Origin of the sequence: Curtobacterium sp. 260 (genome assembly GCF_030803485.1) — a bacterium.
Taxonomy (GTDB): Bacteria; Actinomycetota; Actinomycetes; order Actinomycetales; family Microbacteriaceae; genus Curtobacterium.
Genome location: NZ_JAURUY010000005.1, coordinates 57,359 through 172,701 on the forward strand (window position 1 = coordinate 57,359; position 115,343 = coordinate 172,701).

Genomic DNA, 115,343 nt, shown 5'->3' on the forward strand with positions numbered 1-115,343 from the left:
GTGGAGCGGCCGGAGGAACGGTCACTCCCGGCCGAGATCTCGGTTCTTCACACGCACGGCGACGTCGGACATCCCGCGGAGGAGGTTCGCCAACTCGGCGACGACGGCGACCGAGCGGTGCTTGCCGCCGGTACAGCCGATGGCGATCGTAGCGTGTCTTTTGTTCTCGCGTTGGTATCCCGCCAGCACGGGCTCGAGCACGGCAGCGTACCGCTCGACGAACGAGCGGGCGCCCGGCTGCGACAGGACGTACTCCGAGACGGGGGCGTCGAGGCCGGTGTGCGGGCGGAGTTCCGGCACCCAGTAGGGGTTCGGGATGAACCGCACGTCCGCGACCATGTCGGCGTCGGCGGGCAGCCCGTACTTGAACCCGAAGCTCATGAGCGTGACCTGGACCCCGACGAAGTGGTCGTCGGCGAAGCGCTCCGTGACGGCGTTGGCGAGCTGGTGGATGTTCAGGTCTGAGGTGTCGATGACGACGTCGGAGGCCTCGCGCAGCCCGGACAGCCGCGAACGCTCGAGGCCGATGCCGTCGAGCAGCGTCCCGTCGCCCTGCAACGGGTGCGGCCGGCGGACCTGCTCGAAGCGGCGCACGAGCACGGCGTCCGTCGCCTCGAGGAAGAGCACCCGGACCCGGGCGGAGGTGCTGGCACGGACCTGCTCGACCGCCTGCTCCGGGTCGGTGAAGAACCGTCCGCCGCGGACGTCGACGACGGTCGCGATCTTCGGGATCTTCTCCCCGGCACGGTCCGCGAGCTCGGTGAGCGGGCCGAGCATCTGCGTCGGGAGGTTGTCGACCACGTACCAGCCGAGGTCCTCGAGCGCCTTGCCGACCGTGGAACGGCCGGCGCCGGACATGCCGGTGACGATGAGGATGTCGTGCTGCTGCGACGCGGACGTCGGGGTTGTTCGGTCGTCGCTCGTGTCGCTCATGTGTGGGAGGGCTCCGTCGTGGCGGCCCGGGCCACGGCCCGGGGAGGTCTCGGCTTCGGGTCTCGGCTGCGCGTCCAGGCTACCGTCCCGCGCTCGGAGCGGGGCCGGTCACCGTGGACGCGACGGGCCGTCGGCGGAGACGTCCGGGACGCGGACGGGGCCGACCGGCCGGGAGGCGCGGCTCGGCTCCTCCGCGGCGGCTGCGGGCGCGTCCGGGTCCGTCGTCCGCTCCGGACCGGGGGTGCTGGCTGCGCGCCCGGCAGGGTCGGCGTCGCTCGCCTCCGGCACGCTTCCTCCGGGCGAGCCCGCGTCCGGGGCGCTCGCACCGGACGGGCCCGCCTCCGGAGCGCTCGCACCGGACGGGCCCGCCTCCGGGGCGCTCGCTCCGGGCGGGCTCCCCTCCGGCGCGCTGCGGGGCGTCTGCGCGAGCTTCGTGACGACCGCCGCCGCGGTCGCCGGCCCGACGCCGTTCACCTCGGCGATCTGATCCTCCGTCGCCTCACGCAGGCGCGCGACCGACCCGAAGTGCTTCAGCAGGGCGTTCACCCGGGTCGGGCCGAGCCCGGGGATCTCCGACAGCTGCGACCGGACGTCGCGCTTCCGGCGGGTCCGCTGGTGCGTGATCGCGAACCGGTGCGCCTCGTCACGGATCCGCTGGATCAGGAAGAGCGCCTCGGAGTTGCGCGGCATGATCACCGGGAAGTCGTCGTCGGGCAACCACAGTTCCTCGAGGCGCTTCGCGATGCCCACCAGGGCGATGTCGTGCACGCCGGCCTCGTCCATCGCCCGCTTGGCCGCCTGGACCTGGGGCTGGCCGCCGTCGACGATGAGCAGCTGCGGACGGTACGCGAACCGCTTCGTCGGCTTCGTGCCCTCGACGACGTCCTCGCTCGTGGCGTCCGGGACGTCCGGCACCGCGGCGTCCTCGTCGAGGCGCGCCAGCCGTCGCGACAGCACCTGGTACATGCTGTCGGTGTCGTCGGTCGTCTCGGCGATCGTGTAGCGGCGGTACTGGTCCTTGCGCGGGAGCCCGTCCTCGAACACCACCATCGACGCCACCACGTTCGTGCCCTGCAGGTGGGAGACGTCGTAGCACTCCATCCGCAGGGGGGCCTCGGTCATCCCCAGGGCGTCCTGGATGTCGGCGAGGGCAGCCGACCGGGTCGTGTAGTCGGCGCTGCGCTTCGTCTTGTAGAGCATGAGCGCCTGCGCGGCGTTCTGGGCGGCCGTGCGCGCGAGGCCCGCCCGGTCGCCCCGCTGGGCCGTGCTGAGCTTCGTGCCGCGCCCGCCGCGTCGCTCGCTGAGCCACTGCTGCAGGGCCTCGGCGTCCTCGGGGAGTTCCGGCACGACGACCTCGCGCGGGACGTCGTCGCTCGTCGCGTACTGGCCCTGGACGATCTGCTCGACCAGGTCGCCGGTGCTGATGTCGAGCTCCTTGTCGACCACCCACCCCCGGACACCGCGGATGCGCCCGCCGCGCACGGAGAACAGCTGCACGGCGGCGGCGAGCTCGTCCTCGGCCACACCGAACAGGTCGAGGTCGACCGAGTCCCGGAGGACCACCGCCGACTTCTCGAGCACCGCTTCGAGGGCACCGACCTGGTCGCGGTAGCGCGCCGCCTGCTCGTAGTCCATGGCGTCGGCGGCCGCGGCCATGCGCTGCCGCAGGGTGGTGATCACCCTGCGGTCGTAGCTGCCCATGAACCGGACGAACTCCTCGACGATCGCCCGGTGCTCGGCGATCGTGACCTTCTGCGAGCAGGGTCCACCGCACTTGCCGATCTGGCCCGGGAAGCACGGCTTGCCCGTCTGCATCGCCTTCTTGTAGGACGAGTCCGAGCAGGTGCGGATCGGGAACACCTTGATCATCAGGTCGATGGTGTCGTGCACCGCCCAGATCTTCGGGTAGGGCCCGAAGTACTTCGCGCCCTTGATCTTCCGGTTCCGCGTCACCATCACCCGCGGCGACTCCTCGCCCAGGGTGATCGCCATGTACGGGTACGACTTGTCGTCCCGGAACTTGACGTTGAACGGCGGGTCGAACTCCTTGATCCACGTGTACTCGAGCTGCAGTGCCTCGATCTCGGAGCCGACGGTGGTCCACTCGACGCTCCGGGCCGTGAGCACCATGCGCCGGGTGCGCTCGTGGAGGGTCGGCAGCGGTGCGAAGTAGTTGCTCAGGCGGGCGCGGAGGTTCTTCGCCTTGCCGACGTAGAGCACCCGACCGGCCTCGTCACGCCACCGGTAGACGCCTGGGTCGGTCGGGATCTCCCCCGCCTTCGGCCGCCAGGAGACGGTGTCCGCCACCTACCGAGCACCCGCCTTCTGCTTGCTCTGCTGCCCGCCCTGGTGCTTCTGGGTGGCCTGACGCGCACCGACCGCCTGCTCCTTGCCGACACGGGCGTCCTGCGCATCGAAGATCTCGCGCAGGAAGACACCGGTGTGACTCTCGGGGACGTCGGCCACGTGTTCCGGGGTGCCGACGGCCAGGACCGTACCGCCACCGGCACCGCCCTCCGGTCCCATGTCGACCAGCCAGTCGGCGGACTTGATCACGTCGAGGTTGTGCTCGATCGTGATCACGGTGTTGCCCTTGTCGACCAGGCTCTGCAGCACGAGCAGCAGCTTCCGGACGTCCTCGAAGTGCAGGCCGGTCGTCGGCTCGTCGAGCACGTAGACCGTGCGGCCGTTCGAGCGGCGCTGGAGTTCCGTCGCGAGCTTGACGCGCTGGGCCTCGCCACCGGAGAGGGTCGTCGCGCTCTGCCCGAGGCGCACGTAGCCGAGGCCCACGTCGACGAGCGTCGCCATGTAGCGGTGGATCGCCGAGATCGGCTCGAAGAAGTCGGCCGCCTCGCTGATCGGCATGTCGAGGACCTCGGAGATGTCCTTGCCCTTGTAGTGCACCTGCAGCGTCTCGCGGTTGTACCGCGCACCGCCGCAGACCTCGCACGCCACGTAGACGTCGGGCAGGAAGTTCATCTCGATCTTGATCGTGCCGTCACCCGAGCAGTTCTCGCAGCGGCCGCCCTTGACGTTGAAGCTGAAGCGACCGGGCTGGTAGCCGCGCGCCTTCGCCTCGGGCGTCTCGGCGAAGAGCTGCCGGATGCGGTCGAACACGCCGGTGTAGGTCGCCGGGTTGGACCGCGGGGTGCGGCCGATCGGCGCCTGGTCGACGTGCACGACCTTGTCGAGCTGGTCGAGGCCCTTCACGCGGGTGTGCTTGCCGGCGATGTGCCGTGCGCCGTTGAGCTGGTTCGCGAGCACCTTGTACAGGATGTCGTTGACCAGGGTCGACTTGCCGGAACCGCTGACGCCGGTCACCGCGGTGAAGACACCGAGCGGGAAGTCGACGTCGACCTGCTTGAGGTTGTTCGCCCGGGCGCCCTGCACGCTGATGACGCGCTTCGGGTTGATCTTCCGTCGCTCGGCGGGCACCTCGATCGCGCGCCGACCGGCCAGGTAGTCACCGGTCACCGACTCGCGGTTCGCGATGATGCCCTCGTAGGAGCCGGAGTGCACGACCTTGCCGCCGTTCACGCCCGCGCCCGGTCCGATGTCGACGACCCAGTCCGCCGTGCGGATGGTGTCCTCGTCGTGCTCGACGACGATGAGGGTGTTGCCGAGGTCCTTGAGCTTGACGAGCGTGTCGATGAGCCGACGGTTGTCGCGCTGGTGCAGGCCGATGCTCGGCTCGTCGAGCACGTAGAGCACACCCGTCAGGCCCGATCCGATCTGCGTCGCGAGCCGGATGCGCTGTGCCTCGCCGCCGGAGAGCCCACCGGCTCCGCGCGCGAGGGTCAGGTAGTTCAGGCCGACCTCGAGCAGGAACTCGAGCCGCGCGCGGATCTCGCGGAGGACCGCGGCCGCGATGTGCGCCTCACGCTCGGTGAGCGTCAGCTCCTCCATGAAGCCGTACGCCTGGTCGAGCGACATGTCGGTCACGTCGGCGATGCTGCGACCGTCGACCGTCACGGCGAGGACCTCGGGCTTGAGGCGCGTGCCGTCGCAGACCGGGCAGGGGACCTCGCGCAGGTAGCCCTGGAAGCGCTGCCGCTGCGAGTCCGACTCGGCCTCGGCGAACTTGCGCTCGATGTAGGGCATGACGCCCTCGAACCCGCTCGTGTACCGCATCTCGCGGCCGAAACGGTTCTTCCACGACACGGAGACCTGGAAGTCCTTGCCGGTCAGGATCGCGGCCTGCACCGACGGGTCGAGCTGGTTCCACGGGGTGTCGAGGCCGAACCCGAGGTCCTTGCCGAGACCCGCGAGGAGCTTCTCGAAGTACGAGTACAGCCCGCTCGTGCCCGTCCAGGGCAGCAGGACGCCGTCTCGCAGCGAGGCCTCGGGGTCGCCGAGCACCAGGTCGGGGTCGACCGACATGCGGGTACCGAGGCCCGAGCACTCGGGGCAGGCACCGAACGGTGCGTTGAACGAGAAGGTCCGCGGCTCGATCTCGGTGAGCGCGAGCGGGTGGTTGTTCGGGCAGGACAGGTTCTCGGAGTAGGTCCGGACCGCGCCGGGCCCCTCGTGGTCGACGAGGTCGATCGCCACGGTGCCGTTCGTCAACCGCAGGGCGGTCTCGAGCGAGTCGGTGAGGCGGCCGAGGATGTCGTCGCTCGCCACGAGACGGTCGACGATCACCGAGATGTCGTGCTTGACCTGCTTCTTGAGCTTGGGCGGGTCGCTCAGCTGGATGCGCTCACCGTCGACGATCGCACGGGCGTACCCCGAGGCCGCGAGCTCCTGGAAGAGGTCGACGAACTCGCCCTTCTTCTTGGAGACGACCGGCGCGAGGACCTGGAAGCGCGTGCCGGTCTCGAACTCCATGAGCTGGTCCGCGATCTGCTGCACGCTCTGCTTGCTGATCACCTCGCCGCAGACGGGGCAGTGCGGGACACCGATGCGCGCCCAGAGCAGACGCATGTAGTCGTAGACCTCGGTGATGGTGCCCACGGTCGACCGCGGGTTCCGGTTCGTCGACTTCTGGTCGATCGAGACCGCCGGCGACAGGCCCTCGATGAAGTCGACGTCGGGCCGGTCCACCTGGCCGAGGAACTGCCGGGCGTAGGCCGACAGCGACTCCACGTAGCGCCGTTGGCCCTCGGCGAAGATCGTGTCGAACGCGAGCGAGGACTTGCCCGACCCGGACAGCCCGGTGAACACGACGAGCGAGTCCCGAGGGATCTCGAGGTCGACGTCGCGGAGGTTGTGCACGCGAGCGCCCCGGACGCTGAGCGTCGAGGTGCTGTGCGGCGCCGTCCCGCCGGGGATGTGGAGGTCTGCAGGCTCGCCGAAGGCGTTCCGGCCCGGGGTCGCGGTTCCGCGGTCAGAGGTGATGGTCATCGCAGACGATTCTACGAAGCAGGACCGACATCCGTCCGGGCGTGGCGGTCTAGCCGAGTGCGTCGAGAGCGAACGCGACGCCGGTCGCCCGTTCGCTCGCCGTCCAGAGGCGCGCAGCGACGGTGCGGTCGTGGGCACGCGGGCGCGCCGGGACGAGGGCCGGACGACCGGCGAACTGGAGCGGACCGGCCGGCCCCCAGTACTCCCCCGAGCGCACGGCCTCACCGACGGCGGCGTGCACGAGTGGCCACGCCCCGGCGTCCTTGCCCTGCGCCACCCAGCCCGAGCCCGCCCGCATCCACGCCGGTTCCGACCGCGTCGGCGCGACGTCCGGTCGGGGCGGCGCGGCGGCGTCGAGCGCCAGCCCCGGGTGCGCGACGACGCTGCGCACCCGCGAGCCGGCGTCACCCAACCGCTGCGCGAGCTCGAAGCCGAACAGCATCACCGCGAGCTTGCTCCTGGCGTACTGGCGGTGGCCCTCGTAGCGGCCGACCGCGAGCGGATCCGTCCGGTCGAGCGTCGTGAGGCGGTGCGCGATGGAGCCGAGGTGCACCACACGCCCGGCGTCCTGGTCGAGGGCCGGCAGCGCCAGCGCCGTCCAGGCGAAGTGTCCGAGGTGGTTCGTGCCGACCTGCAGTTCGAAGCCCTGCGCGGTGCGCTGCGGGCGAGCCGATCCGACCACGCCGGCGTTGTTGAGCAGAGCGTGCACGGGGCCGAGCTCCCGGAGCCGCACGGCCGCGGCACGCACGCTGTCGAGGTCGGCCAGGTCGAGGTGCAGGTGCACGAGCGCTGCGTCGTCGACGTGCTTCCGGATGCCCCGCTCGGCAGCGGCGGCACGCTCGGGGTTCCGCGTGGCGAGCACGACCCGGTGGCCCTGTGCCGCGAGCTGCTCGGCTGCGTGGTAGCCCAGGCCGGCGCTGGCACCCGTGACGACGACCGTCCGCCGCGCGGTCCCGGAGGTGTCAGCGGACATGCCCGGCGGACTCCATCTGTCGCAGCGCCTTCTTCAGGTCCTGCACCTCGTCGCGGAGCCGTGCCGCCAGCTCGAACTTCAGCTCGGCCGCGGCCTGCAGCATCTGGTCGTTGAGGTCGGCGATCGTCGCCTCGAGCTGGGTCGCGCCCTCTCCCGCGATGCCCTCGCGACGCAGGTTCGGCGTGGGCGACCGGCGGCCGTCGGAACCCGGGCGACCCTCGAGCAGCGCCTTGGTGTCGTCGCTCTCGCGCTGCAGCACCTCAGTGATGTCGGCGATCTTCTTGCGGAGGGGCTGCGGGTCGATGCCGTGCTCGAGGTTGTAGGCGACCTGCTTCTCGCGGCGCCGATCGGTCTCGTCGATCGCCTGGCGCATGGAGTCGGTGATCTTGTCGGCGTACATGAGGACCTGGCCCGACACGTTGCGGGCGGCACGGCCGATCGTCTGGATGAGCGACGTCGACGACCGCAGGAACCCTTCCTTGTCGGCGTCGAGGATCGCCACGAGGGACACCTCGGGCAGGTCGAGGCCCTCGCGCAGCAGGTTGATGCCGACGAGCACGTCGTACACGCCCTGGCGCAGCTCCGTCAGCAGTTCGACACGCTTCAGGGTGTCGACGTCGGAGTGCAGGTACCGCACGCGGACGCCGGCGTTGCCGAGGAAGTCCGTGAGTTCCTCGGCCATCCGCTTGGTCAGGGTCGTGACGAGCACGCGCTCGTCACGCTCGACGCGCAGCTTGATCTCCTCGAGCAGGTCGTCGATCTGGCCGTCGCTCGGCTTCACGACGATCTCGGGGTCGACGAGACCCGTCGGACGGATGATCTGCTCGACGACGCTGTCGGTGACGCCGAGTTCGTACTTGCCCGGGGTCGCCGACAGGTAGACCTTCTGCCCGACGCGCTCGAGGAACTCCTCCCACGTCAACGGTCGGTTGTCGAGCGCGCTCGGCAGGCGGAATCCATGCTCCACGAGCGTGCGCTTGCGGGAGGCGTCACCCTCGTACATCGCGCCGATCTGCGGCACGGTCACGTGCGACTCGTCGATCACGATCAGGAAGTCGTCCGGGAAGTAGTCGATGAGGCAGTGCGGCGCCTCGCCCGCATCGCGCCCGTCCATGTGGCGCGAGTAGTTCTCGATGCCGGAGCAGAAGCCGATCTGCTCCATCATCTCGATGTCGAAGGTCGTGCGCATGCGGAGCCGCTGGGCCTCGAGCAGCTTGCCCTGGCCCTCGAGCTCGGCGAGTCGGTCGGCCAGCTCGTCCTTGATCCGCTCGATCGCCCGGTGCATGACGTCGGTGTCGGCGACGTAGTGCGACGCCGGGAAGATCGAGACACCGGGCAGGTCCGCGATGACGTTGCCGGTCAGCGGGTGCAGCGAGGTGAGCGCCTCGATCTCGTCACCGAACATCTCGATGCGGATCGCGTGCTCTTCGTACATCGGGATGATCTCGATGGTGTCGCCGCGGACGCGGAAGGTGCCGCGGGCGAAGTCGACGTCGTTGCGCTGGTACTGCATGCCGACGAACTTGCGCACGAGCTGGTCGCGGGAGATCGTCTGGCCGACGTGGAGCGCGATGGACGCGTTCATGTACTGCTCGGGCGTGCCGAGGCCGTAGATGCAGGACACGGTCGACACCACCACGACGTCGCGCCGGCTGAGCAGCGAGTTCGTCGTCGAGTGCCGGAGCCGCTCGACCTCCGCGTTGACCGACGAGTCCTTCTCGATGAAGGTGTCCGTCTGCGGGACGTACGCCTCGGGCTGGTAGTAGTCGTAGTACGAGACGAAGTACTCGACCGCGTTGTTCGGCAGGAGCCCGCGGAACTCGTTCGCCAGCTGCGCGGCAAGGGTCTTGTTGTGCGCGAGCACGAGCGTCGGCCGCTGGACCTGCTCGATCAGCCAGGCGGTGGTCGCCGACTTGCCGGTACCGGTCGCGCCGAGCAGCACGACGTCGGTCTCACCCGCGTTGATCCGACCGGCGAGCTCGGCGATCGCCGCCGGCTGGTCACCGCTCGGCGAGTACTCGCTGATCACCTCGAAGGGACGGATCGCCCGGGTGGGCTGGATCGACACTGCCATGGGGACAACGGTAGTCGCGTCCCCTGACACCCGACGGCCCTGATCGCCCACAGCTGAGCGGGTTCCCGGGCCTGCTGGGCCCGTTCAGGACGCGATGCGGTCCCACACCGCGTCGGCGGACCGCAGGGTGCCCTCGAGCGAACCGGTCGCGTCCACGACGTGGTCGGCGAGGGCGAGCCGCTCGGCGTCCGACGCCTGGGCCGCCACACGACGCTCGGCCTCGTCACGCGGCATGCCCCGGTGCTCGATGAGTCGTCCGACCCGCTGCGCCGCAGGGGCGTCCACGACGACGACCGCGTCGAACCGGATCGGCCGACTCCCCCTGGCCTCGGCGAGGAGCGGGACGTCGTAGACGACGACGGCTTCCGGATCAGCGGCCTCGGCAGCGTCGAACGCTCCCCGTGCGAGCCGCCACACCTCCGGGTGGGTGATCCCCTCGAGGTCCTTCCGCGCCGAGGCGTCGGAGAAGACGATGGTGCCCAGGGCGGCCCGGTCGAGCGCGCCGTCGGGGGCGAGCACGCCCGTCCCGAACCGTTCGACGACACGGGCGAGCCCAGGGCTGCCCGGAGCGACCGCCTGCCGCGCGAGCCGGTCGGCGTCGACGACGACCGCGCCGTGCTCCGCCCAGCGACGGGAGACGGTGGACTTGCCCGCGGCGATGCCGCCTGTCAGACCGATGATGCGCACCGGTCCAGGCTACCGAGGACGTCGTGGAACGCCGGAAGCCCGGCACCCCCTCAGGGGTACCGGGCTTCCGGGACGTGCGACCCGCTCGATCAGTTGTTCGAGCTGAGCTTCTCGCGGAGCGCCGCGAGCGAGGCGTCGTCGGCCAGGGTGCCCTGACCGTTCGACTCGCTCGAGAAGGTCGACGAGGACGAGGACGAGCTCGAGGCCGAGGCGGGGAGGTCGAAGCCACCCTTCTCCTCGTCCGCGATGGTCTTCGCGACCTGCGCCTTGTGGGCCTCCCAGCGCGACTGGGCGGCCGCGTACTGGCCCTCCCACTCGGTGCGCTGGGTGTCGTAGCCCTCGAGCCACTCGTTGGTCTCCGGGTCGAAGCCCTCGGGGTACTTGTAGTTGCCCTGGTCGTCGTACTCGGTCGGCATGCCGTAGAGCGCCGGGTCGAACTCGGTGCCCTCCGGGTCCACGCCCTCGTTCGCCTGCTTGAGGCTGAGCGAGATGCGACGACGGTCGAGGTCGATGTCGATGATCTTGACGAAGACCTCGTCACCGACGGAGACGACCTGCTCGGCGAGCTCGACGTGCTTGTTCGAGAGCTCCGAGATGTGGACGAGACCCTCGATGCCGTCGGCGACGCGGACGAAGGCACCGAACGGCACGAGCTTCGTGACCTTGCCCGGTGCGATCTGACCGATCGCGTGGGTGCGGGCGAAGACCTGCCACGGGTCCTCCTGCGTGGCCTTGAGCGAGAGCGACACGCGCTCGCGGTCCAGGTCCACCTCGAGGATCTCGACGGTGACTTCCTGACCGACCTCGACGACCTCGCTGGCGTGCTCGATGTGCTTCCAGGAGAGCTCGGAGACGTGGACGAGACCGTCGACGCCGCCCAGGTCGACGAACGCACCGAAGTTGACGATCGACGACACGATGCCCTTGCGGACCTGGCCCTTGTGGAGGTTGTTGAGGAAGGTGGTGCGCGACTCGGACTGCGTCTGCTCGAGCAGGGCGCGGCGCGAGAGGACCACGTTGTTGCGGTTCTTGTCGAGCTCCAGGATCTTCGCCTCGAGCTCCTGGCCCAGGTACGGGGTCAGGTCGCGGACGCGACGCAGCTCGATGAGCGAGGCCGGGAGGAAGCCACGGAGGCCGATGTCGACGATGAGACCGCCCTTGACGACCTCGATGACCGTGCCGGTCACGACGCCGTCGGACTCCTTGATCTTCTCGACGTCGCCCCACGCACGCTCGTACTGCGCACGCTTCTTCGACAGGATGAGGCGGCCTTCCTTGTCCTCCTTCTGGAGGACAAGGGCCTCGACCTCGTCGCCGACCTCGACGACCTCGTTGGGGTCGACGTCGTGCTTGATCGAGAGCTCGCGCGAGGGGATGACACCCTCGGTCTTGTAGCCGACGTCGAGGAGGACCTCGTCGCGGTCGATCTTCACGACGGTTCCGGAGATCAGATCGCCGTCGTTGAAGAACTTGAGGGTCTTCTCGACCTCGGCCAGGAAGTCATCAGCCGAGCCGATGTCGTTGATGGCGACCTGCTTGGGAGCCTTGGTCGTGGTGGTTGTCATGTAGAGATTGCTCCGAACGGACATGAGTCGGGCCGTGACGGCGAGGGAGCGACCCCCTGGTCCGCACCGAACGTCGGTGCGAGCCGTCATGGCAGTGGTTGGTTGGCGCGGATTGCGCCGATTGAGTCTAGCCGCAGGGCCGCGGGCCCCACAACCGGGCGTGTCGCGTGTCGCGTGTCCGCGGTGACCGGAGGACGGACGGGAGGCACGTGGCGACCCCGCCACGCGCCTCCCGTCCGTCGACCCGTCGCTCCGTCAGTCGAGCAGCGCGGTCCGGAGCGTGTCCAGGCCGACGCCGCCGAGCGCGAGCGCCCGGTGGTGGAACGCCTTCAGGTCGAACGCGGCGCCCTCGCGTGCGGCGAGCTCGTCGCGGATCGACTCCCAGACGCGCTGCCCGACCTTGTAGGACGGCGCCTGCCCCGGCCACCCGAAGTACCGAGCGACCTCGAACTGCACGAACTCCGGCGCCATGTTGACGTTCCGACCCATGAAGTCGAGCGCGTACTCCCACGTCCAGCCACCGCCGTCGGGGTTGGTCTTCTGCAGGTGCACACCGATGTCGAGCACCACCCGGGCCGCCCGCATCCGCTGGCCGTCGAGCATGCCGAGGCGGTCGCCGTCGTCGTCGAGGAACCCGAGCTGCTCCATGAGCCGCTCGGCGTAGAGCGCCCAGCCCTCGACGTGCCCGGACGGACCCGCCAGCTGCCGGCGCCACGTGTTGAGCTCCCCGCGGTTGTAGACCGCCTGGCTGATCTGCAGGTGGTGGCCCGGGACGCCCTCGTGGTAGACCGTGGTCTTCTCGCGCCACGTGCCGAACTCGGTCACGCCCTGCGGCACCGACCACCACATGCGACCGGCCCGCGAGAAGTCGTCGGAGGGGCCGGTGTAGTAGATCCCGCCCTCCTGCGTCGGGGCGATCCGGCACTCCAGGCGCTTGATCGGGTCGGCGATGTCGAAGTACTCCCCGTCCATCGCGCGGATCGACGCGTCACTGGTCTCCTGCATCCACCGCTGCAGGGCGTCGGTGCCGTGCAGGATGCGGGCGGGGTCGGCGTCGAGGACCTCGATCGCGCGCGCCACCGAGGCGCCGGACTCGATGCGGTCCGCGATGCGCTCCTGCTCGTCGCGCATCCGGGCGAGCTCCTCGATGCCCCACTCGTACGTCTCGTCGAGGTCGACGACGGCACCCAGGAAGCGTCGGGAGTGCAGCTCGTAGTCCTCGCGACCGACCGCGTCGACCGGGGTCGCCAGGGGCAGCAGCTCGTGCTCGAGGAAGCCGCCGAACGACCGGTACGCGGCCGCCGCGACCTCGGCGCCGCGCACCAGCTCGCCGCGGAGCGACTCGGGCAGCGGTGCGCCGCCCTCGAGCGCGGCGCCGTCGACGAGCTGGCGGAAGAACCCGTCCTCGGCACCGTTGCGCGCGGCCTGCTCGGCGATGAGTGCGACCTGGCGCGCGGCGGGCGTGACCTGCTCGCGCGTGCCCTGCAGCAGGGTCTCGCGGTAGCCCTCCAGGGCGTCCGGCAGCGCGTGCAGGCGCCCCGCGACGTCCTGCCAGTCGTCGGTGGTCGCGGTCGGCATCAGGTCGAGGACGTCGCGGAGCTCCTGCGCGGGGCTCGCGATCACGTTGAGGTCCCGCAGGTGCAGCTTCCGCTCGTGCGACTCCACGACCAGGTCGAGCTCCGCTCCGAGGTCGGTCTTCGTCACCCGGTCGACGTCGTCCGTCGACTCGGCGGCGTCGAGGGCGCGGCGCGCGGAACGTGCGGCGTCGGCGAGGGCGTCGGCGCCGGCGGGCGAGGTGTCGCCGTAGCCGTCGGTGCGCCCGGCGACCCCGATGTACGTGGCGACGGTCGGGTCGAGGTCGACGAGGGTGGACACCCAGTCCTCGGCGACGCGGTCGACGGCGGACGGCTGGCGGACGGGTCGGTCTTCGCTCATGCCCCGACCCTACCGAGCGGCTCGGCGCGCGCCGGGTGCCGATCCGCGCACGGGAGGTCGATCCGCGCGTGGGACGCCGTTCCTTCCGGCCTCCGACGCGCGGTTCGGCATCCCAGGTCACGTGTGATGGGCAGGAACGCTCACCACGCTGGCTGCACGGCACCACGAACGGACGGGAGGCACGGTGCCAGCTGGCACCGCGCCTCCCGTCCGTGACGTGGCCGCGTCGCGACCGACCGGCGTCAGTGCGCCGCGGACTCCCAGTTCGGGCCGACGCCGACCGACACGTCGAGCGGGACGCTCAGCTCGGCAGCCGCGCCCATCCGGGTGCGCAGGATCTCCTCGACGCGTTCCTGCTCGCCGGGAGCGACCTCGAGGATGAGCTCGTCGTGCACCTGGAGCAGCAGGTGCGACTCGAGCGATCCCTCGCGGAGGTCCTCGTCGACACCGAGCATCGCGATCTTCATGATGTCGGCGGCCGACCCCTGGATGGGCGCGTTCAGCGCCGCGCGCTCGGCGTTCTCGCGGAGGACGCGGTTCGGGCTCTTCAGGTCCGGGAACGGACGCCGGCGACCGAAGATCGTCTCGGTGTAGCCGTCCTCACGGGCCTGCTCGACGACGCCCCGGAGGTAGTCGCGCACCGCACCGAAGCGGGCGAAGTACTCGTTCATGAGCGTGCGCGCCTCGGACTGCTCGATGCGGAGCTGCTTCGACAGGCCGAAGGGACTGAGCCCGTAGGCCAGGCCGTACGACATCGCCTTCACCTTCGTGCGCATCTCGGGCGTGACGTCCGCCGGCTCGACCGAGAACACCCGGGCACCGACGAAGCGGTGCAGGTCCTCGCCCTCGTTGAACGCCTGGATGAGCCCCGGGTCGCCGGACAGGTGCGCCATGATGCGCATCTCGATCTGCGAGTAGTCGGCGGTCACGAGCGTCGTGTACGGCTCGGCGACCGCGAAGGCCGACCGGATGCGGCGACCCACGGCGGTCTTGACCGGGATGTTCTGCAGGTTGGGATCCGTCGACGAGACCCGGCCGGTGCTCGTGCCGGTCTGCTCGTAGCGGGTGTGGATGCGTCCGTCGACGACCGCGGCGTCGAGCGTGTCGACGATCTGCCGGAGCTTCGTGGCGTCGCGGTGCTGCAGCAGCAGTCCGAGGAACGGGTGCGGGTGCTGCTCCTGCAGGTCGGCGAGGCTCGCCGCGTCGGTCGAGAAGCCGGTCTTCGTCTTGCGGGTCTTCGGCATCGCGAGCTCGGTGAACAGGACCTCCTGCAGCTGCTTCGGCGAGCCGAGGTTCACCTCGTGGCCGATCTCGGCGAAGGCCTGCTGCGCGAGCTCGGCGGCGCGCTCCCCCAGGTCGTGCGACAGCCCGGTCAGGACCGGGCGGTCGATGCCGACACCGATGGTCTCCATGCCCGCCAGCACCGGGACGAGCGGCAGCTCGATCGTGTCGAGCACCCGCAGCGAGGACTCGTCGACGCGGGAGCGCAGCGCGGTGTCGACCCGCAGGACGTACCAGGCGTGCACACCGACGTTGACCGGTTCGGTCTCGGGGACGAGCTGGTTCGGGTCGGCGGTCGGCAGCTCCTCGCCGAGTTCCTGGTGGACGAGGTCGGCGAGGGGCTGCCCCTGCTTGCCCGGCTGCGCGAGCCACCCGGTGATGCGGGCGTCCCCGGCGATGCCCCGCACCGTGATGCCGACCGTGCCGAGCGCCTTGATGGCGGCCTTGGCGTCGTGGAAGTGCTTCGGGGCGTCGGAGGCGAACCACGCGGCGAGCTGCTCGTAGTCCTTCGCGCCGCTGCCGCCGGGCACCAGGACGGCGTCGTCGTGGGTCGCGATGCCGATCGCGCTGAGCCGGCCGTCGATGACCTCGACCGCGACGCCGAACCCGTTCTCGGCGTCGTTCGCACCCTTGCGCTCGAGCCAGTACCCGAGCTCTTCGTCGATGACCGTGGTGACCTTCGGCGGGGTCGGCGCGCCGCTGTCGACCGAGCCGGGAGCATCGCTCGCCTCGCTCGGCTCACCGGTACCGGCGACCTTGAACACCCGGTCGAGCAGCGTGCGGAACTGCAGCTTCGCGAAGAGGTCGCGGACGGCCTGCTCGTCCAGCGGACGGAGGGCGACGTCCGCCGGTCCGACGGGCAGCTCGACGTCGTTCACGAGCCGGTTCAGCCTGCGGTTCCGGATCGCCCGGTCCTTCTGCTCGCGGAGGTTGTTCCCGACGACGCCCTTGATCTCGTCGGCGTGCTCGAGGACACCGTCGAGGGAGCCGTACGCGGTCACCCACTTGACCGCGGTCTTCTCACCCACCTTGTCGATGCCGATCAGGTTGTCGCTGGTCTCCCCCACGAGCGCCGCGATGTCCGGGTACTGGTGCGGCTCGATGCCGTACCGCTCGTACACCTTGTCGCGGTCGTAGCGCGTGAGCTCGGAGACGCCGCGGACCGACGGGTACAGCAGCGTGACGTCGTCGTTGACGAGCTGGATCGAGTCGCGGTCACCCGAGACCACGTACACCTGGTACCCCTGCTCGGCACCCTGTCGCGCGAAGGTGGCGAGGATGTCGTCGGCCTCGTAGTCCTCCTTCGTCACCGTCGTGATGCCCATCGCCTCGAGCGCCTGCTGCAGGAGCGGGATCTGGCCCTTGAACTCGGGCGGGGTCTCGGAGCGGGTGCCCTTGTAGTCCTCGTACTCGCGGGTGCGGAAGGAGAAGCGGGAGATGTCGAACGCGACCGCCAGGTGGGTCGGCTTCTCGCGCTGCAGGAGCATGAGCAGCATCGAGATGAAGCCGTGGATGGCGTTCGTGTGCTGCCCCTCGCGGTTCACGAAGCTGTCGACCGGCAGTGCGTAGAAGGCCCGGAAGGCGAGCGAGTGGCCGTCGATGACCATGAGGGTAGGCTTTGCGGAGTCCGACACCCGGACAGCCTACCGACGCCATCCGACACGGGAGTCCGCGAGCGTGACCGACGACGTGACCCACGAACCGACCACCTCCGGAGCCGTCGACGAACGGCTGTCCGAGCGCGGCACGGGCGAACTCGCCACGAAGATGGGCATGGAGATCACCGAGCTGAGCGCGGAGCGCGCCGTCGGGTCGATCCCCGTCGAGGGCAACCGCCAGCCGGTCGGGCTGCTGCACGGCGGAGCGTACGTCGTGCTCGCCGAGAGCCTCGGGTCGATGGCCGCGAACGTGCACGCCGGGCCCGGCCGCTACGCGGTCGGCATCGAGCTCAGTGCGTCGCACTCCCGCAGTGCGACGAGCGGCCGGGTCACGGGGACCTGCACGGCGATCCACCTCGGCGGCACGCTCACCACCCACGAGATCGTGCTCACCGACGACGAGGGCCGACGCTGCTCCACCGTGCGGATCACGAACATGATCCGCGAGCGGCGCTAGCGGTTCAGTCCTCGGGCGGTCGCTGCAGCAGCAGGCGGGCATCGCCGAACCCGAGCCGACGGTAGAGCGTCTCGCCGACGACGCTCGAGTGCACCACCACGCGCTCCGCGCCGGCCTCGTCCGCCACGTCGAGCAGCGCCGCGACGAGGTCCTTCGCCACGCCCGCTCCGCGGAGGTCCGGGTGCACGTAGACGCTCTGCAGTTCGGCAGCGACGCGACCCCGAGGGCGGTGCGGCACCGGCGGACGGGCGTTCAGTGCGAGCCACGCCATCCCCAGCACCTCCCCGTCGCGCTCCGCGACCACGCACCGGTGCGAGTCGGCGTGCTCGGCGGCGAAGGACGACATCGCCTCGCGGTACTCGTCGGGGGTCGCCGTCGGCCCGCGCCCGTCCTCGTCCACGCTCCAGCGCCAGCGCAGGTCGGCCACCGTCGGCATGTCCTCCGGCCGGGAGGCACGGATCACCACGTCGTCCATGCCCCCACCCTGCCACGTGGCGCCGCTGCGGCGGGGCCGACCCGCGCCTCCCGTCCGGCGCGCTGCCGCGGCCCCGCCGCTGCACGCGGTCTCCGACACGGAACGCGTCGTTCGACAGGTGCGGTGCCGCACGATGCGCGCGTACCCGGTGCAGGCGCATCGTCCGACGTCGCACGTGACGATCGACCGGCGCGATGTCGGCCGGTACCCGTGCACCGACGTCCGCGGGGTCCGGAACGCGGAGAGCGCCGCCGGACGGTGTCCGGCGGCGCTCTCCGCGTGAGCGAGCGGGTGCTCGTTACTTCTTGGCGCTGAGCTGCTCGATGATCGCCTTCGCGACGTCGTGCATCGTCAGACGACGGTCCATCGACGCCTTCTGGATCCAGCGGAACGCCTCGGGCTCGGTGAGGCCCATCTTCTCGTTGAGCAGGCCCTTGGCGCGGTCGACGAGCTTGCGGGTCTCGAACCGCTCGACGAGGTCGGCGACCTCGGCCTCGAGCGTGATGATCTGCTGGTGCCGCGAGAGGGCGATCTCGATCGCGGGGAGCAGGTCGTTCGGGGTGAAGGGCTTCACGACGTAGGCCAGGGCACCGGCTTCGGTCGCGCGCTCGACGAGGTCCTTCTGGCTGAACGCCGTGAGGAGGACCACCGGAGCGATGTGGTTCTTGGAGAGCTTCTCGGCAGCGGAGATGCCGTCGAGCTGGGGCATCTTGACGTCCATGACGACGAGGTCCGGGCGCAGGTCGGTCGCGAGCTGGACGGCGGTCTCACCGTCGCCGGCTTCCCCGACCACGTCGAACCCGTTGTCGCGGAGGATCTCGACGATGTCGAGACGGATGAGCGACTCGTCCTCGGCGACGACGACGCGACGCGGTGCTGCGGGGGTTGCTTCTGTGTCACTCACGACCGAGAGCCTACTAGACGGAGCGCGTGGCTTCCGTCAGCTGTGGATGCGCGGTTCGACGAACTTCTATACGAGTGGCGGGACGCTCGGTGCGCCCAGCCCCGCACGCCGTGAGCGACCTCGTACGAGTGGCGGGACGCTCGGTGCGCCCAGCCCCGCACGCCGTGAGCGACCTTGCACGAGTGGCGGGACGCTCGGTGCGCCCAGCCCCGCACGCCGGGAGCGACCTTGTACGAGTGGCGGGACTCGAACCCGCACGCCGTGAGGCAGAGCATTTTGAGTGCCCCGTGTCTACCGTTCCACCACACTCGCGAGGGCTCCAGGCTAGCAGGGCCCGGCCCCGCCCCCGGTCCTCACACCGGGGCGAGCGGTTGCAGCGCTCCCTCGGGCAGCTCGACCCGGACGGCGTCGCCCGCGCGGACGATGCCCCCCGTCACGACGACGCCCATCACGCCGCCCTTGCGCTCCACGGTGCCGTCCTCCGCCCGGCCGAGGACCGCGCGCAGCAGCCCCGGGTCGAAGTCGTTGATCTGCTGGCACGGGTTCCGGAGCCCGGTCACGCGCACACAGGCCTCGTCACCGAGGTGGAGCAGGGCCCCGGTCGGCAGTCCGAGCAGGTCGACGCCGCGGGTCGTGACGTTCTCCCCCATGTCCCCCGGCACGACGGTGTGCCCGGAGGCGGCGACCTCGTCGAACACCTCGGCGTGGAGCAGGTGGACCTGCCGCAGGTTCGGCTGTGACGGGTCCCTGGCGACGCGGGAGCGGTGCTGCACGGTCGTCCCGGCGTGCGCGTCGCCGTCGACGCCCCACCCCGCGACGAGGGTGATCTCCTCGACGACGGGCTTGCTGAAGCGGTGCTCGGCGTCGCGGCTCACCGCGACGATCCGTCCGTTCTCCTGATGAGCGCTCACGTCCCCATCGTGGCAGACACCGGGGCCGGAGCGACACCCCGGTCCGCGCCCGACCCGGGGTCGACGGCGCGGGTCGCGCGGGGCAGGCGGAGCACGAACCGCGCGCCGCCGAGCGTCCCGTCGTCGTCGTGGACGAGCGTGCCACCGTGGGCGACCGCGATGCCGCGGGCGATCGGCAGGCCGAGTCCGGCACCACCCGACCGGACGTCCCGCGACTCCCCCAGTCGGACGAGCCGGTCGAACACGCGCTCCCGGTCGCCGACGGGGATGCCGGGCCCGTCGTCCTCGACCACGAGCGTCGCCTCGTCGGCGTCCGTGCCGAGGGTCAGCCGCACCGTCCCCGTCCCGCCCGTGGCCCGCGCCGCGTTGTCGACGAGGTTGCCGAGCACCTGCGCGAGTCGGTCGGCGTCGACCTCGACCGGGACGGGCTCGGTCGGGAGTCCGGGGTGCATGGTGATCCCCGGCAGCCGGAGCTCGAGCCGGTCGACCTCGGCGCGCAGCCACGGGACGAGGTCGGTCGGCCGCCGGTCGAGCGCGATCCCCCGGTCGAGTCGCGCCATCGTGAGCATGTCGTCGACGAGGCGCGCCGCGCGGTCGGCCTGGCGGACGACGTGCACCGCGAGCACCTCGGTCGTCGCCGGGTCGTCGCCACCGCTCCGGACCAGCGTGTCCGCCGCCGCGCGGACGCCGGCGACGGGCGTGCGGAGCTCGTGTGCGGCGTCCGACAGGAAGCCCCGGACCCGTTCCTCAGCGGCCACGGCCTGCGCCTCGGCACCCTCGACGGCGTCGAGCATCTCGTCGAACGCGGCGGCGACGCGGCCGATCTCGGTGTCCGTCCTGGCAGGGCGCAACCGCCGACCACGGTCACCGTCGGCGATCGAACGGGCCGTCGCGGTGACCTCGTCGAGCGGACGCAGCGCGCGACGCACGACCAGGACCACTCCGACCACGGCGACACCCAGGAACACCGCGGACGCACCGCCCATCACCCAGCCGAGCTGCGTCAGGGTCTCCTGCACGTCGCGGGTGCCGGCGGTCAGTGTGATGCGTGTGCCGTCGTCGAGGACGGACCGGAGTGTGAGCACGCCGTCGTCCTCACTGGCACGCGACGACACCACCGTCGCACCGGAGGACGCCGATGCACCGGAGGACGCCGACGCACCCGACGACGCCGGTGCACCGGCGTCGGCAGCCCCGGTCGAGCCGCTGGAGGACGACCGGTCGCGCGGCGCCGGACCCGGGAGCTGCCCGGGGTCGGGCGGTCCGGAGCGCAGCTGGTCGGGTGTCGGCCCGGCCTCGACCGCGGCGCCGTCGGGCTGCACGATCCGCACCGAGAGGCCCTGCGCCGACAAGCGGTCGGCGAGGTCGTCCGCGTCGAGCACCCCCACGAGTGCGGCAGCGGCGGCAGCCCGGTCCCGCAGTCGGTCCTCGACCTGAGCACGCAGTCGGGCGCCGAGCACCGCCTCGACCGCGACGACGAGCCCGGCCAGCAGCACCGCGAGCAGCACGAGCACCGCGACCACGGTCCGCAGTCGCAGCGAGGACGTGCGCAGCCGTCGGTCGACCGCGGTCACGCCGCGCCCCGGTCGACGGAGAGCCGGTACCCGAGCCCGCGGACCGTGTGCACGAGCCGGGGACCGTGCACCTCCATCTTGCGGCGGAGTGCGCTGAGGTGGACCTCGACCAGGTTCGGCGCGATGTCCTCGTAGCCCCACACCTGCGTCGTGATCTGCCCCTTGGAGACGGTCCGGCCACGGCTCTCGGCGAGGAACCGCAGCAGCCGGAACTCCGTGGCCGTCAGGTCGAGCAGCACGCCGGCGCGTCGCACGGTCGCGCCCTCCGGGTCGAGCACGAGGTCGCCGACCTCGATCACCGACGGGACCCGACCGCGGCGGCGGAGCACGGCCGTGACGCGTGCCACGAGCTCGGCCATCGCGAACGGCTTCACCACGTAGTCGTCGGCCCCCTCGGCGAAGCCGCGCAGCCGGTCGTCGAGCTCGTCGCGGGCGGTCATCATCACGACGGCGGCGTCCGACCGCGTCCGGATCCGTGCCGCGAGCAGGATGCCGCTCGGTCCGGGCAGCATCCAGTCCAGCAGGACGAGGTCGGGAGCGGCGCGGTCGAGGTCCTCGGCGATCGTCCGGCCGTCGGTGGCCTCGGTCACGACGAACCCCTCGGCGCGCAGGGTCGCGGCCACGGCGGTGAGGAGGGAGTCGTCGTCCTCGACCACCAGGACACGTGCGGGTGCGTTCACGGCGGACACGGTAGGTGGGCACTGCCCGCAAGCAGCATGGAGGACGCTGGACGAACCCTGTGCTTCAGTCCTGCTTCAGGTTCGAGCTCGACCGTCGTCCTCGTCGCCGGACCGCCCCGGTCCGCCGACACCGACACGGAAGGCACACCATGCAGGACGAACGACACGACCAGCCTCTCACCGCGCCCGACCGCCGTCGGCGCACCCTGCGTCGCGTGGGGATCGGTTCCGCGGCCGCCGCGGCGCTGCTCCTCGGCGGGCTCGGCGTCACCGCTGCCGTCGCGGACGGCTCCGGCGCACCGAGTGCCACGAGCGCACCGACGGGAGCGCCGAGCGGCGCACCGAGTGGTGCACCCTCCGGTGCTCCCACTCCGGGCACGAAGGGTGCCCCCGGTCCCGGCGCGAAGGGCGCGGAGGGCGCCGCTCCGGCTCCGGGCTGCGTGGCAGCTCCGCCCGCGGCCGGCGACGCCCCGAAGCCGAAGGACGGCGCCGTCCCCGCCCCGCCGGAGGGCGCGGACGCCCCGAAGCCGCCCACGGGCTCCGACGCGCCGAAGCCGGAGGACGGGAACGCGCCGAAGCCGGAGGAGAGCGACGCACCCACGCCGCCGAAGGGCACGGACGCCCCGGAGCCGCCGCAGCCGGACCGGGACGGCGGCACGGACGGCTCTGCCACCCCGGCACCGACCTCCGGGTCCTGAGCGGGACGACCCGGTGCGGGAGGCGCGCGTCGTCGGCCGGACGGTCGACGCGTGGCGTGCCTCCCGGCCGGGCCGGGTCGCCCGTCACGATCCGTCGAGCGCCTCGATCGCAGCCACCAGGGCCGACCGACGCGGCGACCGCGGCGGCAGGACCGCGAGCAGCGCGCGCAGCACCTGCGCGTCGGCGGCGCCGTCCGCCGTCCGCGCCCACGCCTGGAGCGCCTCGACGCCACCGTCGGCGACGAGCGCCTCCCGGAACCGCGTCCTGACCCGGTCGCGCAGGTCGTCGACGCCCGGCGAGACGGAACCGGGCAGGACCGGGCCGACGTACCGGTCGACGGCCTGGAGGCGCGCCCCGCGGTCGAGCGCGGACAGGACGGAGTCGACGTCCGTCCGCAGCCCCTGGAGTCGGTACGGTCGCGAGGTCACCGTCGCACCGGGGGCGTGCGCCGCGAGCACGCGACGCAGGCGCACCACCTCGGCACGGAGCGTGGTGACGGCACCGCGGTCGCCGTACACGGCGACCGCCAGGTCCGCCGCCGCGAGGCCGCCGGGCGTCGATGCGAGCACCGCGAGGATCTCCGAGTGCCGTTCCGACAGCCGGACCGTGCGCCCGTCGGAGGTCAGTGTCGCGGTGTCCGAGCCGAGGAGGGCCAGTCCGACGGCCGGACACGGCGCACCGCGGCCGCGTCCACGGGGCACGTCCCCGGTCGGTCCGGGGGTGCGGAGGCCCTGCACCGCCCGGAGTGCCAGTTCCGCCTCGGCCACCGCGGCCGTGGCGACGAGGAGCGGCAGGGTGTGGCGTTCGACCGCGCGCGCATCGCCGGTGATGTCGAGCGCCCCGACGACGGCGCCGGTCGGGTCGTGGAGCGGCACCGCCGTGCACGAGAAGGCCTTGACGGCGGTCGCCCAGTGCTCGTCCGCGTGGATCTGCACCGCCCGGTCGAGCCGCAGGGCCGTACCGGGCGCGCTCGTGCCCGCGCGCTCCTCCGCCCAGTCCGCACCCGGCAGGAAGCCCATGTCCTCGGCTGCGCTGCGGGCGGGACGCGCGCCGTCGACCCAGACGAGACGCCCGGCGGCGTCGGTGACGGCGACGACGCACCCCGCGGACCGCACGTCGTCGAGCAGCAGCCGCCGCACCACGGGCAGTGCCGTCCCGAGCGGCCCGTGGCGGCGGAGCGCGTCGAGCTCGTCGGGCCCCAGCGCCAGCGACGGCCGGTCGTCCGGGTCGACCCGGGCACAACGACGCCAGGACGCGGCGACGAGCGGACGCAGCCCCGCGGGTGCGCGCATCGGGCCTCCTCGTGACGAGACGTCCGCCGCGTCGTCGCGGTCGACGGGGTCAGCCTACGTCCGGTGGTCCGCGGGGACCAGACCGAGGTCGTCGAGCTCGTCGTCGGTGAGCATGCGCGACCGCGTGAGGAACCGCTTGCCCTCCGGCACCTCGAGCGAGAAGCCCGCGCCCCGACCGTCGACCACGTCGATCGTCAGGTGCGTGTACTTCCAGTACTCGAACTGCGCGCGTGACATCCAGACCTCGACGGGTCCGGTGCCGTCGACGTCGAGCGCACCGAGGAGCACGTCGGCCGGCCCCGTCCGGAACATCCCGACCGGGTAGCACATCGGGCTCGACCCATCGCAGCAGCCGCCGGACTGGTGGAACATGAGCGGCCCGTGCCGGGCGGCGAGGGAGCGCAGGAGCTCCCCCGCCGCCGGCGTCACCGCGACGCGCGCCGCGGCCGGGCGGTCCGGGTCGGGCATCAGAAGAAGCCCATCGGACCGTCGGCGTACGACACGAGCAGGTTCTTCGTCTGCTGGTAGTGCTCGAGCATCATCTTGTGGTTCTCGCGCCCGATGCCGGACTGCTTGTACCCGCCGAAGGCCGCTCCGGCCGGGTACTGGTGGTAGGTGTTCGACCACACGCGACCGGCCTGGATGTCACGCCCGGCGCGGTAGAGCGTCGTCGCCTCGCGGCTCCAGACCCCGGCACCCAGTCCGTAGAGGGAGTCGTTGGCGATCCGGATGGCGTCGTCGTAGCCGTCGAAGCTGGTGAGCGCGAGCACGGGGCCGAAGATCTCCTCCTGGAAGATGCGCATGGCGTTGTCGCCCTCGAAGACGGTGGGCTGCACGTAGTAGCCGCCGGACAGGTCACCGCCGAGGTCCGCCCGCTCGCCGCCCGTCAGCAGCTTCGCCCCCTCCTGCTTCCCGATGTCGATGTAGCTCAGGATCTTCTCGAGCTGGTCGTTCGACGCCTGCGCACCGATCATCGTCACCGGGTCCAGCGGGTGTCCCTGCTTGACCGCGCGCACCCGGTCGAGCCCGTCCGCGACGAACCCGTCGTAGATCTCGCGCGCCACCAACGCCCGGGACGGGCACGTGCAGACCTCGCCCTGGTTGAGGTTGAAGAACGCGAACCCCTCGAGGGCCTTGTCGTAGAAGGAGTCCCGCTCCTGCGCGACGTCGGCGAAGAACACGTTCGGGCTCTTCCCGCCGAGCTCGAGCGTCACCGGGATCAGGTTCTGCGAGGCGTACTGCATGATGAGCCGGCCGGTGGTGGTCTCCCCGGTGAAGGCGACCTTGCGGATGTCCGGGTGCTGGGCGAGCGGCGCGCCGACCTCGATGCCGAACCCGTTCACGACGTTGAGGACCCCGGCGGGCACGAGGTCGCGGATCAGTTCCACCAGCACGTGGATCGATGCCGGCGTCTGCTCCGCGGGCTTGAGCACGACGCAGTTGCCGGCGGCGAGGGCGGGCGCGAGCTTCCACACCGCCATGAGGATCGGGAAGTTCCACGGGATGATCTGCCCGACGACGCCGAGCGGTTCGTGGAAGTGGTAGGCGACGGTGTCGTGGTCGATCTCCCCCGTCGAGCCCTCCTGCGCGCGGATCGCTCCGGCGAAGTAGCGGAAGTGGTCGACGGCGAGCGGGATGTCCGCGCCGAGGGTCTCGCGGATCGGCTTGCCGTTCTCCCAGGTCTCGGCGACCGCGAGCTCCTCGAGGTGCGCCTCCATCCGGTCGGCAATCCGGTTGAGGATGCCGGCGCGCTCGGCGACGCTCGTGCGCGACCAGGCGGGGAAGGCCCTCCAGGCGGCCTCCACTGCCCGGTCGACGTCGGTCGAGTCGCCCCGGGCGACCTCGGTGAAGACCCTGCCCGTCACCGGCGTGGGGTTCTCGAAGTACCGGCCGCCGGCGGGCGGGACGTACTCGCCGCCGATGAAGTGGTCGTACCGGGAACGGTAGGAGACGAGCGCCCCGTCCTCGCCGGGTGCGGCGTAGGTCGATGGCGATGCTGCGATGGTCATGGTGGACACCTTTCGACGACGCTGTCGGTGGCGCTGGTCCAGCACCTGCGGCGACGGTACGACGCCGGGGGTTGCAAGCGGTTGCGCCGGGTGGCGACCCCGGGCGCCGGCGACCGCCCCGGGCGCCCGTGACCTCCCCAGAGCGCCCGCGGCCTCCCCGGACACCGGCGACCGCCCCCGGGTACCGTCGGTGTCCTCGCGGACCGAGCGGAAGGGGCACCCGTGGACTCTCGCGCCGTGCGGTCCTTCCGTGCGTTCGTCGTCGCCACGGCCGTCGTCGCGATCGTGCTCGGCATCGTGGCCGTTGTCTGGCCCGCGCCGTCGATCGTGCTCGTCGCCCTCGTCTTCGGCGTCTACCTCGTGGTCGCCGGCACGATGCGCGTGGTCGCCGCGGTCCGCGGGCACGGGACGTCCGCGGTGTGGCGGTGGACGGCGGGTGCCGTCGGCGGGCTCGTCGGGGTGGCGGGACTCGTCGCGCTCGTCGCTCCCGCCGTCCCGCTCCTCGTCTACGCGGTGCTGGCCGGGGTGGGGTTCCTCGTGGAGGGCGTCGCCGCGCTCGTCGGTGCCGTCGTGGGCCACCCCGGTTCCTCGCGATCGCCGACCGTGGTGAGCGGCCTGCTGTCGTGCATCGGCGGCGTGGTCGTGCTCGTCGCGCCGGCGCTCGCGCTGTCGGTCTTCACGGTGTTCTCCGGCATCGCGCTGATCGGCGTCGGCGCGGCCGCGCTCCTCCTGCTGCCGCCGCGCGCTGCGGTCCGCCGTGAGGCGGTCGGCACCGGTCGCACCGACCGGCGGTGAGGGTCGCCAGCCCCGACGACCGGTGACCGCCGACCGGGTGCCGACTCCGCGCTGCCGGTCCCGAACAGCAGGCCTGGCCGGGTGACGGCTACGCGCTGCCCGTCCCGAACAGCAGGCCGAGGCCGTACGTCACGACGGCGGCGCCGAAGCCGATCGCGAGCTGGCGCAGCGCCCGCCGCAGCGGCGACGCGCCGCTGAGCACGCCGACGACCGCGCCGGTGCCGAGGAGCGCGATGCCGACCAGCACGGCCGCGAGCACGATCGCCGGCCAGCCCTCGAGCCCGAACAGGTACGGCAGCACGGGGATGATCGCGCCCGAGGCGAAGAAGCAGAAGCTCGACACCGCCGCACTCGTGCCGCTCCCCACCGCCTCGTGGTCGTCGGTCGCGGCGGCTGCCGTGACCGTTCGACCGCCGAGGACCTCGGCCGCGTGCTCCTGCGCCGCGGCCTCGTCCATGCCCCGGGCCCGGTAGACCAACGCGAGCTCGTTCGCGTCGACGTCGAGGTCGGCCACCGCGCGCCCGGCCTCGGGGTGGGGTGCGGAGGCGTCGAGCAGCTCGCGTTGGGACCGCACCGAGACGTACTCCCCCGCCCCCATCGACAGCGCGCCGGCGAGCAGCCCGGCGATGCCGCTGAGCAGCACGAAGTGTCGATCGGCGCCCGAGGCACTGATGCCGATGATCAGCGCGAGGTTCGAGACGAGTCCGTCGTTGGCGCCGAACACCGCTGCGCGGAAGGTGCCGGACAACCGCATGCGCCCGCGGTTCGCGAGGCCGCGGACGACCTCGCCGTGGATCCGCTCGTCGGCCGCCATGCGCGCGGTCGCGTCGTCGTCGTCGGCGTAGGGCGAACGGTCCTCGGCACGCTGCATGAGCGCCAGGACGAACACGGAACCGAACCGCTTCGCGAGCGCGGCGAGGACCCGGGTGCGGAGGCTGCCGCGGAGCGGCCGCCCGACGTCGTCACCGAGCAGGTCGAGCCAGTGCTGCTCGTGCCGGCCCTCGGCGTCGGCGAGTGCGGCGAGGATCTCGCGTTCCTCACCGGTCCTGCGGGTCGACAGGTTCCGGTAGACCGCGGCCTCCGCCCGCTCGTCCGCCAGGTAGCGGCGCCAGCGGCGGACGTCCGCTGCGGTGGGTGCGGTGGGGCGGTCGTCCTGGAGGCTCACAGCACCGATCCTGCCCGCTCGGCCCGACGCGCGGTCGCGCCGCACCGCGGGTGGCCGGTTCCTGCGTGTCGAGACCGCCGCGGACCGGGCGAGACGCCGCCGTCCCCACGAGACGGCGCCGGATCCGGCGGCGTCTCGCTCGCTCCGGTCCGTCTCACGGCGACGCCGGCGTGTCGGCACGCCGGCGACTCGACGCGACGCAGGGGCGGACCAACGCGACAGGGCGCGGACCGGAGGCCGTGCGCGGTGTCGCGCCGTGCCTCCCGTCCGCGCCCTGTCGGCGAGGTGACCGGGTGCGGTGACCGGGGTCAGTCCCGCACGTAGGCGGGAGCCGCCTCGGCGTGCGCGTCGCCGACGCGGTGCACGCGCAGGTCGTTCGTCGAACCCTCGAGTCCGGGGGGCGAGCCGGCCGTCACGATGACCCGGTCGCCGGGGGCGGCGAGGCCGTTCGCGAGCAGCACGTCGTCGACCTGCGAGAACAGCTCGTCGGTGTGCGTCTTGCGCTCCACGAGGAACGAGCGGACGCCCCAGGTGAGCGCCATGCGGCGACGCGTGGCCTCGTTCGGGGTGAAGGCGATGATCGGCAGGCCGTGGCGCAGTCGGGACATGCGGCGGGCCGAGTCGCCGGACTCGGTGAAGACGCAGAGGTACGACGCCTCGGTGAACTCCGCGATCTCGACCGCGGCGAGCGTGATCGCGCCACCGAGCGTGCGCGGCTTCGTGCCGAGCGGCGCGATGCGCTCGAGGCCGTGGTCCTCGGTCGACTCGACGATGCGGGCCATGGTGCGGACCGTCTGCACCGGGTACTCGCCGACGCTGGTCTCGCCCGAGAGCATGACGGCATCCGCGCCGTCGAGGACGGCGTTCGCGACGTCAGAGGTCTCGGCACGGGTCGGGATCGGCGACGAGATCATCGACTCGAGCATCTGCGTCGCGACGATGACCGGCTTCGCCATGCGGCGGGACAGCTCGACGGCGCGCTTCTGCACGATCGGGACGGCCTCGAGCGGGAGCTCCACGCCGAGGTCACCACGAGCGACCATGATGCTGTCGAAGGCGTCGATGATCTCCTCGAGGGCGTCGACGGCCTGCGGCTTCTCGACCTTGGCGATGATCGGGAGGCGCTTGCCCTCCTCGTCCATGATCTCGTGGGCGCGGACGACGTCCGAGGCGTTGCGGACGAACGACAGCGCGATGAGGTCGGCGCCCTGACGGATCGCCCAGCGGAGGTCCGCCTCGTCCTTCTCGCTCAGCGCGGGGACGTTGACGGCGACGCCGGGCAGGTTGATGCCCTTGTTGTTCGAGACCGTACCGGCGACGACGACCTCGGTGCGGACACGCACGCCGTCGGTGTCGAGCACGCGCAGGCGCACACGGCCGTCGTCGATGAGCAGCGGGTCACCGGGCTTGACGTCCTGCGGCAGGCCCTTGAACGTCGTGCCGCAGATCTCCTTCGAGCCGGGGACGTCCTCGGTCGTGATCGTGAAGACGTCACCGACCGCGAGCTCGTGCGGACCGTCGGCGAACTTCGCCAGACGGATCTTCGGACCCTGCAGGTCGACGAGGATCGCGACCGGCTTGCCGAGGTCCTCCGCGGCGCGACGGACGTTCTCGTAGTTGGCCTCGTGGACGCTGTAGTCACCGTGGCTGAGGTTGAGGCGGGCGACGTCGACGCCCGCTTCGATGATCTCCTTGACGGTCTCGTAGTCCGACGTAGCCGGACCGAGCGTCGAAACGATCTTTGCGCGTCTCAATGGATTCCTTCGTGTGGTGGGTGGTGCCGGTTTCCGCGCTGTGGGGCCGCGCGGAACGAGAGCAGGCCACCAGCACCCTATCGAGTGCCGGTGGCCTGCTGCTCATCGGTGGACCGGTGTTCCGGGGGCGTTCACGGCGTCAGACCGTGAGCGCGCGGTCGGTGGCCTTGACGGGCGCCGGCAAGATCGTCGAGCCCTCGAGGTACTCGTCGACCTTGGACGCAGCCGCGCGTCCCTCGGCGATGGCCCAGACGATGAGCGACTGGCCACGGCCGGCGTCGCCCGCCACGAACACGCCCGGCTCGTTCGTCGAGTAGTCGGCCTGGCGGGCGACCGCGCCCGACACCGTGGCGGGGAGCCCGAGCTGCGGCTCGATCGTGTCGGTCTCCGGACCGGTGAAGCCCATCGCGATGAGCACCAGGTCGGCGGGGATCTCGCGCTCGGTGCCCGCCTTCGGCACGCGCCGGCCGTCGAGGTACTCGGTCTCCGCGACCCGGAGCGCGCGGACCTCGCCGGCGGCGTTGCCGAGGAACTCGACGGTCGACGCCAGGAAGTGCCGCTCGCCGCCCTCCTCGTGGGCGCTCGTGACCTCGAACACCGTCGGGAACATCGGCCACGGCTGCTCGGACGGACGTTCGAGCGGCGGCTGCTTGCCGATCGCCAGGTTCGTCACGCTCAGGGCGCCCTGACGGTGGGCCGTGCCGATGCAGTCGGCGCCGGTGTCGCCACCGCCGATGACGACGACGTGCTTGCCCTCGGCGGTGAGCTGGTTGTCGACGGTGGTCCCCGCGTTCGCCTTGTTCTGCTGGACGAGGTAGTCCATCGCGTAGTGGACGCCCTCGAGGTCACGCCCCGGGATCGGCAGGTCGCGCGGCACCGTGGCGCCCGTCGCGACGACGACCGCGTCGTAGCGGGACTTCAGGTCGTCCCAGGTGATGTCGACGCCGATCTCCACACCGGCGCGGAAGCGGGTGCCCTCGGCCTGCATCTGGGCGAGGCGCGCGTCGATCTGGCGCTTCTCCATCTTGAAGTCCGGGATGCCGTAGCGCAGCAGGCCGCCGATGCGGTCGTCGCGCTCGTACACGGCGACCGTGTGCCCGGCGCGCGTGAGCTGCTGGGCGGCAGCGAGACCGGCGGGGCCGGACCCGACCACCGCGACGGTCTTGCCGGTCAGGCGCTCCGGCGGGTGCGGGGTGACCCAGCCGTTCTTGTACGCCTCGTCGATGATCGAGACCTCGACCTGCTTGATCGTGACCGGCGGCTGGTTGATGCCGAGCACGCAGGACGCCTCGCACGGGGCCGGGCAGAGCTTCCCGGTGAACTCCGGGAAGTTGTTGGTCGCGTGCAGACGCTCGATCGCCTGTCGACCCTCACCGCGCCAGGTCAGGTCGTTCCACTCCGGGATGAGGTTCCCGAGCGGGCAGCCCTGGTGGCAGAAGGGGACGCCGCAGTCCATGCAGCGACCGGCCTGTCGCTTCAGGGCACCGGACTCCTGCTGCTCGTAGACCTCCTTCCAGTCCATGAGGCGCACGGGCACGGGACGGCGGGGCGGGAGCTCGCGCTCCTGCACCTTGAGGAAGCCCTTCGGGTCAGCCATGGTTCGCCTCCTGCTCGGTCTGGGTCTGGACGGGGATGTGGGTGTGGATGTCCGCGTCGGTCGGGATCGGGGTCCGCACGGCGGCCCGGGTCGTGTCAGCCACCGGTGACCTCCAGGATGCGGTTCCAGACGACGGTGCCGTCGGGGTCGAGGCCCTCGTCGACCGCCTGCTGGCGGGTCGCGAGCACGGCGGCGTAGTCCCGCGGGAGCACCTTGACGAAGTCGCCGAGGTCGCCGGAGTCGAGCAGGTCGCCGGCCACGGTCGACCCGGTCTCGGCAAGGTGCTGCCGGAGCAGGTCGGTGACGATCTCGACGTCGGCGCTGTCCAGTTCCTCGAGCCGCAGCTCACCGGTCGCCAGCGCGTCGGCGTTCACGTGTTCCCGACGGAGGCCGCGCACGTACGCGGTGCCGCCGGACATGCCGGCGCCGAGGTTGCGTCCGGTCTCGCCCAGGATCAGTGCGAGCCCGCCGGTCATGTACTCGAGTGCGTGGTCGCCGACGCCCTCGACGACCGCGGTCGCGCCGGAGTTGCGGACGAGGAAGCGCTCGCCCACGATGCCGCGGATGAACATGCTGCCCTGGGTCGCGCCGTAGCCGATGACGTTGCCTGCGATGACGTTCTCCGACGGTTCGAACGCCGACTCGGTGTCCGGACGGACGACGATGGCGCCGCCGGACAGGCCCTTGCCGACGTAGTCGTTGCTGTCCCCGACCAGGCGGAGCGTGATGCCGGCGGGCAGGAACGCACCGAGGGACTGCCCGGCCGAGCCGCGCAGCGTGATGTCGATCGACCCGGCGGGCAGGCCGTGCTCGCCGTGCCGCAGCGTGACCTCGTGGCCGAGCATGGTGCCGACCGCGCGCTCCGTGTTGCGGATCGGCAGGTCGAGCGCGACGGAACCACCGTGCTCCAGCACGTCCGCCGTCTGCTGGACGAGCTGCACGTCGAAGTGCTCGTCGAGCTCGTGGTCCTGCTCACGCAGGTGGCGTCGGGGCTCGTCGCGGCCGAACTCCGGTCCGTGCAGCACCGGCGCGAGGTCGAGACCGGAGGCCTTCCAGTGCTCGACGGCACGGTCGGTGTCGAGCGCGTCGACCTGCCCGATCGCCTCGTCCAGCGTGCGGAAGCCGAGCTCGGCGAGGAGCTCCCGGACCTCCTGCGCGATGAACTCGAAGAAGTTGACGACGAACTCCGGCTTGCCCGTGAAGCGCTTCCGGAGCTCCGGGTTCTGCGTCGCGACGCCGACCGGGCACGTGTCCAGGTGGCAGACGCGCATGAGGATGCAGCCCTCGACGACGAGCGGAGCCGTCGCGAAGCCGTACTCCTCGGCGCCGAGCAGCGCCGCCACGACGACGTCACGGCCGGTCTTCATCTGCCCGTCCACCTGCACGACCACCCGGTCGCGCATGCCGTTCAGCATCAGGGTCTGCTGGGTCTCGGCGAGACCGATCTCCCACGGGGTACCCGCGTGCTTCAGCGAGTTGAGCGGGGACGCGCCGGTGCCACCGTCGTGGCCCGACACGAGCACGACGTCGGCCAGCGCCTTCGTCACGCCCGCTGCGACCGCGCCGATGCCGGACTGGCTCACGAGCTTCACGTGGACGCGCGCGGCCGGGTTCGCCCGCTTCACGTCGAAGATCAGCTGCTTGAGGTCCTCGATCGAGTAGATGTCGTGGTGCGGCGGCGGCGAGATGAGTCCGACGCCGGCGGTGGCGTGCCGCGTGCGGGCGACCCACGGGTACACCTTCGTCGGCGGCAGCTGCCCGCCCTCGCCCGGCTTCGCGCCCTGCGCCATCTTCAGCTGGATGTCGGTCGCGTGCGTCAGGTACATGCTCGTGACGCCGAACCGACCGGAGGCGACCTGCTTGATCGCACTGCGACGCTCGGGGTCGAGCAGACGCTCGACGTCCTCGCCGCCCTCGCCCGTGTTCGAGCGCGCACCGAGGCGGTTCATCGCGATCGCGAGGGTCTCGTGGGCCTCTTGTGAGATCGACCCGTAGGACATCGCGCCGGTGTTGAACCGCTGCACGATCGACTCGATCGGCTCGACCTCGTCCAACGCGATCGGCTTCCGGACGCCGTGACGGAACCGGAACAGACCGCGGAGCGTCATGAGCTCCTCGGACTGGTCGTCGACCGCCTGCGAGTACTCGCGGAAGATGTCGTACCGGCGGGCACGGGTGGCGTGCTGGAGCCGGAACACCGTGTCCGGGTTGAACAGGTGCGGCGGACCCTCACGGCGCCACTGGTACTCGCCGCCGGTCTGCAGCCGCTCGTGCGACAGCACGGCGCCGTCCTGCGGGTACGCCTGGGCGTGCCGCTCGGCGTTCTCCTTGGCGATGACCTCGATCCCGACGCCACCGAGGATGGACGACGTCCCGGTGAAGTACCGGTCGACGAACTCCTGGCTGAGCCCGACCGCCTCGAACGCCTGGGCGCCGGCGTAGCTGGACACCGTCGAGATGCCCATCTTCGACATGATCTTGAGCACGCCCTTGCCGAGCGCCTTGATGACGTTCCGGACGGCCTGCTCCGGGGTGATCCCGGTGATCATACCCGAGCGCACGAGGTTCTCGCAGGTCTCCATGGCCAGGTACGGGTTGATCGCCGAGGCGCCGTAGCCGATCAGGGTCGCGACGTGGTGGACCTCGCGCACGTCGCCGGCCTCGACGATGAGGCCGACCTTCATGCGCTGCTCGGTGCGGATGAGGTGGTGGTGCACCGCAGCGAGCAGCAGCAGGCTCGGCACGGGTGCCTGCTCGGCGTTGCCGTCACGGTCGGACAGCACGATGAACTGCTTGCCCGACTCGATCGCCTGGTCGACCTCGTCGCAGACCGCGGCGATGCGCTTCTGCATCGCCTTCTTGCCCGCGTCGACGCGGTACAGGCCCTTGATCGTCACCGTCAGGTGGCGACCGGACTCCGTCTCGAAGTGCTGGATCTTCGCGAGCTCGTCGTTGTCGATCACCGGGAAGTCGAGCACGATCTGCTTCGCGTGCTCGGGCCCGGCGCTCAGCAGGTTGCGCTCCGGCCCGAGGCCCATGCCCATCGAGGTGATGACCTGCTCGCGGATCGAGTCCAGCGGCGGGTTCGTCACCTGCGCGAACTGCTGCGTGAAGTAGTCGAACAGCAGGCGCGGGCGCTCGGAGAGCACGGCGATCGGCGTGTCCGAGCCCATCGCGCCGAGGGGCTCCGCACCCGTCTGCGCCATCGGGCGGAGGAGGATGCGGACCTCTTCCTCCGTGTAGCCGAACGCGCGCTGTCGCCGGGTCACCGACGCCGGGGTGTGGACGATGTGCTCGCGCTCCGGCAGGTCGCTCAGGTTGATCCGGCCCTCGTCGAGCCACTGCGCCCACGGCCCCGAGGTCGCCAGCTCGCGCTTGACCTCGTCGTCCTCGATGATCCGCCCGGCCTCGGTGTCCACGACGAACATCCGACCCGGACGCAGGCGGCCCTTGCGGACGACCTTGCCCGGCGGCACGTCGATGACGCCCGTCTCCGAGCCCATCACGATGAGGCCGTCGTCGGTCACCAGGAATCGCCCGGGACGCAGGCCGTTGCGGTCGAGCGTCGCGCCGACGACCGCGCCGTCGGTGAACGTGATGGCCGCCGGGCCGTCCCACGGCTCCATGAGCATCGAGTGGTACTCGTAGAACGCCCGCAGGTCGGGGTCCATCCCGACCTGGTTCTCCCAGGCCTCCGGCACCATCATCGACACCGCGTGCGGCAGGCTGCGGCCGGTCAGCGTGAGCAGCTCGAGGGTCTCGTCGAACGACGCCGAGTCGCTCGCGCCCGGGCTGACGATCGGCAGCAGCGGTGCGAGGTCGCCGAGCAGCTCGCTCTCGAGCTGCGACTGGCGCGCCCGCATCCAGTTCCGGTTGCCGCGGACGGTGTTGATCTCGCCGTTGTGGGCGAGCGTCCGGAACGGTTGCGCCAGCGGCCACGACGGGAAGGTGTTCGTCGAGTAGCGCGAGTGCACGATCGCGAGCTTCGAGGCGAAGCGCTCGTCGCTGAGGTCCGGGTAGAACGGCTCGAGCTGGAGCGTCGTGACCATGCCCTTGTAGACCGTGGTGCGGCTGGACAGCGACATGAAGTAGACCTCGACGCCGTGCTCCGCGCGCTTGCGCAGTCGGAAGGCCTGCCGGTCGAGGGCGATGCCGCTCCAGGCGGCGCCGTGCACGTCGTGACGGGTGGAGGCGACGAACAGCTGCTCGAACGCCGGCATCGCGGCGCGCGCGAGCGTCCCGAGGACCTCCGGCCGAACCGGGACCGCACGCCACCCGAGGACCTTCAGGCCCTCCTCGCGGGCCAGGCGCTCGACCGCACCCTTCACCGCGTGGCGCTCGTCCTCGTCGACGGGCAGGTAGGCCGTCCCGACGGCGTACTCCCCCGCGGCGGGCAGGTCGAACGGCACCTCGTCGCGCAGGAACGCGTCCGGCACCTGGCACAGGATGCCCGCGCCGTCACCGGTGCCCGCGTCGGAACCGACGGCACCGCGGTGCTCGAGGTTCCGGAGTGCACCCAGCGCGGCGTCGACGATGTCGTGCCCCGCGGTACCGCGGAGCGTCGCGACCATCGCGAGGCCGCAGGCGTCCTTCTCGTTCGCCGGGTCGTACGCACCGGTCGCCTCGGGCACGGCCGAGAATCGTCGGTGCGCCGGCTGCAGGGAGCGCGTCGAACGGGGGGCAGGGTCTGGCTGGAGCGCCATGGGGAACCGTCCTCACGAGGGAGTGGAACAGGGACGTCGGTGGCCCGGTGGTGCGTTCCGCCCGAGCGGGCGGACCTGGTGCCCGTGCGCGTCGCCGTGGAGGGTGCGCAGACGACGCGCGAGGTGGCGGGGCCGCTCGTGGCGACCCGACCGTTCGGATGGTGCCCCGCGGCCGGCGGGTGCCGTCCGAGGAGCCGGTGCTGCCGGTCGCGGAGTTACCGCGCGCGGCCTGCTGCTGGGACCGGATCGGCGTCGTCGGCGACCGCCGGAGCGTCGTCGTCGTGTTCCGACCAGGTGTCGTCCGAGTCTACATCGGAGGACCGACGCGGCTCGCGACCCGGCAGGTACGGGCTGGGCTCGTTGCCGGTGTGCCGACGGGTCTGCACGAGGAAGATCACGATGCCGAGCAGGATCGCGGCGAAGGACATCCAGACGTTCGTGCGGATCCCGGCGAAGGTCTCGCTCGTGTCGACGCGGATGGACTCGAGGACCGAGCGACCGGTGCCGTACCAGATCAGGTAGAGCGCCATGACCTTGCCCCACTGCAGCCGGAACCGCTTGTCGAGCAGCAGGATCACGACGACGCCCAGGACGTTCCAGATGATCTCGTAGAGGAAGGTCGGGTGGAACAGGGTGCCCTCGGGCAGCCCCTTCGGGAACGCCGCGTTCGTCGACTCGATCTCGAGCCCCCACGGCAGGCTCGTCGGCATGCCGAAGAGCTCGTGGTTGAAGTAGTTGCCGAGGCGACCGAACGCCTGGGCGAGCAGGACGCCGGGAGCGATCGCGTCGATCAGGGTCGAGAAGCGCAGGCCCACCTGACGGCACCCGATGTACGCACCGACCGACCCGAGGATGAGCGCGCCGAAGATGGCCAGCCCGCCCTCCCAGATGTAGAGGAACGAGAGCGGGTCACGCCCCGGCCCGAAGTAGTCGCTCACGTGGCTGAACACGTGGAACAACCGACCGCCGATGATGCCGGCGGGCACCGCCCAGATCGCGATGTCGATGATGATCCAGCGCTCGACCCCGCGGGCGTTGAGCCGCCGGTTCGCGAGCACGACGGCCGCGACGATGCCCAGCAGGATGCAGATCGCGTACGCGTGGATGCGGAAGTCGAGCGGGAGCGACCACCCGAAGACGTCGCGCAGCCAGGCGGTCAGGTCGAAGTACTGCCACGCGGTGCTCGGGCTCGGGATGCTCAGGAGGGGCATGGAGGTGCTGTCGCCTTTCGGTGCTGGACGGCCGCGGTGCCGCTGGAGGGTCGGCCCCGCTCACTGTAGCGCGGGAACCGCGCCGACCAGGAACGGGGTGGGTCGACCTGTAGGAACTGGGAGCACGGTGCACGGGAGGCGCGGTGCCGGTGGGCCGGTCGACCCACCGACACCGCGCCTCCCGTCCGGACCGGTGCTCGCCTCAGCTGCGCGCGGCGCCGCTGGTCAGGTCGGCCGCGCGGTCCGCGACCCCCTGCACGCCGAGGTCGGCGAGGGCGCGCACGAAGGCGGACCCGACGATCGCCCCGTCGGCGTACTCGAGGACCTCGCGCACCTGGTCTGCCGTCGAGATGCCGAGGCCGACGCACGTGCGCTCCACACCGGCGTCGCGCAGTCGCGACACGACGGTGCGGGCGGCGGTGTCGACGCCGACGCGGGCGCCGGTGACGCCCATCGTCGACACGGCGTAGACGAAGCCGCGGCTGGAGCGGACCGCCTGCTCCATGCGGGTGTCCGTCGAGGACGGCGCCGCGAGGAAGACCCGGTCGAGCCCGGTGCGCTCGGAGGCGTCGATCCAGGCGCGACCCTCGTCCGGGATGAGGTCCGGGGTGATGAGCCCGGACGCCCCGGCCGCGACGAGGTCGTCGGCGAACCGGTCGACCCCGTACCGGAGCACCGGGTTCCAGTAGGTCATGACGAGCACGGGCACGTCGACACGGCTCGTGATCTGGTCGACGGCGTCGAAGACCTGCGCGACACGGAAGCCGTTCGCCAGGCTCTCCTCCGCGGCGCGCTGGATCACCGGACCGTCCATCACCGGGTCGGAGTACGGCAGGCCGAGCTCGATGACGTCGACGCCGTTCTCGGCGAGGGCGACCGCCGCGTCCACGCTCGTCTGCAGGTCGGGGAAACCGGCGGGCAGGTACCCGACGACGGCTCCGGCGCGCTCGGCGTTGGCGGTGTCGATCGTCGTCGCGACCGAGGTGGAGGGACCGGGGTTCGTCACAGCTGCACCGCGTTCTCGTCGAGGATGCCGAAGTAGCGACTGGCGGACGCGACGTCCTTGTCACCACGTCCGGACAGGGACACCAGCACGACGCTGTCGGGGCCGAGCTCCTTGCCCAGCTTGATCGCCCCTGCGAGCGCGTGCGCCGACTCGATGGCCGGCAGGATGCCCTCGGTCCGGCCGAGCAGGCGGAAGGCCTCCATCGCCTCGGCGTCGGTGATCGGCGAGTACTGCGCGCGGCCGATCGAGGCCAGGTAGGCGTGCTCGGGACCGACGCTCGGGTAGTCGAGACCCGCCGAGATGCTGTGGCTCTCGATGGTCTGGCCGTCCTCGTCCTGCATGAGGTACGACATCGTGCCCTGGAGGACACCGGTGCGCCCGAGCGAGATGCTCGCGGCGTGCCGCCCCGTCTCGATGCCGTCGCCGCCGGCCTCGAAGCCGTGCAACCGGACCGACTCGTCGTCGAGGAAGGCCTCGAAGATGCCCATCGCGTTCGAGCCGCCGCCGACGCACGCGGCGACGGCGTCCGGCAGGCGACCGATGCGGTCGAGGACCTGCTGTCGGGCCTCTTCGCCGATCACCTTGTGGAACTCGCGGACCATCTCCGGGAACGGGTGCGGCCCCGCGACGGTGCCGAGCAGGTAGTGCGTCGAGTCGACGTTCGCCACCCAGTCGCGCAGCGCGTCGTTGATGGCGTCCTTCAGCGTGCGCGAACCCGTCTCGACCGGGATCACCTCGGCGCCGAGCAGCCGCATCCGCGCCACGTTCAGTGCCTGGCGCTCGGTGTCGACGGCGCCCATGTACACGACGCAGTCCATCCCGAAGAGCGCAGCGGCGGTGGCCGTCGCGACGCCGTGCTGCCCGGCTCCCGTCTCGGCGATGAGCCGGGTCTTGCCGAGCCGCTTCGCGACGAGGGCCTGACCGAGCACGTTGTTGATCTTGTGCGAACCGGTGTGGTTGAGGTCCTCGCGCTTGAGGATGATCCGGGCACCACCGGCGTGCTTCGCGAACCGCGGTGCCTCGGTGATGATCGACGGGCGGCCGGTGTACTCGCGCTGGAGCGTGTCGAGCTCCTCGCGGAACGCCGGGTCCGCCCAGGCCGCGCGGAAGGCGGTCTCGAGCTCGTCGAGCGCGAGCACGAGCGACTCGGGGACGAAGCGTCCGCCGAAGTCGCCGAAGTACGGGCCCTGCAGGTCACGGAGTGAGGTCACGGTGGGTCTCCCGGGGTGTTCGGACGCCCCGGTGTGCGGGGCGACCGGTGGGACGGTGTCGGTCAGGCGCGCGGGCGGCCGGAGCCGTCCGCGGCGGCGATGAACGACGCGAGGGTGGTGGCGGGGTCCGCGCCCGTGACGAGCGCCTCCCCCACCAGGACGACGTCGGCACCCGCTGCGCGGTAGTGGGCGACGTCGGCGGGCCCGGCGACGGCCGACTCGGCGACGCGCACGACCCCGTCGGGGATGCGGTCGGCGAGGGAGCCGAAGAGGTCGCGGTCCAGCGAGAAGTCGGTGAGGTCGCGGGCGTTGACGCCGAGGATCCGCGCGCCGGCGTCGAGGCCACGGGAGACCTCGTCACCGGAGTGGGCCTCGACGAGCACGCGCATGCCGAGCTGCTCGGCGAGCTCGTGCAGCTCCACGAGCTGTCGCTGCTCCAGCGCCGCCACGATCAGCAGCACCAGGTCGGCACCGGCCGCACGGGCCTCGAGCACCTGGTACGGGTCGGCGATGAAGTCCTTGCGGAGCACCGGCAGCGACACGCGCGCCTTCACCGCCTCGAGGTCGGCAAGGCTGCCGAGGAACTTCCGCCCCTCGGTGAGCACGCTGATCGTCGACGCTCCGCCACGCTCGTAGTCGGCGGCGAGGGCGGCCGGGTCCTCGATGGGCGCCATGGAGCCGCGCGACGGGCTCGCGCGCTTGACCTCGGCGAGGATCTTCACGCGGTCGCCGGGCGACAGGAAGTCGAGGGCGTCGAGCGGCGACGCCACCCGGTCCAGGTCGCGCTCGACGTCCGAGAGCGGACGGTCGACACGACGGGCGGCGGCGTCCTCGAGCGCGCCCGCGACGAGGGTCTCGAGCACGTTCGGCACGGGACTACTCCGCGTGGTGCTTGGCGACGTACTTCGGACCGTTGACGCCGTAGCCGGCCTTCGCCATCACGGCGCCGACGACGAGGCCGATCACCACGACGACGGCGGACGCCCAGACGCCCCACGCCAGGTCGAACCAGAAGAACAGCGTGCCTGCCGCGAAGCCGATCAGCATGATCACGACGGCGGTCCAGGCGGCGGGCGAGTGGCCTTCGCCGAGTTCTGCGGGCTCAGTGTTGCTCACGGTGCTCCTCGTTCTGCTCCGGCGCCGTCGTCCGATCGGCGCCGATCCGATCCTACCGTGTCGGTCGTGGGCGGTTCCCCCACCGCACCGTCCCCGGCGGTCGGGTCGTCACCCGCGCTGAGGTCGTCCCAGTCGCTGATCGCGTCGCGCTGGGTCGGGGCGGCCGCACGGGCGTCGGCGGCGGCCCCGGCGGTCGCCGCGGCGTACTTCCGGGTCGGCCCGGGCCACTGCCGCTGCACCACGAACACGACGATCCCGAGCACCACGGCGAGCACGCCACCCGCGATGCCGACGGCGGGCCACGCGGTGACGTCGACCCGGTCGACGACCTGGCGCACCGCGCCGGTGTCGCTGACGCCCGCGACCTCGCCCACCGCGCCCTTCGACGCCGCGACGGGGTCCGCCAGGGCGCCGATGCCGGTCGCCACGACGGCGATGCCGAGCAGCACCTCGACGACCGCGAGCACGACGCGCAGCACACGGCCGGCGATCGTCAGCGCGAGGAACAGCGCCAGGCTCGCGATCGCGAGCGCCGTGTACTGCGGGACGACCGCGGCACCGTCCGCCACCACGCGCGGCACCACCGCGGTGCCGGCGTGCAGGTGCACCGTGAACCACGTCTGGGTCCACGACAGCATCACGATGCCGGCGACCGCGAGGCCGGCGACGACGACGAGCGGGCGGGAGCGCCGGGCCGTCACGCGCGCACCTCGCGCATCCGGTTCGCGGTCGCGACCGCGCGCAGCGGGGCGGCCGCCTTGTTCACGGCCTCCTCGTGCTCGGTGCGCGGGTCGGAGTCGGCGACCAGGCCGGCACCGGCCTGCACGCGTGCGACCCCGTCCTTGATGAGCGCCGTACGGATGGCGATCGCCAGGTCGGCGTCACCGGCGAAGTCGAAGTAGCCGACCACGCCCGCGTACGCCCCGCGCTTCGCCGGTTCCAGCTCGTCGATGATCTCGAGCGCACGCGGCTTCGGTGCCCCTGACAGGGTGCCGGCCGGGAAGGTCGCGCGGAAGACGTCGATCGCCGAGGCTCCCGGTCGGACCGATCCCTCGACGCTCGACACCAGGTGCATGATGTGGCTGAAGCGCTCGACGGTCATGAACTCGGTCACCGCGACGGTCCCCGGCTCGCACACCTTCTGCAGGTCGTTCCGGGCGAGGTCGACCAGCATGAGGTGCTCGGCGCGCTCCTTCGGGTCGGCGAGCAGCTCGTCACCCAGGCGGACGTCCTCGACCGGGCTCGCGCCGCGTGGGCGCGAGCCGGCGATCGGGTGGGTGATCGCCCGCCCGTCCTGCACCTTGACCAGGGCCTCGGGCGAGGCGCCGACGATCCAGAAGCGCTCGTCGGCGCTGTCCGCCAGCGCGAGGAAGTACATGTACGGGCTCGGGTTCAGTGTCCGGAGCACCCGGTAGACGTCGAGCGGGTCGGCGGTGACGTCGTGGTCGAACCGCTGCGAGACGACGACCTGGAAGACGTCACCGTCGCGGATGAAGTCCTTGGACCGCTCGACCGCGGCCATGTAGTCCTCCGGCGACGTCCGGTGGCGCGGGGTCGGCTCGGCGATCTCGAACGCCTCGGCGACCGTCGCCGTGCTCGGCTGCACCAGGTCCGCCTGCATCCGGTCGAGCCGGGACTGCGCGTCGGACCACATCGTGTCCGGGTCGTCGGTGCTGTCGTTGAGGACGCTCGCGACGAGGAGCACGAGGCCGGTGCGGTGGTCGAGCGCCGCGAGCTCGGACACGAAGGCGAGGGCCTGCCCGGGCACCTCGAAGTCGGCCGCGGGCACGTTCGGCAGGTGCTCGAGCTGCCGAACGGCCTCCCACCCGATGAACCCGACCGTGCCGCCGACCAGGGGCGGGGTGCCGGGAACGCGGGGCGTCGCCCACCGGTCGTGCAGGCGGGCGAGGACGTCGAGGGGGGCGCCGTCGAGCGAGCCGACGGCCCGCGACGCCGGGATGCCGGTGTCGATCCAGGACGCCCGGTCGCCGTCCTGGGTCAGGACGCCGAAGCTCCGGACGCCGACGAAGGACCAGCGCGACCACAGGCCGCCCTGGCCGGCGGACTCGAGCAGGAACGAACCGGGGCGACCGTCCGCCAGCTTGCGGTACACACCGACCGGCGTCTCGCTGTCGGCGTAGAGCGCGCGGACGACGGGGACGACGCGGTGCCCGTCGAGCAGGTCGTCGAAGGCCTGCCGGGAGGTCGTGCGCGGCTCCTCCGCGCGGCTCGCGCCGGTCATCGGATCGCCTCCGCGGTCGTGGTCGCCGACGTCGGGCCAGTCGCGTCCGTCCCGGCCTGCGCCGGCGCGGCCTGCACCGGCGCGGTCGCGGTCACGGGCTCGAGCGGGTCGACCTCGAAGCAGCTGTGCGCACCGGTGTGGCAGGCGGCCCCGACCTGCTGCACGGTGACGAGCAGCGTGTCGTCGTCGCAGTCGAGTGCGGCAGCCCGGACGTACTGCGCGTGCCCGGACGTGTCGCCCTTGCGCCAGTACTCCTGTCGGGAGCGCGACCAGAAGGTCACGCGGCCCTCGGTCAGGGTGCGGCGGAGGGCTTCGCGGTCCATCCAGCCGAGCATGAGGACGTCCTTCGAGGACTCCTCCTGCACGACTGCGGGGAGCAGGCCGTCCGCACCGAACCGTGCGCGGTCGAGGACCGCTTCCGTGCTGGTGCTGGTGCTGTCGGTCATGAGACTCCTAGCCTACGGCGGGGTGTCGGCGGACGGGGTGTCAGCGGACGGGCTGGCCGGCGGCGCGCAGCGCCGCCTTGACGTCCCCGATGGTCATCTCGCCCCGGTGGAAGACGCTGGCAGCGAGCACGGCGTCCGCGCCCGCCTCGACGGCCGGGGCGAAGTGCTCGAGGCGACCGGCGCCTCCCGAGCCGATGACCGGGACCGACGACACCGCACGCACCGCGGCGATGAGCTCGAGGTCGAAGCCGTGCTTCGTGCCGTCCGCGTCGATCGAGTTGACGAGCAGCTCGCCCGCGCCGCGCTCGACGCCCTCGCGTGCCCACGCGATCGCGTCGAGGTCGGACTCGGTCCGTCCGCCGTGGGTCGTGACGACGAAACCGGAGGGCATCCGGTCCGAGCGCTTGACGTCGAGCGACAGCACCACCGCCTGCGCGCCGAAGCGGTCGGCGATCTCGCTCACGAGCTCCGGCCGCGCGATCGCCGCGCTGTTGACGCCGATCTTGTCCGCACCGCACTGCTGCAGGCGGGAGACGTCGTCGACGCTCCGGACGCCACCGCCGACGGTGAGCGGGATGAAGACCTGCTCCGCCGTGCGCGTCACCGTCTCGTACATGGTCGCGCGGTTCTCGACCGTGGCACCGACGTCGAGGAAGGTCAGCTCGTCGGCACCCTGCTCGTAGTAGCGGGCCGCGAGCTCGACCGGGTCCCCGGCGTCCTGCAGGTCGAGGAAGTTGACGCCCTTGACGACGCGACCGCCGGACACGTCGAGGCACGGGATGACCCGGACCGAGACGCCACCGGCGACACCGGCCGCGCCGCTGTCGGGTCCGGTCACGTCGGCGCGCACCGCGTCGTTCACAGGCGTGCGGCGTGGATCGGGCTGACCAGGATGGCGCGCGCACCGAGGTCGTACAGCGCGTCCATGATGAGGTTCGCGTCCTCGCGCGGGATCATCACGCGGACGGCCGACCAGTCGCGGTCGTGCAGCGAGGAGACCGTCGGCGACTCGATGCCCGACGCCACCGCGGTGGCCTGCTCCAGCAGGTCGGTCGGGATGTCGTAGTCGAGCATGACGTAGCCGCGGGCGACGAGCACGCCCTGCAGGCGGCGACGCAGGACGTCGATGCCCGGGATGCGCTCGTCGGTCGAGATGAGCAGCGCGGTCGACTCGAGGATCACCGGACCGAAGATCTCGAGCCCGGCGGCACGGAGCGTGCTGCCGGTCGAGACGACGTCGGCCACGGCGTCCGCGACACCGAGGCGCACGGCGCTCTCGACGGCGCCGTCGAGCTTCACGAGGGTCGAGGTCACCCCGTGCCGGGCGAGGAACTCGCCCACGAGTCCCGGGTAGCTCGTCGCGACGCGGACGCCGTCGAGGTCCTGCAGGTCGGTGAACCGGCCGGGCGTCCCGGCGAACCGGAAGGTCGAGTCGGCGAACCCGAGCGCGTCGACCTCGTGCGCCGCCGACCCGGAGTCGAGCAACAGGTCGCGGCCGGTGATGCCGACGTCGAGTGCGCCGGAGCCGACGTACGTGGCGATGTCGCGCGGGCGGAGGAAGAAGAACTCGACGCCGTTGCGCTCGTCGAGGAGGTGGAGCGCCTTCGGGTCGCGGCGACCGGCGTACCCGGCCTCCTTGAGCATCTCGGAGGCGGTCTCGGACAGCGAACCCTTGTTGGGCACGGCGATGCGGAGCATCAGGTGGTCTGCTTTCTGCTGGAGGTCGGGACGGCTGCGGGTCGCGGTGGCGCTCGGTGAGCGCGACACGCGTTCCTACAGATGTCGCCAGACGTCCGCCGGGGTGAGCCCCTTCGCGACCATGAGCACCTGGAGGTGGTAGATCAGCTGCGAGATCTCCTCCGAGGTGCGCTCGTCGCCCTCGTACTCAGCCGCCATCCAGACCTCGGCGGCCTCCTCCACGATCTTCTTGCCGATCTGGTGCACGCCGGCGTCCAGTTCGGCGACGGTGCCGGAGCCCTCGGGGCGCGTGCGCGCCTTCTCGGTCAGCTCCGCGAACAGGTCGTCGAACGTCTTCACGGGGACCAGGCTACCGTCCTGCGCGGCTGCGCCGGACGCACCGTCCGGACGGGAGGCGCCGGTCGCCCCCGACGCGCCGCCCACCTGGGCGGTCACGCGCGTGCCGCCGCAGCCGCCTCGCGCAGGTCGGCGATGCGCTGCGCGGGCTCACCGCCGTAGACGGCGGATCCGGCGACGAGCGTGTCGGCGCCGCTGCGGACCGCCTCGGGCACGGTGTCGACCGCGATGCCGCCGTCGACCTCGAGCCAGACGTCGAGCCCCGAGGCGTCGACCGCGGCACGGGCGTCGGCGAGCTTCGGCATGACGGAGGGCATGAACGACTGCCCGCCGAACCCGGGCTCGACGGTCATGAGCAGGATCATGTCGTAGGCGTCGAGGTGGTGGAGCACCTGCGTGATCGGGGTGCCGGGCTTCACGGCGACGGCGGCGCGGGCACCGTTCGACCGGATCGCCGCGGCGGTCGCCACCGGGTCGTCGGCGGCCTCGAGGTGGAACGTGACGCTCGAGGCGCCGGTCTCGGCGTACTTCGGCGCCTGGGTGTCGGCGTCGGTGATCATGAGGTGCACGTCGAGCGGCACCGGCGAGACGTCCTGCAGGCGCTGCACGATCGGCAGGCCCAGGGTGAGGTTCGGCACGAAGTGGTTGTCCATCACGTCGACGTGCACCATGTCGGCGCTCTCGATGCGGTGCAGCTCCCGCTCGAGGTTGGCGAAGTCGGCGGACAGGATGCTCGGCGAGATGCGGATCGTCACCGTGCAATGCTACCGAGCCGTTCCCTCGCAGAACGCAACGTCGGCGGCCCCTCGCAGCGGTACTGCGCTGCGAGGGGCCGCCGACGTTGCGTGTTGCGGAAGGGGTCAGGGGCGACGACGGAAGAGTGCGACGAACATCGCGTCGGTGCCGGTCCGGTGCGGCCAGAGCTGCGCCGTCGGACCGTTCGCCACCTGCGGGTCCCGGGCCGCCACCGACCGGACCACGCCGGCGGTGTCGAGCTGCTCGAGCACGTCGCCGTGCCGCTCGAGCAGCGCGTCGACCTGCCCGCGCGTCTCGGCCAGGTGCGGCGAGCACGTGACGTACGCGAGCGTGCCACCCGGTGCGAGCGCTCGGACGGCCGCATCGAGCAGCTCGCCCTGCAGCGCCGCGAGCTCGGGGACGTCCTCGGGCTGCTTGCGCCACCGCGCCTCGGGACGCCGACGGAGCGCGCCGAGGCCCGTGCACGGAGCATCGAGCAGGATCCGGTCGAACAGCTCGTCGCCCGGCTTGCCGAAGCGCCGTCCGTCGCCCTCGACGACCGTGACGGTGTCGTCACCCGCCACGGTGGACAGGGCCTTGCGCACGAGTCCGGCGCGGGCGGGCACGAGCTCGTTGGCGACCAGGGACGCTCCGCCCTGCGCGGCCTCGGCGGCGAGGAGCGCGGCCTTGCCCCCGGGCCCGGCGCACATGTCGAGCCACCGCTCCCCCGGACGGACGGCGGACGACCGCGTGAGGGCGAGGGCCGCGAGCTGCGACCCCTCGTCCTGCACCCGGAGCCGACCGGCGGCGACGCCGGGGACCCGTGCGGGGTCGCCGGTCGTCCCGCGGATGCCGACCGGGGACACCGGGCCGGCGTCGGCCCCGGCGACCCGGACGGGAGGCGCGGTGCCGGTCTCGTCGTCGGCTCCGGCTCCGTCGTCGGTGCGGGGCTGCTCGTCGGCTCCGGCCCCGTCGTCCGCTCCGGATCCGTCCTCAGCAGCGGTCGCCGTCGCGGTGCGGACGTCCTCGTCGGTGGCGAGCCCGGGCAGCGCGACGAGCTGCACGCGGGGCGCGACGTTGTCGGCCGCGAGCAGGGCAGCGAGCTCGTCCCGCGACCGCTCGGCCGCCAGGGCGTCACGGAGTGCGGCGACCACCCACGACGGGTGCGACCAGCGGGTGGCCAGCAGCGCGTCGCCGCTCCGACCCTCGGTGACCAGGGCGTCCCACTCGTCGTCTGTCCTCGCGGCGACCTTGCGCAGGACCGCGTTGACGAAGCCGGTGGCCCGGCGGGCGCCGACCTCGCGTGCGAGCTCCACGGTCGCCGAGACCGCCGCGTGCGTGGGTGTGCGCATGCCGAGCAGCTGGTGCACGCCGAGGCGCATCACGTCGAGCACGTCGGACTCGATGTTGTCGACCCGGCGACCGGATGCGACCCCGACGATCGCGTCGTAGCGGCCGAGCATGCGGATCGACCCGTAGGTGAGCTCGGTGGCGAAGGCGGCGTCGCGGGCGGACAGACCGGCGCGACGGATGCGCGTGGGCAGGAGCAGGTTCGCGTAGGCGTCGTCGACCTGCACCGCGCGGAGCACGTCGAACGCGACCCGCCTGGCGCTGGTCGGACGGGGGCGACGGTCGCCGCGCGACTGCCGGGAGGACTGCTGCGCCGCGCTCACGAGAGCACCACGCCCTCGAGCGAGCCGAGGCCGCGTGCCCACGCGGCGCCGTCCATCGCCTTCTTGCCGGCGGGCTGGACCTCGGTGAGCACGAGCGGGACGTCGGCCGTGCCGACGAGGAGTCGTCCGTCGACCAGTGCGAGCGCACCGGGCGCGAGGTGCGGGGCGGAGGAGGCCGCGCCTCCCGGCAGGAGCGCGCTGCGGAGCAGCTTCACCCGCGTCTCGCCGAGGTGGGCGAACGCGCCGGGCTCGGGCGTCACACCGCGGACGCGGGCACGGACGGCCACGGCCGGCTCCGTGAAGGCGACGTGCGCGTCGTCGGCGGTCGGCTTCGGGGCGAGGGTCACCGTCCCGGACTGCTCGGTGGCGACCGCGCTGCCGTCGGCCAGGGCGTCGACCACCCGCAGGACGGTGTCCGCTCCGGTCTCGGCCATCGCGGCGAGGACCTCGCCGCTGGTGGCGTCCGGGTCGATCGTGAACGGGTCGGCGGCGTACACGGGACCGGCGTCGAGCGCCTCGACGAGCTGGAAGACGGTCGCGGCGGTCCGGGTGTCGCCCGCCATCACGGCACGCTGGACGGGTGCTGCGCCGCGGTACGCCGGCAGCTCGGAGAAGTGCAGGTTGACCCAGCCGAGACGTGGAGCGTCCAGGGCGGGACGACGGAGGAGCGCACCGTACGCGACGATGACGCCGAGGTCGGCCTGCAGTTCGACCAGCTGCGCGGTGACGGCGTCGTCCACCCGGGTGGCCTCGATGACGGGCAGTCCGAGCTCCTCGGCGACCTGCGCCACCGGGGTCGGCGTGAGGACACGCTTCCGACCCTGCGATGTCGGGGGTCGGGTGAGGACGGCCGCGATCTCGTGGTCGGAGGCGGCGAGACGTCGGAGGGTGGGGACGGCCGCAGCGGGGCTGCCGGCGACGACGAGACGCATGGGGTCCATCGTCCCACGGCCGACGGTGTCCGACGCGCGCGGGACGCTGCCGGCCGGGAACGGACTGCGAGCGGGCTGGGTAACGTCCGGACCATGAGTGACGTCACCACCTCCACCAACCGCTACGCCGGCTCGTCGATCCAGAAGGTCGCGCTCGTCGTCGGCATCGTGTTCCTGCTCGTCGGGATCGCCGGGTTCGTGCCGGGGCTGACCTCCGGCGACCTCGGCGGTGCCGGGCACCACTCGATGGCGATGCTGCTCGGGATCTTCCAGGTGTCGGTCCTGCACAACATCGTGCACCTGCTGTTCGGCGTCGTCGGCCTCCTCGCGGCGAACCGGGCGACGGGGTCGCGGATGTACCTCGTGATCGGCGGCGTCGTCTACTTCGTGCTGTGGGTCTACGGCCTGTTCACGGCGGGCACGATGTCCGGTGCGAACTTCGTCCCGCTCAACTGGGCGGACAACTGGCTGCACCTGGTGCTCGCGATCGGCATGGTCGCGCTCGGCGTCGTCTTCCCGCGGGAGCGCCGCCGTCCGGTCGGCGCCTGACCCGGGGCCGAACCCGCAGGGAGGTCGTCAGGCGTCGACGGCGGCGCGGGCCCCGACGAAGGCGTCCACGCAGCGGCGCACCTGCTCCTCGGTGTGCGCCGCGGAGAGCTGCACCCGGATCCGGGCTCTCCCCTGCGGCACCACCGGGTAGCTGAACGCCGTCACGTAGACCCCCCGCGCCTGCATCTCGTCCGCGATCCGCGCGGTACGGCCGGCCTCGTGGAACATCACGGGCACGATCGGGTGCTCCCCCGGCAGCAGCTCGAAGCCCGCGTCCGACATGAGCGTCCGGAACGTCCTGGCGTTGGCTGCGAGCCGGGCGCGGGCGTCGTCCGACCGTTCGACGAGGTCGAGCGCCGCGACGGTCCCCGCCGCGATCACCGGCGCGAGCGAGTTCGAGAACAGGTACGGGCGTGAGCGCTGCCGCAGCAGGTCGACGATCTCCCGGCGCGAGGCCACGTACCCGCCGGACGCCCCGCCGAGCGCCTTGCCGAACGTGCCGGTGTAGACGTCGACGCGGTCCGCGACGCCGCACAGCTCGGGGGTGCCCCGCCCGTGCTCGCCGACGAACCCGACGGCGTGCGAGTCGTCGACGATGACGAGTGCGTCGTACCGCTCGGCGAGGTCGCAGATCTCGGCGAGCGGCGCGATCGAGCCGTCCATGGAGAAGACGCCGTCGGTGACCACCGCGCGGAACCGGGCCGACGATGCGGCGGCGAGCTGCGCCTCCAGGTCGGCCGTGTCGCGGTTGCGGTACCGGAACCGCTGCGCCTTCGAGAGCCGGATGCCGTCGATGATCGACGCGTGGTTGAGCTCGTCGGAGATGATCGCGTCCTCCGGGCCGAGCAGCACCTCGAACAGCCCACCGTTCGCGTCGAAGCACGACGAGTACAGGATCGCGGCCTCGGTGCCGAGGAAGCCGGCGACCCGACGCTCGAGGTCGAGGTGCAGGTCCTGCGTGCCGCAGATGAACCGCACGCTCGCCACCCCGTAGCCCCAGCGGTCGAGGGCGTCCTTCGCCGCGTCGACGAGGTCGGTCGAGTCCGCGAGCCCGAGGTAGTTGTTCGCACAGAAGTTGAGCAGGTCGGCGCCGTCCGCCGCGATCGCCGCCCGCTGCGGACCGGCGATGCCGCGCTCGCGCTTCGTCAGCCCCGCGGCCTCGATCCCGGCGAGCTCCGTCGCCAGGTGGTCCTTGATCGCGCCGTACATCAGGTCTCCGTCCAGTCGATGACGACCTTGCCGCCGTCCGCGCTCGCCGCCGCGGCGAACGCTGCCTCCCAGTCGCGCGCCGGGTGGCACGCCGACACGATCGAGCCGATGCGCTCGCGCAGGACCGCACTCGTGGCGAGCATCGAGCTCATCGCCTGCCACGTCTCGTACATCTCACGGCCGTAGATGCCCTTCACCGTGAGCATGTGCGTGACGACCTTGGCCCAGTCCACCGCGATCGGGCCGCTCGGCAGCCCGAGCATCGCGATCCGCCCGCCGTGGTTCATGTTCTCGACCATCGCGGGCAGTGCGGTCGGGGCGCCGGACATCTCGAAGCCGACGTCGAAGCCCTCACGCATGCCGAGCCGCTCCTGAGCCGCACGGACGGTGGCCGCCCCGTCGTGACGCACGTCCACCCCGAGGTCGGCGCCCATGCCCTCCGCCAGGCGCAGCCGCTCCGGGCTGACGTCCGTCCCGACGACGAACCGCGCACCGGCGTGTCGGGCCACCGCGATCGCCATGAGGCCGATCGGTCCGCACCCGGTGACCAGCACGTCCTCGCCGACCAGGGGGAACGCGAGCGCGGTGTGCACCGCGTTGCCGAGCGGGTCGAAGAGGGCACCCACCTCGGGTTCGACGGGACCGTGGTGGACCCACACGTTCGTGCCCGGCAGCGTCAGGTACTCCGCGAACGCGCCGTCACGCTGCACGCCGAGGCCCTTCGTGCGGATGCACATCTGCCGACGCCCGGCGCGACAGTTCCGGCAGGTACCGCAGACGACGTGCCCCTCGCCGGACACGAGGTCGCCGACCGCGACGTCGCGCACGGCGGCGCCGACCTCGACGACCTCGCCGGAGAACTCGTGGCCGGGCACGAGCGGTGCGGTCACGGCCGACGCGGCCCAGTCGTCCCACCGCTCGATGTGCAGGTCGGTCCCGCAGATCCCGGTCCGCAGCACGCGGACGAGGACCTCGTCCTCGGTCGGGACCGGCACCGGCCGGTCGATCATGATCAGTCCTGGACCGGCGTCCGGCTTCCAGAGCGCCCGCATCGGCGTCACCTCGTCACTCCGTCGTGCGTGTGGTGTCAACGTCGGTGGTCCGTGACCACCACCGACCAGCCTGGCACACCGTCCGGACGGACGGGAGGCCCGGTGCACGCCCGGCGCGTCGCGGCACCTCGACCGCGTGGGCGCGTCCGCGGTGGGTCAGACCTCGGTGAACGGCTCGGCGTCGTCGAGTCGCACGCGCAGGGTCGGCGCCGCGCGACGTCGGTTGCCGCCCGGGAGCACCCGGCGCGTCGACGAACGACGGATGACCTCGGCCTTGAGCGTCGCCGCGACCTCGGCCCCGTGCGCGTAGGCGAAGCGCACGATCGCACGGACCGTCCCGGGCACCGGGTCGTCGGGCACCGGAACCGGCCCGAGCACCGCCCCGACCACCGCGTCACCGAGGGCCTCGACCGCCGCGGTCACCGCCTCGTCCGTACCGGTGAGCGTCGCCACCCGGACGGCCGGCGGGAAGTGCAGGGCCCGTCGGTCGACGAGCTCGTCGTGCGCCGGCCCGTCGAGACGCCAGAGGGCCATCGCCGTGGCGAGCTTCCCGCCGACGCCGACGAGGTACACCTCGGCCCCCGGTGCACCCTTGGCGGCGGCGTTCGTCCAGAAGCGGAGCACGTCCTCCTGCACCCGGAGCCCCTCGCGGGCCAGGAGCCGTTCGCCGTCGAGCAGCAGCACGCACGCGTACCCGCCCGGCACGCTCGGCTCCGCGCCGCGTGTGGCCACGACGACCGCGGGGCGGGCGGGGACCTCGTCGAGCGGTCGGGAACCGTCCGCCACCACGATCCGGGTGCCGGGGAACGCCCGGCCGAGCTCGTCGGCAGTCCGCTGCGCTCCCTGCCCGACCGGCTTGAGCCGCCCACCGCCGCACGTCGGGCACCGGAACCCCACGGCGAGGGCACCGCAGAACCGGCACTGCGGGGTCGCGTTCCGGTGCGGGCTCCCCAGGGGGCCGCCGCACACCCGGCAGTGCGCGCGTTCCCCGCAGTCGGCGCAGACCAACCCGGTGCCGAAGCCCGGGTTGGCGACCTGCACGAGGACGGGCCCGTGCTGGCTGGCCTCCCGCGCGGCGCGCCACGCCGTGCTGGGGATGCGGGCCTGGGCCGCGAAGCCCTCGGCACCCGCCTGCTGCGCGGTCGGGATCACCTTCGGCGTCGGTACCCGGTACGGCGCGAGCTCCTGGAGCCAGTGCAGCTCGACGAGCCGCTGGACGTCGGTCGACCTGGCGTGCGCGACGAAGAGGAGTGCGGCGCCGGACTGCGCGGTCCGCACGAGGGCGACGTCGCGCGTGTGCACGTACGGGGCCCGGGGCTCGACGAAGGACGCGTCGCCGTCGTCCCACATCGCCACGAGCCCGAGCTCGGACGCCGGTGCGAACGCCGCGGTCCGGTTGCCGATCGCCACGACGGCGTGCGTCCGCGCCTGCAGCAGCGCCTTCGCACGCTGCCCGTTCGTCTGCTTGGCGTCGAACCGGACGACGCGCTCCGGCGGGAGCACCGCGAGGAGCGCGCGTTCGAGGTCGGTGACGTCGCGGAAGTCCGGGACCGCGAGCACGGCCGACTGCTCGCGGGCGACGACGTGCGACGCCGCCTGTGCGAGCGTCGCGGCCCAGCCGGGCACCCACACGGGGTCATCGGCGGTCCCGAGGTCGACGGGGTGGGGCACGGCGTCGACCGCAGCCCGTCCGTGGTCGGCGAGCAGGGCCTCCAGGACGCCCTCGGCGTAGCCCGTCACCGGGGTCGGCTCGACTGTCGGCGGTGACCACGAGGTGTCGCGGGCGAGCCAGGCCTTCTCGGCACGGACCTGACGGGTCGGCACGGCGAGCCGGAGCACGTCGGAGGCGACACCGGCGGCGCGGTCGGCGACGGCACGCGCGAGCGTCCAGATCTCCGGGGCCAGCACGGGCACCGGTGACACGACCTGTTCGACGGGACTGAGCTCCCCCGGCCAGTCTCCCTCGGAGACGACCTCGACGACGTACGCGTCGGACATCCGGGCGCCGGTGCGCAGCGGCACCTTGACCCGGACCCCCGGCACGCAGTCGTCCTCGAGCTCGGCCGGCACCCGGTAGTCGAACAGACGGTCCAACTGCGGGAGCGGCGAGTCGAGGACGACGCGCGCGACGGTGGTCACACGGTGCCTAGACGGCGGCGGTGACGAGTCCTGCTGCGGCGCGGAGCTCCTCGACGCGGTCGAGCTGCTCCCAGGTGAAGCCCGGCAGCTCGCGGCCGAAGTGGCCGTACGCCGCGGTCTGGGCGTACCGGGGCTTGAGCAGGTCGAGGTCGCGGATGATCGCGGCGGGACGCAGGTCGAACACCTCGATGATGGCGGCCTCGATCGTGGCGTCGTCGACGTGTCCGGTGCCGAACGACTCGACGTACAGACCGACGGGCTTCGCGCGGCCGATCGCGTAGGCGACCTGGACCTCGAGCCGGTCCGCGAGCCCCGCGGCGACGGCGTTCTTCGCGACCCAGCGGAGCGCGTAGGCGGCCGAGCGGTCGACCTTCGACGGGTCCTTGCCGCTGAACGCGCCGCCACCGTGGCGGGAGGCCCCGCCGTACGTGTCGACGATGACCTTGCGTCCGGTGAGTCCGGCGTCACCCTGCGGGCCGCCGATCTCGAAGCGACCGGTCGGGTTCACGATCACGTCGACGTGCGACGAGTCGAGGTCAACCAGGTCGAGCACCGGACGGATGACGTGCTCCGTGATCTGCGCGGTGAGCTCGTCGAGCGTGACCGCGGGCGAGTGCTGCGTGGAGAGGACCACCGTCTCGACGGTCTTCGGCACGACGCCGTCGTAGCCGACGGTGACCTGGGTCTTGCCGTCCGGGCGGAGGAAGTCGAGCTGCCCGCTCTTGCGGACCTCGGCCAGCCGCTCCGCCAGGCGGTGCGCGAGCCAGATCGCGACGGGCATGTACTCGGGCGTCTCGTTCGTCGCGAAGCCGAACATGATGCCCTGGTCGCCGGCGCCCTGGCGGTCGAGCTCGTCGATGCCCGCGCCGGACCGGCTGTCGAGCGACTCGTCGACGCCCTGGGCGATGTCCGGCGACTGCGCACCGATCGACACCTCGACACCGCAGGTGCGGCCGTCGAAGGAGACCTCGGACGAGTTGTACCCGATGCGCGTGATGACGTCGCGGACCAGCTTCGGGATCTCGACGTAGCCGGACGTGGTGACCTCGCCCGCGACGTGCACGAGCCCGGTGGTGACCATCGTCTCCACGGCGACGCGCGCGTGCGGGTCGACCGCGAGCAGGGCGTCGAGGATCGTGTCCGAGATCTGGTCGCAGATCTTGTCGGGGTGCCCCTCCGTCACCGACTCGGACGTGAAGAGGCGCAGGTTGGTGCCGCTCACCGGGGTCAGTCGGTGGGCTGCTGCTGCTTGGTGACGGTCAGCTTGTCCTCGTTGATCTCGTGGAGAGCGACGGACAGCGGCTTGTCGTCGATCGTCGAGTCGACGAGCGGACCGACGTTGTCGAACAGCGACCCCTCGTGCAGGTCGGCGTAGTAGTCGTTGATCTGACGGGCGCGCTTCGAGGCGAAGATGACGAGCGCGTACTTCGACTCCACCTTGGCGAGCAGGTCGTCGATGGGCGGGTCGATGATGCCCTGGGGGTTGGCCATGGTGTCTCCTGTCGGCTGCGGGTGCGTGGGGCGCGGGTCCGACCGGATCGGACCGCCCGACCGCGGTCGGGCTGCGCGGGCGCGACGCCGAGGAGGCGCGCGCGGGTGCGCCGTGTCAGGGCGCAGAGAACAAGTCTACGACCTCGCGTGCCGCGGTGCCGACATCCGAGTTCACGATGCGCACGTCGAACTCGTCCTGCGCGGCCAGTTCGACCTTCGCGGTCTCGAGTCGGCGTGCCTGTTCCTCGGCGGACTCGGTCCCGCGACCGATGAGCCGGCGGACGAGTTCCTCCCACGTCGGCGGCAGCAGGAACACGAGCACGGCCTCGGGCATGGCGTCGCGGACCTGCCGAGCACCCTGCAGGTCGATCTCGAGCAGCACCTTGTCGCCGGCGTCGAGCGCGCGGTCGATCGGCGGCCGTGGCGTGCCGTACCGGTAGGAGTTGTGCACCACGGCCCACTCGAGCAGCTCGCGGTCCCGGATCATCCGGTCGAACTCGGCGTCGTCCACGAAGTAGTAGTGCACGCCGTCGACCTCGCCCGGGCGGGGCTTCCGGGTCGTCGCCGACACGCTGAGGTCCACGTCGGGGAAGTGCTCGCGGATGTGCGCGCTCACGGTGCCCTTGCCGACGGCGGTCGGTCCGGCCAGCACGACGAGCTTCGACGCACCGCGCTTCCGGCCGCGGGCGGCGAGCCAGTCGGCCAGGGCGGAGCGCTGCCGGGTGCCGAGCCCGCCGAGCCGCTTCGACGGGGCGATGCGGAGCTCCCCCATCACGGCCTCGGCACGCGCCGGGCCGATCCCGGACATGCTCGTGAGCAGGTCGCGCACGCGCAGCGACTTCTCGGCGGGCAGGTCCGCGTCGGACCACGCGGCGCGAGCGACCTCGAGGGCGCTGCGCTCCCCCGACGCCACCTGCGCCTTGACGGCAGCACGGGCGCGCCGGGCGGCGACCGCCGCGCGGGCGGCGGCGACGCGGTCGACCTCCGGCGGGTTGCGGTGCGCGGGCAGGTCGCTGCGGTCCGGGGTCCCGGAGCCGGGCGTCTGGCCCGTGGGCGTCTGGTCCGTCACGCGGCGGCCCCGAGTGCGGCGTGGATGCGGTCCACGCGGTCCTGCACCAGCGCGGCGACCCCGTCCGGGCCGTCGGTCAGCAACCCGCGCGACTCGTTCACCAGGACCTGCTCGGCTCGCACACCGTACCGGGCGCGCAGGTCCTCGATCCGGGCACCCTGGGCACCGAAGCCCGGGGCGAGCACCGGCGCGTTGCCGATGGCGCCCGCGTCGATGCCGAAGTCGTCGAGGTCGAGGGTGGCGCCGAGCACGAGCCCGACGTCCCCGAGCGGCTGCTCGCCGCCGGTCCGGTTGTCGTCTGCCACAGCAAGGACGATACCGGCAGCGACGGACCGTCCGGCACGCGGCCCCTCGGCGAGCACGGCCGTCTGGAGCACGCGCGCCTCCGGGTTGCTCGTCGCCGCGAGCACGAAGACGCCCGCACCGTTCCGTCGGGCGACGTCGACCGTGCCGGCGAGGGACCCGTACCCGAGGTACGGCGAGACCGTCATCGCGTCCGCCCGGAACGGCCCGTCGCGGTCGAGCCACGCGAGCGCGTAGTCGTCGCCGGTCGAGCCGATGTCGCCCCGCTTCACGTCGGCGACGACCAGGAGGCCCGCATCGCGTGCCCGACGCAGGGTCGCGTCGAGCGCGCGGTAGCCGGGGACCCCGGCCGCCTCGAAGAAGGCGATCTGCGGCTTCACGATCGCGGCGCGGCCGGCGGCCGCGTCGACCAGGGTCGCGCCGAAGGCGGTGAGGCCCTGCTCGTCGCGGCCGAGCCCCCACGCCGCCAGGGTGGCGGCGTGGGGGTCGATGCCGACGCACAGGGGGGAACGCTCCCCCACGGCGGCGGCGAGGCGGACACCGAAGGAGGCCGGGCCTCCCGTCCGTCCGTCGCTCACCAGGTCGCGCGCTCGAGCGCGTAGTCCTGCAGGCTGCGGGCGCTGAGCGGGGTGCCGATCGTCTCGATCGCGGCGACGGCCGCACCGAGCTGCGCGATCGTCGTGAAGAGCGGCTTGTCCGCGGCGACCGTGGCCGCACGGATCTCGTAGCCGTCCGCACGACCGGCGGCGCCGGAGGGCGTGTTGATGACGATGTCGACCGCGTCGCGGGCGAGCAGGTCGACCACGCTCTCACCGCCCTCGCTGTACTTGCCGACCAGGGTGACCTCGATGCCGTTGCGGCGCAGGACCTCGGCGGTCCCCTCGGTCGCGGTGATCGTGAACCCGAGCTGCTGCAGGCGGTGCACGGGCAGGACGACCTGGCGCTTGTCGGTGTCCGCGACGCTCACGAAGACCGTGCCGCTCGTCGGCAGGCCGCCGTACGCGGCGTCCTGCGACTTGAGGAACGCCCGCGGGAAGTCGCGGTCGATGCCCATCACCTCGCCCGTGGAGCGCATCTCGGGGCTGAGCACCGAGTCGACGACCTGGCCGTCGTGAGTGCGGAAGCGGCGGAAGGGCAGCACGGCCTCCTTGACGGCGACCGGTGCCTGCGGCGGCACCGAGGAGCCGTCCCGCTCCGGCAGCATCCCCTCGGCGACGAGCGCGTCGATCGAGGTGCCGGTCATCACGCGGGAGGCCGCCTTGGCGAGCGGGATGCCGAGTGCCTTCGACACGAACGGGACCGTGCGGCTGGCGCGCGGGTTCGCCTCGAGGACGTAGAGCACGCCCGCACCGATCGCGAACTGCACGTTCAGCAGGCCCTGCACGCCGATGCCGCGGGCGATCTTCTCGGTGGCCTCGACCACGCCGCGGATCTCCGCCTTGCCGAGTCCGACCGGCGGCAGGGTGCAGGCCGAGTCGCCGGAGTGGATGCCGGCCTCCTCGATGTGCTCCATGATGCCGCCGACGTAGAGCCGCTCGCCGTCGAAGAGCGCGTCGACGTCGATCTCCACCGCGTCGTCGAGGAACCGGTCGACCAGCAGCGGCAGGTCCGGACCGATGATCGCCTGGTCGGCCATCCGGTCGAAGTAGTCCGCCAGGGCGGCCGGGTCGTAGACGATCTCCATGCCGCGTCCGCCGAGCACGAAGGACGGGCGGACGAGGACCGGGTAGCCGATCTCCTCGGCGACCGCGGTCGCGCTCGCGAGGTCGTGGGCCGTGCCGTTCCGCGGTGCGAGCAGCCCGGCCTGCTCGAGGATCGCGGCGAACTGGCCACGCTCCTCGGCGGAGTCGATCGCGCTCGGGGTCGTGCCGAGGATCGGGATGCCGGCGGCCTCGAGGGGCTTCGCCAGGCCGAGGGCGGTCTGCCCGCCGAGCTGGACGACGACGCCGACCAGCTCACCGGAGGCCGCCTCGGCCTCGATGACCTCGAGGACGTCCTCGGTGGTGAGCGGCTCGAAGTAGAGCCGGTCCGAGGTGTCGTAGTCGGTGGAGACCGTCTCGGGGTTGCAGTTGATCATGATCGTCTCGTAGCCGGCGTCGCTCAGTGCGAACGAGGCGTGCACGCACGAGTAGTCGAACTCGACGCCCTGACCGATGCGGTTCGGGCCGGAGCCGAGGATGACGACCTTCTTCCGGTCGCTCGGGGCGACCTCGGTCTCCGCGTCGTACGACGAGTAGTGGTACGGCGTGAGGGCCGGGAACTCACCGGCGCAGGTGTCCACCGTCTTGAAGACCGGGCGGATGCCGAGCGCATGACGGGCGTCGCGCGCCTCCTGCTCGGAGATGCCGCGCAGGGACGCGATCTGGGCGTCGCTGAAGCCGTGCTCCTTCGCCCAGCGCAGGGTGTCCGCGTCGAGCGTCTCCGCCGCACGCACCTCGTCGGCGACCTCGTTGATGAGGACGATCTGGTCGATGAACCACGGGTCGATCTTCGTGGCCTCGAACACCTCGTCCGCGGTGGCGCCGGCGACCAGGGCCTGCTGCACGGTCACGATGCGGCCGTCGGTCGGCACCTGGGCCTTCGACAGCAGCGCGTCCTTGTCGAGCTCGGCCGCCGGGGTGTCCCAGTGGAAGCTCGACCCGCGCTTCTCGAGGCTCCGCAGGGACTTCTGCAGCGCCGTTGCGTAGTTGCGGCCGATGGCCATCGCCTCGCCGACGCTCTTCATGGTCGTGGTGAGCGTGGCGTCGGCCGCCGGGAACTTCTCGAACGCGAACCGCGGGGTCTTCACGACCACGTAGTCGAGCGTCGGCTCGAAGCTCGCCGGCGTCACCCGGGTGATGTCGTTCTCGATCTCGTCGAGGCGGTACCCGATCGCGAGCTTCGCGGCGATCTTGGCGATCGGGAAGCCCGTCGCCTTCGACGCGAGCGCCGACGAGCGCGACACGCGGGGGTTCATCTCGATGACGATCAGGCGGCCGTTCGACGGGTCGACGGCGAACTGGATGTTGCAGCCGCCGGTGTCGACACCGACGCGACGGATGATGTCGATGCCGATGTTCCGCATGTTCTGGTACTCGCGGTCGGTCAGCGTCAGCGCGGGGGCGACGGTGATCGAGTCGCCCGTGTGCACGCCCACCGGGTCGACGTTCTCGATCGAGCAGATGACGACCGTGTTGTCGAAGTTGTCCCGCATGAGCTCGAGCTCGTACTCCTTCCAACCGAGGATCGACTCCTCGAGGAGCACCTCGGTGGTCGGGCTCGACTGCAGGCCGTCGCCGACGAAGCGGACGAGCTCCTCCTCGTTGTACGCGAAGCCGGAGCCGAGACCGCCCATGGTGAAGGACGGCCGGACGACGAGCGGGTAGCCGAGGTCCTGCGCGAACGCCTTCGCCTCGTCCAGCGTGTGCGCGATGTGGCTGCGGGCGACGTCGGCGCCGGACTCGAGCACGAGCTCCTTGAAGAGCTGCCGGTCCTCACCGCGCTGGATCGCGTCGACCTTGGCACCGATGAGCTCGACGTCGTACTTGTCGAGGATGCCCTCGGCGTCGAGCTTGATCGCGGCGTTGAGCGCCGTCTGGCCGCCGAGCGTCGGCAGGACCGCGTCCGGACGCTCGATCTTGATGATCTCCTCGAGCGAGGCGCTCGTGATCGGCTCGATGTACGTCGCGTCGGCGAAGTCCGGGTCGGTCATGATCGTCGCCGGGTTCGGGTTGACGAGGATGACCCGGACGCCCTCGGCGCGGAGGACGCGGCACGCCTGGGTGCCGGAGTAGTCGAACTCGGCGGCCTGACCGATGACGATCGGGCCCGAGCCGATGACGAGGACGGAGTTGATGTCTGCGCGCTTCGGCATCAGTTGCTGCTTTCGTTCTGCGCGGCCGACGCGCCGGCGTCGGTCGTCGGGTCGGCTGCGGGGGTCGTGGCGGTGGCGGTCGCCGCGTCGAGCGGCTCCCCGTCGCGTCGCGCACGGACCAGGTCCGCGAACCGGTCGAACAGGTACATGGAGTCGTGCGGGCCGGCCGCCGCCTCGGGGTGGTACTGCACGCTGAACGCGGGCACGTCGAGCGCGCGGAGGCCCTCGACCACGTCGTCGTTCAGGGAGTAGTGCGAGACCTCGACCCGCCCGAACCCGGCCGGCGACTCGAGGACCTCGCCCAGGGGCGCGTCGACCGCGAAGCCGTGGTTCTGGCTCGTGATCTCGACCTTGCCGGTGGCGGTGTCGAGCACGGGCTGGTTGATGCCGCGGTGGCCGAACGGCAGCTTGTACGTGCCGAAGCCGAGCGCGCGACCGAGGAGCTGGTTGCCGAAGCAGATGCCGAAGAACGGGCGGCCGGTCCGCAGGGACTCCTGCAGCAGGGACACCTGCGCGTCGCTCGCGGCGGGGTCACCCGGGCCGTTCGAGTAGAACAGCGCGTCCGGGTCGAGCTGCTGCAGCGCCTCGGACGTGATGTCCTGCGGCACGACGTGCACCTCGAACCCGCGCTCGGCGAGGTAGCGGGTGGTCGAGGCCTTCACGCCGAGGTCGAGCACGGCGAGCCGGCCGATCTGCTCGCCGACGGCGGGGACCACGTAGGTCTCCGGGGTCGACACGATCGACGAGAAGCTCGCGCCGGTCATCGCGGCCTGCTCGCGCACGGCCCGGAGCTGCTCCTCGGCGGACAGGTCCGCGTCGGCACCGCTGAACACGCCGCCCTTCATGGCGCCGGCGTCGCGGATCCGGCGGGTGAGCGCGCGCGTGTCGATCCCGGAGATGCCGACGATGCCGTCGCGCACCAGGTGGTCGTCCAGCGTCGCGTTCGCGCGGTGGTTCGACACGACGCGGCTGGGGTCGCGCACCACGTACCCGGCGACCCAGATGCGACGGGACTCGGGGTCCTCGTCGTTGACACCGGTGTTGCCGATGTGCGGCGCGGTCTGCACCACGATCTGTCCGGCGTAGGACGGGTCGGTCAGCGTCTCCTGGTAGCCGGTCATGCCGGTGGCGAAGACGACCTCTCCCAGGGATCGGCCTCGGGCGCCGTACGCCCGTCCGTCGTAGCGGGTGCCGTCCTCGAGGACCAGTACGGCCCGTTCGCGTGTCATCAGTTCGTCCCTTCGCCCGCGGTGTGCGGGTGTTCGTGCGTCGTCGTCAGTCCCTGCAGGGCGGCGAGTGCTGCTGCGCCGCCCTCCGGGAACCGGAAGTAGGTGTCGAGGTCCGTCGCTGCTGCGGCGCCGGTCGCCGTCCATCGCAGACGGACCAGTCCCCCGGGTTCGACCACCCGGTCGATGGCCGCGGTGGCCCGGTCGGCGCCGCGGACGGCGGTCGCGGCGATCCACCGGTCCTCGGCTCCGGCGTGGTGCAGGACCACGCCGGTGTCGTGCACGGTCACGCCGCCGCGGCCCCGGAACCCGAGACCGCCTGCCGTGATCCGCTCGAGCGGCTCGTCAGCGCGGGTCGTCGCGACCGTGAACCCGTCCCACGACCCGACCGCCGGTCCCAGCCCGGTCGGGACCGGGACGGGAGGCACGGCTGCCGTCTGCGCGCGGGTCCGGGTCCGCCAGGTGCGCGCCATCGCGACGAACAGCGCGGCCACCAGGAGCAGGATCGCCGCTCCGGTCAGCCAGCGCAGCGCGTCGCCGCTCACCGTGTCACCGCCCGGCTCACGCGGACGCCGCCTTCGTCGACCGCGCCGACGGGGTGGCGGCTGCGGTCGCGGCGACGGTCTCGGCGTCGACGAGCACGCCGTCGAGCAGCGTCGGGTAGCCGTGGTGGAAGGTCGCGACCACCCGGCCGGGCAGCCGCATGCCGAGGTACGGCGAGTTCTGCGACTGGCCGTGCAGGTCGTCGACCGAGAACTCCCGCACCGCCGCGGGGTCGTACAGCGTCAGCTCGGCGGGGGCACCCTCGGCGATGCGCTGACCGTGCCCCTCGACCTGGCCGATGTGCGCCGGTGCCTCGGACAGCACGCGGGCGACGTCGGCCCAGTCGAGCCGGCCGTCCTCGACCACGGCGGCGTGCACGACGCTCAGCGCCGACTCGAGCCCGACCATGCCGTTCGCCGCGGCCGGCCACTCGCAGCACTTCGCCTCGGCGGTGTGCGGCGCGTGGTCGGTCGCGACGATGTCGATCGTGCCGTCGGCCAGTGCTCCGCGCAGCGCGTCGACGTCCTCGCGGGAGCGCAACGGCGGGTTCACCTTGTACCGGGCGTCGTACCCGGGTGCGCCGTCGATCCCGGCGATGAGGTCCTCGGTCAGGACCAGGTGGTGCGGGGTGACCTCGGCGGTGACGTCGATGCCGCGGGACTTCGCCCAGCGGATCACCTCGACGCTGCCGGCGGTCGAGACGTGGCAGACGTGCAGCCGTGCGCCGACGTGGTCGGCGAGCAGGACGTCGCGGGCGATGATCGCCTCCTCGGCGACGGCCGGCCACCCGGCGAGCCCGAGCTCCGACGACAGCCGGCCCTCGTTCATCTGCGCACCGATGGTCAGCCGGGGCTCCTGCGCGTGCTGCGCGAGCACGCCGCCGAAGCCCTTGACGTACTCGAGCGCCCGGCGCATGAGGAGCGGGTCCGACACGCAGGAGCCGTCGTCCGAGAACACCCGGACCCGGGCGCGCGAGGTCGCCATCGCGCCGATCTCGGACAGGTGCGTGCCCTGCAGTCCCTGGGACACCGCGCCGATCGGGCGGACCGTCACGTACCCGGCGTCGTCCCCGAGCGCCTGCACCTGCTCGACCACACCGGCGGTGTCGGCGACCGGCGACGAGTTCGCCATCGCGTTCACCGCGGTGAAGCCGCCGGCTGCCGCGGCCCGCGAGCCGGTGAGGACGGTCTCCGACTCCTCGGAGCCGGGCTCGCGGAGGTGCGTGTGGAGGTCCACGAGCCCGGGCAGGGCGAGCAGACCGTCCGCGTCGACCACCGTCGCGCCGACCGTGTCGAGACCGGAGCCGACCGCGGTGATGCGTCGTCCCTCCAGGCGGATGTCGGCACGCGAGCCGTCGACCAGCTGCGCGCCGCGGATGAGGTGGGCGGTCATGCGACGGGCTCCTTCGGTTCGTGCTCGCCGGTCAGGGCGAGGTACAGGACGGCCATGCGGACGGAGACGCCGTTGGCGACCTGCTCGACGACGGTCGAGCGCGGGTCGTCGGCGGCGACGCCGGCGATCTCCAGGCCGCGGTTCATCGGGCCGGGGTGCATGATCAGCGTGCGCTCGGAGAGGGCCGCCGCCCGCGCCGCCGTCAGACCGAAGTGCCGCGTGTACTCACGCGGGTTCGGGAAGAACGCGTCGTTCATCCGCTCCTGCTGGATGCGGAGCAGCATCACGACGTCCGGGTCCTCCCCGAGGGCGGCGTCGAGGTCGTGGTGCACGGCGGCGCCGAACGGACGGTCGACCGCGGGCAGCAGCGTGGGCGGCGCGGCGAAGGTCACCTCGGCACCGAGCGTGCGCAGCAGCCAGGCGTTGCTCCGGGCGACACGGCTGTGCAGGACGTCGCCGACGATCGCCACGCGGACGCCGTCGAGCGCCCGGCCGCGGCTGTCGGTGCCGTGGAACCGTCGGCGCATCGTGAAGGCGTCGAGCAGGGCCTGCGTCGGGTGCTCGTGCGTCCCGTCACCGGCGTTCACGACCGGGACGTCGATCCAGTCGGCCTCGGCGAGGACCCGCGGGGCTCCCGACGCCGGGTGGCGCATGACGATGCCGTCGATGCCCATCGCACCGAGGGTCTGCACGGTGTCCTTCAACGACTCGCCCTTCGAGACGCTGGAGCCCTTCGCCGCGAAGTTGATGACGTCGGCGGAGAGCCGCTTGGCGGCTGCCTCGAACGAGATGCGGGTCCGGGTCGAGTCCTCGAAGAACAGGTTCACGACGGTCTTGCCGCGGAGGGCCGGGAGCTTCCGGACCTCGCGGGTGTTGACCTCGGCCATCTCCTCGGCGACGTCGAGGATCCGGACGGCCTCGGCGCGCGACAGGTCGGCGGTGGAGAGGAGGTGCTTCACGGGGCGACCCCCTGCTCGTGCTGCGGCGTCTCGTGCTGCGGCGTCTCGTGCTGCTCGATGACGACCTCGTCGGTGCCGTCCGTCTCGGTCAGGCGCAGCGTGACCCGCTCGTCGGCGGCCGTCGGCAGGTTCTTGCCGACGTGGTCCGCCCGGATGGGCAGTTCGCGGTGGCCGCGGTCGACGAGCACCGCGAGCCGCACCGCCCGGGGCCGGCCGATGCCCTGCAGGGCGTCGAGCGCTGCCCGCACGGTGCGACCCGAGTAGAGCACGTCGTCGACCAGCACGACGACCTTGCCGTCGATGCCGCTCGTCGGGATCGTCGTGCGGTGCGGCGCACGACCGATGCCGTGGCCGAGGTCGTCCCGGTGCATCGTGACGTCGAGCGTGCCGAGCCGCTGGTCGCGGTCCGCTGCCCACTCGGGTTCGATGTCGGCCAGGACGCGGTCGAGCCGCTCGGCCAGGACGGCACCCCGTGTCGGGATGCCCAGGAGCACGAGGTCCGAGGCGCCGTGGTTGGCCTCGAGGATCTCGTGCGCGATGCGTGTCAGAGCACGCGTGATGTCGGGGTGTTGCAGGACCGTTCTGGTGCCCACGCCGACCTCCTTCCCCGCCTCACCGGACGGACTTAAAGGATGCTGACGTGGACAACCCTACTCGGACTCCTGGTCCCCCGCGACAGTCCGACCGGACGGTGCGGCGGCCTCGTCGGCGCTCCGACCGGACGGTGCGCGGCCACCCGCGACGGCGCCGAGGACGCCGTTCACGAAGCCGGCCGAGTCCTCCGTCGAGAGCGACTGCGCGAGCTCGACCGCCTCGGCGATCGCGACCGCGTCCGGGACCTCCGGGTTGTACCGGAGCTCCCAGACGCCCATCCGGAGGATGCAGCGGTCGAGGACGGGCATGCGGGCGACGGACCACCCCTGCGCGTGCTCGACGATCACCTTGTCGATCGCAGCGCGGTCGTCGTCGATGCCGGTGACGATCTGCCGGGCGTAGTCCCAGCTCGAGGCGCGCTCGGGCTGGTCGAGGTGCCGGACCGTCTCGGTCGCCAGGACGTCCGCGATCGGGAGCTCACGCACCTCGGCGACGTAGAGCATGTCGAGGGCGCGCTTGCGGGCCTTCGAACGAGCACTCATGTGGTCGGCGCCTAGTTGTTGACGCGGCCGAGGAAGCTGCCGTCGCGCGTGTCGATCTTCACGGTGGTGCCGTTCTCGAGGTACAGCGGCACCTGGATGCGGTGACCGGTCGCGATGATGGTCGCGTCCTTCGTGCCACCGGAGGAACGGTCGCCCTGCAGGCCCGGCTCGGTCTCGACCTCGGTGACGATCGACGTCGGGAGCTCGATGTACAGCGGGTTGCCCTCGTTCATCGCGATGGTGACCATGGCGGACTCGAGCAGGTAGTTCTTGGCGTCGCCGACGACGGTCTCCGACACGGGGACCTGGTCGTACGTGTCGGTGTCCATGAAGACGTAGGACTCGCCGTCCTGGTACAGGTACTGGTAGTCGCGGCGGTCCACGGTCGCGGTGTCGATCTTCGCGCCGGCGTTGAACGTGCGGTCGACGACCTTGCCCGAGACGACGTTCTTGAGCTTGGTGCGGACGAAGGCGCCGCCCTTGCCCGGCTTCACGTGCTGGAACTCGACGACCGACCAGAGCTGCCCGTCGATGATGAGAACGGCGCCGTTCTTGATGTCAGTGGTACTCGCCATGGGTCTTCCGTTCGATGGTGTTGTGAAGGTCTCCCGGACGTGCGTCCGGTCCCGGCGACGGCGGGGTGTGCCCGCGCCGACGCCCCGTCGAGTGTAGCGGACGGGCACGGACCGGCCGGGGCGGGACGCAGTGCGGGCGGCGGCGCGGCTGCCCGGCCGACCACCCGTCGTTCACCGCCGGCGTCGAGCCCGCCACGCGTCGATCGCGGCCCACACCAGCAGCACCACGGCGGTACCGCCCAGGATCCCGCCCGCCGAACCGGTGGAGAGCACCGCGGTCGGCCGCGCCGGCGAGGCGAGGTACACGACGGCCAGCACGCCGGCACCCGCTCCGAGCAGGACGAGCAGGACGCGCCGGACCAGACCGGAGACCACCTCGCGGTCCCGCCGGTCCGAGAACAGCCGGATGTTCACCGCGAACCTGCCGGTCTCGAGCGCCTCGGTGATCCGGTCGACCCGCCGGGGCAGCTTGCGCGCGGCCGACACCACGCCGAAGAGCTCACGGACCGCGAGGTCCCGGACCGCTCGCGGTCGGAGCTGGTCGCGGATCTGCCGCCTCGCCAGGTCGCGGGACTCCTCGAGCAGGTCGAACGACGGCGCGAGGCTGCGCAGGGTGCCCTCGAAGATCGCCAGCGCGCGGGCCGCGGCGACGAAGTCCGGCGGCGGCTTGAGCCGGTAGCGCCCGAACACGGCGACGGCGTCGTCCACCGTCTCGACGCCGATCCGCGCACCGGGCCCGAGCTCGTCCGCGACGAACGCGGCGATGTCCCGGCGGAAGTCCGGCTCGTCCTCGACGTCACGCACCGGGGCCATGCGCATCACCGCGTCCGCGATCCGCTCGGTGTCGTCCTGGATGTACCCGGCGAGCAGGTCCTGCACGGTGCTCCGGAGGCCCGGGTCGAGCCGACCGACGGACCCGAAGTCGATCAGGGCCGGGCGGCCGTCGGGCAGCAGCACGACGTTGCCCGGGTGCAGGTCAGCGTGGTAGATCCCGTCGAAGACGATCTGCCGGAGGAAGGCGTCGAGGACGGCCCGCATCGGGGCGTCGAGGTCCTGTCCGCCCCCGGCGGCCCGGACCGCGCTGAGCGTCTCGCCCTCGAGGAACTCCATCACCATCACCCGACGCCCGGAGAGGTCGCGGTACGGCTCGGGGTAGGCGACCGCGTCCGGTCGGGCGCTCCGCGCCTGCGCCGCACGCAGTGCGGCGAGGTTCCGCATCTCCGACGTGAAGTCCACCTGCCGCACGAGGTCGTCGGCGTACTGCTGCGCGACGTCCGCGACGCCGACCTGTCGTGCCTCGGTGCTCGTCCGGGCCAGGAACCTGACGACCCGCAGCGCGATGTCGACGTCGCGCCGGACCGCGGCGTCGATCCCGGGTCGCTGGACCTTCACGGCGACGACGGTGCCGTCACGGAGGGTGGCCCGGTGCACCTGCGCGATGGACGCGGCGGCGACCGGTTCGGTGTCGAAGGAGGCGAACACCTCGTCGACGGGCGCGCCCAGCTCCTCCTCGAGGAGCGCCGCGACCTCGACCGCGCCGGCGGGGCGGACGCTGCGCTGCAGGTGCGCGAGCCCCTCGGTCCACTCGTCCGGCAGCAGGTCGTCGCGCGTCGACAGGAGCTGTCCCATCTTCACGAACCCGCCGCCCGCCTCCTCGAGGGCGCGACGCAGGTGCTCGGCCTGGCGCCGCCGCAGGTCCGACGTCTCCGGGTCGCGTGAGAAGTCGAGCCGTCGGAACGGCACCAGTTCGTGGCGGCGGGCGATCGACAGGAGTTCGGCGAAGCGTCGGGCACGGGTACGCAGGCTGCCGACGGCGGCGTCCTGCTGGCCGAGGTCGCTCAGGCGGGGCGGGGTGGGCACCGCACCAGTCTGCTCCCCGGGCCTGCGGGCCTGCCCCGTCCCTGCACAGCCGGGAGGCACGGTTCACCGCCCACAGGTCGGCTGACCGGACAGGTCAGGTCAGGTCCACTGCACGAACCACCGCCGCCATCGCTGCGACATCTCGATCGCTGTGCTCCGGCACCCCGCGACCGTAGCGTGGTGGTCGAAGGCCGACCGCCGGCTGGCGCACCGGGCACTGCGCCGACAGTCGCAGAGCGGCTACCGAGCAAGCACACCCACAGGAGAGGACCTCGGATGATGCGGATCTTCGAGCCTCTCCCCGACGCGCTCGGCCCTGACCGCGACGACGACGAGTACTGGGCGTGGGAGAACGGCGCCGAATTCGACGACTTCCGCGAATGGGAGCGGACCGGTGTGCTCACCCGCTCCATGCGGCTCAGGTGGTGGTGGCGTCGGACTCGTCCGACGCTCCGCTGATCGGGCGGGCGGACCCGCTAGACGCCGACCTCCTGGTACGCGGTGAACAGCAGGTGGTCCTCCGGACCCTCGAGGGTGGCGGGCTTCCCGACCCCGTCGAGGATGATGAAGCGCAGCATGCCCGCACGTGCCTTCTTGTCGCGCCGCATCGTGGCGAGCAAGCCCTCCCAGCGACCGAGGCCGTAGGTCGTCGGCAGCTCCAGCGACTCGAGGATCGAGCGGTGCCGGTCGACGGTGGCGTCGTCCAGGTGGCCCGTCAACCGGGCGAGCTCCGCGGCGAACACCATGCCGACGGACACCGCCGCGCCGTGTCGCCACTGGTAGCGCTCGGCGTGCTCGATCGCGTGCCCGAGGGTGTGCCCGTAGTTGAGGATCTCCCGTCGACCCTGCTCGGTGAAGTCCTCCGACACCACCTCGGCCTTCAGCGCGATCGCGAGCTCGACCACGCGGCGGAACTCGGGCGTCGTCGGGTCGGTGACGCGGGCGACGTCGGCCTCGATGACGTCCAGGATCTCGGGGACGGCGATGAAGCCGGCCTTCACGATCTCGGCGAACCCGGTGAGCACGTCGTTCCTCGGCAGCGTCCGGACGAGGTCGAGGTCGGCGACCACTGCGCGCGGGTGGTGGAACGCCCCGACCAGGTTCTTGCCCTCGTTGGTGTTGATGCCGGTCTTGCCGCCGACGCTCGCGTCGACCAGCCCGAGCACGCTCGTCGGCATCGCCAGGAACGGCACCCCGCGGAGCCACGTCGCCGCGACGAACCCGGCGAGGTCGGTGACGGCTCCCCCGCCGAGCCCGATGACGGCGTCGGTCCGGGTGAAGTCCGCCTGTCCCATGACCTGCCAGCAGAACGCGGCGACCTCGACGCGCTTGGCGGCCTCGGCGTCCGGGACCTCGGCGATCAGTGCGTCGAGACCGGCCTCGACGAGGACCGCGCGCAGCTCGTTCGCCCGCGCTCCCAGGGTCGGTGCGTGCACGATGAGCACCTTCGCCACGCGGGGTCCGAGCAGCGACGGGACCGAGCCGGACAGGTCGTTGCCGACCACGACGAGGGACCCGCCCTCGCCGCCGACCAGGATCTCGGTGGTGCCCTCGGGCAGGTTCGACGCGGTCACGGTGTCCCTCCGGTGGTGTGCTCCTGGTCGGAGCCGATGTGCTCCTCAGCGGAGCCGGTGCGCTCCTCGGCGGAGCCGTTCTGCTGCTCGGTCACCCACGCGACGACGTCCCGGACGACGTGCGACATCGGGCGGCGCGACGTGTCGAACGTCGCGTGTGCGAGCTCGGCGTAGGTCGCCGCCCGCTCGTCGGCGATGGTCTGCCACGCGTCGATCCCGCCCTGCGCGAGGAGCGGCCGGTCGGTCCCCGCGATCCGGGCTGCGACGGCCTCGGGTGACACGGTGAGCAGCACGACCCGGGCGCCACGCAACGCAGCACGGGTGTCCGGGTGCGTCACGGCTCCCCCACCGACGGAGACCACACCGCCGGTCGCGACGGCTGCGCGCACGGCCTCGGCCTCGAGCGCGCGGAACGCCGGCTCACCGCGGTCGGCGAAGATCCCCGGGATCGGGCCGTGCTCCCGCGCGATCACGCGATCGGTGTCCGTGAACGGCACGCCCAGGGCCTTGGCGACGCGCTTGCCGACGCTCGACTTGCCGGCCCCCATCGGCCCGATCACGACGACCGGCGCACCGGTGCCCGCGGGACCGCCGGTGGTCGACGCGTCGGCGCCGCTCACCGGACGGTCGTGGGCTCGGCCGCGCGCGACTCAGCGCCGTCCGTCCGGCGGGTGCGCAGGGTCTCCGGCAGGGCCGCCAGGTACGCGTCGAGGTTGCGCTTCGTCTCGGTCAGGCTGTCGCCGCCGAACTTCTCGAGCACGGCATCGGCGAGCACGAGCGCGACCATGGCCTCGGCGACGACGCCCGAGGCCGGTACCGCGCAGACGTCGCTCCGCTGGTGGTGCGCGGCCGCGTCCTCGCCGGTGGCGACGTCGATGGTGTGCAGGGCGTGCGGCACGGTCGCGATGGGCTTCATGCCCGCGCGGACACGGAGCACCGTTCCGGTGGACATGCCGCCCTCGGTCCCGCCGGCGCGGTCGCTCGTCCGGACGATCTCGCCGTCCTCGCGGTACAGCTCGTCGTGCGCCTCGGACCCACGGCGTCCCGCGGTGGCGAACCCGTCGCCGACCTCGACGCCCTTGATCGCCTGGATGCCCATGATCGCCGCGGCGAGCCGCGCATCGAGACGACGATCCCAGTGCACGTGGGAGCCGAGCCCCGGCGGGACGCCGTAGAACAGGACCTCGACGACCCCGCCGAGGGTGTCGCCGTCCTTCTTCGCCGCCTCGACCTCGGTGACCATCCGCGCGGAGGTCTCCGGGTCGGCACAGCGGAGCTGGTCCTCGTCCAGGCGGTCGACGTCGTCGGGCAGGGGCAGCGGCGTGCCGTCGGGCACGCGGACGGTGCCGACCTGCAGGGTGTGGGCGATCGAGCGGATGCCGAGCTCGGCCAGGAAGGACTTCGCGACCGCGCCGAGGGCGACCCGCGCCGCCGTCTCGCGAGCGGACGCGCGTTCGAGGATCGGGCGGGCCTCGTCGAACCCGTACTTCTGCATGCCGACCAGGTCGGCGTGTCCGGGACGCGGTCGGGTCAGGGGCGCGCTGCGACCACGGGACATCTCGGTCGACTCGACCGGCTCGGGGCTCATGACCTCGACCCACTTGGGCCACTCGGTGTTGCCGATGCGGATGGCGATCGGGCTGCCGAGCGAGTACCCGTGGCGGACGCCGCCCGAGACGTGGAGCTCGTCCTGCTCGAACTTCATCCGCGACCCGCGCCCGTAGCCGAGCTTCCGACGCGCGAGGTCGGCGCGGATGGACTCGAACGACACCGGGACGCCCGCGGGCAGGCCCTCGAGCATCGCGATGAGTTCGGGTCCGTGGGACTCACCAGCGGTCAACCAACGAAGCATGTCGACCATCCTCCCACAGGGTCCGGTCGTGCGACGCGACCGGACCACCGTGGGCCTACTGGTACTCGGGGTGCGCGCGGAGCCAGGCCTGGAACTGCTTCACGGCCACCTGGTGCTCCGCGTACGTGTCCGAGAAGACGGTCTCACCCGTGTCGAGGTCGACCGTCACGAAGTAGAGCCACTTCCCGTCGGCCATGTTCGTGACGGCCTTGATGGCCACGTCGCCTGGGTTCGAGATCGGTGCCGGGGGCAGACCCTTGTGCACGTAGGTGTTGTACGCGTTGCCCGCGTCCGCTCGCTCCTCGTCGGTCGTGGTGACCTTGTGCGTGTTGCCCGTCCCGTAGGCGACGGTCGCGTCCGACTGCAGCGCCATGTCGATGTCGAGCCGGTTCTGGAACACCCGCGCGACCTTCGGGTAGTCGGCAGCCAGGCCGGCCTCCTTCTGCACGAGCGAGGCGAAGACGACGACCCGCTCCTGGTCACCCTCGGCCACGCCGGCTGCGGCCAGGTGCTCCTTCATCGTGTCGACCATCGACTGGAAGTACTGCTTCGCGGTCCACCCGGGGTTGATCGGGTACGTCGCCGGGAAGAGCCATCCCTCGAGGGTCGTCACGCCGGACGGGAGCCCGTACGCCTGCACGTCCTTCGCCGCTGCGCTGACCTCGGCCTCGGTCAGCCCCGCCTTCGAGACCATCCCCGCCTCGATGTCCTGCAGCGCGGTCCCCTCGGGGATCACGATCGAGGCCTGGACGCGGTTGTCGGAGTCCTTGAGCGCGTCGAGTGCGGCCTTCGAGCTCATCTCCTTCTTGAGCTCGTACGAGCCCGGCTGGAACGAGACGTCCGGTGAGGTCAACAGCAGCTTGTAGAACACCTTCGAGCTCTTTACGACACCGCTGCGCTGCAGGGTCTTCGCGACGTCCTCGCCGATGTCGCCCTGCTTGATGGTCACGGTGACCTTGCTCGTCCCGTCGCCGGTGTAGTCGTCGGGCTCGCTGGACCCGCCGATCGCACTGAGCACCTGCTGCACCTTGGGTGCGGCGAAGGCGTACGCGCCGACGCCGCCGCCCAGGACGAGGGCGACGATCACGACGCCCGCCACGAGCGGGCCACGTCGCCGCTTCGGCCGCGGTTCGCGTGGCGGCCGGGAGGCTCCCCCACCTCCGGCACCACGCCCACGTCCGCCTCCGGTACCGCCGGGTCCCCGGTCGGCTCCGGCAGGCCCGCCCGCGGCGGCAGCGGAACCGTCGACGACGCCCGCGTCACGCGTGGCCCGGCCCGGGCCGGCCTCGGCCCGCGCCGCACGCACCGCCTGCGCATCGGGCGCCCGGAGCTCCCCGGTCAGGAGTGCCCGGACGTCCGGGTGGAGCTCGTCGTCCGACCGCGCGACCGGGGCGTCCGCCGGCGATGCCGGTCGCGTCGCCGCCGTCGAGGGCTGCGACGCCGGGTCCTGGTCCGCCGGACGACGACCGTCGGTGTCCTCCGCCGGCGCCCGCCGCGCCCGCTCGGACTCGGCTGCCTCGGCAGCACGCGCCTCACGACGGGACATCGGTCGGTCGGGCTCGGCGTCGGGGTCGGTGGGGCGACGTCGCCGCCCTGCGTCGTCACCGGGCGCGATGATCGCGTCCCAGTCCAGGTCGTCTGCCAAGGGATCCTCGGTCTCTCGGGTCGGGGGCTCCACCTGGGCCCCGTCGGTCCGGGAACGACGGTCTCCCGACCCGTCCCGGGGCCGGTCGGTCAGGGGAGCGTTGCGCCGGGAGCGGCGCTGGACGCACGCTCGTGGTCGAGCGCGTGTTGCAGGATGATAACAGCGGCCGCTTGGTCGATCACGGCGCGGGACTTCTTGGTGTTCTTCCCGGCCTGGTGCAGACCGCGCTGCGCCGTCACCGTCGAGAGCCGTTCGTCGACGAGCCGTACGGTCCGGTGCTCGGCCAGCCGCTCCGCGAAGCCCCTGGCATCGGCGGTCGACGGGGTGTCGTCACCCGACATCGAGAGCGGCAGCCCCACGACGATCTCGAGCACGTCGTACTCGTCGGCAAGTTCGATGATCCGGCGCACGTCGGTCGCCTGGGCCCGGGGCACCGTCTCGACCGGGGTGGCCAGCAGGCCGTCGCGGTCGCAGACCGCGACACCGATGCGGGCCTTGCCGACGTCGACGCCGAGCCGGCGGCCCGGACGCACCGGCACGATCAGCCCGCCAGACGTGCGGTCACGGCGCGCAGCGCCGCGGGCAGCGCCGCCGCATCGGTGCCACCGCCCTGGGCGAGGTCGGGCTTGCCGCCGCCACCGCCGCCGAGGACACCGGCTGCCTCCTTGGCGAGGGGACCCGCCTGCATGCCGGCCGACCGCGCCGCGTCGTTCGTCGCGACGATCACCACGGGCTTGCCGCTGATCACGGCACCGAGCACCACGACCGCGGCACCGTCCCCGAGCTGACCCCGCACGCCCGTCGCGAGGGCACGCAGGTCGTCCCCGGACTGCAGGCCGTCGACCGTCTCGGCGACCACGGTGACCGCGCCGACCGTCTCGGCCCGGCGTGCGATCGACGGCACCCGCTGCTGCAGGTTGGCGGACTCGAACTCGGCGATCCGCTTCTGGGCGGTGCGCAGGTCCTCCATCAGGCCCTGCACGCGGGTCGGCAGGTCCTCACGGGGAGCCTTCAGCGCACTCGAGAGCTGCGACACGATCGTCCGCTCGACGGCCAGGTCGCGGAAGCCCTCGAGTCCGACGAGGGCCTCGACGCGACGGTTGGTCGAGCCGACGCTCGACTCGCCGACCAGGTTGACGAGGCCGACCTGCGCGCTGGAGGCGACGTGGGTGCCACCGCAGAGCTCGCGCGACCACGGACCACCGATGTCGACCATGCGGACCTCGGCGCCGTACTTCTCGCCGAACAGCGCCTGCGCACCGAGCGCCTTGGCCTCGTCGAGCGGCAGCACGCGCGTCTGCACCGCGAGGTCCGAGCGGATCGCCGCGTTCACGACCTCCTCGATCTCCGAGCGGGTGGCACCGGAGACCGGCTGCGACCAGGAGAAGTCGAGGCGCATGTAGCCCGACTTGTTGTACGAGCCGGCCTGCAGGGCCTCCGGTCCGAGCACGTCGCGCAGCGCCGCGTTGACCAGGTGCGTCGCCGAGTGCGCCTGGGTCGCGCCGCGGCGGTACTCGCCGTCGACGACCGTCGTGGCGGCGTCACCGACGCCGACCTCGCCGGAGCGGACCTGCACGGTGTGGCTCCAGAGCCCGGCGACCGGGCGCTGCACGTCGAGCACCTCGAGGTCGAAGCCGTTGCCGACGATCGACCCCTGGTCGGCGTCCTGACCGCCGGACTCGGCGTACAGGGACGTCTCCCCGAGGATCACCTCGGCGATGTCACCGGCGACGGCGCGGTCGACGCTGACGCCGCCCACGATGATGCCGAGCACGGCGGACTCGGCCTCGAGCGCGTCGTAGCCCAGGAAGACCGTCTCGCCCTTCGCGCGGAAGGCGCTGTAGACACTGAGGTCGGCGAGGGCGGTCTTCTTGCTCTTCGCATCGGCCTTGGCGCGGGCACGCTGCTCCGACATCAGGGTCTCGAACGCCCCGCGGTCGACCCGGACGCCGGCCTCGTCCGCCATCTCCATCGTCAGGTCGATCGGGAAGCCGAACGTGTCGTGGAGGAGGAACGCGGTGTCGCCGCCGATCGAGGGGGCACCGTCCTGCTTCGCGCGCTCGACCGCGACGTCGAGGATCGTGGTGCCCTGCGCCAGCGTGCGGAGGAACGTCTCCTCCTCCGCGTAGGCGATCCGGGCGATCCGGTCGTAGTCACCGGCGACCTCCGGGTAGGCCTCGCGCATGGCGTCGCGCGACGCCGGGAAGAGCTGCGGGAAGGTCGCACCCTCGACGCCGAGCAGGCGCATGGCGCGCACCGTGCGGCGGAGCAGACGGCGGAGGATGTACCCGCGGCCCTCGTTCGACGGGGTGACGCCGTCCGCGATGAGCATGAGCGACGATCGGACGTGGTCGGCGATGACCCGCATCCGGACGTCGTCCTCGTGCACGGCGCCGTACTGACGGCCCGAGATCGCTGCGGCGCGGTCCAGCACCGGACGCACCTGGTCGATCTCGTACATGTTGTCGACGCCCTGCTTGATGAAGGCGACGCGCTCGAGCCCCATGCCCGTGTCGATGTTCTTGTTCGGCAGTTCGCCGGTGATCGTGAAGTCGTACTTCGACCGGACGTCGGCGATCTGGTACTGCATGAACACCAGGTTCCAGATCTCGACGTAGCGGTCGTCGTCGGTCGCCGGGCCGCCGTCGATGCCGTACTCCGGGCCGCGGTCGAAGAAGATCTCTGAGCACGGGCCGGCGGGTCCGGGCTGCCCGGTCGACCAGTAGTTGGTGTCCTTGCCGAGGCGCTGGATCCGGTCGTCCGGCAGCGACGAGTGCTGCTTCCAGAAGGCGATCGCCTCGTCGTCGTCCTCGTAGACCGTGACCCACAGGTCGTCGGCCGAGAACCCGAGGCCGCCGTCCGACTCCGGCGTCGTCAGGAACTGCCAGGCGTACTGGATCGCCTGCTCCTTGAAGTAGTCCCCGAAGGAGAAGTTGCCGTTCATCTGGAAGAACGTGCCGTGCCGAGGGGTCTTGCCGACCTCCTCGATGTCGTTGGTCCGGATGCACTTCTGCACGCTCGTCGCGCGCGGGTACGGTGCGGGGACCAGCCCGGTCAGGTACGGGATGAACGGGACCATGCCGGCGACCGTGAAGAGCAGCGACGGGTCGTCCGAGACGAGCGACGCGGACGGGACGACGGTGTGTCCGCGGTCGCCGAAGAACTGGAGCCAACGGCGGCGGATCTCTGCGGTCTGCATGGTGCTTCCTGATTCAGGTCGGCGGAGGGTGCGTGGGAGCTGGGGCGCGGTGACGCTCAGGCGTCGGTGCGGAGTTCGGCCTCGCGGGAGCGGTACCCGTCGGCGACGGCGTCGGTGAACGCCTTCGTCCTGGCGTTCACGTCCGCGAAGAGGCGGGCGCCGCCGGGTGTGTTCGCGATCCGGTGCGCGGCGGCGAAGCCGATGACGACGCCGACGGCGACGAAGAACAGCTGCTTCACGGTGCCTCTCCCTCTCCCTCTCGCGCACGCGAGCGGTGCGTGCCCGAACGAGTGTAGTGGCGTGGGACGGCCGGTACGCCGAACGGCGGGCCGTCCTCCTGAGAGGACGACCCGCCGTTCGGGCGTGATCCGTGGATCAGCGAGCTGCGTAGTACTCGACGACGAGCTGCACTTCACAGGTCACGGGGACCTCGGCGCGCTTCGGGCGACGGACCAGCCGGGCCTGGAGCTTCTCGATCTCGACCTCGAGGTAGCCCGGGACCTTCGGCAGGACCTCGAGGTGACCACCGGCAGCGGCGACCTGGAGGGGCTCGAGGGACTCGGAGCGCTGCTTGACGTGGATCATCTGGCCCTCCTTCACGCGGAAGGAGGGACGGTCGACGAGCTTGCCGTCGACCAGGATGTGACGGTGCACGATCAGCTGGCGCGCCTGCGCGGTGGTGCGGGCGAAGCCGGCACGCAGCACGAGGGCGTCGAGGCGCTGCTCGAGGAGCTCGACCAGGTTCTCACCGGTCAGGCCCTTCGTCTTGCGGGCCTCTTCGAAGACGATGCGGAGCTGCTTCTCGCGGATGCCGTACTGGGCGCGCAGACGCTGCTTCTCACGGAGGCGGACGGCGTAGTCGCTGTCCGCACGACGGCGGGTACGGCCGTGCTCACCGGGGCCGTAGGGGCGCTTCTCGAGGTAGCGGGCCGCCTTCGGCGTCAGCGGGATGCCGAGCGCGCGCGAGAGGCGGGTCTTGCTGCGGGTGCGTGACTTGGTAGACACAGGGTCCTTTTCTCTGTCTGAACTGAATGACTCGCCGGACACGGCACGCACTCGTGCGCGCGGTCCCGGCGACGGGATCCAGAGGGATGAGCCTGTGGGATCGGACGGCTACAGTCCGAACCTCTGTCCCCGTCCCGCCGGAGCGGGACTCTGTCCTCGGCGCAGCCGCACGCGAGGACCAGGACGTAGGCCCGTCAACGATAGCAGCATCGAGAGGCCCGGAGAAGCACCGGGCGTCACTCGCCGCGGGTGATCTTCCGGAGTCGCTCGAGCCGGGGCCCGACCTCACGCTCGTACCCGTTGCCGGTCGGCGTGTAGTACTCCGTGCCCTCGAGGGCGTCGGGCAGGTACTGCTGCCGGGCGACCCCGTGCTCGGCGTCGTGCGAGTAGACGTAGCCCTTGCCGTGCCCGAGCCGCTTCGCGCCGGGGTAGTGCGCGTCGCGCAGGTGCGCCGGGACGACGCCCATCCGCCCGGCCCTGACGTCCGCCACCGCCGCGTTCACGCCGTTGTAGGACGCGTTCGACTTCGGGGCCGTCGCCAGGTAGACCACGGCCTCGGCCAGCGGGATGCGCCCCTCGGGCATCCCGATGAGCTGCACCGCCTGCGCGGCCGCGACGGCGATCGGCAGGGCCTGCGGGTCCGCCATGCCGATGTCCTCGGACGCCGAGATGATGATGCGCCGTGCGATGAACCGCGGATCCTCGCCGGCCTCGATCATCCGTGCGAGGTAGTGCAGCGCGGCGTCGACGTCGCTCCCCCGGACCGACTTGATGAAGGCGCTGATGACGTCGTAGTGCTCGTCGCCCTGTCGGTCGTACCGCAGCAGGGCACGGTCCACCGCGGCGGCCACCGTGTCGGCGTCGACCAGCGGCACCGTCTCGACGTCGTCGAGGGCGACGTCGAGGGCGACGTCGTCGCGCGGTTCGTCCTCGTCGTCGTCCGCATCGCCGGTGCGCGCCGCGATCGCGGAGGACGCGGCGGCCTCGAGCGCGGTGAGGGCCCGACGCGCGTCGCCGGAGGACAGCCGGACGATCGCCGAACGAGCGTCGTCCCCGAGGACGACCGAGCCGCCCAGGCCCCTCGGGTCCTCGACCGCCCGGTCCACGAGCATGCCGAGGTCCTCGTCCGTGAGCGGCTTGAGGGTGAGCAACAGGGAACGGGAGAGCAGCGGGGAGATCACGGAGAACGAGGGGTTCTCGGTCGTCGCGGCGATGAGGATGACCCACCCGTTCTCGACACCGGGCAGCAGCGCGTCCTGCTGGGCCTTGCTGAAGCGGTGGATCTCGTCGAGGAACAGCACGGTGGTCGAGCCGTACAGGTCGCGGTGCGTGAGGGCCTTCTCCATGACCTCGCGCACGTCCTTCACGCCGGCCGTCACGGCCGAGAGCTCCACGAACTCGCGACCGGACTGCCGCGCGATCGCCTGTGCCAGGGTCGTCTTGCCGGTGCCGGGCGGACCCCAGAGGATCACCGACACCCCGCCGGGGTTCTCACGCGTCCCGGTGGCGAGCTGCACCAGCGGACTGCCCCGCCCGAGCAGGTGCTGCTGCCCCGCGACCTCGTCCAGGCTCGTCGGACGCATCCGCACCGCCAGCGGGACGGACCCCTGAGCCAACCCGGCGCGACCACCCGTCGTGGGCGCGCGCATGCCCGATCGATCCGCTGCCATGCTCCGATGGTAGGCCGGACCGCCGACGTGCTGCGTGCCTCCAGGCCGGGCGTCCCCCGCGGTCCGCTACGCTCGTCGGCACAGTCGACGAGAGGTCCGATCAGCACCGTGGCACCGAAGAACCAGGCGCGCGACAACCGCGAGGCGCGTGAGCGGCTCCGTCTGTACCAGGCCCGACAGGGCCTGCACGACCGGCAGCGACGCCGGAGGGTGCGGGACAACGTCGTCGGCGCGGGTGTGCTCGTGCTCGTGGCGGCGCTCGCCACCGGGTCGCAGCTCGCCTTCGCAGGATCGCGGGCCGGCGATGCACCGGACGCGAGCGCGAGTGCCACGTCCACCCCGACCCCGTCGGCGAGTGCGACGGCCGGCAACACCGGGAAGGTGCCGAGCAAGGGCATCGCGGACCGGGCGACCTGGACCGGCACGCTGACGCTGAACAAGGACGTCGAGCTCGGCATCGAGCTCGACGGCGCGGCCGCTCCGCAGGCGGCGAGCGTGGAGATCGACCTCATCCGGAAGCAGTTCTACGAGGGCACCACCTGCCACCGGTTGGCCGACAGCGCCGACTTCCGGTTCCTGCAGTGCGGCTCGGCGAACGGCGACGGCACGGGTGACGCCGGGTTCCAGTACGGCCCGCTCGAGAACGTCCCGAGCGACGGCCGCTACGCCGAGGGCACGCTGGCGATCGCGCGCGGCGCGTCGCCGTACTCGCAGTCCACGCAGTTCTTCATCGTCCACGGCGACACGACGCTCGACGGCTCGACGGGCGGCTACACCGTGGTCGGCAAGGTCACGAGCGGGCTCGGCGACCTGGAGCGCGAGATCACCTCGAAGGGCATCGCGTCGGCGGGGTCCGACGGCACCGGCGAGCCGGAGGTCGCCACGACGATCACCGGCGCGACCATCCGGAAGGACGGCTGACCGGACCGGGTCGCCACGGACCCGGGTCCGCGGTCGTCCACAGCCCGCACGTCCCACTGGCCCCCGCGCCCCTCCGGTGCAATAGGCTGACGACCTGACCGTGCCGACGGGGACGTCGGTGATGCACGACCACGATCGAGGCGAGACCTGTGGGACCTGACGAAGCAACGACCTGGGGCCGGGTCGACGAGAACGGGACGGTGTACGTCCGGTACGACGACAGCGAGAAGGCTGTCGGCGAGTACCCGGACGCCACCCCGGACGAGGCCCTCGCGTACTTCGCGCGCAAGTACGCCGACCTCGAGGGGCAGGTGAAGATCGCCGAGCAGCGCGTCCAGCGTGGCGCCTCGGCGAACGACGTCGCCCGGACCGTCGAGCACCTGCGCACGCAGGTCGCCGAGGCCAGGGTCGTCGGCGACCTGAAGTCGCTCGAGAACCGTGTCGCGAGCCTGTCGGAGCAGGTGGGGTCGCTCACCAAGGAGCAGCAGGCACAGGCGCAGCAGGCGCTCACGGACGCGCTCGCGTACCGCGCGTCCCTGGTCGAGGAGGCCGAGTCGCTCGCCGCCGTCGACCCGGCCCGCGCGCAGTGGAAGCAGATCACCGCGCAGCTCGACGACGTGTTCGCCCGCTGGCAGCAGCACCAGCACGACGGTCCGCGCCTGCCGAAGAACGACGCGAACGACCTCTGGAAGCGCTTCCGTGCCGCCCGCTCGACGGTCGACCAGCACCGCCGTGCCTTCTACTCGGAGCTCGACGCGCAGCACCGCGACGCGCGGAACCGCAAGCAGGAGCTCGTGCAGCAGGCCGAGGCGCTCGCGACCCGCGGGACGGACGGCATCCCGGCCTACCGCGAGCTGCTCGACGACTGGAAGCGGGCCGGGCGCGCCGGCAAGCGCCACGACGACGCACTCTGGGCACGGTTCAAGGCAGCCGGCGACGTGCTGTTCGAGCAGCGCCACGCCGAGGCCGCCGTCGAGAACGAGGAGTTCAGCGCGAACCTCGTCGCGAAGCAGGCCCTGCTGACCGAGGCCGAGCCGCTGCTGCAGCAGACCGACCGCGTCGCCGCACGCCGGACCCTGACGGACATCCAGCGCCGGTGGGACGAGATCGGCAAGGTCCCCCGCGGCGACGTCCGCCGGATCGAGGACCGCCTGCGCGCGGTCGAGGACCACGTCCGGAGCCTCGAGGACGAGCACTGGAAGGCCTCGGACCCGGAGCGCAAGGCGCGACAGTCCGGCCTCGCCAGTCAGCTCGAGGACGCCATCGGCAAGCTCCAGGCCGAGCTCGAGGCCGCACAGGCCTCCGGGGACGCCCGCAAGATCACGGCGGCGCAGGAGGCCCTCGACGCCCGCAAGATCTGGCTCGACGCCCTCGGGAGCTGATCAGCACCGCGCAGGACGCCCCGTGACCGTTGATCGGTCGCGGGGCGTCCTGCGTCGCTGCGTGCTGCGAGCTGCGAGCTGCGAGCTGCGAGCTGCGAGCTGCGAGCCGAGTCTCGGGCTGAGCGACGGTGCTCGTGCTCGGACGCGCGAGACGTGTCGCTCAGGCCGAGACTCGCCCTCGGTTGGCCGAGACTCGCCCCTGGCTGGCCGAGACTCGCGCAGGGCGGGCCCGGCCCGGCGTCAGACCGGCGCGGGCAGTCCGAGCAACAGCCGGATGTCGAGGTCGTCCTGCCGCATCTGGGCCGCGAGCTCGTCCATCGACGAGAACGCGACCATGCCGCGGACGAACGACACGAACAGCACCGAGATGGTGTCCCCGTACAGGTCGATGTCGACGTCGAGCAGGTGCGCCTCGATCTGCTTCGCCGGGACGCCCTGGAACGTCGGGTTGTTGCCGACGGACACCGCCGCCGGGTACACCGTGCCCTCGTGCAGCACGCGAGCCGCGTAGACGCCGTCGGCCGGGACGAAGCCCTCGCACGCAGGGTCGAGGTTCGCCGTCGGGTACCCCATGGCCCGACCACGCTGGTTCCCGTGCACCACCGTGCTCCGGACCGCGTGCTCGCGCCCGAGCAGACGGGCAGCCTCGGCCACACGTCCGTCACCGAGCAGCTCGCGGATCCAGGTGGACGAGACGCGTCGCTCGTCAGCGGGGCGCACGTCGTCGCGCAGGTCGACGTCGTCGATCAGCTCGACGCGGAAGCCGTGCTGCTCCCCCAGTCGACGCAGGAGCGCGACGTCGCCGGCACCGCGGGCGCCGAACCGGAAGTCGCTGCCGACGAACACGAGCTCGGCGTGCAGGGTGCCGACGAGGATCTCGGAGACGAACGCCTCGGGGGCCTGCGACTGCAGGTCCTGGTCGAAGCGCAGCAGGAGCATGGCGTCGACCCCGATGCCCTCGAGGAGCTCGCGTCGCTGCGGGGTGCTCGTCAGCGCCGGCGGAACCCGGTCGGGGTCGATGACGCTGAGCGGGTGGCGGTCGAAGGTCACCACGGTGGACACCAGCCCGCGCTCACGGGCGGCGCGTTCGAGGTGCGCGATCACCGCCCGGTGTCCGACGTGGACGCCGTCGAACTTGCCGATGGTGACCGCACTCGGTCCGAAGCCCTGCGCCACGTCGGCGACGTCGTCGTAGTACTGCACGTCGATCCCTACTCGCCGACCGTCGCCGACGCACCAGCGGGTCCGGCGACGGCGGTGCGGTGGTGCTTGCGGAGCCACCAGAGCCCGGCGATCGGGAGCACGAGCGGTGCGAAGAGGTAGCCGAGGCCGTAGTACGACCACACGGTGTCGTCCGGGAAGAGCTGACGGTCGAGGAGCGACAGGGTGCCGACGACCAGCACGCCGGCCATCTCGAACCCGATGGTCACGCAGGCGACGCGGTACCAGGCACGGCCGGGGGCGATGAGCGCGATCATCGCCACGATGTAGACGACGGCGGCGACGGCGCTCAGCGTGTAGGCGAACGGTGCGAAGGAGAACTTCTCGATGATCTGGACGACGCTGCGCCCGGTCGCCGCGAGGGCGAGGATGCCGTACACGGCGATGAGGACGCGGCCGATGCCGGTCGCGAGGGAGGATCTGTTCGCCACGGCGACGAGTCTACCGACGACGGGTGACGCGCGCGGACGAGCGGGCACCGGCGACGACGGCGGGCTCAGTTCAGCGCGAACCAGATCTGGTACATGCGGTAGACCATCACCGCGACGGTGAACGCTCCGGCGCCGAGCACGACCGTGCTCCACTTCGTCCGGTCGATCAGGGCCCACAGGATCGCTGCCGGCGGTACGAGCAGCACCGACACGGCGTACACCCCGAACTCGAGCGCGTTGCCCTGCGGCGGACTGCCGACGGCGGGGAGGACGAGCGAGACCACGCCCTGCGCCAGGAGCAGCAGCTCGATGAGGCCGAGGGACCCGACGGTGTAGTCGTTGGGCTTCCAGCCGACGAACCCGACGACCACGGCGAACAGCCCGGCGACCACGGCCACCGCCAGCTGCACCCACATGAACCACTCGATCACGCGCGCGCTCCGTCCGTCGTCGTCCCGACGGTCGCCGGGGCCGGGAAGTTGGTGATGACCCGCAACCGACCGCGCCGCACCGAGACGAGGCCGACCAGCCGGTCGTCGTCCTGCGCGACCGCAGCGACCGGTCCGTCGTGGTCGGGGTGCTCGACCGCGACCCGCTTGCCGTCCGTGAGGTCCTTCGCCGCGGCTGCGTCGAGCGTGACGACGTCGAACAGTCGACGCGCGACGTCCGCCGGGCGTGCCAGGGCCGCCGCGACGTCGACCGATTCGTCCTCGAGGTCCACCGCGTCCGCGACGGCGAAGGGGCCGACGGCGGTGCGGCGGAGCGCCGTGAGGTGGGCGCCGGTGCCGAGGGCCGCCCCGACGTCACGCGCGAGCGCCCGGACGTAGGTGCCCGAGGAGCAGTCGACCACGACGTCGAGGTCCACGACGGGGACCGCTGCACCGTCGACGGTGACGGTGTGGTCGTCGCGGCCGGTGACCTCGAAGCGGGACACCGTGACGGTGCGGGAGCGCAGCACGACCTCCTCGCCCTTCCGGGCGAGGTCGTAGGCCCGTCGCCCGTCGACCTTGATCGCACTGACCGTCGAGGGCACCTGGTCGATCACCCCGCGCTGCGCTGCGACCGCACGCTCGATGGCGTCGTCGGACACGTCGGCGTCCGCGACCCCGACGGCTGACGTCGGCGTGCCGTCCGCGTCGTCCGAGTCCGTCCCGACGCCCAGTCGGATCGTCGCCGTGTAGGTCTTCCCGAGTCCGACCAGGTGCGTGAGGAGCCGGGTGGACGGTCCGGCGCCGAGCAGCAGCAGACCGGTCGCCATCGGGTCGAGGGTGCCCGCGTGGCCGATCTTCTTCAGGCCGAGGCGCCGACGTGCGATCGACACCACCCGGTGACTGGAGATGCCCTGCGGCTTGTCGACGAGGAGGATGCCGTCAGGCGGGGTAGCGAGCACCGGACGAGGGTACCAGCGACGTGCGTCAGCCCGACCTGCCCGGTGTGGTCAGCAGGCGTCGTTCCACTCGCGACGGGGGTGGTCCGGGTCCGTCACGTCGAGCACGGCCGAGGCGGCGATCTTGACGTCCGCGCGACGCTCAAGGCGGCCGTCCTCCTGCTCCACCCACAGCGACCAGCGCCAGAGCCCCCGCGGACCCGGTGCGAGCAGTCCCTGCCCGTGCACGACGAGCACGCCCTCCCCGGCCCCGGTCGTGCGGAACGGCGTCACGACGTCGGCGCGGAGGATGTCGAGGTCGGCGGACGGCGCAGCGGCAGCCATCGCGGACACCCCCTGCTGCTGGAAGGCCCCGACGAGCGCCGCGGCGACCCGTTCGAGGTCGGTGCCGTCCTGCCCGTCGATGCCGACGACGGTTCGGTTCGTCCCGACCTGCGCGATCACCTCGCTCGCGATCGCGGCCATCGTGTCGGTCTCCTGCGGTGCCCAGCGTGCCATGCACCCACCGTAGGCTGTCGTGGTGAACGCGAGCGGAGCCTCCCGACCGGCTGTGGAGAACCCGACGGACCGGAGCCGTCCCGACATCGCGTCCCCGCTGGTGGCCTGGTTCCGCGCCGAGGCCCGCGACCTGCCGTGGCGGCGGCCGGGGTTCCCCGCCTGGGGCACGCTGGTCAGCGAGATCATGCTGCAGCAGACGCAGGTCGCGCGGGTCGTCCCCCGTCTGGAGGCGTGGCTCACCCGGTGGCCGACGCCTGCGGACCTCGCGGCGTCACCCCCCGGCGACGCGGTCCGCGCGTGGGACCGGCTCGGCTACCCGAGACGGGCGCTCGCGCTGCACGCGGCGGCGACCGTGATCGCCGAGCAGCACGACAACGTGGTCCCGCGCGACGTCGACGCGCTCCTCGCCCTGCCCGGCATCGGTGACTACACCGCCCGCGCCGTGGCGGTCTTCGCGTACGGCGACCGGCACCCCGTGGTCGACGTGAACGTCCGCCGTGTGCTCGCCCGTGCGGTCCTCGGTGAGGGCGAGCCCGGACCGGCGAACGCGAAGCGGGACCTGCCGCTCATGGACTCGGTGCTCCCCGAGGACCGCGACACCGCAGCGGCCACGAACGCCGCGGTGATGGAGCTCGGCGCGCTCGTCTGCACCGCCCGTTCCCCCGCGTGCGACGCGTGCCCGATCGCCGACCGGTGTGCCTGGCGGGCTGCCGGGTACCCGGAGCACGACGGGCCCCGGGCCCCGAAGCAGGCGCGCTTCGCCGGCAGCGACCGCCAGGTGCGTGGTCTGGTGATGGCCGAGCTGCGCGCGAGTGACGTGCCCGTCACGCGCGACGAGGTCGACCTGGTGTGGCCGGACGCCGAGCAGCGAGCCCGGGCGCTCGCGTCCCTGCTGCGCGACGGACTCGTGGTCGGCGACGACGCGACCGGGTACCGCCTGCCCGACGCCTGACGGCCGCCCGGCCCGCCGCCTGACGGCCCCGTCCGCCCCGTGGCCGCCCGTCGCACGACGACGGCCGCCGGACGGGGTGTCCGGCGGCCGTCGTGGTGCTGCGGCAGGTCAGGCGCGCTCGTCGCGCTCCTCGTCCTCGTCCTCGTCCTCGTCGTGCTTGTACGGGTCGGCATCACCGGCGTACTGTGCGCCGGCCGACGCGGCGCGCACCTGCGCGTCACGCTGCTGCGCCTGGACGAGCAGGTCCTCCATGTGCGCCGACGTCTCGGGCAGGGCGTCCGCGATGAACTCCAGCGACGGGGTGAGCCGCGCCGTGATGTTCTTGCCGACCTCGCTGCGGAGCATCCCGGTCGCGGCCTTGAGCGCGGCGGCCGAGCCGGCACGCTCCTCGTCGGTGCCGTAGACCGTGTAGAACACCGACGCGTGCTGCAGGTCGCCCGTCACGCGGACGTCGGTGATCGTGACGAAGCCGAGGCGCGGGTCGCGCAGCCCCTTGTCGAGCCGCCGTGCGACGACTTCCTTGATGCGGTCCGCCATCTTGCGAGCGCGCTGCGGATCGGCCATGGGTGCCTCCTGGGGCAGGGAATCTACTGGTGGAACGGGACGGACCCCGCCCCTCCCGAGGGAGGAGCGGGGTCCAGGATAGCCAGGCGTCAGTCGCGCGGCTTCTCGACGAGCTCGGTGGTCTCGATCTCGTCGCCGATCTGGATGTCGTTGTACTTGCCCAGACCGATACCGGCCTCGAAGTCCGTGCGGACCTCGGTGACGTCGTCCTTGAAGCGACGCAGCGACTCGATGGCCAGGCCGTCGGCGAGCACCACACCGTCACGGATGACGCGCGCCTTGGCGTTGCGCGTGATCGTGCCGGAGCGGACGATGACACCGGCGATGTTGCCGAACTTCGAGGAGCGGAACACCTCGCGGATCTCGGCGACACCCGACTGGACCTCTTCGTACTCGGGCTTGAGCATGCCCTTGAGGGACTGCTCGATGTCCTCGAGTGCGTTGTAGATGACCGAGTAGAAGCGCACGTCGATGCCTTCGCGCGCCGCACGCTCGCGGGCCTTGACGTCCGGGCGGACGTTGAAGCCGACGACGATCGCGTTGTCGATCGTGGCCAGGTCGATGTCCGACTCCGTGATCGCACCCACACCGCGGTGCAGGATGCGGAGCTGGACGCTGTCGTCGACCTCGATGTCCAGGAGCGACTGCTCGAGTGCCTCGACGGCACCGGAGACGTCACCCTTGATGATGAGGTTGAGCGAGTCGACCTTGCCCTCCTCGAGAGCACGGGTGAAGTCCTCGAGCGAGATGCGCTTGCGGGCCTTGGCCAGCTGGGCGTTGCGCTCGGCCGCTTCACGCTTCTCGGCGATCTGGCGGGCCGTGCGGTCCTCCTCCGTGACCAGGAAGGTGTCACCGGCGCGCGGCACCGACGACAGACCCTGCACCTGGACCGGACGGCTCGGCGTCGCGGCCTTGACCGCCACACCGTTCTCGTCCGTCATGGCACGGACGCGACCGTAGGCCGTGCCCGCCACGATGGCGTCGCCGACGTGCAGCGTGCCGGACTGGATGAGCACCGTCGCGACCGAACCGCGACCCTTGTCGAGGCGGGCCTCGATCGCGACACCGCGGGCGTCCTTGTCGGGGTTCGCACGCAGGTCGAGACCGGCGTCCGCCGTGAGCAGCACCGCGTCGAGCAGGTCCTGGATGCCGACGTTGTTGCGCGCCGACACGTCGACGAACATGACGTCGCCGCCGTACTCCTCGGCCACCAGGTTGTACTCGGTGAGCTGCTGCCGGACCTTCGCCGGGTTCGCGCCCTCCTTGTCGATCTTGTTCACCGCGACCACGATCGGCACGTTGGCCGACTGCGCGTGGTTCAGCGCCTCGATCGTCTGGGGCATGATGCCGTCGTCCGCCGCGACCACGAGGATCGCGATGTCCGTCACCTGCGCACCACGGGCACGCATGGCGGTGAAGGCCTCGTGACCCGGGGTGTCGATGAACGTGATCGGACGCTCGATGCCCTCGTGCTCGGTGACGATCTGGTACGCACCGATGTGCTGCGTGATGCCGCCGGCCTCGCCCTCGACCACCTTCGAGTTGCGGATGGCGTCGAGGAGTCGGGTCTTGCCGTGGTCGACGTGACCCATGACGGTGACGACCGGGGGACGCTGCTGCAGGACGGAGTCGTCCTCGTCGGCGTACTCGGCGTCGATGTCGATGTCGAAGCCCTCGAGGAGCTCGCGGTCCTCGTCCTCCGGCGAGACGATCTGGATCTTGTAGCCGAGCTCCTCGCCGAGGACCTCGAACGTGGCCTCGTCCAGCGACTCGGTCGCCGTGGCCATCTCACCGAGGTGGAACAGCACGGTCACCAGGTTGCCGGGCATGGCGTCGATCTTGTCCGCGAAGTCCGAGATGCTCGCACCGCGACGGAGTCGCACGACCGTGTTGCCGTCGCCACGAGGGACCTGCACACCGCCGAGCGACGGCGCCTGCCGCATCTCGTACTCGGCGCGCTTCGTCCGCTTCGACTTGCGGGCACGGCTCTTGCCGCCACCGCGACCGAACGCACCGGCGGTACCACCACCGGGGCCACGACCGCGGCCACCGCCACCGGCGGGACGCGGACCGCTGAACGCCGGGCGCGGGAAGCCGCCACCAGCACCACCGGCACCACCCGGACGACCACCGGGGCCGCCACGACCGCCGCCCTGGCCCGGGCGCTGCCCGAAGCCGGGGGCACGGTTCGCCTGACCGGGGCCACCCGGACGCGGTGCGCCCGGACGGGGCACGCCGGGTCGCGGCGGGGCCGGACGCGGGATGCCGTTGCCGCCACCGGCACCGCCGGCGGGACGCTGGCCCATGCCCTGGTTGGACGAGTACGGGTTGTTGCCGGGACGCGGCGGGCGCGAGCCCATGCCCTGGCTGGACGCGTAGGGGTTGTTGCCCGGGCGTGCGCCGGGCTTCGGACCGCCGGGCTTGGGGCCGGCTGCGGAGCCGGGCTTCGGCGCGCCGCCCGGCTTGACGGCGTCGCTCTTCGGAGCGCTCGCGTCGTCGCCGGACTGCTCACCCGACGCTGCCTGCTCGGCAGCGGCGGCCTTCTCGGCGGCCGCGGCCTTCTGTGCAGCCTCGGCCTCGGCCTGGCGCTGCGCGACCGACTTCGGCGCGGCGGGCGTCGGGGTCTCGGCGGCGGGCGCCTCGACCTCGGGCTCGGCCTTCGGCGCGGGAGCCGGACGCGCCGGACCCGGACGGGGACCGCCGGGCTTCGGGGCGCCGGACCGCGGGGCAGCGGCCTTCGCGGAAGCGCTCGGGCTCGCCGAGGCCGCGGGCTTCGACGCCGTCGAGGCGCCGTCCGCCTGCAGCGCAGCACGGAGCTTGCGCGCGACGGGGGGTTCCACACTGGAGCTCGGGCCCTTGACGAACTCGCCGAGTTCCTTGAGCTTCTCCATTGCGGTCTTGCTGTCGACACCGAGTTCGGATGCGATCTCGTGTACGCGTGGTTTTGCCACTGTTCTCCTTCACGGGTCCCACCCCGCGAAGGGGGCAGGACTCACTGGATGACGGGTCTCACTTCGAGCCGCTCATCAGTTGTCCATAAGCCGTTCAGCCTGTTCTGTCGTGTCCCGGTGACGCGCCTGCTCTTCGGCGCTGAGCGCCTCGAGGTAGTCACGTACCGCTGACGTGTCCGGTTCACGGTCGAGCCGGAGCGCGCGGCGGTAGGCCCTGCGCTTGACGGCCTGATCGTGTGCTTCGACGGTCGGGGTGAGCCAGGCTCCCCGCCCCGGCATGACTGCCTTCGGGTCCGCCACGACGCGACCGTCGCTCAGGGCGACGACACGGAGGAGGGAGGACCGGGGAGCACGACGACGACTGCCGATGCATGTTCTGACGGGAACCACCATACTCCTTGCCTCCGACCACCGCGATCCGGCGCGCCCGGACGGGCCACGCCACCAGCGAAACGGTGCCGGGCGACGAGCGTCGCCCGACACGGTCGTGTCCTACTCGTCGCCGTCCAGGATCGAGTCCGGCTGGATGTCGATGCGCGCACCGGTCAGCTTCGCGGCGAGACGGGCGTTCTGCCCTTCCTTCCCGATCGCGAGCGACAGCTGGTAGTCCGGCACCAGGGCACGGACCGCCTTCGTCGACGCGTCGAGCACGAACGCGCTCGTGACCTTCGCGGGCGACAGTGCGCTCGCGACGAACGAGGCCAGGTCGGACGAGTAGTCGACGATGTCGATCTTCTCCGCACCGAGCTCCGTCGTCACGGCACGGACGCGCGCACCGAGCTCGCCGATGCAGGCGCCCTTCGCGTTGACGCCCGGCTCGTTCGCCTTCACCGCGAGCTTGGTGCGGTGCCCGGACTCACGCGCGATCGACGTGATCTCGACCACGCCCGACGCGATCTCGGGGACCTCGAGCGCGAAGAGCTTCCGGACCAGGCCCGGGTGGGTGCGCGAGACCGTGATCTGCGGGCCCTTGGCACCGCGGCCGACGCTCGTGACGTAGACGCGGATGCGGTTGCCGTGCTTGTACTCCTCGCCCGGCACCTGCTCCTCGGGCGGCAGGATCGCCTCGACCGTGCCGAGGTCGACGTGCACCATCTTCGGGTTCGGACCCTGCTGGATCACGCCCGCGACGATGTCGCCCTCCTTGCCACGGAACTGGCCGAGGATCTTGTCGTCGCCGATGTCGCGCAGACGCTGGTTGATGACCTGCTTCGCGGCGAAGGCGGCGATGCGGCCGAAGTCGCTCGGCTGGTCGACGGCCTCGCCGACGACGGTGCCGTCCTCGTCGCGCTCCGGCACGTAGACGGAGACCTCGCCGGACTTGCGGTCGAGCTCGACACGGGTCTGGGCGTCGACGGGCTCGTCGTTCTCCGCGCGGTGCTTCTGGTACGCCGTCAGGATGGCGGATTCGATGATGCGGACGAGTTCGTCGAACGGGATCTCCCGCTCGCGCTCCATGAGTCGCAGGACTGCGAGGTCGATCTTCACCGAGGTGCCTCCGTGTTCAGCTGAGTCGCTCCTGCGGGTGGAACTGCGCAGAAGTCGGCTACAAGCGTACCCCAGAACCACGAGACGGACCGGAGCCGCGGTGCCGGTCGACACCGCGCCTCCGGTCCGTGGAGGGGTTGCGATCAGATCGCGCGGACCGCCTCGAGCAGCTCGGCCACCGGGACGTCCCGACGCTCGCCCGAGCGGCGGTCCCAGAGCTCGACCACACCGTCGGCGGCGTTCCGCCCGGCGACGACGACGACGGGGACGCCGAGCAGCTCGGCGTCGCGGAGCTTCACGCCCGGGGACACCTTCGGACGGTCGTCGTACACGACGTCGTACCGCTCGCCCTCGAGGCTGTCGATGAGCGACGCAGCGAGGTCGTACGCGACCTGGTCCTTGCCCGTCGCCACGACGTGGACGTCGAACGGCGCGACCTCCTTCGGCCAGGCCAGGCCCTTCTCGTCGTTGTGCGCCTCGGCCAGGATCGCCATGATGCGCGTCACGCCGATGCCGTACGACCCCATGGTGACCGTCGCGAGCTTGCCGTTCTCGTCCTGCACCTTGAGGTCGAGCGCCTCGGCGTACTTGCGGCCGAGCTGGAAGACGTGACCGATCTCCATGCCGCGGGCGGTCTCGAGCGGGCCGGAGCCGTCCGGAGCGGGGTCGCCCGCACGGACGTCGGACACCTCGGCGACGCCGTCCGCGGAGAAGTCGCGACCCATCACGAGGCCGGAGACGTGGACGCCACGCTCGTTCGCGCCGGTGATCCAGCTCGTCCCCTCGACCACGCGCGGGTCGACGAGGTAGCGGATGCCCGACGGGCTCGCGGAGCCGAGCACCTGCGGGCCGATGTAGCCCTTCACGAAGACGCCCGGGTGCTTCCGGAAGTCGTCGTCGCCGGCAGCCTCGACCTCGGCCGGTGCGAAGGCGACCTCGGCGCGCTTCAGGTCGACCTCGCGGTCACCGGGCAGTCCGACCACGACGACCTCGCGGTTGCCGTCGAGGTGGGTCAGCGCCAGCACGACGTTCTTCAGCGTGTCGGCAGCGGTCCACGGTGCGCCGTCACGCGGGGCGACCTCGTTCGCGTGGGCGACGAGCGTGTCGATCGTCGGCGTGTCGGCAGCGGGCAGGAGCACGGGCTCGGGCTGCCCCGCGATCGGCAGGGCGTCGGGGACGGGCGTGACGTACGCCTCGACGTTCGCCGCGTAGCCGCCGGCGCTGCGGACGAAGGTGTCCTCGCCGACGCCGATCGGGTGCAGGAACTCCTCGGACTTCGAGCCGCCCATCGCGCCGGCATCGGCCGCGACGATGACGTACTCGAGGCCCAGGCGGGCGAAGATCTTCTCGTAGGCGTCGCGCATCACCTGGTAGCTGCGGTCGAGCCCCTCGTCAGTGAGGTCGAACGAGTACGCGTCCTTCATCGTGAACTCGCGGCCGCGGAGCAGACCGGCGCGCGGGCGGGCCTCGTCGCGGTACTTGTCCTGGATCTGGAACAGCGTGACGGGCAGGTCCTTGTACGAGCCGTACAGGTCCTTCACGAGGAGCGCGAACATCTCCTCGTGCGTCGGCGCGAGCAGGTAGTCGGAGCCCTTGCGGTCCTGCAGGCGGAACATGCCGTCGCCGTACTCGGTCCAGCGGTCCGTCGCCTCGTAGGGCTCGCGGGGCAGCAGCGCCGGCAGCAGGACCTCCTGCGCACCGGCGGCCACCATCTCCTCGCGGATGATGTCCTCGATCTTGCGCCGCACCCGCAGGCCGAGCGGGAGCCACGCGAAGATGCCCGGGGACTGACGACGGACGTACCCGGCGCGGACGAGCAGCTTGTTGCTCGTCACCTCGGCGTCGGAGGGGTCGTCGCGGAGCGTGCGGAGGAAGAGATGGGAGAGCCGTGTGACCACGGACGCAAGCCTAGCGGCGCGCGTCCGACGACGGCGGCTCAGGTCGTCGTGACGACCTGCGGGGTCCCGGTGGCGGCGTCCGGACCCATCTCGTCGGCGATGCGGTTCGCCTCCGCGATCAGCGTCTGCACGATCTCCCGCTCCGGGACGGTCTTGACGACCTGCCCCTTCACGAAGATCTGTCCCTTGCCGTTGCCGGAGGCCACGCCGAGGTCCGCCTCGCGCGCCTCGCCCGGGCCGTTCACGACGCAGCCCATCACGGCGACGCGCAGGGGCACGGTCATGCCCTCGAGGCCCTTCGTCACGTCGTTGGCCAGCTGGTAGACGTCGACCTGTGCACGGCCGCAGCTCGGACAGGAGACGATCTCGAGCTTGCGCTCACGCAGGTTGAGCGACTGCAGGATCTGCAGGCCGACCTTGACCTCCTGCGCGGGGGGCGCGGAGAGCGAGACGCGGATGGTGTCGCCGATGCCCTCGGCGAGCAGGATGCCGAACGCGGTGGCGCTCTTGATCGTGCCCTGGAACTCCGGCCCGGCCTCGGTGACACCGAGGTGCAGCGGCCAGTCCCCCGCGGCGGCGAGCTGACGGTACGCCTTCACCATGACGATCGGGTCGTTGTGCTTGACCGAGATCTTGAAGTCGTGGAAGTCGTGCTCCTCGAAGAGCGATGCCTCCCACACGGCGGACTCGACGAGCGCCTCGGGCGTGGCCTTGCCGTACTTCTGCAGCAGGCTCGGTTCGAGCGACCCGGCGTTGACACCGATGCGCAGCGAGACCCCGGCGTCCTTCGCGGCCCGGGCGATCGCACCGACCTGGTCGTCGAACTTCCGGATGTTGCCCGGGTTCACGCGGACGGCGGCGCACCCGGCGTCGATCGCCTGGAAGACGTACTTCGGTTGGAAGTGGATGTCGGCGATGACCGGGATCTGCGACTTCTTGGCGATGATCGGCAGTGCGTCGGCGTCGTCCTGGCTCGGGACCGCGACGCGGACGATGTCGCAGCCGGACGCCGTGAGCTCGGCGATCTGCTGCAGCGTCGCGTTGATGTTCGTCGTCGGCGTCGTCGTCATCGACTGCACAGAGACCGGCGCGTCACCGCCCACGAGGACCTTCCCCACCCGGATCTGCCGCGACTTCCGACGCGGGCTCAGGGTTTCGGGGACTTTCGGCAGACCGAGGTTCACTGCTGGCACGGATGTGACTCTACGCGCTCCTGGTGACGTCACACCTGGTCGGTGACCAGGTCCGCCCCGCGGTCCACGACCGTGATGAGCGGCCCGTACAGCCGCATGAGCGCGAGGGCACGCTCGTGGTCCTCGTCGCTCGCGCCGGCGCACGCGTCGGCGACGACCGTGACGGTCGCTCCCGCGTCCGCCGCAGCGAGCGCGGTGGACACGACGCAGCAGTCGGTGGACACCCCGGTGAGCACGAGGTGCGGGTGCTCGCCGACGACGGCCCGGAGGCCCGCTCCCCACTTGCCGAAGGTCGGCTCGGTGACTGTGGGGTCGCCGTGGGCCGTCGCCGCAGCCGAGAAGGGGGCGGTCAGGTCGTACAGGGGGTCGGTGTCGGGCACGAGCGCGAACGACCACTCGCGGTAGTAGGGCACCCACGCGCCCTGCGGGCGCTCGGGCGCGACGAACCGGGTGAACACGGTGCGCCCGGCGAACCGCGGGAGCAGCCGTCGCGTCCCGGCAGCGGCGTCGTCGTACCGCGGTGTCGCCCACGGGCTGTCGCCGGTGAAGACCTCCTGCAGGTCGATCGCGACGAGCCAGGCGTCGGCGGGCACGACGACGCTCATGCGTCGTGCTCCTGGCGGCGGATCGTCCCGCGCGCCGTGAGCAGCGTGCCGGCGAAGCCGACGACCAGGGCGACGAGGACCCCGAGGTTCGCGTACGCCCAGGCGCCCTCGCGGCCGCCGAGGCCGAACGGTCCCAGCAGGTACCCCTGCCAGTTGAGCCACGCGGGCACACCGTACGTGTTCGTGACGAGTCCCCAGCCGAGCACCGTGCCGAGCAGGACGAGCCCGATCGCGGCCCAGCGCACGTCCCCGTAGCGACCGCGGACGTCGTCGAGCTCGCCGTCGGCGTAGGCCCGACGCCGCAACACCACGTCGGCGACGAACACCCCGGCCCACGCGGCGATCGGGACGCCGAGCGTGACGAGGAACGCCTGGAACGGCGAGATGAAGTCCTTCGCGAAGAAGACGACGTACACGGCGCCGGCGACCATGAACACGCCGTCGACGCCCGCCGCGACCGGACGCGGGATCCGCACGCCGGCGCTGAGCAGCGCCAGGCCCGACGAGTAGATGTCGAGCACGGCACCGCCGACGAGTCCGAGGATCGCCACGAGGGCGAACGGCACGAGGAACCAGACCGGCAGGATCGTCGTCAGCGCGCCGATCGGGTCCGCGCCGATCGCGGCGTTCAGGTCCTCCGACGAGCCGGCGAGCAGGACGCCGACGACGACGAGGACCGCGGGCGCCAGGGCGCCGCCGAACGTCGTCCACCAGACCACGCCGCCCGTCGAGGACGTCCGCGGGAGGTACCGCGAGTAGTCCGCCGCCGCGTTGACCCAGCCGAGGCCGAAGCCCGTCATCACGAGCACCAGCGCGCCGATGACGTTCTGCGCGCTGCCCGCCGGCAGGGCGCCGAGGGTGCCGAGGTCGATCGAGGGCACCGCGAGGACGACGTACACGACGGTGAGCACGGCGGTCACGACGGTGATGACGGTCTGCAGCCGCATGATCACGTCGAAGCCCGCGATCCCGGCCCCGACCACCAGGGCCGCCACGACGACGAGGGCGACGAGCTTCGTCACCACACCGTCGTCCCAGCCGAGCTCGCGGAACACCGTCGAGGTGGCGAGCACCGCGAGCGACGCCAGTGCGGTCTCCCACCCGACCGTCAGGACCCAGCTGAGGAACGACGGCAGCCGGTTCCCCCGCACGCCGAAGGCCGCGCGGCTCAGCACCATCGTCGGAGCCGACCCCCGCTTGCCCGCGATCGCCACGATGCCGCACAGCAGGAACGAGAAGGCCACCCCGACGACGGACACGATCGTGGCCTGCGCCAGGGAGATGCCGAAGCCGAGGACGAACGAACCGTAGCTCAGCCCGAGCACCGACACGTTGGCGGCGAACCACGGCCAGAACAGCCCGCGCGGGCGCCCCTTCCGGTCGGACTCGGCGATGACGTCGATGCCCTGGCGCTCGACGGCGCGGACCTCTGGCGCGGTGCTCATGCGCCGAGCGTAGTGGGCAGCGCGACCCGCGTGCGCGAGCGGCCGCGCTACCCGAACAGGTTCACGGGACGCACGATGTCGGCGTAGATGAGCAGCGCGCTCATCCCGGCCAGCAGCACCACGACGACCATCGTCAGCGGCATCGACTTCGCCAGGTCGATCGCGCCCGGGTCCGGCTTGCCGACGAGCACGTACGCACGGCGCTTCACGGCCTCCCACAGCGCACCGGCGATGTGCCCGCCGTCGAGCGGCAGGAGCGGCACCATGTTCAGCACGAACAGGCCGATGTTGAGCGAGGCGAGCAGCCCGAGGATCGTGTACGCCTTGTCGACCACCGGCACGCCGCTCATCGACGAGACCTCGCCGATCGCCCGACCGACGCCGACGACCGACACCGGGCTGTCCTGGGACCGCTCCTGCGCGCCGAAGGCCGCGTTCCACACCGCGACCAGACGCTGCGGGAGGTCGATGATGAGGTGCGCCGACGCGGCGATCTGCGTCCCGGTCGCGGGCAGCACCGCCGCCGGCGACTGCCGGACCAGCGACTGCCCGATGCTGACACCGACCACGCCCACGCGCTGGGTCTTCGTCGAGCCGTCCGCGTTCTTCGCGACCGTGCCCTGCTCGGTGACGACGTCGCGGGTCGCGAGCTGCGGCGTGACCTCGAGCGTCCGCCGCTGGCCGTCACGCTCCACGACGACGCTGACGCTCTCCCCTGCCGACCGCTGGAACACACGGGACACCTCGGCGATCGTCGGGTCCTGCTGCCCGTCCACCGCGAGCACGACGTCGCCGTCGCGGATGCCCGCCTGCTTCGCGGGCGATTCGGCATCCCCGGCGGTGCAGGTCGTCGCGTTGCTCGTCGGCAGCACGCAGTCGACGCTCGACGTGAAGGTGGTGGTCGGCGCGCCGAACCCGCACAGCAGCACGCCGAACAGCACGATGCCGATCACCAGGTTCATGGCGGGCCCCGCGACCATGACGATGATCCGCTTCCACGGCGTCAGCCGGTAGAACGCGCGGGAGTCGTCGCCGCCGGAGTCGGCGATCTGCTCCGCGCTGGCCTGGCGGGCGTCCTGCACGAACGCGCCGTACATGCCGGTGTTCGTGATCGCGTTCGGCCGGCCCGATGCACGCGGCTTGAGCATGCCGACCATGGAGATGTACCCGCCGAGCAGGATCGGTCGGATGCCGTACTCGGTCTCCCCCCGTCGGAAGGACCAGATCGCCTTGCCGAAGCCGAGGGAGTACTGCGTGACCTTCACCCCGAAGAGCTTCGCGAACGACAGGTGTCCGAGTTCGTGGAGTCCGATCGAGACCAGCAGGCCGACGATGAAGACGACCACGCCGAGGACGAAGAGGAGCACGGATTCGACGGTCACCGTCAGAGGGTACGGGACCCTTCCCATGACGGAGCCGAACGCGCCCTGAGAGGTCTGCCGTGCCTCCCGGCCGGCCTGGAGGCACGGATCACCGTGGGCGCACCCGTCGCGCGACCGCACGGCGGGCTCGCGACGCCCCGGTGCGTCAGCGGGCCAGCAGGCGGTCCGCCGTCACGCGCGCCCAGCGCTCCGCCGCCAGGACGCCGTCGAGGGAGGACTCCCCCGCGGCGTGCTCGTCGACGACGCGACGGACGGTGTCGACGATGTCGAGGAAGCCGATCGCACCCGCGTGGAACGCGGCGACCGCCTGCTCGTTCGCCGCGTTGAAGACCGCCGGGAAGGTCCCACCCAGCACGCCCACGTGCTTGGCCAGGTCGACGGCGCCGAACGCCTCGGCGTCGAGCGGTTCGAACGTCCAGGTGCTCGCGGTCGTCCAGTCCAGCGGGACCCCGACGCCGGGCACCCGGTCCGGCCAGGCGAGGCCGAGCGCGATGGGCAGCCGCATGTCCGGCGGTGAGGCCTGGGCGATCGTCGAGCCGTCGACGAACTCGACCATCGAGTGCACGATCGACTGGGCGTGCACGGTGACGTCGATGCGGTCGTAGGGCACGTCGAACAGCAGGTGCGCCTCGATGACCTCGAGCCCCTTGTTCACCAGCGTGGCGGAGTTCGTCGTCACCACCAGGCCCATGTCCCACGTCGGATGCGCGAGGGCCTCGGCCGGGGTGACGTCGCGCAGGCTCTCCCGTGAGCGTCCACGGAAGGGCCCGCCGCTGGCGGTGAGGACCAGGCGGCGCACCTCCGCGTCGGAACCGGAGCGCAGCGCCTGCGCGATCGCGGAGTGCTCGCTGTCGACGGGCACGATCTGCCCGGGACGGGCGGCGGCCTGCACGAGCGCACCGCCGACGATCAGGCTCTCCTTGTTCGCCAGGGCGAGCGTCGCACCGGACTCCAGCGCAGCGAGCGTCGGGCCGAGGCCGACGGAACCCGTGATGCCGTTGAGCACGACGTCCGCCTCGACGCTCCGGACGAGGCGTTCGGCGTCGGCCGCGCCGAAGGCGGTGTCACGGACGTCGAACCGCTCGGCCTGTTCGGCGACGAGGGCACGGTTCGTGCCGGCGGTCAGGCCGACGACCTCGAAGCGGTCGGGGTTCCGGGCGACGACGTCGAGGGCCTGGGTGCCGATCGAGCCCGTGCTGCCGAGGACGACGATGCGACGCCGGGTCGGCACGGGTCAGCCCTTGGCGAGGACGTCGACGACGAAGACGAGGGAGGCGTCCTTCGGGATGCCCGAGCCCTCGGGCGGGTTCGAGCCGTAGGCGTCCTCGGGCGTGGTCACGATGAGGACCTGGGACCCGACCTTCTGCCCGACGAGCCCGGTGACGAAGCCCTTGATGAGCGAGCCCTCGGAGACGGTGAAGGTGGTCGGAGCACCCTTCGACCACGAGGAGTCGAACTCCTTGCCGTCCGCCAGGGTCACGCCCTTGTACTGCACGAGCGCGGTGTCACCGTTCTCGATCGTCGCGCCGTCGCCCTGCTTGAGGACCTCGACCTCGGTCTTCGACGGGGCCGTCGCACCGGACGGGATCGTGATCTCCGGCTCGCCGCTCGCCTTGTCCTCGACCGTGGGCAGCGACGGGTCCTGCGTCTGCGGCGTGCCGGTCGCCTTCGTCGGGGTCTGCGCGACGACGTCCGCCACGACGACGATCTCGCCGCCGGTGTTGAAGCCGAGCGCCGACGACTCGCCGACCACCGCGACCCGGTCCCCGACCTTCGTGCAGGCGAGCAGCGCGCCGAAGCCGGTCCCGCCGACGGAGAGCACCTGCGGGTTGCCCTGGTCGAACCCGACCGCGCCGAGCTTCGAGGCGTCCGAGGCCTTGTAGACGGCGTACGAGACCTGGGCGAACTCGCCGCTCTTGAGCGCCTTGCCCGAGCCCTGCACCACCGTCGTGGCCTGCGGGGTCTCCGCGCTGAGGCCCTTGTCGAAGGTGACCTTCGGCGCCTCCGACCCGGCGACCGCGCCGGTGACCTCGATGCGCTTCGACGCCGAGCCCGACTCCGGGCACGACGAGATGGGCGTCGCCGTGGCGCTGGAGGACGCGCTGGGCGAGGCCGAGGCGTCACCCGAGCCGTTCCCGGAGCAGGCGGCGAGTCCGAGCACGACGGCTGGGACGATGGCGATCGGGAGCAGGCGGAGACGCTTCACGAGGACCTATCCTGCCGCACGCACCTTGGTGACGGGCGTGTGGTGGACGGGGAACGCCACCGACCGCGCGATGAAGCACAGGCGGTTCGCCTCGGCGTGGGCGGCCTCGGCGTCCGCGACGAGGTCGGCCTCGAGCACGGTGACGACGGGGTGGAGGGTGACCTCGGTGACCTCGCCGGTGCCGTCGCGGTGCACGTCGAGCGAGGCCGTCGCCGTGTCCTCGTAGTCGACCACGGTGAAGCCCCGCTGCACGGCGACGTACAGGTAGCTCATCATGTGGCACTGGGCGAGGGCGCCGAGCAGCATCTCCTCGGGGTTCCACCGGTCGCGGTCGCCGCGGAACGCGGGGTCCGCCGAACCGGCGATGGCGTGCTTGCCCGGCGCCGTGACGTCGTGGTCGCGGCCGTAGTCGCGGTAACCGCTCGTCCCGGTGCCGCGGTCACCCGTCCAGCGGACGGAGACCTCGTACGTGTGGTCGGTCACGGTGCGCTCCTTCGTGCGTGCTGCTGGGTGCTGGACGTGGCGCCTGCCGGCCCCTCGCTACGATGACGACATGACGGTGAGCCACGACGTCCGCACAGACCGCCATCCTCTCACCGCCGAGGGCTCCGTCGAGCTCGCGGTGCTGGACCGGAACGGCTTCGACGAGAGCCGGCACGTCGGTGCCGGCGTCGTCGTGTCCGCCGACGGGACCGTGCTCGACGCCGTCGGCGACGTGACGGCGAGCGTGTACCCCCGCTCCACGATGAAGCCCTTCCAGGCCCTGGCCGTCCGTCGCGCCGGCGCGGTCTTCAGCGACGACGAGCTCGTGCTCACGACGGCCAGTCACGCCGGCACCGCTGCGCACCAGGCCCTCGCGCTGCACATGCTCGAGTCCTTCGACCACGTCGAGTCCGACCTGGGCTGCCCGCCCGACCTGGCGTTCGACCGGGCCACTGCCCGCACCATGGACGGCCCGCGGCGTCTGGCGATGAACTGTTCGGGCAAGCACGCCGGGATGCTCGCCGCGTGCCGGGTGAACGGCTGGGACGAGGCGACCTACCTCGACGTTGCGCACCCACTGCAGCAGCGGGTCCGGGAGACCGTGGAGGCGTACACCGGCGAGACCGTCGACGTCGTCGGCACGGACGGCTGCGGCGCGCCCGTGTTCCCGCTCACCCTGCAGGGGCTCGCCCGTGGGTTCGCGGGTGTCGTCGCCCGTTCGGACTCGGACACCGCGGCACTCGTGGACGCGGTGCTCGACCACCCGTGGGCGATCGACGGTGTGGGTCGGGCGAACACGGTGACGATCGAACGACTCCGGGTGCTCGCGAAGTTCGGTGCCGAGGGCGTGATGGTGATGGGGCTCCCCGGTGGAGCGGCGGTCGCGGTCAAGACGCTCGACGGGTCGCAGCGTGCGGGGACGCTCGCGGCGCTCACGCTGCTCGAGCGGAACGGCATGGTGGACGCCGCGGGCGTCGCCGACGTGCTGGCCGCCACCGGCGAGCAGGTGCTCGGTGGCGGCGTGCCGGTCGGTGCCGTGCGCGCGGGGGCCGGGCTGCGCTGACCGCCGGTTGCCCGACACGGCACCGTCACCCTGCGACGAGCGCGTCGACGGAGTCCCCGGCCAGCAGCGGGAGCACGGGCTCGAAGGACGGCGCCACGCCGTCGCCGTCGCCCCACAGCCGGCACCCGTGCCGCGTGACCTCGATGACGCGGTCCCGCCGACGCGGGAGCAGGTGGACGCCGGGGACGAGCACCACGGTCGCCTGCACCCTGCCGAGAGCGTCGTGGCGCACGGCGACGGCGGTCCCCGTCGGTGTCGGACGCACGCCGGGCGGCGCTCCGGACTGCGGGCCCGCATCGGAGACGATCCGCACGTCCGCGTCCGCGCTCCCCGCCGCACCGGCTGTCCTGTCGAGAGCGGACGCGGCGAGCTGGACGCCGAGCGCATCGAACACCGCCCGCGCGAACGCACCGGTGCCGAGGACGACGACGTGGGACGGCGACCCCGGGTCGGCGCGGATCCGCTCGGCTCGGCCGTCGGGTCCTCGGCCGAGCACCAGCCCCTCGACGACGCCACCGCCGCGGACGCCGACGCCGAGGCCGGATGCGTGCGGGACCGGGGTCCACGACGACGCCCCGACGGCGCCGCTCAGCGCGTCGTCTCCGCACACTGCTGGTCCGGCGACTGCTGATCCGGCGACTGCTGATCCGGAGACTGCTGATCCGGAGACGGCATCCGTCGGCATGGTGACGACGACCGCGGGCGGAGGATCGGCACCGGTGCCCCGGACCGTCAGGGCGTCGAGCACCGCGCAACTCGCTGCGGCGACGAGCAGCACCGTCCTGGCGACCACCGGGAGGTCGGCGACGACCCCGACGAGCAGCAGCACCACGGCCGGACCGACCAGGCAGCAGCGGGCGACGAGCGGGGACACGGACCGAGACTGACAGCCCCGCGCGCCCAGGATCGGTCGCACGGGGCTGCTGGTGGAGACCGGGTCGCGGTCGCTGCCCTGTGGAGGAACGGCCGGCTAGCGGTCAGGGCTACTGCACGAGGAAGAACTGCTCCCCGATGTCGACCCGTGCACCGCGCTCCACGCGGTAGCGACGCCCGGCTTCACAGCGGCGGATGCTCCCGTCGATGTGCCGGATCACCGTGCCGTTGCCCGAGTGCCGGTCGGACACCCAGAGGTCGTCGCCGTCACGCCCGAGTTCGAGGTGCGTCTTGGACACCGACTTGCCGGGGTCGTGCACCGTGAGCAGGTCGTCGAACCGCTCGCCCGGCTGCGGTCGGGGCAGCCGGCCCAGCAGGCCCGTACCGTGCACCGCCGTGCGCTCCCCGGTGCTGAAGTGCAGCACGAACGGCGCGTCCGAGGTGGTCTTGACGACGATCCGCGTCTCCTCGACGTCCTCGTCGGGGTCGAGGTCGCCGCTCGACGGCACCGTCGTGGACCCGACGGGCGGGAGGACCGGGCCGGTCGCCCCCGGGATCGGGGGCAGCGGCGCGGCGCGCGGGACCGGCGGCAGGTCGGGACCGCCGGCGCCCTGCGCCGAGGACGGCAGGGTCGGCGAAGCGGGAGCAGGCGGGACCGGTCCTCCGTCGTGTGCGCTCCGGTGCCCGCCGGGCGCGGCCCCCTCGTCGTCGGCGAGGTGGCGGCCCGGCCCCGCAGCGGGCTCGTCCGACCGGTCCTCGTGCGCCTGGTCCGCGTCGGGCCGCTCGGCGTCGGGACGTCCAGCATCGGGCTGTCCGGCGTCGGGCTGTCGGGCGTCGGACTGTCCGGCATCGTGCTGTCCGGCGTCGGACGCCGCACCGTCGCGGTGCTCGGTGCCGGACCCGGCGTCCTCGGGGACATCCGCTTGCGACGCGTGGTCCGTGGAGCCCCGCTCGGCGCCGCCGTCGGCGGAACCGGGGTCCGAAGGCTCGTCGTCCACACGGATCTCGTCGTCGGCCGCCCAGTCCGGCCGCGCCAGGGGCAGCGGCACGACGGGCCCGGTGAAGGCAGCGGTCACGGTCGGACGGACGGCGCCGCACTCCGCGCAGAAGATGTCATCGGGTTCGAGGGCGTGGCCGCACACCGGGCAGGTGGCCGGACCGTTCCCCGGAGCGATCAGGGGCGTCGGTGCCGGACGACGGTCGACCAGTGGCTCCACGACGGCGGTGTCGCCGGCACGGGGACGTTCGTCGGCGGACGGCTCATCGACCTGGTCCTCGACCGGCGGCTCGGCTGCCGCGCCTCCGCGGCCCACCCACCACGACGGTCGCGACGGAGCTGCCGTCGGCTGCTGTGCGACGGGCGGCGCCCACACCGGGGCCGTCGGCGGCGCCTCGGGCCCAGCGGACGGTGCCTCGGGCACGGGGGACGGCGTCCCGGAGCCGGACAGGTCCCCCGGGGCCGGCGCGAGACGGGTTCGTTCGGTGTCGGCCTCGTCGTCGGCGGAGGACCCCGTCGGGGACGACGGGTACGCGTCGGGATCGAGGGGCGGCTCCGGCTCCGGCTCCGACGCCCCAGACCGCTCGTCCGTGCGGTGCTGCTCGTGCGTCCACCGGTCGTCCCCGACGCGATCCGACCGACCCGGGTCGACGCCTTCGGGGCGCAGCCACGACGGATCGTCAGCCGGAGCTGCGGGAACGGCCGGGACCACAGGAGCGGACGGTGCGGTGGGGCGAGCGTCCTCGGTCGCGCCGGAGCGCTGCCGGTCCTCGCCGATGAGCCACGCACGGGTCGCGGGGTCGAGCGTCGCCTCGGGCAGCCAGGCCTCGGCGGCGGGATCGCGACGGCGGCCGTGCTGGTCGGGTTGCCGGAGCGGTGGCGGCGGGGTGTCGTCCACGGGCGCAGCCGGCGCGGGCCGACGGTTCGCCGAGACGTTCACCGACCGCCCGCACTCACCGCAGAAGATCGCCCCGTCGGGCAGCATCGAGCCGCAGTGTTCGCATCTGATCACGGTTCGCCTCTGTCCTCACTCGGCCGTCCACGACGCTCGCCGGCCTCCGGCCCATCGTAGTCACCGGCCCCGGGACGCCCCTGGTCGTCGCGATCGGTGCCGGACGGACGCACCGCACCGCTCGGCCTCCGCCGCGTCGCCGGACGGCGTCGACCCCACCACCCGGCGGAGCGGAGGGACCGCAGCGACACGGCCGCCCGCCAGCGCTGGCGCCGCGTGCGGTCATCGGCCAGGCTCGCGATGGCCTCGTCCGTCGCTGACCACATCCGGTCCGCGGTCGCCGCGTCGACCGCCCCGGGTCCGAACACACTGCGGTCCGCCAGCGCGGCGAGTCCGGTCCCGCCGCGGCCGGGCGCGCCGGCGACCACCTCGCGCCGCGTCGCTGCGCCCGGCACCTCGTGCCCGCGATCGACCAGCGCGTCCCGGTACTCCTCCCACGCGCCGGTGACCCGGGCACGCGGTGTCGGGGCGCGGCGTCGTCGACGTCGGCGCAGCCGTTTGCGCAGCAGCACCACCGCGAAGGGCAGGAGGACGAGCGCGAGGAACCCGAGGGTCGCGAGCACCCACGGCAGGGCTGCGAGCAGCACCTGCAGCCACAGCGGCGGGACGGGCGGTGTCTCGCGGTCGCTCTGCGGCGGGGCCTGCTGGTCCTGGTCCTGCTGCTCGACGGGCGGGGGTGGGACGACGGTCTCCGGGCGCGTGACGGGTTGCGGCGTCTGGTCCTGCTCGTCCGGGATCTCGCGGAGGACGGGGTTCGGGTCGAGGGTGACCCACCCCCACTGCGCGGTGTCCACCTCGACCCGCGCGGTCACGTCCGACCCGCGCAGGGTCGTGGCCCCGCCCGACGGACCGGCTGCAGCCGAGCCCGGATCCGACGAGGACCTCCGGACGTCGCCGCCCGGGGTGAACCCCATCACCACCCGCGACGGGAACCCGATCTGCCGGGCCATCAGCGCGGCGGCGACCGCGTACTGCTCCTGGTCCCCGATCATGACCGGCGCGGTGAGGAGCTCCTGGATCCGGTCAGCGCCGTGCCCGGACCGGCTGGCCCGGTCGTCGCCGACGCCGTGGCTGACGTACCCGGTGCTGGTGAGCCACCGGACTGCCGCGACGAGCTCCTCGCCGGGCGTCCGTGCGTCCGCGGTCGTCGACTCGACCCGCTCCCGCACCGCGTCCGGCACCCCGGTCGGCGACGGCACGTCGGCGGTCCCGGGACGCGCCGACGCGAGCTGCTCGTCGTCCGGCTGGTCGGGCAGCACGGCCTCGAGGTCGTAGCGCGTGTCCGTCCCCACCCCGCCGACCACCGCACCGGTCGACGTCGCGCGGTCGTAGAAGAAGGACCGGCGATCCTGCTCGGCGTCGGCCCCGCGGAACGTCACCGACTCCAGGTCGCCGACGGTGGGCAACCACACGCCACGGTAGGCGGCGACGTCCACCCCGACGCGCACGTCGCTGCCGCGCACGTTGCTCACGTCCACGGTCGTGGGGACCCGTTCGAAGGTGCCGGAGGCCGAGGACCCGTCGTCGCCACCCACACGGAAGACGACACCGTCGTACGTGTCGAGGGTCGCGATGCGCACGAACCCGCCCTGCGGCAGCCCGGTGACGCGCAGCTGCGGTGCGTCGGCAGCACCTGGTTCCTCGTACGACCGGAACGCGCTGAGCGGGCTCACCTCGTCCCGCGGGTCGAACGGTCGCACGACGTCGGTGCGCGCGACGCTCCGGCCGACCGTCGGCGGGGCGACCGACCCGAGACCGGTCGCGACGACCGCAGCGGCCAGGACCGTCCCGGTGCCGACGAGCGCCGGACGCGCGACGGACCGCCACACCGGCACACGGGCGCCGACGGTCGTCGCCACGGCGACGGCCCGGCGCGCGTGCCGGACCGTGAGCGCCCACACGAGCGCGATCCCGCCGAGGCCGACGGCGGTCGCGACCGACAGGTCCAGACGGCTCGGACCGACCACGACGCCCGCCGCGAAGAGGACGAGCGCCGGGATGCTCGCGGTCTCCGGCCGGGAGGCACGGACCGCCACGGTCACGGCCGTCACCGTGGCGACGAGGGTCGTCACGAAGTACGGGACGAGCAGCGACTCGTAGGACCCGACCGGCAGGCTGACGGTGACCAGCCGCTTCCAGTCGAGCGCGACGCCGGCGAAGAGGTCGACGAGTCCGGGTCCGGTCGGCAGCAGCCCCGCCGACTCCCCCGGGACCGCGGCGGGCACCCCGGTCACGGTGAAGACGGCCACGGTGAGGACACCGACGACCGCCGCCGGCAGCCGACCCAGTGCACCGGTCAGCGCGACCGCGGTGCCCGCGACCACAGCGGTGACGCCGGCGGTCACCATCGACCCGTCCCGGTGGACCGGCCACCAGGCGGTGCTCGCCACGGCGAGCAGGAGCCAGACGACCAGGGTGCCGCCGACCGAGCGGACCGGGGCGCGCCGGCGAGCCGCTCGGCGCGTGGCGCGGCGGCCCCTGGTCGGGCCTTCGAGCGGGGGTGCGGCACTCACGCGGCGGCCGCCGTCCGGTGCAACGCCTGGCGGAGGTCCTCGAGGTAGCCGATGGTCAGGACGGTGAGCCCTGCCACCCGGAGCACCCGGGGCTGGGCCTCCGGTTCGCAGGTGACGGCGACGACCTCGACCCCGACGGGGAGGCGCGTGGCGGCGAGCCGGAGCGCGGGGAGCCCGACCGTCGACCCGACGACCAGGAACGCGACGGAGATGCCGGCCGTGTCGTTCCCGACGATCCGGGCGACCTCCGCGACGGGCAGGCACGCGTCGGACAGCCCGACGGTCGCGAACTCGTCGAGCAGACGGGTCGGTGTGACGGTGGCGAGCCGGTGCACCGCGTAGGACGGCCGCTTCGCGTACTCCGACGTGCGCTCGGACACCACGACCGAGACGTCCCGTCCGTCGCGGACCGCACGAGCCCCGAGTGACGCGGCAGCGCTCACCGCCAACTCGAACTCGTCGTCGTCCGCGAACTCGGCCCGACGGCTCGCGAGGGCGACGACCAGGTGCGAGCGTCGGGTGTCCTCGAACTGCCGGACCATGAGCGCGCCGGACTTCGCGGTCGACTTCCAGTGGACGGTGCGCGGGTCGTCGCCCGGGACGTACTCGCGGACGGCGTGGAAGGCGATGTCCGCCGGGGAGAGGTCGGTCGTGGCCTGCCCCTCGAGGTCGCGGACGAGTCCCGTGCTCGTCGACGGGATCGCGATCGTCCGCGGGTGCACGATGACCTGTTCGCGGGCGGTCCACACGACCTCGCGCCGCACCAGCCCCACCGGGTCGGCCCGGACGCCGGTGACCGGTCCGACGTCGAGCACCCCGCGTCGGACCGTCGGAACGGGTACCTGTTCCGCGAACACGCCACCCGGGGCGACGGTCGGCACGGCGACGTCCACGAGTCCGTCCCCGACCGGCAGCTCCACCGTGGTCGGGACCGACGGCAACCGGGCCGGGTTCTCCGCGGTGACCACGACGCCGGCGTCGTCGCCGACCGCCACACGGTGCTGCGGCAGGCGCATCCGGACCACGAGCCGGGTCCGCCCGACGAGGGCGACGGCGGCCACGACGGCGAGCAGCGCCCCGGCGAAGCCCACCACGACGACCTCGCGCAGACCGAAGCGGTACCCCACGGCGAAGGCGACGACCGTGACGACGGCGACCGTCCAGCCCAGGCCGGTGACCACCGCGGCGACCTCGCCCCACAGACGCCGCACGGTCCTCCAGGCCGTCGCCCATGCCTTCGCGACCCCGACGACGGCGTCGGCGGCCACGCCCTCGCGATCACCGACGAGTCGGGTGCGCACGTTCGTGAGCCCGGCGACCGTCGTCGTCCGCTCGGCGGCGACGGAGCCGCGACGGGACCTCGTGCTGCCGCGTCGCGTCCTGGTGCTGCCGGGACGGCGGTCGGTCACGACGCCGCTCGGTCGGCGGGCGGCGGGGTCTCGACGAGGAGCTGCGCCACGACGCTGGTGGCGCTGACCCCGTCGAACTCCGCCTCGGCGTCGAGCACCAGGCGGTGTGCCAGCACCGGGACGGCCAGGGCCTTCACGTCGTCCGGCGTGACGTAGTGGCGGCCCTGCACGGCGGCGTACACGCGTGCGGCACGGATCAGCCCCATGGCACCGCGAACGCTGACGCCGAGTCGGACCTCGCTCGCGGCGCGGGTCGCGTCGACCAGGCGTGCCACGTAGTCGGCGATCGTCGGGTCGACGTGGACCGTACGGGCGAGTGCGGCCATCTCGGTCACGGTCGCTGCGGGGACGACGCTCGGCAGCGGCACCGAGGCGGACGGCGCCGACGACGTCTCGAGGATCCGCACGGTGGCGGCGTGGTCCGGGTAACCGATCGAAGTGCGCACGAGGAACCGGTCCAGCTGGGCCTCGGGCAGGCGGTACGTGCCGGCCTGCTCGATCGGGTTCTGCGTGGCGATGACCATGAACGGGGCAGCCAGGCGGTGGTTCGCACCGTCGACGGTCACGGTCGACTCCTCCATCGCCTCGAGCAGCGCGGACTGCGTCTTCGGGCTGGCCCGGTTGATCTCGTCGGCGAGGACGACGTTGGCGAACACCGGCCCGCGGTGGAAGTCGAACTCCTGCGTGCGCTGGTCGTAGACGCTGATGCCGGTGATGTCGCCGGGCAGCAGGTCCGGGGTGAACTGGATCCGGTTGGTCGACCCCTGCACGCTCTGCGCCATCGCACGGGCGAGACTCGTCTTGCCGGTACCGGGGACGTCCTCGAGGAGCAGGTGTCCCTCGCTGAGCATGGTCGTCACGGCGAGGCGGATGACGAACGTCTTCCCGAGGAGCACCTGCTCGACGTTGGTCACGATCCGGCCGGCGACGTCGGCGAACCAGGCGGCCTGCTCGGGGGTCATGCTCATGCGGTGGGGTCCTCGTTCTGGTGGTGGGATCGCTGCCGGGTCGTGACCCTAGCCTGCGGAGGAGGTACTCGGGTCGGTGCCGGACGGCGGGTCGGACGTGCCGGCGTCCGGGGTGGTGACGGCGCCGCGAACACCGGTCGGGTCCTGCTGCCCGTTCACGGTCGCCTGCACCACGATCGCGCTGGAGCCCGCGGGGACGGCATCGCCCGTGGTCCACGCCTTGCCGGACTCCGGGTTCGTGTCGGAGCAGCTCTCGCTCCCGAGCAGCCCGGGTCGGCAGTACGAGATCCGGTAGCTGTCCGGTGCGATGCGCCCGTTGTTGTCCGGCGGGTTGATGACCGGCGCCTGCCCGACGACTGCGCTGACGACGGTCGCACGCGTGGTGAACGCGGTGGCGGTCGCCGGGGCGCTCGACGCGCAGTACTGTCCGTCGGTCGCGCACGCGGTGAACACCACGCTCGTCTCGAGCCCGTAGCCTGCCCCCGCCCCGAGCGACGCCGAGCCGCTGAAGCGCACGCGGGGACCGCCGCCCACCGAGTAGTAGAGGTAGGGCGTGGACGCCTGCGCGGTGGCGCGGAGACCGACCGTCCCGTCGGCGCCGGGCCCACCCGCCGGTTCGACCGTGCCCGTCGGGGCGTCGGGCGTCTGGTAGCCCTGCACGCTGGCCGGCTGGGACGCCGTGCAGAAGAGCCCGTTGTCGGCGAGGGCGACGTAGCGGTACTGAGTCGTGATGCGGTCGTTCGCGGACGAGCCGTTCCAGACCTTCTCGGCGCCGGCGGTCGAGCACCCGGACGGGATCGGGGTGGACGCCGCGTACTTCGCGATGCGCCAACCGGGGGTCCCGCCGGCCCAGTCGACCTCGGACGCGCTGAGGGCGACCGCGGTCGTCGATCCGTCCGGCTGTCCGGTGGCCGACAGCTCCGGCGTGCCGGGGGCACCGACGGCCGAGCCGGTGGCCGACGCGTCGTTCCACTGCACCGGGCTGCCGTCGCGGTCGGCGGCGTTCCGGGCGGAGACCCGCACCGTGTACTCGGCGCCGCTCTGCGCGCCCGGGAAGGACGTGCTCGTCGCGGTCCCGACGTTCTTCGTCGCCGACAGTCCCGGACCCTGGACGGACACGACGTAGTTCGAGACGGACGATCCGCCGTTCGGCGTCGCGACAGGGTCCCACGCGACGTCGAGCTGGTCCGGCGTCGCGCTGCTCGGCGTGACGCGCACGCCCTTCGGCGCTGCCGGGACGAAGTCGGCGCTCATCGGCGCGGACTGCGGCGAGGGTTCCGAGTCGCCGACGGCGTTCCGAGCGACGACGGAGAAGCGGTACGACGCGGACGGGTCGATGCCCGTCAGGGTGCAGACCGTCGCGGTGCCGCAGTCCTTCGCGACGCCGTTCGTCCCCTGGACCCGGTAGCCGGTGATCGGTGCGTTGTTCGCCTGCGGGGTGGCCCACGTCAGCGTCAGCTGGCCACCCTGGAACGTGCCGGTCCGGGTGGGCGCGCCCGGCGCGTCGGGAGCGTCCTGGACGGCGATGGTCACGTCGCCCCAGACGTACCGGGACGGGTCGTCCGTCGCGTCGGCGACCTGGTACTGCAGGTGCGCGTCGACGGGTCGGGCACGGTCGCCGACGGTGACCTGGAGCCGGGACCGGTCGGCGCTGGGCGTCACGCTCACGCCGGCCGGGAGACCGCCCGAGAGTCCGCGGATGGCGACGACCCGCAGCCGCTGGTCGGGGAACGGGTTCGTCGCCTGGTCGTTCGACAGGACGTCGATGGTCGCGGTCGTGCCGCGCTCGACGACCGCCCGGTCCGCCCCGGGCTGCACGAGCGGCCTGGTCGAACCGACGATGCCGACCTGCACGATCCCGGCACGACCGGCGTTCGCGTCGTCCGACACCCCGATGCCGATCGAGGCCGTCGTGTCCTTCCGGGCGTCCTCAGCCACCGAGATCCGGAGCTGCTGGCCCTGCACGGTCGCGGTGGTGCCGGCGCCCGGGCGGCTGACCACCGAGTACCGGAGCTCCCGGAGGTCGTCCGGGTACGGGTAGTCCGTCAGCTTCGTCAGGTCGAGGGTGCGGGAGTCACCGGGCTGCAGGTCGATCGACGACCCGGTGAACGCCGGCGGCTGGTTCGACCGGGGTGTCACCTTGATCGGGAGCACGAGCGTCGCGACGCGGCCCTTGCCGCCGTTCGCGCTCGACCCGTCGGTGACCTCGAACGAGATCGACGCGTTGCCGTAGTACAGCTTCGAGGACGTGAACTGCAGCGTGGACCGGTCGACGACGAGGTCCTGCCCGTTCGCGTGCGTCGCCTTGACGGTCCCGCGATCGGTGATCTGCGCGGTCCGTCCGTTGGCCGTGACCACGTAGCGGTCGAGCGGGATGCGCACGGTGGCCTCGCTCTTCACGGTCACCGCGCCCACGCTGCGGTCCACCTGCGGCAGGGCGTCGTCGAACCCGGGCACGTGGACGAACCCGTAGGCGACGACGTCGGGGTGGTCGCTCCGGGTGACGGAGAACGGCACGACCTGTGACGCGTCCGTCAACCGGATCTCGATCCGACGGTCGCTCGTGACCCGGGCGGTGTCGCCGTACCCGTCGACCACCCCGACCTCGAGGCGGGAGGTCGACCCCTCGGCGAAGAAGACGTTCTGCAGGACGTCGACGGTGACGCTCTCGCGACGCAGGATGTCCTGCAGGTCGAGCGTGGTGTCCTCGACCTCGGGACGGAGCGGCGGGGCGTCGCGGTCGACCGTCACCGTCAGGAACGCGGTGCTGGAACCGCCGCTCTCGTTCGTGACGGTGTAGAGCACCGCGAAGTCGCCCTCGGTCGCCGAACGCGGTGGCGTGACCCGGACCTGGCTGCGGTGGAGCACCTCGGCGGTGACCCCCGGGGCGGTCGGCTCGGCCGCGGTGACGGACAGCTGCCCGCCCTCCGGGTCGGAGTCGTTCTGCAGCACGCGCACGGTCACGGACCCACCGGGGCGGATGGTGACGTGGTCGGCCTGGGCGACGGGGTTCGATGCCTGCTCAGCACGGGGGCTGATGCCGACCCGGACCGTGCCGGTCGCGCGGGCACCCAGCGCGTCGACCACCGTGTAGGTGAACTCGTCGGTCCCGGCGGAGTAGTCCCCGGCGTCGTAGGTCAGCGCATCGGCGGTGACGTCGCTGACCGAGCCCTTCTCGGGGTTGTCGCCGACCCCCACGAGCTGCACCGAGTCGCCGTCCGGATCGGTGCCGTTCAACGGCACGGTGATGCGCACCGCCTGCCCCGCGACCGCGCGCGCCGTCACGGTCTTCGGCACCGGCGGGTTGTTCGTCGCGGCGTCACGCTCGCGCACCGAGACCGAGACGGACGCGTCCGCGTACTGCCCGTCCGGACCGTGGACGCGGTAGACCGCGGTGTGGTTGCCGGGTGTGTCCGGGGCGAGGTACCGGAGCCGGTCGCCGGACACGAAGAGCAGCCCGCCGTCACCGGGCACGTTCTGCACGAGCTGCGGGTCGAGCGTCAGCGGCTCGCCCTCCGGCTGGGTGTCGTTCGCCAGCACGTCGATCTCGGCGACGTCGCCGACCCGCACCGTGGCGGAGTCGGACTGCGCGACCGGCGGCTGGATGCGGTCCGGTCGCGGGATCTCGACGACGGTGATCGTCCCGGTGGCGCTGGCCAGACCGTTCGACTCCGTGTACGCGAAGGTCACCGGTGCGTCGAGCGGCGCGGTCAGGGTGACCCGTACGACGTGCTGGTCGAGGATGCTCGCCTCGACCCCGCTGCCGCGGCCGGGGCCGTCGAGCGCCGTGACCATGAGCACACCGCCGGCCGGGTCGGTGTCCGTCGCGGTGACGTTGGTGTCCTTCGTCGAGAGGGTGGTCACGAACACCGTCTTCGGCGTGGTGATCGGTGGCGTCGAGGCGTCGGGCGGAGCGAGCACGGAGACGCGCACGACGCCGCTCGCGGTCTTCGTGCCGTCGGTGACGGTGTACTCGAGCTGGTGGTCCCCCGCTCCGGCCCCCTGCACGCGGAACGTGCCCGCGTCGTAGGACGGGGTGACCGTCAGGCCGCTCGACGAGGAGACGCTGGTGAGCGTGACGGCGCCGTTGCCCCCGCGGACGTGCTCGAGCGGCGTCACCGTGAACGCCTTGCCCGCGTAGCCCTGCACGGCGAACGCGTCGGCGCGCAGCGGCACGCTCCCCTGGGCCGCGACACGCACGGTCATCGATCCGCGGCCGGGGTCGCGGCCGTCGCTCACGACGAGCTGGACGCTGCGGTCACCGGTGCGACCGCTCGCGTTGCGGAAGTCGAGCAGCCCGTCCGGTGTCGTGGAGACGCGGTCGCCGTCCGCCGAGGCGGACTCCAGGTAGACCGGGTCGCCGTCGGGATCGACCCAGTCCGACAGCACGTCGGTGACGACGTGCCCGTTCTGCACGACGTCCGCCGAGGTGCTGCGGACCTGCCGCGGTGGCTCGTTCTCGGACTCGGGGCGGACGGTCACCCGGACGGTCGCACTGGCCGACCCACCGTTGCCGTCGGTGATCGTGTACGGGAACGAGAGCGTGCCGCTGGCCTCCGCCGTGAGCGAGACCTGGAGCCGCTGGCCGTCACCGACGACGGCGACGCTGCCCTGGCCGTCGGGGACGTCGCCGACCTCGCTGATGACGAGTGGGTCGCCGTTGGGGTCGTAGTCGTTGAGGAGCACCGGCAGGCTGGTCGTGCGACCCGGTCGTGCGCCGAGGTCGTCGTCCACCGCCACGGGCGGCTTCTGCTCCTTGTCCACCTGCGGGTCGTCGTCCGACACCCGTTCCTGCTGCCGCTCGTCGTCCTGGTCGACCAGGTCCGCCCAGTTGTCGATGAGCTGTCCACTGCGGCCGATGGCCCACGACCGCCCACTGCGCGGGTCGTTCGCCACGACGGTGTCGCCGTTGTGCACGATCTGCAGGTCGTCGGCGTCGGCGGTCTGCGCGAGCCGCTGGAGGCCGGTGCCCCGACACGAGTCCATCGCCTGTCCGCCCGCCCACGCGGCGTAGGTGCAGGAGCCGACGACGGTCGGTCGTGCCGCTCGACCCGACACCCGGAGCGCGGTCCGGTCCACCTGACCGGAGGCGGAGACGCGCACCAGCCCGGCCGTCCCGGCGACGAGGACCGTGGACGAGGAGTCCGAGGACCGCTGCAGCGCGGGCGATCCACCGACGCGGTCGCCGAGGTCGACGCTGTCCCCGTCGACCGAGAGCTGCCCCGAGGTGCGGTCGAGCACGGCGACGTGGTCCCCGAACGACGCCACCTGGAACTCGTGGCTGCGGTCGAACCGGACCTCCCACCGCCGCTCGACGGTCAGCTCGGTGCCGACGTCGACGAGGGAGGCGCGGCCGGTGCGCGGCGAGTACACCGCGACCCGCTCGTCGGAGGCGTCGAGGACGGCGTCGGCGCCGAGGCTCAGGTCGGCCTTCGTGGACGCATCGAAGTCGGACAGCTCGGCCGCCGGGGTCGCCCAGAGCTCGCCCGTGTCGCCGTTCCCGACCACCGCGGTGTCCCCCGCGAAGAAGACCTGCGGCGAGCCCGCCGGCAGCGTCACGGCATCGCCCACGGTGGCGTCGGCGACGTCGACCTTCGCGACGGTGCCCTTCGTGCCGTCCACGCTGTACACCTCGGAGCCGCGCTGCACGACCGAGAGGTCGTCGCTCGGGGTGTCGACGGCGGTGTTGAGCTCGAGCACGCCGGTGTTCGCGCGCCCGACGGCACCGTACTCCGCCGACGGCACCCAGACGGTGCCGTCCCCCAGGTCGACCCGTTGGGTGTGGTACCCCGTGGACACCACCGCGGCGGTCGCGACGACGGCGCCGACGAGGATCGACGCGCAGGCCGTCACCGCCGCGGAACGGTGCTCGGCGAGGAACGCCCGGATCACCCGGCGCTCCCGATCGTGCCGCACTGTTCGGGACTCGCGGCCCCCGTCCTGCCGTCCCGGTTCACCGCGACCGTGATGCACTGCTCGGTACCGGGATCCCCGGACACGACGAAGGTGGTGCCGGTCTGCTGGCTCGTCGCGCCGGCCGACGTGATGACGTAGGTGTCCCCGGCACGGAGCCCGGGATCGTCCCAGCTGAAGGACACCGAGTCGCCTCCCCCGCGTGCGGTCACGTCGCGCACCGTCGGGACGGACCCCGTGCCGGCGCGCGTCACGAGCAGGACGCTCACCACGGCGAGGGCCGCGACCACGACGACACCGGCCGCGCCGGCGACCACGAGGGTCGAGCGCTTCCGGCGACGCGCGATCGTCGCCGACCCGGTGCGGTGCACAGTGCCGACGCTCTGGACGCCGACCGACGTCCCGCCCTGCACCGCCCGCCGTGTCCGTCGGCGGGCCGCCACACGCGAGGGTGCCTGCAGTTCCCGCACGACGGTCCGGTCGCCCTCCGACGACGGGGTGGCCACCGCCCACGACTCGACCGCCACGTCGGCCGGGGTCTGCGGGATCCCGAGCTCCGCCTCGACCTGTTGGAGCCCGCGGACGAACTCCATCACGGTGGCGGGACGAGCAGCCGCACGACGGGCCATCGCCGTCGCGAGCAGACGTTCGAGCGACGGGGGCACGTCGGTCCGGCCGGTCGACCCCACGCCGCCCTTGTCGATCCGGTCCATCAGGTCTGCCGCCGAGTTCCTGCCGCCCGGGACCTCGAACGGAGAGCGCCCCGCGAGCAGCGAGTACACGGTCGCTGCGAGCGAGTAGACCTCGGACTGGACGGTGCCGCGGGACTCGTCCCCCAGCACCTCGGGCGCGGACCACGGGATGGACATGCCCACCGGCTCGTCGGGGTCGGCGCTGCCGATGGTCGCGGCGATGCCGAAGTCGGAGAGGACGGGGCTGCCGTACGCGGTGCGCAGGATGTTCGAGGGCTTCACGTCTCGGTGCAGCACGCCCTCGCGGTGGGCCGTCTCGAGCGCGGAGCCGACGCGGACACCGACGGCCAGGACCTCGGACACAGGGAGCGGCTCGCGTCGGTAGCGCTGGCTGAGCGACGACGAGCACAGCTCCATGACGAGGTAGGGACGGCCGTCGGCCGCGATGCTCGCCTGGAACACCGTGAGGATCGCGGGGTGCGTGCTGAGCCGCGCCATGAGGTTCGCCTCGGCCTGGAACATCTG

92 protein-coding genes, 1 tRNA gene and 1 pseudogene (1 of these 94 cut by a window edge) are annotated in these 115,343 nt (G+C 72.2%); 9 read left to right on the forward strand and 85 right to left on the reverse strand.

All coding sequences use genetic code 11. From position 1 onward, the window contains the following. Positions 1-21: 21 nt before the first annotated feature. From rapZ to polA, 9 genes and pseudogenes are all read right to left on the reverse strand, one after another. A complete protein-coding gene (rapZ, locus tag J2X59_RS08085) occupies positions 22-933 on the reverse strand; it encodes an RNase adapter RapZ (RefSeq protein WP_066654437.1) in 912 nt (303 codons plus the stop codon). A gap of 420 nt (positions 934-1,353) precedes the next feature. Next, positions 1,354-3,240, reverse strand: a pseudogene (uvrC, locus tag J2X59_RS08090) (excinuclease ABC subunit UvrC); the annotation flags it as partial. After that, on the reverse strand, positions 3,241-6,276 hold the full coding sequence (uvrA, locus tag J2X59_RS08095; protein WP_326496312.1) for an excinuclease ABC subunit UvrA: 3,036 nt from the start codon (positions 6,274-6,276) through the stop codon (positions 3,241-3,243). Positions 6,277-6,325: 49 nt separating this feature from the next. Further along, positions 6,326-7,249, reverse strand: coding sequence for an SDR family NAD(P)-dependent oxidoreductase (locus tag J2X59_RS08100; protein WP_326496313.1), 924 nt, complete (start codon positions 7,247-7,249; stop codon positions 6,326-6,328). Further along, positions 7,239-9,311: an excinuclease ABC subunit UvrB gene (gene uvrB, locus J2X59_RS08105; RefSeq protein ID WP_066658265.1), complete on the reverse strand. Its 2,073-nt coding sequence runs from the start codon at positions 9,309-9,311 to the stop codon at positions 7,239-7,241. Before uvrB ends, J2X59_RS08100 begins: the two co-directional genes overlap by 11 nt. Before the next feature lie 96 nt (positions 9,312-9,407). Continuing rightward, complete coding sequence (gene coaE, locus J2X59_RS08110; protein WP_326496314.1) at positions 9,408-10,010, reverse strand: dephospho-CoA kinase; 603 nt, start codon at positions 10,008-10,010, stop codon at positions 9,408-9,410. An 89-nt stretch (positions 10,011-10,099) separates the two neighbouring features. Then, on the reverse strand, positions 10,100-11,575 hold the full coding sequence (gene rpsA / locus J2X59_RS08115; protein WP_066654468.1) for a 30S ribosomal protein S1: 1,476 nt from the start codon (positions 11,573-11,575) through the stop codon (positions 10,100-10,102). Between the two features lie 255 nt (positions 11,576-11,830). Further along, positions 11,831-13,510 carry a DUF885 domain-containing protein gene (locus tag J2X59_RS08120; RefSeq protein ID WP_326496315.1) on the reverse strand — a complete coding sequence of 560 codons (1,680 nt, stop codon included), beginning with the start codon at positions 13,508-13,510 and terminating at the stop codon, positions 11,831-11,833. Between the two features lie 242 nt (positions 13,511-13,752). After that, positions 13,753-16,425: a DNA polymerase I gene (gene polA / locus J2X59_RS08125; RefSeq protein ID WP_326496316.1), complete on the reverse strand. Its 2,673-nt coding sequence runs from the start codon at positions 16,423-16,425 to the stop codon at positions 13,753-13,755. 133 nt (positions 16,426-16,558) lie between these two features. On the opposite strand from polA, the gene J2X59_RS08130 reads away from it, so the two are divergent. Then, on the forward strand, positions 16,559-16,906 hold the full coding sequence (locus J2X59_RS08130; RefSeq protein WP_326496417.1) for a PaaI family thioesterase: 348 nt from the start codon (positions 16,559-16,561) through the stop codon (positions 16,904-16,906). A gap of 4 nt (positions 16,907-16,910) precedes the next feature. On the opposite strand, the gene J2X59_RS08135 is transcribed toward J2X59_RS08130, so the two are convergent. From J2X59_RS08135 to J2X59_RS08160, 6 genes are all read right to left on the reverse strand, one after another. Continuing rightward, a complete protein-coding gene (locus tag J2X59_RS08135; RefSeq protein ID WP_326496317.1) occupies positions 16,911-17,381 on the reverse strand; it encodes a GNAT family N-acetyltransferase in 471 nt (156 codons plus the stop codon). Between the two features lie 298 nt (positions 17,382-17,679). Further along, positions 17,680-18,285, reverse strand: a complete 606-nt coding sequence (locus tag J2X59_RS08140) for an ANTAR domain-containing response regulator (RefSeq protein WP_022903868.1) — start codon at positions 18,283-18,285, stop codon at positions 17,680-17,682. A gap of 231 nt (positions 18,286-18,516) precedes the next feature. Next, positions 18,517-18,597: transfer RNA gene (locus J2X59_RS08145), tRNA-Leu, on the reverse strand. Positions 18,598-18,638: 41 nt separating this feature from the next. After that, positions 18,639-19,196, reverse strand: a complete 558-nt coding sequence (locus J2X59_RS08150) for an MOSC domain-containing protein (RefSeq protein WP_326496318.1) — start codon at positions 19,194-19,196, stop codon at positions 18,639-18,641. Next, complete coding sequence (locus tag J2X59_RS08155) at positions 19,193-20,770, reverse strand: HAMP domain-containing sensor histidine kinase (RefSeq protein WP_326496319.1); 1,578 nt, start codon at positions 20,768-20,770, stop codon at positions 19,193-19,195. The genes J2X59_RS08150 and J2X59_RS08155 overlap by 4 nt, the downstream gene beginning before the upstream one ends. Further along, a complete protein-coding gene (locus J2X59_RS08160) occupies positions 20,767-21,450 on the reverse strand; it encodes a response regulator transcription factor (RefSeq protein ID WP_326496320.1) in 684 nt (227 codons plus the stop codon). The genes J2X59_RS08155 and J2X59_RS08160 overlap by 4 nt, the downstream gene beginning before the upstream one ends. A gap of 215 nt (positions 21,451-21,665) precedes the next feature. Between J2X59_RS08160 and J2X59_RS08165 the strand changes: the two genes are divergently transcribed. Then, positions 21,666-22,148, forward strand: a complete 483-nt coding sequence (locus J2X59_RS08165) for a hypothetical protein (RefSeq protein ID WP_326496321.1) — start codon at positions 21,666-21,668, stop codon at positions 22,146-22,148. An 84-nt stretch (positions 22,149-22,232) separates the two neighbouring features. Here the strand turns inward: J2X59_RS08165 and J2X59_RS08170 are convergent, their stop codons facing one another. From J2X59_RS08170 to exaC, 3 genes are read right to left on the reverse strand one after another with little or no spacing between them, the layout of a single operon-like run. Further along, complete coding sequence (locus tag J2X59_RS08170) at positions 22,233-23,441, reverse strand: GAF domain-containing protein (protein ID WP_251159772.1); 1,209 nt, start codon at positions 23,439-23,441, stop codon at positions 22,233-22,235. A gap of 54 nt (positions 23,442-23,495) precedes the next feature. Continuing rightward, the gene (locus J2X59_RS08175; RefSeq protein WP_066654485.1) at positions 23,496-23,909 is read right to left on the reverse strand and encodes a DUF779 domain-containing protein; all 414 of its coding nucleotides are present in this window, start codon (positions 23,907-23,909) and stop codon (positions 23,496-23,498) included. After that, positions 23,909-25,450: an acetaldehyde dehydrogenase ExaC gene (exaC, locus tag J2X59_RS08180; protein WP_326496322.1), complete on the reverse strand. Its 1,542-nt coding sequence runs from the start codon at positions 25,448-25,450 to the stop codon at positions 23,909-23,911. The genes J2X59_RS08175 and exaC overlap by 1 nt, the downstream gene beginning before the upstream one ends. Positions 25,451-25,672: 222 nt before the next feature. On the opposite strand from exaC, the gene J2X59_RS08185 reads away from it, so the two are divergent. Continuing rightward, positions 25,673-26,245 carry an HdeD family acid-resistance protein gene (locus J2X59_RS08185; RefSeq protein WP_326496323.1) on the forward strand — a complete coding sequence of 191 codons (573 nt, stop codon included), beginning with the start codon at positions 25,673-25,675 and terminating at the stop codon, positions 26,243-26,245. A gap of 88 nt (positions 26,246-26,333) precedes the next feature. On the opposite strand, the gene J2X59_RS08190 is transcribed toward J2X59_RS08185, so the two are convergent. From J2X59_RS08190 to J2X59_RS08275, 18 genes are all read right to left on the reverse strand, one after another. Next, positions 26,334-27,410: a VIT1/CCC1 transporter family protein gene (locus J2X59_RS08190; RefSeq protein ID WP_251155024.1), complete on the reverse strand. Its 1,077-nt coding sequence runs from the start codon at positions 27,408-27,410 to the stop codon at positions 26,334-26,336. Between the two features lie 308 nt (positions 27,411-27,718). Continuing rightward, positions 27,719-29,164, reverse strand: a complete 1,446-nt coding sequence (pyk, locus tag J2X59_RS08195; protein WP_066654495.1) for a pyruvate kinase — start codon at positions 29,162-29,164, stop codon at positions 27,719-27,721. A gap of 139 nt (positions 29,165-29,303) precedes the next feature. Then, a complete protein-coding gene (locus tag J2X59_RS08200) occupies positions 29,304-30,761 on the reverse strand; it encodes a glutamate synthase subunit beta (RefSeq protein WP_066654496.1) in 1,458 nt (485 codons plus the stop codon). 95 nt (positions 30,762-30,856) lie between these two features. Continuing rightward, positions 30,857-35,332 carry a glutamate synthase large subunit gene (gene gltB, locus J2X59_RS08205; protein WP_442781421.1) on the reverse strand — a complete coding sequence of 1,492 codons (4,476 nt, stop codon included), beginning with the start codon at positions 35,330-35,332 and terminating at the stop codon, positions 30,857-30,859. 347 nt (positions 35,333-35,679) lie between these two features. Further along, positions 35,680-36,675 (reverse strand): prolipoprotein diacylglyceryl transferase, encoded by a 996-nt coding sequence (gene lgt, locus J2X59_RS08210; protein ID WP_326496325.1) that lies wholly within the window; start codon positions 36,673-36,675, stop codon positions 35,680-35,682. Positions 36,676-36,877: 202 nt separating this feature from the next. Continuing rightward, entirely contained in the window at positions 36,878-37,681 is an 804-nt protein-coding gene (gene trpA / locus J2X59_RS08215; protein ID WP_066654497.1) for a tryptophan synthase subunit alpha, read from the reverse strand. Further along, a complete protein-coding gene (gene trpB / locus J2X59_RS08220) occupies positions 37,678-38,892 on the reverse strand; it encodes a tryptophan synthase subunit beta (protein ID WP_326496326.1) in 1,215 nt (404 codons plus the stop codon). Before trpB ends, trpA begins: the two co-directional genes overlap by 4 nt. Before the next feature lie 62 nt (positions 38,893-38,954). Next, complete coding sequence (gene trpC / locus J2X59_RS08225) at positions 38,955-39,755, reverse strand: indole-3-glycerol phosphate synthase TrpC (protein WP_251159794.1); 801 nt, start codon at positions 39,753-39,755, stop codon at positions 38,955-38,957. A 13-nt stretch (positions 39,756-39,768) separates the two neighbouring features. Further along, entirely contained in the window at positions 39,769-40,008 is a 240-nt protein-coding gene (locus J2X59_RS08230; RefSeq protein ID WP_066654504.1) for a DUF6704 family protein, read from the reverse strand. Then, positions 40,005-40,709: a Trp biosynthesis-associated membrane protein gene (locus J2X59_RS08235; protein WP_326496327.1), complete on the reverse strand. Its 705-nt coding sequence runs from the start codon at positions 40,707-40,709 to the stop codon at positions 40,005-40,007. Before J2X59_RS08235 ends, J2X59_RS08230 begins: the two co-directional genes overlap by 4 nt. Further along, complete coding sequence (locus J2X59_RS08240; protein ID WP_326496328.1) at positions 40,706-42,250, reverse strand: anthranilate synthase component I; 1,545 nt, start codon at positions 42,248-42,250, stop codon at positions 40,706-40,708. Before J2X59_RS08240 ends, J2X59_RS08235 begins: the two co-directional genes overlap by 4 nt. Then, positions 42,247-42,696, reverse strand: coding sequence for a phosphoribosyl-AMP cyclohydrolase (gene hisI / locus J2X59_RS08245; RefSeq protein WP_251155026.1), 450 nt, complete (start codon positions 42,694-42,696; stop codon positions 42,247-42,249). Before hisI ends, J2X59_RS08240 begins: the two co-directional genes overlap by 4 nt. A gap of 40 nt (positions 42,697-42,736) precedes the next feature. Beyond that, complete coding sequence (hisF, locus tag J2X59_RS08250; RefSeq protein ID WP_251155027.1) at positions 42,737-43,534, reverse strand: imidazole glycerol phosphate synthase subunit HisF; 798 nt, start codon at positions 43,532-43,534, stop codon at positions 42,737-42,739. A gap of 20 nt (positions 43,535-43,554) precedes the next feature. Then, positions 43,555-44,394, reverse strand: a complete 840-nt coding sequence (hisG, locus tag J2X59_RS08255) for an ATP phosphoribosyltransferase (RefSeq protein ID WP_326496418.1) — start codon at positions 44,392-44,394, stop codon at positions 43,555-43,557. Between the two features lie 75 nt (positions 44,395-44,469). Then, positions 44,470-44,733 (reverse strand): phosphoribosyl-ATP diphosphatase, encoded by a 264-nt coding sequence (locus tag J2X59_RS08260; RefSeq protein ID WP_058726551.1) that lies wholly within the window; start codon positions 44,731-44,733, stop codon positions 44,470-44,472. A 92-nt stretch (positions 44,734-44,825) separates the two neighbouring features. After that, entirely contained in the window at positions 44,826-45,485 is a 660-nt protein-coding gene (rpe, locus tag J2X59_RS08265) for a ribulose-phosphate 3-epimerase (RefSeq protein ID WP_251155028.1), read from the reverse strand. A 105-nt stretch (positions 45,486-45,590) separates the two neighbouring features. Continuing rightward, positions 45,591-47,138: an RsmB/NOP family class I SAM-dependent RNA methyltransferase gene (locus tag J2X59_RS08270; RefSeq protein WP_326496329.1), complete on the reverse strand. Its 1,548-nt coding sequence runs from the start codon at positions 47,136-47,138 to the stop codon at positions 45,591-45,593. Next, complete coding sequence (locus J2X59_RS08275) at positions 47,135-48,070, reverse strand: methionyl-tRNA formyltransferase (RefSeq protein WP_326496330.1); 936 nt, start codon at positions 48,068-48,070, stop codon at positions 47,135-47,137. The genes J2X59_RS08270 and J2X59_RS08275 overlap by 4 nt, the downstream gene beginning before the upstream one ends. 93 nt (positions 48,071-48,163) lie before the next feature. Between J2X59_RS08275 and J2X59_RS08280 the strand changes: the two genes are divergently transcribed. After that, positions 48,164-48,619 (forward strand): DUF4383 domain-containing protein, encoded by a 456-nt coding sequence (locus tag J2X59_RS08280; protein WP_174234689.1) that lies wholly within the window; start codon positions 48,164-48,166, stop codon positions 48,617-48,619. Between the two features lie 27 nt (positions 48,620-48,646). Here the strand turns inward: J2X59_RS08280 and J2X59_RS08285 are convergent, their stop codons facing one another. The 16 genes from J2X59_RS08285 to J2X59_RS08360 form a co-directional block, all read right to left on the reverse strand. Continuing rightward, the gene (locus J2X59_RS08285; RefSeq protein ID WP_326496331.1) at positions 48,647-49,828 is read right to left on the reverse strand and encodes a glycine C-acetyltransferase; all 1,182 of its coding nucleotides are present in this window, start codon (positions 49,826-49,828) and stop codon (positions 48,647-48,649) included. Next, complete coding sequence (gene tdh / locus J2X59_RS08290) at positions 49,828-50,880, reverse strand: L-threonine 3-dehydrogenase (protein WP_326496332.1); 1,053 nt, start codon at positions 50,878-50,880, stop codon at positions 49,828-49,830. The genes J2X59_RS08285 and tdh overlap by 1 nt, the downstream gene beginning before the upstream one ends. A gap of 156 nt (positions 50,881-51,036) precedes the next feature. Next, entirely contained in the window at positions 51,037-53,019 is a 1,983-nt protein-coding gene (locus J2X59_RS08295) for a primosomal protein N' (RefSeq protein WP_326496333.1), read from the reverse strand. A gap of 7 nt (positions 53,020-53,026) precedes the next feature. Next, on the reverse strand, positions 53,027-54,241 hold the full coding sequence (metK, locus tag J2X59_RS08300) for a methionine adenosyltransferase (RefSeq protein WP_326496334.1): 1,215 nt from the start codon (positions 54,239-54,241) through the stop codon (positions 53,027-53,029). 5 nt (positions 54,242-54,246) lie between these two features. Further along, entirely contained in the window at positions 54,247-54,510 is a 264-nt protein-coding gene (gene rpoZ, locus J2X59_RS08305; protein ID WP_022906709.1) for a DNA-directed RNA polymerase subunit omega, read from the reverse strand. Between the two features lie 115 nt (positions 54,511-54,625). Then, positions 54,626-55,519 (reverse strand): guanylate kinase, encoded by an 894-nt coding sequence (gmk, locus tag J2X59_RS08310; RefSeq protein WP_066658295.1) that lies wholly within the window; start codon positions 55,517-55,519, stop codon positions 54,626-54,628. Between the two features lie 56 nt (positions 55,520-55,575). Further along, complete coding sequence (pyrF, locus tag J2X59_RS08315) at positions 55,576-56,460, reverse strand: orotidine-5'-phosphate decarboxylase (RefSeq protein WP_251155035.1); 885 nt, start codon at positions 56,458-56,460, stop codon at positions 55,576-55,578. Then, complete coding sequence (carB, locus tag J2X59_RS08320; RefSeq protein ID WP_326496335.1) at positions 56,457-59,735, reverse strand: carbamoyl-phosphate synthase large subunit; 3,279 nt, start codon at positions 59,733-59,735, stop codon at positions 56,457-56,459. The genes pyrF and carB overlap by 4 nt, the downstream gene beginning before the upstream one ends. Then, complete coding sequence (gene carA / locus J2X59_RS08325; RefSeq protein WP_209682459.1) at positions 59,735-60,964, reverse strand: glutamine-hydrolyzing carbamoyl-phosphate synthase small subunit; 1,230 nt, start codon at positions 60,962-60,964, stop codon at positions 59,735-59,737. The genes carB and carA overlap by 1 nt, the downstream gene beginning before the upstream one ends. Further along, positions 60,964-61,506 carry a PH-like domain-containing protein gene (locus tag J2X59_RS08330; protein WP_066654534.1) on the reverse strand — a complete coding sequence of 181 codons (543 nt, stop codon included), beginning with the start codon at positions 61,504-61,506 and terminating at the stop codon, positions 60,964-60,966. The genes carA and J2X59_RS08330 overlap by 1 nt, the downstream gene beginning before the upstream one ends. A 16-nt stretch (positions 61,507-61,522) precedes the next feature. Continuing rightward, positions 61,523-62,896, reverse strand: a complete 1,374-nt coding sequence (locus J2X59_RS08335) for a dihydroorotase (protein ID WP_326496336.1) — start codon at positions 62,894-62,896, stop codon at positions 61,523-61,525. Beyond that, positions 62,893-63,855 (reverse strand): aspartate carbamoyltransferase catalytic subunit, encoded by a 963-nt coding sequence (locus J2X59_RS08340; RefSeq protein ID WP_326496337.1) that lies wholly within the window; start codon positions 63,853-63,855, stop codon positions 62,893-62,895. The genes J2X59_RS08335 and J2X59_RS08340 overlap by 4 nt, the downstream gene beginning before the upstream one ends. Further along, the gene (gene pyrR / locus J2X59_RS08345) at positions 63,852-64,448 is read right to left on the reverse strand and encodes a bifunctional pyr operon transcriptional regulator/uracil phosphoribosyltransferase PyrR (RefSeq protein WP_326496338.1); all 597 of its coding nucleotides are present in this window, start codon (positions 64,446-64,448) and stop codon (positions 63,852-63,854) included. Before pyrR ends, J2X59_RS08340 begins: the two co-directional genes overlap by 4 nt. Before the next feature lie 57 nt (positions 64,449-64,505). Further along, positions 64,506-64,991, reverse strand: a complete 486-nt coding sequence (nusB, locus tag J2X59_RS08350; RefSeq protein ID WP_066654543.1) for a transcription antitermination factor NusB — start codon at positions 64,989-64,991, stop codon at positions 64,506-64,508. 11 nt (positions 64,992-65,002) lie between these two features. Beyond that, positions 65,003-65,566, reverse strand: a complete 564-nt coding sequence (efp, locus tag J2X59_RS08355; protein WP_058729119.1) for an elongation factor P — start codon at positions 65,564-65,566, stop codon at positions 65,003-65,005. Positions 65,567-65,737: 171 nt separating this feature from the next. Continuing rightward, positions 65,738-67,426: an ABC1 kinase family protein gene (locus J2X59_RS08360; protein WP_326496339.1), complete on the reverse strand. Its 1,689-nt coding sequence runs from the start codon at positions 67,424-67,426 to the stop codon at positions 65,738-65,740. Between the two features lie 276 nt (positions 67,427-67,702). On the opposite strand from J2X59_RS08360, the gene J2X59_RS08365 reads away from it, so the two are divergent. After that, positions 67,703-67,885, forward strand: coding sequence for a hypothetical protein (locus J2X59_RS08365; RefSeq protein WP_326496340.1), 183 nt, complete (start codon positions 67,703-67,705; stop codon positions 67,883-67,885). A 17-nt stretch (positions 67,886-67,902) separates the two neighbouring features. Here the strand turns inward: J2X59_RS08365 and aroB are convergent, their stop codons facing one another. The 9 genes from aroB to J2X59_RS08410 all read right to left on the reverse strand — a co-directional run bounded on the left by aroB (position 67,903) and on the right by J2X59_RS08410 (position 78,350). Then, the gene (gene aroB / locus J2X59_RS08370) at positions 67,903-69,000 is read right to left on the reverse strand and encodes a 3-dehydroquinate synthase (RefSeq protein ID WP_442781419.1); all 1,098 of its coding nucleotides are present in this window, start codon (positions 68,998-69,000) and stop codon (positions 67,903-67,905) included. Further along, positions 68,997-69,620, reverse strand: coding sequence for a shikimate kinase (locus J2X59_RS08375; protein WP_442781420.1), 624 nt, complete (start codon positions 69,618-69,620; stop codon positions 68,997-68,999). Before J2X59_RS08375 ends, aroB begins: the two co-directional genes overlap by 4 nt. After that, on the reverse strand, positions 69,617-70,852 hold the full coding sequence (aroC, locus tag J2X59_RS08380; protein WP_066658306.1) for a chorismate synthase: 1,236 nt from the start codon (positions 70,850-70,852) through the stop codon (positions 69,617-69,619). The genes J2X59_RS08375 and aroC overlap by 4 nt, the downstream gene beginning before the upstream one ends. Positions 70,853-70,907: 55 nt before the next feature. Then, complete coding sequence (mltG, locus tag J2X59_RS08385; protein WP_326496341.1) at positions 70,908-72,497, reverse strand: endolytic transglycosylase MltG; 1,590 nt, start codon at positions 72,495-72,497, stop codon at positions 70,908-70,910. Positions 72,498-72,586: 89 nt separating this feature from the next. Further along, positions 72,587-73,030: a Holliday junction resolvase RuvX gene (ruvX, locus tag J2X59_RS08390; RefSeq protein ID WP_326496342.1), complete on the reverse strand. Its 444-nt coding sequence runs from the start codon at positions 73,028-73,030 to the stop codon at positions 72,587-72,589. Between the two features lie 8 nt (positions 73,031-73,038). Beyond that, the gene (gene alaS, locus J2X59_RS08395; protein ID WP_209682437.1) at positions 73,039-75,696 is read right to left on the reverse strand and encodes an alanine--tRNA ligase; all 2,658 of its coding nucleotides are present in this window, start codon (positions 75,694-75,696) and stop codon (positions 73,039-73,041) included. 56 nt (positions 75,697-75,752) lie between these two features. Further along, a complete protein-coding gene (locus J2X59_RS08400; protein WP_066654557.1) occupies positions 75,753-75,935 on the reverse strand; it encodes a hypothetical protein in 183 nt (60 codons plus the stop codon). Positions 75,936-76,071: 136 nt separating this feature from the next. Next, positions 76,072-76,701 (reverse strand): 30S ribosomal protein S4, encoded by a 630-nt coding sequence (gene rpsD, locus J2X59_RS08405; protein ID WP_066654559.1) that lies wholly within the window; start codon positions 76,699-76,701, stop codon positions 76,072-76,074. A gap of 236 nt (positions 76,702-76,937) precedes the next feature. Then, positions 76,938-78,350, reverse strand: coding sequence for a replication-associated recombination protein A (locus J2X59_RS08410; protein ID WP_326496421.1), 1,413 nt, complete (start codon positions 78,348-78,350; stop codon positions 76,938-76,940). 129 nt (positions 78,351-78,479) lie between these two features. Between J2X59_RS08410 and J2X59_RS08415 the strand changes: the two genes are divergently transcribed. Together J2X59_RS08415 and J2X59_RS08420 are read left to right on the forward strand one after the other, a co-directional pair. Continuing rightward, positions 78,480-79,292: a peptidylprolyl isomerase gene (locus tag J2X59_RS08415; RefSeq protein ID WP_326496343.1), complete on the forward strand. Its 813-nt coding sequence runs from the start codon at positions 78,480-78,482 to the stop codon at positions 79,290-79,292. A 149-nt stretch (positions 79,293-79,441) separates the two neighbouring features. Next, positions 79,442-80,674: a DUF349 domain-containing protein gene (locus tag J2X59_RS08420; RefSeq protein ID WP_200884092.1), complete on the forward strand. Its 1,233-nt coding sequence runs from the start codon at positions 79,442-79,444 to the stop codon at positions 80,672-80,674. Between the two features lie 240 nt (positions 80,675-80,914). On the opposite strand, the gene J2X59_RS08425 is transcribed toward J2X59_RS08420, so the two are convergent. The 5 genes from J2X59_RS08425 to J2X59_RS08445 form a co-directional block, all read right to left on the reverse strand. Next, positions 80,915-81,877: a bifunctional riboflavin kinase/FAD synthetase gene (locus J2X59_RS08425; RefSeq protein WP_066654563.1), complete on the reverse strand. Its 963-nt coding sequence runs from the start codon at positions 81,875-81,877 to the stop codon at positions 80,915-80,917. Positions 81,878-81,885: 8 nt separating this feature from the next. Further along, entirely contained in the window at positions 81,886-82,326 is a 441-nt protein-coding gene (locus J2X59_RS08430) for a hypothetical protein (protein ID WP_311205463.1), read from the reverse strand. A 65-nt stretch (positions 82,327-82,391) separates the two neighbouring features. Next, entirely contained in the window at positions 82,392-82,757 is a 366-nt protein-coding gene (locus tag J2X59_RS08435; RefSeq protein WP_326496344.1) for a hypothetical protein, read from the reverse strand. Continuing rightward, the gene (gene truB / locus J2X59_RS08440; protein WP_326496345.1) at positions 82,754-83,716 is read right to left on the reverse strand and encodes a tRNA pseudouridine(55) synthase TruB; all 963 of its coding nucleotides are present in this window, start codon (positions 83,714-83,716) and stop codon (positions 82,754-82,756) included. Before truB ends, J2X59_RS08435 begins: the two co-directional genes overlap by 4 nt. A gap of 48 nt (positions 83,717-83,764) precedes the next feature. Further along, positions 83,765-84,211 (reverse strand): hypothetical protein, encoded by a 447-nt coding sequence (locus tag J2X59_RS08445; RefSeq protein WP_326496346.1) that lies wholly within the window; start codon positions 84,209-84,211, stop codon positions 83,765-83,767. A gap of 52 nt (positions 84,212-84,263) precedes the next feature. Here J2X59_RS08445 and J2X59_RS08450 point away from each other — a divergent pair, with 52 nt between their 5' ends. Then, on the forward strand, positions 84,264-85,163 hold the full coding sequence (locus J2X59_RS08450) for an A/G-specific adenine glycosylase (protein ID WP_442781422.1): 900 nt from the start codon (positions 84,264-84,266) through the stop codon (positions 85,161-85,163). A 108-nt stretch (positions 85,164-85,271) separates the two neighbouring features. Here the strand turns inward: J2X59_RS08450 and rbfA are convergent, their stop codons facing one another. The 12 genes from rbfA to J2X59_RS08510 form a co-directional block, all read right to left on the reverse strand. Beyond that, positions 85,272-85,727 carry a 30S ribosome-binding factor RbfA gene (rbfA, locus tag J2X59_RS08455; RefSeq protein ID WP_326496347.1) on the reverse strand — a complete coding sequence of 152 codons (456 nt, stop codon included), beginning with the start codon at positions 85,725-85,727 and terminating at the stop codon, positions 85,272-85,274. A gap of 89 nt (positions 85,728-85,816) precedes the next feature. After that, complete coding sequence (gene infB / locus J2X59_RS08460; protein WP_326496348.1) at positions 85,817-88,678, reverse strand: translation initiation factor IF-2; 2,862 nt, start codon at positions 88,676-88,678, stop codon at positions 85,817-85,819. A 75-nt stretch (positions 88,679-88,753) separates the two neighbouring features. Further along, entirely contained in the window at positions 88,754-89,071 is a 318-nt protein-coding gene (locus tag J2X59_RS08465) for a YlxR family protein (RefSeq protein WP_082687788.1), read from the reverse strand. 99 nt (positions 89,072-89,170) lie between these two features. Beyond that, positions 89,171-90,166, reverse strand: coding sequence for a transcription termination factor NusA (gene nusA / locus J2X59_RS08470; RefSeq protein ID WP_066654582.1), 996 nt, complete (start codon positions 90,164-90,166; stop codon positions 89,171-89,173). 143 nt (positions 90,167-90,309) lie between these two features. Beyond that, a complete protein-coding gene (locus J2X59_RS08475) occupies positions 90,310-92,064 on the reverse strand; it encodes a proline--tRNA ligase (RefSeq protein WP_326496349.1) in 1,755 nt (584 codons plus the stop codon). Positions 92,065-92,102: 38 nt separating this feature from the next. Continuing rightward, complete coding sequence (gene ispG, locus J2X59_RS08480) at positions 92,103-93,236, reverse strand: flavodoxin-dependent (E)-4-hydroxy-3-methylbut-2-enyl-diphosphate synthase (protein ID WP_126892096.1); 1,134 nt, start codon at positions 93,234-93,236, stop codon at positions 92,103-92,105. Positions 93,237-93,286: 50 nt separating this feature from the next. Further along, on the reverse strand, positions 93,287-93,862 hold the full coding sequence (locus tag J2X59_RS08485; RefSeq protein WP_326496350.1) for a cysteine hydrolase family protein: 576 nt from the start codon (positions 93,860-93,862) through the stop codon (positions 93,287-93,289). Further along, entirely contained in the window at positions 93,859-95,307 is a 1,449-nt protein-coding gene (locus tag J2X59_RS08490) for a purine-cytosine permease family protein (protein WP_326496351.1), read from the reverse strand. Before J2X59_RS08490 ends, J2X59_RS08485 begins: the two co-directional genes overlap by 4 nt. 47 nt (positions 95,308-95,354) lie before the next feature. Then, positions 95,355-96,689, reverse strand: coding sequence for a M50 family metallopeptidase (locus J2X59_RS08495; RefSeq protein WP_326496352.1), 1,335 nt, complete (start codon positions 96,687-96,689; stop codon positions 95,355-95,357). 145 nt (positions 96,690-96,834) lie between these two features. Then, on the reverse strand, positions 96,835-97,920 hold the full coding sequence (dxr, locus tag J2X59_RS08500; protein WP_326496353.1) for a 1-deoxy-D-xylulose-5-phosphate reductoisomerase: 1,086 nt from the start codon (positions 97,918-97,920) through the stop codon (positions 96,835-96,837). A 3-nt stretch (positions 97,921-97,923) separates the two neighbouring features. Continuing rightward, complete coding sequence (locus J2X59_RS08505) at positions 97,924-98,895, reverse strand: FKBP-type peptidyl-prolyl cis-trans isomerase (RefSeq protein WP_326496354.1); 972 nt, start codon at positions 98,893-98,895, stop codon at positions 97,924-97,926. A 6-nt stretch (positions 98,896-98,901) separates the two neighbouring features. Next, the gene (locus J2X59_RS08510) at positions 98,902-99,378 is read right to left on the reverse strand and encodes an OsmC family protein (protein ID WP_326496355.1); all 477 of its coding nucleotides are present in this window, start codon (positions 99,376-99,378) and stop codon (positions 98,902-98,904) included. A 70-nt stretch (positions 99,379-99,448) separates the two neighbouring features. Here J2X59_RS08510 and J2X59_RS08515 point away from each other — a divergent pair, with 70 nt between their 5' ends. Next, a complete protein-coding gene (locus J2X59_RS08515; RefSeq protein ID WP_326496356.1) occupies positions 99,449-100,441 on the forward strand; it encodes an asparaginase in 993 nt (330 codons plus the stop codon). A gap of 25 nt (positions 100,442-100,466) precedes the next feature. Here the strand turns inward: J2X59_RS08515 and J2X59_RS08520 are convergent, their stop codons facing one another. From J2X59_RS08520 to J2X59_RS08550, 7 genes are all read right to left on the reverse strand, one after another. Further along, positions 100,467-101,315 (reverse strand): hypothetical protein, encoded by an 849-nt coding sequence (locus J2X59_RS08520; protein ID WP_326496357.1) that lies wholly within the window; start codon positions 101,313-101,315, stop codon positions 100,467-100,469. A gap of 109 nt (positions 101,316-101,424) precedes the next feature. Further along, entirely contained in the window at positions 101,425-103,323 is a 1,899-nt protein-coding gene (locus J2X59_RS08525; protein WP_326496358.1) for a zinc-ribbon domain-containing protein, read from the reverse strand. Further along, entirely contained in the window at positions 103,320-105,836 is a 2,517-nt protein-coding gene (locus tag J2X59_RS08530; RefSeq protein ID WP_326496359.1) for a transglutaminaseTgpA domain-containing protein, read from the reverse strand. The genes J2X59_RS08525 and J2X59_RS08530 overlap by 4 nt, the downstream gene beginning before the upstream one ends. Further along, positions 105,833-107,245: a DUF58 domain-containing protein gene (locus J2X59_RS08535; protein ID WP_326496360.1), complete on the reverse strand. Its 1,413-nt coding sequence runs from the start codon at positions 107,243-107,245 to the stop codon at positions 105,833-105,835. Before J2X59_RS08535 ends, J2X59_RS08530 begins: the two co-directional genes overlap by 4 nt. Then, on the reverse strand, positions 107,242-108,213 hold the full coding sequence (locus J2X59_RS08540; RefSeq protein WP_326496361.1) for an AAA family ATPase: 972 nt from the start codon (positions 108,211-108,213) through the stop codon (positions 107,242-107,244). The genes J2X59_RS08535 and J2X59_RS08540 overlap by 4 nt, the downstream gene beginning before the upstream one ends. 48 nt (positions 108,214-108,261) lie before the next feature. Next, positions 108,262-114,105, reverse strand: a complete 5,844-nt coding sequence (locus tag J2X59_RS08545) for an Ig-like domain-containing protein (RefSeq protein WP_326496362.1) — start codon at positions 114,103-114,105, stop codon at positions 108,262-108,264. After that, positions 114,102-115,343 carry the 3' portion of a serine/threonine-protein kinase gene (locus J2X59_RS08550; protein ID WP_326496363.1) on the reverse strand. The gene runs 168 nt beyond the window's last position, so the window shows 1,242 of its 1,410 coding nt (coding positions 169-1,410); its start codon lies beyond the right edge, outside the window — the gene reads right to left on this strand; it ends in the stop codon at positions 114,102-114,104. Before J2X59_RS08550 ends, J2X59_RS08545 begins: the two co-directional genes overlap by 4 nt.

Coding starts and splice junctions, on each gene's coding strand:
- rapZ (WP_066654437.1), bottom strand. CDS start 933: ATGAGCGACACGAGCGACGACCGAACAACCCCGACGTCCGCGTCGCAG.
- uvrA (WP_326496312.1), bottom strand. CDS start 6,276: ATGACCATCACCTCTGACCGCGGAACCGCGACCCCGGGCCGGAACGCC.
- J2X59_RS08100 (WP_326496313.1), bottom strand. CDS start 7,249: ATGTCCGCTGACACCTCCGGGACCGCGCGGCGGACGGTCGTCGTCACG.
- rpsA (WP_066654468.1), bottom strand. CDS start 11,575: ATGACAACCACCACGACCAAGGCTCCCAAGCAGGTCGCCATCAACGAC.
- J2X59_RS08120 (WP_326496315.1), bottom strand. CDS start 13,510: ATGAGCGAAGACCGACCCGTCCGCCAGCCGTCCGCCGTCGACCGCGTC.
- J2X59_RS08130 (WP_326496417.1), top strand. CDS start 16,559: ATGGGCATGGAGATCACCGAGCTGAGCGCGGAGCGCGCCGTCGGGTCG.
- J2X59_RS08135 (WP_326496317.1), bottom strand. CDS start 17,381: ATGGACGACGTGGTGATCCGTGCCTCCCGGCCGGAGGACATGCCGACG.
- J2X59_RS08170 (WP_251159772.1), bottom strand. CDS start 23,441: ATGCGCGCACCCGCGGGGCTGCGTCCGCTCGTCGCCGCGTCCTGGCGT.
- J2X59_RS08175 (WP_066654485.1), bottom strand. CDS start 23,909: ATGCCCGACCCGGACCGCCCGGCCGCGGCGCGCGTCGCGGTGACGCCG.
- exaC (WP_326496322.1), bottom strand. CDS start 25,450: ATGACCATCGCAGCATCGCCATCGACCTACGCCGCACCCGGCGAGGAC.
- J2X59_RS08200 (WP_066654496.1), bottom strand. CDS start 30,761: ATGGCTGACCCGAAGGGCTTCCTCAAGGTGCAGGAGCGCGAGCTCCCG.
- gltB (WP_442781421.1), bottom strand. CDS start 35,332: ATGGTCGCGACGCTCCGCGGTACCGCGGGGCACGACATCGTCGACGCC.
- lgt (WP_326496325.1), bottom strand. CDS start 36,675: ATGCCCCTCCTGAGCATCCCGAGCCCGAGCACCGCGTGGCAGTACTTC.
- J2X59_RS08240 (WP_326496328.1), bottom strand. CDS start 42,250: ATGACCGGCGCGAGCCGCGCGGAGGAGCCGCGCACGACCTCCCGGCAG.
- hisI (WP_251155026.1), bottom strand. CDS start 42,696: ATGACCGACAGCACCAGCACCAGCACGGAAGCGGTCCTCGACCGCGCA.
- hisG (WP_326496418.1), bottom strand. CDS start 44,394: ATGCTCCGCATCGCCGTGCCCAACAAGGGTTCGCTGTCCGAGACCGCC.
- J2X59_RS08275 (WP_326496330.1), bottom strand. CDS start 48,070: ATGCGTCTCGTCGTCGCCGGCAGCCCCGCTGCGGCCGTCCCCACCCTC.
- J2X59_RS08280 (WP_174234689.1), top strand. CDS start 48,164: ATGAGTGACGTCACCACCTCCACCAACCGCTACGCCGGCTCGTCGATC.
- J2X59_RS08285 (WP_326496331.1), bottom strand. CDS start 49,828: ATGTACGGCGCGATCAAGGACCACCTGGCGACGGAGCTCGCCGGGATC.
- tdh (WP_326496332.1), bottom strand. CDS start 50,880: ATGCGGGCGCTCTGGAAGCCGGACGCCGGTCCAGGACTGATCATGATC.
- rpoZ (WP_022906709.1), bottom strand. CDS start 54,510: ATGGCCAACCCCCAGGGCATCATCGACCCGCCCATCGACGACCTGCTC.
- carB (WP_326496335.1), bottom strand. CDS start 59,735: ATGCCGAAGCGCGCAGACATCAACTCCGTCCTCGTCATCGGCTCGGGC.
- carA (WP_209682459.1), bottom strand. CDS start 60,964: ATGACACGCGAACGGGCCGTACTGGTCCTCGAGGACGGCACCCGCTAC.
- J2X59_RS08335 (WP_326496336.1), bottom strand. CDS start 62,896: ATGACCGCCCACCTCATCCGCGGCGCGCAGCTGGTCGACGGCTCGCGT.
- nusB (WP_066654543.1), bottom strand. CDS start 64,991: ATGAGTGCTCGTTCGAAGGCCCGCAAGCGCGCCCTCGACATGCTCTAC.
- efp (WP_058729119.1), bottom strand. CDS start 65,566: ATGGCGAGTACCACTGACATCAAGAACGGCGCCGTTCTCATCATCGAC.
- J2X59_RS08365 (WP_326496340.1), top strand. CDS start 67,703: ATGATGCGGATCTTCGAGCCTCTCCCCGACGCGCTCGGCCCTGACCGC.
- aroC (WP_066658306.1), bottom strand. CDS start 70,852: ATGCTTCGTTGGTTGACCGCTGGTGAGTCCCACGGACCCGAACTCATC.
- alaS (WP_209682437.1), bottom strand. CDS start 75,696: ATGCAGACCGCAGAGATCCGCCGCCGTTGGCTCCAGTTCTTCGGCGAC.
- J2X59_RS08410 (WP_326496421.1), bottom strand. CDS start 78,350: ATGCGCGCGCCCACGACGGGTGGTCGCGCCGGGTTGGCTCAGGGGTCC.
- J2X59_RS08445 (WP_326496346.1), bottom strand. CDS start 84,211: ATGGCACGCTGGGCACCGCAGGAGACCGACACGATGGCCGCGATCGCG.
- rbfA (WP_326496347.1), bottom strand. CDS start 85,727: ATGGCCGATCCGCAGCGCGCTCGCAAGATGGCGGACCGCATCAAGGAA.
- J2X59_RS08465 (WP_082687788.1), bottom strand. CDS start 89,071: ATGGTGGTTCCCGTCAGAACATGCATCGGCAGTCGTCGTCGTGCTCCC.
- J2X59_RS08485 (WP_326496350.1), bottom strand. CDS start 93,862: ATGAGCGTCGTCGTGCCCGCCGACGCCTGGCTCGTCGCGATCGACCTG.
- J2X59_RS08490 (WP_326496351.1), bottom strand. CDS start 95,307: ATGAGCACCGCGCCAGAGGTCCGCGCCGTCGAGCGCCAGGGCATCGAC.
- J2X59_RS08515 (WP_326496356.1), top strand. CDS start 99,449: ATGACGGTGAGCCACGACGTCCGCACAGACCGCCATCCTCTCACCGCC.
- J2X59_RS08540 (WP_326496361.1), bottom strand. CDS start 108,213: ATGAGCATGACCCCCGAGCAGGCCGCCTGGTTCGCCGACGTCGCCGGC.